Origin of the sequence: Streptomyces sp. NBC_00005, from assembly GCF_045160215.1 — a bacterium.
In the GTDB taxonomy this organism is placed as follows: Bacteria; Actinomycetota; Actinomycetes; order Streptomycetales; family Streptomycetaceae; genus Streptomyces.
In genome coordinates, this window is sequence record NZ_CP108316.1 from 4,499,560 (window position 1) to 4,614,902 (window position 115,343).

General features: G+C 71.5%; 96 protein-coding genes and 1 riboswitch (2 of these 97 only partly in view). Of the genes, 34 read left to right on the forward strand and 62 right to left on the reverse strand.

What is annotated here, in order from left to right; all coding sequences use genetic code 11:
* On the reverse strand, positions 1-427 hold the 5' portion of the coding sequence (locus OG303_RS20560; protein ID WP_405869906.1) for a bifunctional methylenetetrahydrofolate dehydrogenase/methenyltetrahydrofolate cyclohydrolase. Its footprint begins 428 nt before the window's first position; the window shows 427 of its 855 coding nt (coding positions 1-427); its start codon is at positions 425-427; its stop codon lies off the left edge, out of view.
* A 265-nt stretch (positions 428-692) separates the two neighbouring features.
* On the opposite strand from OG303_RS20560, the gene OG303_RS20565 reads away from it, so the two are divergent.
* The 4 genes from OG303_RS20565 to OG303_RS20580 all read left to right on the forward strand — a co-directional run bounded on the left by OG303_RS20565 (position 693) and on the right by OG303_RS20580 (position 4,363).
* Entirely contained in the window at positions 693-1,424 is a 732-nt protein-coding gene (locus OG303_RS20565) for an RDD family protein (RefSeq protein ID WP_405869907.1), read from the forward strand.
* Between the two features lie 125 nt (positions 1,425-1,549).
* Positions 1,550-2,299 carry an FHA domain-containing protein gene (locus OG303_RS20570; RefSeq protein WP_405869909.1) on the forward strand — a complete coding sequence of 250 codons (750 nt, stop codon included), beginning with the start codon at positions 1,550-1,552 and terminating at the stop codon, positions 2,297-2,299.
* Positions 2,296-3,852 (forward strand): protein kinase domain-containing protein, encoded by a 1,557-nt coding sequence (locus OG303_RS20575; RefSeq protein ID WP_405869911.1) that lies wholly within the window; start codon positions 2,296-2,298, stop codon positions 3,850-3,852. The genes OG303_RS20570 and OG303_RS20575 overlap by 4 nt, the downstream gene beginning before the upstream one ends.
* Before the next feature lie 91 nt (positions 3,853-3,943).
* Positions 3,944-4,363, forward strand: a complete 420-nt coding sequence (locus OG303_RS20580) for a hypothetical protein (RefSeq protein ID WP_405869913.1) — start codon at positions 3,944-3,946, stop codon at positions 4,361-4,363.
* A gap of 72 nt (positions 4,364-4,435) precedes the next feature.
* On the opposite strand, the gene purH is transcribed toward OG303_RS20580, so the two are convergent.
* Both purH and purN read right to left on the reverse strand, forming a co-directional pair.
* A complete protein-coding gene (gene purH / locus OG303_RS20585; RefSeq protein WP_405869915.1) occupies positions 4,436-6,001 on the reverse strand; it encodes a bifunctional phosphoribosylaminoimidazolecarboxamide formyltransferase/IMP cyclohydrolase in 1,566 nt (521 codons plus the stop codon).
* Positions 5,998-6,627 (reverse strand): phosphoribosylglycinamide formyltransferase, encoded by a 630-nt coding sequence (gene purN / locus OG303_RS20590; RefSeq protein ID WP_405869917.1) that lies wholly within the window; start codon positions 6,625-6,627, stop codon positions 5,998-6,000. The genes purH and purN overlap by 4 nt, the downstream gene beginning before the upstream one ends.
* Positions 6,628-6,951: 324 nt before the next feature.
* Between purN and OG303_RS20595 the strand changes: the two genes are divergently transcribed.
* Complete coding sequence (locus tag OG303_RS20595) at positions 6,952-7,725, forward strand: hypothetical protein (protein ID WP_405869919.1); 774 nt, start codon at positions 6,952-6,954, stop codon at positions 7,723-7,725.
* Between the two features lie 19 nt (positions 7,726-7,744).
* On the opposite strand, the gene OG303_RS20600 is transcribed toward OG303_RS20595, so the two are convergent.
* Positions 7,745-9,538, reverse strand: coding sequence for a DUF6350 family protein (locus OG303_RS20600; protein ID WP_405869921.1), 1,794 nt, complete (start codon positions 9,536-9,538; stop codon positions 7,745-7,747).
* 96 nt (positions 9,539-9,634) lie between these two features.
* On the opposite strand from OG303_RS20600, the gene OG303_RS20605 reads away from it, so the two are divergent.
* Positions 9,635-10,693 (forward strand): sigma factor-like helix-turn-helix DNA-binding protein, encoded by a 1,059-nt coding sequence (locus OG303_RS20605; protein ID WP_405869923.1) that lies wholly within the window; start codon positions 9,635-9,637, stop codon positions 10,691-10,693.
* Positions 10,694-10,757: 64 nt separating this feature from the next.
* On the opposite strand, the gene sucD is transcribed toward OG303_RS20605, so the two are convergent.
* The 8 genes from sucD to OG303_RS20645 form a co-directional block, all read right to left on the reverse strand.
* Complete coding sequence (sucD, locus tag OG303_RS20610) at positions 10,758-11,642, reverse strand: succinate--CoA ligase subunit alpha (protein ID WP_405869925.1); 885 nt, start codon at positions 11,640-11,642, stop codon at positions 10,758-10,760.
* Positions 11,643-11,663: 21 nt separating this feature from the next.
* Positions 11,664-12,842, reverse strand: coding sequence for an ADP-forming succinate--CoA ligase subunit beta (gene sucC, locus OG303_RS20615; protein WP_405869927.1), 1,179 nt, complete (start codon positions 12,840-12,842; stop codon positions 11,664-11,666).
* Between the two features lie 503 nt (positions 12,843-13,345).
* Positions 13,346-15,325, reverse strand: coding sequence for a hypothetical protein (locus OG303_RS20620; protein WP_405869929.1), 1,980 nt, complete (start codon positions 15,323-15,325; stop codon positions 13,346-13,348).
* A 245-nt stretch (positions 15,326-15,570) separates the two neighbouring features.
* Positions 15,571-16,671, reverse strand: a complete 1,101-nt coding sequence (locus tag OG303_RS20625) for a hypothetical protein (protein ID WP_405869931.1) — start codon at positions 16,669-16,671, stop codon at positions 15,571-15,573.
* 251 nt (positions 16,672-16,922) lie between these two features.
* Positions 16,923-18,089 (reverse strand): vWA domain-containing protein, encoded by a 1,167-nt coding sequence (locus tag OG303_RS20630; RefSeq protein ID WP_405869933.1) that lies wholly within the window; start codon positions 18,087-18,089, stop codon positions 16,923-16,925.
* A gap of 223 nt (positions 18,090-18,312) precedes the next feature.
* A complete protein-coding gene (locus tag OG303_RS20635) occupies positions 18,313-20,955 on the reverse strand; it encodes a DUF5682 family protein (protein ID WP_405869935.1) in 2,643 nt (880 codons plus the stop codon).
* Positions 20,956-20,968: 13 nt separating this feature from the next.
* Complete coding sequence (locus OG303_RS20640; RefSeq protein WP_405869937.1) at positions 20,969-21,157, reverse strand: hypothetical protein; 189 nt, start codon at positions 21,155-21,157, stop codon at positions 20,969-20,971.
* Entirely contained in the window at positions 21,154-22,353 is a 1,200-nt protein-coding gene (locus OG303_RS20645; RefSeq protein WP_405869939.1) for an AAA family ATPase, read from the reverse strand. Before OG303_RS20645 ends, OG303_RS20640 begins: the two co-directional genes overlap by 4 nt.
* Before the next feature lie 134 nt (positions 22,354-22,487).
* Between OG303_RS20645 and OG303_RS20650 the strand changes: the two genes are divergently transcribed.
* Together OG303_RS20650 and OG303_RS20655 are read left to right on the forward strand one after the other, a co-directional pair.
* Positions 22,488-23,843, forward strand: a complete 1,356-nt coding sequence (locus OG303_RS20650; protein ID WP_405869940.1) for an SWIM zinc finger family protein — start codon at positions 22,488-22,490, stop codon at positions 23,841-23,843.
* A gap of 130 nt (positions 23,844-23,973) precedes the next feature.
* Positions 23,974-25,656, forward strand: coding sequence for a DUF5691 domain-containing protein (locus OG303_RS20655; protein ID WP_405869941.1), 1,683 nt, complete (start codon positions 23,974-23,976; stop codon positions 25,654-25,656).
* Here the strand turns inward: OG303_RS20655 and OG303_RS20660 are convergent.
* On the reverse strand, positions 25,653-26,069 hold the full coding sequence (locus tag OG303_RS20660) for a cobalamin B12-binding domain-containing protein (RefSeq protein ID WP_405869943.1): 417 nt from the start codon (positions 26,067-26,069) through the stop codon (positions 25,653-25,655). The genes OG303_RS20655 and OG303_RS20660 overlap by 4 nt on opposite strands.
* Before the next feature lie 383 nt (positions 26,070-26,452).
* On the opposite strand from OG303_RS20660, the gene OG303_RS20665 reads away from it, so the two are divergent.
* Both OG303_RS20665 and OG303_RS20670 read left to right on the forward strand, forming a co-directional pair.
* Positions 26,453-27,319, forward strand: coding sequence for a lipase family alpha/beta hydrolase (locus tag OG303_RS20665; RefSeq protein ID WP_405869945.1), 867 nt, complete (start codon positions 26,453-26,455; stop codon positions 27,317-27,319).
* A 287-nt stretch (positions 27,320-27,606) separates the two neighbouring features.
* Positions 27,607-29,067, forward strand: coding sequence for a M23 family metallopeptidase (locus tag OG303_RS20670; protein WP_405869947.1), 1,461 nt, complete (start codon positions 27,607-27,609; stop codon positions 29,065-29,067).
* Between the two features lie 76 nt (positions 29,068-29,143).
* On the opposite strand, the gene pcrA is transcribed toward OG303_RS20670, so the two are convergent.
* Together pcrA and OG303_RS20680 are read right to left on the reverse strand one after the other, a co-directional pair.
* Positions 29,144-31,636 (reverse strand): DNA helicase PcrA, encoded by a 2,493-nt coding sequence (gene pcrA, locus OG303_RS20675; protein WP_405869949.1) that lies wholly within the window; start codon positions 31,634-31,636, stop codon positions 29,144-29,146.
* 139 nt (positions 31,637-31,775) lie between these two features.
* On the reverse strand, positions 31,776-32,855 hold the full coding sequence (locus OG303_RS20680) for a ScyD/ScyE family protein (protein ID WP_405869951.1): 1,080 nt from the start codon (positions 32,853-32,855) through the stop codon (positions 31,776-31,778).
* Between the two features lie 278 nt (positions 32,856-33,133).
* Positions 33,134-33,287: riboswitch (cyclic di-AMP (ydaO/yuaA leader) on the forward strand.
* 7 nt (positions 33,288-33,294) lie between these two features.
* Between OG303_RS20680 and OG303_RS20685 the strand changes: the two genes are divergently transcribed.
* Together OG303_RS20685 and OG303_RS20690 are read left to right on the forward strand one after the other, a co-directional pair.
* Entirely contained in the window at positions 33,295-34,449 is a 1,155-nt protein-coding gene (locus OG303_RS20685; RefSeq protein WP_405869953.1) for an NlpC/P60 family protein, read from the forward strand.
* A gap of 290 nt (positions 34,450-34,739) precedes the next feature.
* On the forward strand, positions 34,740-35,714 hold the full coding sequence (locus tag OG303_RS20690) for a tellurite resistance/C4-dicarboxylate transporter family protein (protein WP_405869955.1): 975 nt from the start codon (positions 34,740-34,742) through the stop codon (positions 35,712-35,714).
* On the opposite strand, the gene OG303_RS20695 is transcribed toward OG303_RS20690, so the two are convergent.
* Positions 35,692-36,045 carry a hypothetical protein gene (locus OG303_RS20695; RefSeq protein ID WP_280878376.1) on the reverse strand — a complete coding sequence of 118 codons (354 nt, stop codon included), beginning with the start codon at positions 36,043-36,045 and terminating at the stop codon, positions 35,692-35,694. The genes OG303_RS20690 and OG303_RS20695 overlap by 23 nt on opposite strands.
* 416 nt (positions 36,046-36,461) lie before the next feature.
* On the opposite strand from OG303_RS20695, the gene OG303_RS20700 reads away from it, so the two are divergent.
* Complete coding sequence (locus OG303_RS20700) at positions 36,462-37,511, forward strand: NlpC/P60 family protein (protein ID WP_405869957.1); 1,050 nt, start codon at positions 36,462-36,464, stop codon at positions 37,509-37,511.
* A 15-nt stretch (positions 37,512-37,526) separates the two neighbouring features.
* Here OG303_RS20700 and OG303_RS20705 read toward each other — a convergent pair whose 3' ends face one another.
* A complete protein-coding gene (locus OG303_RS20705; protein WP_405869959.1) occupies positions 37,527-38,252 on the reverse strand; it encodes a LuxR C-terminal-related transcriptional regulator in 726 nt (241 codons plus the stop codon).
* A complete protein-coding gene (locus tag OG303_RS20710) occupies positions 38,252-39,541 on the reverse strand; it encodes a PspC domain-containing protein (RefSeq protein ID WP_405869961.1) in 1,290 nt (429 codons plus the stop codon). The genes OG303_RS20705 and OG303_RS20710 overlap by 1 nt, the downstream gene beginning before the upstream one ends.
* A 179-nt stretch (positions 39,542-39,720) precedes the next feature.
* Between OG303_RS20710 and OG303_RS20715 the strand changes: the two genes are divergently transcribed.
* Positions 39,721-41,238, forward strand: coding sequence for a PspC domain-containing protein (locus OG303_RS20715; protein ID WP_405869963.1), 1,518 nt, complete (start codon positions 39,721-39,723; stop codon positions 41,236-41,238).
* Complete coding sequence (locus OG303_RS20720) at positions 41,225-41,479, forward strand: hypothetical protein (protein ID WP_405869965.1); 255 nt, start codon at positions 41,225-41,227, stop codon at positions 41,477-41,479. Before OG303_RS20715 ends, OG303_RS20720 begins: the two co-directional genes overlap by 14 nt.
* 103 nt (positions 41,480-41,582) lie before the next feature.
* On the opposite strand, the gene OG303_RS20725 is transcribed toward OG303_RS20720, so the two are convergent.
* The gene (locus tag OG303_RS20725) at positions 41,583-42,113 is read right to left on the reverse strand and encodes a DoxX family protein (protein WP_405869967.1); all 531 of its coding nucleotides are present in this window, start codon (positions 42,111-42,113) and stop codon (positions 41,583-41,585) included.
* A 166-nt stretch (positions 42,114-42,279) separates the two neighbouring features.
* Positions 42,280-43,566, reverse strand: coding sequence for a hypothetical protein (locus tag OG303_RS20730; protein WP_405869968.1), 1,287 nt, complete (start codon positions 43,564-43,566; stop codon positions 42,280-42,282).
* 186 nt (positions 43,567-43,752) lie between these two features.
* On the opposite strand from OG303_RS20730, the gene OG303_RS20735 reads away from it, so the two are divergent.
* The gene (locus tag OG303_RS20735) at positions 43,753-44,637 is read left to right on the forward strand and encodes a DUF4429 domain-containing protein (RefSeq protein WP_405869969.1); all 885 of its coding nucleotides are present in this window, start codon (positions 43,753-43,755) and stop codon (positions 44,635-44,637) included.
* Positions 44,638-44,653: 16 nt separating this feature from the next.
* On the opposite strand, the gene OG303_RS20740 is transcribed toward OG303_RS20735, so the two are convergent.
* A complete protein-coding gene (locus OG303_RS20740) occupies positions 44,654-45,463 on the reverse strand; it encodes a class II aldolase/adducin family protein (protein ID WP_405869971.1) in 810 nt (269 codons plus the stop codon).
* Positions 45,464-45,636: 173 nt separating this feature from the next.
* Here OG303_RS20740 and OG303_RS20745 point away from each other — a divergent pair, with 173 nt between their 5' ends.
* Complete coding sequence (locus OG303_RS20745) at positions 45,637-46,110, forward strand: pyridoxamine 5'-phosphate oxidase family protein (RefSeq protein ID WP_405869972.1); 474 nt, start codon at positions 45,637-45,639, stop codon at positions 46,108-46,110.
* 33 nt (positions 46,111-46,143) lie between these two features.
* On the opposite strand, the gene guaA is transcribed toward OG303_RS20745, so the two are convergent.
* Positions 46,144-47,724: a glutamine-hydrolyzing GMP synthase gene (gene guaA / locus OG303_RS20750; RefSeq protein WP_405869974.1), complete on the reverse strand. Its 1,581-nt coding sequence runs from the start codon at positions 47,722-47,724 to the stop codon at positions 46,144-46,146.
* A gap of 338 nt (positions 47,725-48,062) precedes the next feature.
* Here guaA and OG303_RS20755 point away from each other — a divergent pair, with 338 nt between their 5' ends.
* Both OG303_RS20755 and OG303_RS20760 read left to right on the forward strand, forming a co-directional pair.
* The gene (locus tag OG303_RS20755; protein ID WP_405869976.1) at positions 48,063-48,365 is read left to right on the forward strand and encodes a chorismate mutase; all 303 of its coding nucleotides are present in this window, start codon (positions 48,063-48,065) and stop codon (positions 48,363-48,365) included.
* 685 nt (positions 48,366-49,050) lie between these two features.
* Entirely contained in the window at positions 49,051-50,076 is a 1,026-nt protein-coding gene (locus OG303_RS20760) for an LAETG motif-containing sortase-dependent surface protein (RefSeq protein ID WP_405869977.1), read from the forward strand.
* Positions 50,077-50,173: 97 nt separating this feature from the next.
* Here the strand turns inward: OG303_RS20760 and OG303_RS20765 are convergent, their stop codons facing one another.
* The 4 genes from OG303_RS20765 to OG303_RS20780 form a co-directional block, all read right to left on the reverse strand.
* Entirely contained in the window at positions 50,174-51,955 is a 1,782-nt protein-coding gene (locus OG303_RS20765; protein ID WP_405869978.1) for a GMC family oxidoreductase N-terminal domain-containing protein, read from the reverse strand.
* Between the two features lie 73 nt (positions 51,956-52,028).
* A complete protein-coding gene (locus OG303_RS20770; protein ID WP_405869979.1) occupies positions 52,029-53,642 on the reverse strand; it encodes a succinic semialdehyde dehydrogenase in 1,614 nt (537 codons plus the stop codon).
* A gap of 137 nt (positions 53,643-53,779) precedes the next feature.
* Positions 53,780-55,813, reverse strand: coding sequence for a serine/threonine-protein kinase (locus tag OG303_RS20775; protein WP_405869980.1), 2,034 nt, complete (start codon positions 55,811-55,813; stop codon positions 53,780-53,782).
* 48 nt (positions 55,814-55,861) lie between these two features.
* Positions 55,862-56,773, reverse strand: a complete 912-nt coding sequence (locus OG303_RS20780; protein WP_405869981.1) for an MBL fold metallo-hydrolase — start codon at positions 56,771-56,773, stop codon at positions 55,862-55,864.
* Between the two features lie 72 nt (positions 56,774-56,845).
* On the opposite strand from OG303_RS20780, the gene OG303_RS20785 reads away from it, so the two are divergent.
* Entirely contained in the window at positions 56,846-57,748 is a 903-nt protein-coding gene (locus OG303_RS20785; protein WP_405869982.1) for an AraC family transcriptional regulator, read from the forward strand.
* Between the two features lie 7 nt (positions 57,749-57,755).
* Here OG303_RS20785 and OG303_RS20790 read toward each other — a convergent pair whose 3' ends face one another.
* The 5 genes from OG303_RS20790 to OG303_RS20810 form a co-directional block, all read right to left on the reverse strand.
* Positions 57,756-59,369 (reverse strand): serine/threonine-protein kinase, encoded by a 1,614-nt coding sequence (locus tag OG303_RS20790; RefSeq protein WP_405869984.1) that lies wholly within the window; start codon positions 59,367-59,369, stop codon positions 57,756-57,758.
* 149 nt (positions 59,370-59,518) lie between these two features.
* Positions 59,519-61,141 carry a serine/threonine-protein kinase gene (locus OG303_RS20795; RefSeq protein ID WP_405869985.1) on the reverse strand — a complete coding sequence of 541 codons (1,623 nt, stop codon included), beginning with the start codon at positions 61,139-61,141 and terminating at the stop codon, positions 59,519-59,521.
* A gap of 139 nt (positions 61,142-61,280) precedes the next feature.
* On the reverse strand, positions 61,281-62,996 hold the full coding sequence (locus tag OG303_RS20800) for a protein kinase domain-containing protein (RefSeq protein WP_405869986.1): 1,716 nt from the start codon (positions 62,994-62,996) through the stop codon (positions 61,281-61,283).
* Positions 62,997-63,158: 162 nt separating this feature from the next.
* Entirely contained in the window at positions 63,159-66,056 is a 2,898-nt protein-coding gene (locus tag OG303_RS20805) for a protein kinase (RefSeq protein ID WP_405869987.1), read from the reverse strand.
* A 164-nt stretch (positions 66,057-66,220) separates the two neighbouring features.
* Positions 66,221-68,512, reverse strand: a complete 2,292-nt coding sequence (locus OG303_RS20810) for a serine/threonine-protein kinase (protein ID WP_405877394.1) — start codon at positions 68,510-68,512, stop codon at positions 66,221-66,223.
* Between the two features lie 828 nt (positions 68,513-69,340).
* Between OG303_RS20810 and OG303_RS20815 the strand changes: the two genes are divergently transcribed.
* On the forward strand, positions 69,341-70,384 hold the full coding sequence (locus OG303_RS20815) for a serine hydrolase domain-containing protein (protein ID WP_405869989.1): 1,044 nt from the start codon (positions 69,341-69,343) through the stop codon (positions 70,382-70,384).
* Between the two features lie 174 nt (positions 70,385-70,558).
* Here the strand turns inward: OG303_RS20815 and OG303_RS20820 are convergent, their stop codons facing one another.
* Positions 70,559-72,265, reverse strand: coding sequence for a glycerol-3-phosphate dehydrogenase/oxidase (locus tag OG303_RS20820; RefSeq protein WP_405869990.1), 1,707 nt, complete (start codon positions 72,263-72,265; stop codon positions 70,559-70,561).
* Positions 72,266-72,538: 273 nt separating this feature from the next.
* Between OG303_RS20820 and OG303_RS20825 the strand changes: the two genes are divergently transcribed.
* Positions 72,539-73,747, forward strand: a complete 1,209-nt coding sequence (locus OG303_RS20825) for a nucleotide sugar dehydrogenase (protein WP_405869991.1) — start codon at positions 72,539-72,541, stop codon at positions 73,745-73,747.
* Between the two features lie 94 nt (positions 73,748-73,841).
* Here OG303_RS20825 and OG303_RS20830 read toward each other — a convergent pair whose 3' ends face one another.
* From OG303_RS20830 to OG303_RS20845, 4 genes are all read right to left on the reverse strand, one after another.
* The gene (locus tag OG303_RS20830; protein WP_405869993.1) at positions 73,842-74,966 is read right to left on the reverse strand and encodes a GuaB3 family IMP dehydrogenase-related protein; all 1,125 of its coding nucleotides are present in this window, start codon (positions 74,964-74,966) and stop codon (positions 73,842-73,844) included.
* A 115-nt stretch (positions 74,967-75,081) separates the two neighbouring features.
* On the reverse strand, positions 75,082-76,587 hold the full coding sequence (gene guaB, locus OG303_RS20835; protein WP_405869994.1) for an IMP dehydrogenase: 1,506 nt from the start codon (positions 76,585-76,587) through the stop codon (positions 75,082-75,084).
* 175 nt (positions 76,588-76,762) lie between these two features.
* Positions 76,763-77,350 carry a sigma-70 family RNA polymerase sigma factor gene (locus OG303_RS20840; RefSeq protein ID WP_405869995.1) on the reverse strand — a complete coding sequence of 196 codons (588 nt, stop codon included), beginning with the start codon at positions 77,348-77,350 and terminating at the stop codon, positions 76,763-76,765.
* 264 nt (positions 77,351-77,614) lie between these two features.
* A complete protein-coding gene (locus OG303_RS20845) occupies positions 77,615-78,226 on the reverse strand; it encodes a response regulator transcription factor (protein WP_003948568.1) in 612 nt (203 codons plus the stop codon).
* Positions 78,227-78,608: 382 nt separating this feature from the next.
* On the opposite strand from OG303_RS20845, the gene OG303_RS20850 reads away from it, so the two are divergent.
* Positions 78,609-78,935: a WhiB family transcriptional regulator gene (locus tag OG303_RS20850; protein ID WP_405869997.1), complete on the forward strand. Its 327-nt coding sequence runs from the start codon at positions 78,609-78,611 to the stop codon at positions 78,933-78,935.
* An 89-nt stretch (positions 78,936-79,024) separates the two neighbouring features.
* On the opposite strand, the gene OG303_RS20855 is transcribed toward OG303_RS20850, so the two are convergent.
* Positions 79,025-79,930, reverse strand: coding sequence for a LysR family transcriptional regulator (locus OG303_RS20855; protein WP_405869999.1), 906 nt, complete (start codon positions 79,928-79,930; stop codon positions 79,025-79,027).
* An 80-nt stretch (positions 79,931-80,010) separates the two neighbouring features.
* On the opposite strand from OG303_RS20855, the gene OG303_RS20860 reads away from it, so the two are divergent.
* The 3 genes from OG303_RS20860 to OG303_RS20870 all read left to right on the forward strand — a co-directional run bounded on the left by OG303_RS20860 (position 80,011) and on the right by OG303_RS20870 (position 82,358).
* Positions 80,011-80,679: an MOSC domain-containing protein gene (locus OG303_RS20860; protein ID WP_405870001.1), complete on the forward strand. Its 669-nt coding sequence runs from the start codon at positions 80,011-80,013 to the stop codon at positions 80,677-80,679.
* 96 nt (positions 80,680-80,775) lie between these two features.
* Positions 80,776-81,549, forward strand: coding sequence for an SDR family NAD(P)-dependent oxidoreductase (locus tag OG303_RS20865; RefSeq protein ID WP_405870002.1), 774 nt, complete (start codon positions 80,776-80,778; stop codon positions 81,547-81,549).
* A 101-nt stretch (positions 81,550-81,650) separates the two neighbouring features.
* Positions 81,651-82,358, forward strand: a complete 708-nt coding sequence (locus OG303_RS20870; RefSeq protein WP_405870003.1) for an ester cyclase — start codon at positions 81,651-81,653, stop codon at positions 82,356-82,358.
* Between the two features lie 61 nt (positions 82,359-82,419).
* On the opposite strand, the gene groL is transcribed toward OG303_RS20870, so the two are convergent.
* From groL to OG303_RS20890, 4 genes are all read right to left on the reverse strand, one after another.
* Positions 82,420-84,045 carry a chaperonin GroEL gene (groL, locus tag OG303_RS20875; protein ID WP_405870004.1) on the reverse strand — a complete coding sequence of 542 codons (1,626 nt, stop codon included), beginning with the start codon at positions 84,043-84,045 and terminating at the stop codon, positions 82,420-82,422.
* Positions 84,046-84,160: 115 nt separating this feature from the next.
* Positions 84,161-84,469 (reverse strand): co-chaperone GroES, encoded by a 309-nt coding sequence (gene groES, locus OG303_RS20880; RefSeq protein WP_003998759.1) that lies wholly within the window; start codon positions 84,467-84,469, stop codon positions 84,161-84,163.
* Between the two features lie 245 nt (positions 84,470-84,714).
* Complete coding sequence (locus OG303_RS20885; protein ID WP_405870006.1) at positions 84,715-85,530, reverse strand: polysaccharide deacetylase family protein; 816 nt, start codon at positions 85,528-85,530, stop codon at positions 84,715-84,717.
* The gene (locus OG303_RS20890) at positions 85,527-86,456 is read right to left on the reverse strand and encodes a polysaccharide deacetylase family protein (RefSeq protein WP_405870007.1); all 930 of its coding nucleotides are present in this window, start codon (positions 86,454-86,456) and stop codon (positions 85,527-85,529) included. The genes OG303_RS20885 and OG303_RS20890 overlap by 4 nt, the downstream gene beginning before the upstream one ends.
* A 90-nt stretch (positions 86,457-86,546) precedes the next feature.
* Here OG303_RS20890 and OG303_RS20895 point away from each other — a divergent pair, with 90 nt between their 5' ends.
* Positions 86,547-87,707 (forward strand): THUMP-like domain-containing protein, encoded by a 1,161-nt coding sequence (locus OG303_RS20895; protein WP_405870008.1) that lies wholly within the window; start codon positions 86,547-86,549, stop codon positions 87,705-87,707.
* A gap of 4 nt (positions 87,708-87,711) precedes the next feature.
* Here the strand turns inward: OG303_RS20895 and OG303_RS20900 are convergent, their stop codons facing one another.
* The 6 genes from OG303_RS20900 to OG303_RS20925 all read right to left on the reverse strand — a co-directional run bounded on the left by OG303_RS20900 (position 87,712) and on the right by OG303_RS20925 (position 94,828).
* Positions 87,712-89,016, reverse strand: coding sequence for an RNA polymerase sigma factor (locus OG303_RS20900; protein ID WP_405870010.1), 1,305 nt, complete (start codon positions 89,014-89,016; stop codon positions 87,712-87,714).
* Positions 89,017-89,066: 50 nt separating this feature from the next.
* Positions 89,067-89,423, reverse strand: coding sequence for a YciI family protein (locus OG303_RS20905; RefSeq protein ID WP_405870012.1), 357 nt, complete (start codon positions 89,421-89,423; stop codon positions 89,067-89,069).
* Positions 89,424-89,596: 173 nt separating this feature from the next.
* Positions 89,597-90,994, reverse strand: a complete 1,398-nt coding sequence (locus tag OG303_RS20910; protein ID WP_405870014.1) for an FG-GAP-like repeat-containing protein — start codon at positions 90,992-90,994, stop codon at positions 89,597-89,599.
* Positions 90,995-91,068: 74 nt separating this feature from the next.
* A complete protein-coding gene (locus tag OG303_RS20915) occupies positions 91,069-92,130 on the reverse strand; it encodes an LCP family protein (protein WP_405870016.1) in 1,062 nt (353 codons plus the stop codon).
* Between the two features lie 119 nt (positions 92,131-92,249).
* Positions 92,250-93,629, reverse strand: coding sequence for an endo-1,4-beta-xylanase (locus OG303_RS20920; RefSeq protein ID WP_405870017.1), 1,380 nt, complete (start codon positions 93,627-93,629; stop codon positions 92,250-92,252).
* 134 nt (positions 93,630-93,763) lie between these two features.
* Complete coding sequence (locus OG303_RS20925) at positions 93,764-94,828, reverse strand: LacI family DNA-binding transcriptional regulator (RefSeq protein WP_405870019.1); 1,065 nt, start codon at positions 94,826-94,828, stop codon at positions 93,764-93,766.
* Between the two features lie 143 nt (positions 94,829-94,971).
* On the opposite strand from OG303_RS20925, the gene OG303_RS20930 reads away from it, so the two are divergent.
* Together OG303_RS20930 and OG303_RS20935 are read left to right on the forward strand one after the other, a co-directional pair.
* The gene (locus OG303_RS20930; RefSeq protein ID WP_405870020.1) at positions 94,972-97,275 is read left to right on the forward strand and encodes a glycoside hydrolase family 3 N-terminal domain-containing protein; all 2,304 of its coding nucleotides are present in this window, start codon (positions 94,972-94,974) and stop codon (positions 97,273-97,275) included.
* Positions 97,276-97,331: 56 nt separating this feature from the next.
* A complete protein-coding gene (locus tag OG303_RS20935; protein ID WP_405870021.1) occupies positions 97,332-97,826 on the forward strand; it encodes a hypothetical protein in 495 nt (164 codons plus the stop codon).
* On the opposite strand, the gene OG303_RS20940 is transcribed toward OG303_RS20935, so the two are convergent.
* Genes OG303_RS20940 through tsaB form a run of 4 tightly spaced genes read right to left on the reverse strand, consistent with a single transcriptional unit; the run spans position 97,777 to position 100,346 of the window.
* Positions 97,777-98,034 (reverse strand): hypothetical protein, encoded by a 258-nt coding sequence (locus OG303_RS20940; RefSeq protein ID WP_405870023.1) that lies wholly within the window; start codon positions 98,032-98,034, stop codon positions 97,777-97,779. The genes OG303_RS20935 and OG303_RS20940 overlap by 50 nt on opposite strands.
* Positions 98,031-99,143, reverse strand: coding sequence for a tRNA (adenosine(37)-N6)-threonylcarbamoyltransferase complex transferase subunit TsaD (gene tsaD / locus OG303_RS20945; RefSeq protein ID WP_405870024.1), 1,113 nt, complete (start codon positions 99,141-99,143; stop codon positions 98,031-98,033). The genes OG303_RS20940 and tsaD overlap by 4 nt, the downstream gene beginning before the upstream one ends.
* Complete coding sequence (gene rimI, locus OG303_RS20950; RefSeq protein WP_405870025.1) at positions 99,136-99,693, reverse strand: ribosomal protein S18-alanine N-acetyltransferase; 558 nt, start codon at positions 99,691-99,693, stop codon at positions 99,136-99,138. Before rimI ends, tsaD begins: the two co-directional genes overlap by 8 nt.
* Complete coding sequence (gene tsaB / locus OG303_RS20955) at positions 99,690-100,346, reverse strand: tRNA (adenosine(37)-N6)-threonylcarbamoyltransferase complex dimerization subunit type 1 TsaB (RefSeq protein WP_405870026.1); 657 nt, start codon at positions 100,344-100,346, stop codon at positions 99,690-99,692. The genes rimI and tsaB overlap by 4 nt, the downstream gene beginning before the upstream one ends.
* Positions 100,347-100,551: 205 nt before the next feature.
* On the opposite strand from tsaB, the gene OG303_RS20960 reads away from it, so the two are divergent.
* Entirely contained in the window at positions 100,552-101,106 is a 555-nt protein-coding gene (locus tag OG303_RS20960; protein ID WP_405870028.1) for a hypothetical protein, read from the forward strand.
* A gap of 21 nt (positions 101,107-101,127) precedes the next feature.
* Here the strand turns inward: OG303_RS20960 and OG303_RS20965 are convergent, their stop codons facing one another.
* From OG303_RS20965 to OG303_RS20985, 5 genes are all read right to left on the reverse strand, one after another.
* Positions 101,128-101,295, reverse strand: a complete 168-nt coding sequence (locus OG303_RS20965) for a hypothetical protein (protein ID WP_405870029.1) — start codon at positions 101,293-101,295, stop codon at positions 101,128-101,130.
* Positions 101,296-101,449: 154 nt separating this feature from the next.
* A complete protein-coding gene (gene tsaE / locus OG303_RS20970; protein ID WP_405870030.1) occupies positions 101,450-101,962 on the reverse strand; it encodes a tRNA (adenosine(37)-N6)-threonylcarbamoyltransferase complex ATPase subunit type 1 TsaE in 513 nt (170 codons plus the stop codon).
* The gene (locus OG303_RS20975) at positions 101,928-103,169 is read right to left on the reverse strand and encodes an alpha/beta fold hydrolase (protein ID WP_405870031.1); all 1,242 of its coding nucleotides are present in this window, start codon (positions 103,167-103,169) and stop codon (positions 101,928-101,930) included. The genes tsaE and OG303_RS20975 overlap by 35 nt, the downstream gene beginning before the upstream one ends.
* Positions 103,170-103,338: 169 nt before the next feature.
* Positions 103,339-104,508 carry an alanine racemase gene (alr, locus tag OG303_RS20980; RefSeq protein ID WP_405870032.1) on the reverse strand — a complete coding sequence of 390 codons (1,170 nt, stop codon included), beginning with the start codon at positions 104,506-104,508 and terminating at the stop codon, positions 103,339-103,341.
* A gap of 69 nt (positions 104,509-104,577) precedes the next feature.
* Positions 104,578-105,495, reverse strand: coding sequence for a L,D-transpeptidase family protein (locus OG303_RS20985; protein ID WP_405870034.1), 918 nt, complete (start codon positions 105,493-105,495; stop codon positions 104,578-104,580).
* A gap of 139 nt (positions 105,496-105,634) precedes the next feature.
* Between OG303_RS20985 and OG303_RS20990 the strand changes: the two genes are divergently transcribed.
* Positions 105,635-106,012 (forward strand): VOC family protein, encoded by a 378-nt coding sequence (locus tag OG303_RS20990; RefSeq protein ID WP_405870036.1) that lies wholly within the window; start codon positions 105,635-105,637, stop codon positions 106,010-106,012.
* A gap of 178 nt (positions 106,013-106,190) precedes the next feature.
* Here OG303_RS20990 and OG303_RS20995 read toward each other — a convergent pair whose 3' ends face one another.
* On the reverse strand, positions 106,191-107,669 hold the full coding sequence (locus tag OG303_RS20995) for an NAD(P)H-hydrate dehydratase (protein ID WP_405870038.1): 1,479 nt from the start codon (positions 107,667-107,669) through the stop codon (positions 106,191-106,193).
* A 46-nt stretch (positions 107,670-107,715) separates the two neighbouring features.
* On the reverse strand, positions 107,716-108,087 hold the full coding sequence (locus OG303_RS21000; RefSeq protein WP_405870040.1) for a holo-ACP synthase: 372 nt from the start codon (positions 108,085-108,087) through the stop codon (positions 107,716-107,718).
* A gap of 184 nt (positions 108,088-108,271) precedes the next feature.
* On the opposite strand from OG303_RS21000, the gene OG303_RS21005 reads away from it, so the two are divergent.
* Positions 108,272-108,625: a hypothetical protein gene (locus tag OG303_RS21005; RefSeq protein WP_405870041.1), complete on the forward strand. Its 354-nt coding sequence runs from the start codon at positions 108,272-108,274 to the stop codon at positions 108,623-108,625.
* A gap of 106 nt (positions 108,626-108,731) precedes the next feature.
* Here OG303_RS21005 and glmS read toward each other — a convergent pair whose 3' ends face one another.
* Entirely contained in the window at positions 108,732-110,579 is a 1,848-nt protein-coding gene (gene glmS / locus OG303_RS21010; RefSeq protein WP_405870042.1) for a glutamine--fructose-6-phosphate transaminase (isomerizing), read from the reverse strand.
* 185 nt (positions 110,580-110,764) lie between these two features.
* Here glmS and coaA point away from each other — a divergent pair, with 185 nt between their 5' ends.
* The gene (gene coaA / locus OG303_RS21015) at positions 110,765-111,733 is read left to right on the forward strand and encodes a type I pantothenate kinase (protein ID WP_405870043.1); all 969 of its coding nucleotides are present in this window, start codon (positions 110,765-110,767) and stop codon (positions 111,731-111,733) included.
* 31 nt (positions 111,734-111,764) lie between these two features.
* Positions 111,765-112,715: a DUF389 domain-containing protein gene (locus OG303_RS21020; RefSeq protein ID WP_405870044.1), complete on the forward strand. Its 951-nt coding sequence runs from the start codon at positions 111,765-111,767 to the stop codon at positions 112,713-112,715.
* Here OG303_RS21020 and OG303_RS21025 read toward each other — a convergent pair.
* The 3 genes from OG303_RS21025 to rpsI all read right to left on the reverse strand — a co-directional run.
* Positions 112,712-113,230 (reverse strand): hypothetical protein, encoded by a 519-nt coding sequence (locus tag OG303_RS21025; protein WP_405870046.1) that lies wholly within the window; start codon positions 113,228-113,230, stop codon positions 112,712-112,714. The genes OG303_RS21020 and OG303_RS21025 overlap by 4 nt on opposite strands.
* A gap of 131 nt (positions 113,231-113,361) precedes the next feature.
* Entirely contained in the window at positions 113,362-114,720 is a 1,359-nt protein-coding gene (glmM, locus tag OG303_RS21030) for a phosphoglucosamine mutase (RefSeq protein WP_405870048.1), read from the reverse strand.
* Between the two features lie 215 nt (positions 114,721-114,935).
* Positions 114,936-115,343: the 3' portion of a 30S ribosomal protein S9 gene (gene rpsI / locus OG303_RS21035; RefSeq protein WP_405870049.1), read on the reverse strand. It continues 120 nt past the right edge of the window; 408 of the gene's 528 nt are visible here — the last part of the coding sequence; the start codon falls outside the window, past its right edge; the stop codon is at positions 114,936-114,938.

The window sequence follows — 115,343 nt, forward strand, 5'->3', positions numbered from 1 at the left end:
TGGGGGTGCAGGGCAGCGGGGCCGGCTCGTTCAGGACCAGGCGGCCGAGGTTCATCGGGTGGAGCCCGTCCGCGTCCTTGTCGGGGTCCATCAGCTCGAGGATGCGGTTCTCGTCGATGCCCTTGGGCAGCGGCAGCTGGACGATGTAACCGGTGCACGCCGGGTCCTCGTTCAGCTCCCGTACGACCGCCTCGATCTCCTCCTGCGTCGCCGTCTCGGGCAGTTCGCGCTGGATGGAGGCGATGCCGACCTGGGCGCAGTCGCGGTGCTTGCCTGCGACGTACTTCTGGCTGCCGGGGTCGTTCCCGACGAGGATCGTGCCGAGGCCGGGCGTGACGCCCTTCTCCTTCAGCGCCGCCACGCGGGCGGTCAGATCGGACTTGATCGCGGCTGCAGTGGCCTTGCCATCGAGAATCTGGGCGGTCATGGTCCCATCCTCGCGGATGACCGCCCCCCGGTTCCAATCCGGGTCCACCTGTGACCCTTGTCCCACCTTTGTCCCCCGTTCGCCCGTGATCGCCGATGTCGCACACGCACAACTGCTACCGAATGCGGCTGGACAAGGGCTTGCTTCACCAACGACGATGAACGGCGCAGTCTCGCGGTCCGTGTTGGGGGGCAAACCGCTCACTATCCGACGTTCCTCCATGCCATCCGCGTCGTCCCCGCAGTGCAACGGAGGAAAACCAGCCATGAGTTTCGGCTCGCCCCAAAACCCCTACGGCCAGCCGCAGGATCCCCAGCAGGGCTACGGCCAGCCGCAGCAGCCGCAGCAGCCGCAGCAGCCGGGCCAGCCCGGTTACGGCTACCCGCAGGCCCCGCAGGGAGTTCCGCAGCAGGGTTACGGCTACCCGCAGCAGCCCGGTTACCCGCAGCAGCCGGGCTATCCCCAGCAGCCCGGCTACCCCCAGCAGCCCGGTTACCCGGGCGGCCCCGGTCCCCAGGTCGCCTCGATGGGCCGCCGCCTCGGTGCCCGTGTGATCGACGGGCTGATCCTCGGCGTCGTCTACTTCGCCCTCACCTTCGCCGGCATCGCGGGCGCCGCGAAGTCGGTCGGCGACTGCGACCCGAACGCCGCCGACTACACCACGTGCGTCAACAACGCGAGCTCGGACTTCGCGACCAAGTTCGGCGCGGTCTTCGGCGCCCTCGCGATCCTCAGCCTCCTCTACGAGTGGCTGATGACGGGCCTGCTCGGCGCGACCCTCGGCAAGATGGCCGTCGGCCTGCGCGTCGTGAAGGCCGACACCGGCCAGAAGCCCGGCCTGGGCTCGGCGTTCATCCGCTGGATCATCCCGGTCGTCGGCAGCCTCGCCTGCGGCATCGGCCAGCTCCTGGTCTACCTGTCCCCGTTCTGGGACAAGTCGGGCCGCCAGCAGGGCTGGCACGACAAGGCCGCGAGCACGATGGTCATCCAGAACTGACCTCGAGGCGTCGCGTTCGCGCCAATCATCATTCAGGGCCGTGTCTCACCCTTCAGAGGGGGACACGGCCCTGGTGCGTCGCCCTACTCTGACGTGGGTAGCTGTCAGGCACGGGGAGACGCACCTTGTACAGCATCATCGTGGTACCTCCGCCGACCCCGGAGGACGAGCGAAACCGCAACCAGTTCCGGCTCGCGCCCGGCGAGCGGCTCACCTTCGGCCGCTCCGCGCACGACGTCGACGTGACGATCCCGCACGAGGGGGTGTCCCGCAGAGCCGGTGAGATCACCGCGCAGGGCGCCTTCTGGATACTGAGCAACCTCAGCCGGGAGCAGACGTACGTCGTGGAGAACCCGGAGGGCGCCGGCGAGCACATGAAGGTCGGGCCGGGCCGCCTCGACGCACCGGTCCCGTTCGAGTTCTCGCGGATCGTGCTGCCGGCCGCGGGCGACCTGCTGCCGATCGAGGTGTGGGCGCCGCGCCACGACTATCTGCACGCCGAGGGCGGCCTCGACGGCGCCACCACCGCCCCCGCCTTCTCCGTCGACCGCACCAAGCGCTACTTCGCGGTCCTCGCCGCCCTGTGCGAACCCCGGTTGAGGGGCGAACCACACGCCCCGCTGCCGACGGTGGACCAGGTCGTCGACCGACTGCGCCCGAACTGGCCGGCCGCGTCCCGCACTTCGGTGCAGTGGAACATCGACTACCTGGCGGTGAAGCTGCGTCTGAAGCCGGGCCCGGAGGAGGCGGACACGGGCCCGCGCCTCAACGGCAAGAAGGAGTCGCTGGTCTCGCTGGCGCTCCGCTTCGACCTCGTCCGGGAGGACGACCTGGTCGTCCTGGCCGGCGCGCGGACCGGCCGGGTGGCCCGGTGACCGAGCCGTACGCCGTGCCGGTGCCCAAGGGGTACCGGGTCGGCGTCTGGGAGGTCCGGGAGCCGATCGCGACGGGCGCGTTCGGCAGCGTGTACGCGGCCCGGCGCACGGGCGACGTGCTCGGCGAGGAGCTGCCTCGTACGGCCGCCCTGAAGTTCCTGCCCACTGGCACGGGCACCCCGCGCCAGCTCACCCATCTGCGCGAACTCGTCCAGCGCGAGGTCGAGTTGCACCGTCGGCTGAAGCAGCCGCGGCTGATCCGGATGTACGACACCCTCACCGTGGACGACCCGTCCCGCCCCGGCCTCGACGGCGCCACCGTCCTCGTACTGGAGAAGGCGGAACGCTCTCTGTCCGCCCTGCTCTCGGTCGCGCCCCGCCCGTCCGCGGGGCCCGCGCTGCTCGCGCAGATCTGCGAGGGCCTGGCCCAGCTGCATCGCGCCGGCTGGGTGCACGGCGACCTGAAACCGGCCAACGTGCTGCTGATGAGGGACGGTTCGGCGCGGCTGGCGGACTTCAACATGGCCGCGGAGCTGGAGGGCACGCACGCGTACACGCCCGCGTTCTCCACGCCCGACTACACCCCGCCGGAGCTGCTCTGGTCGGAGATCGGCGAACGCGGGCGCCGCATCCGCCCGTCGGCCGACGTCTGGGCCTTCGGCGTCCTGGCCCATCTGGTGCTGACCGACTCCTTTCCGCTGCCCGGCGGCACCCCGACGGCACGCCGTGACGCGGCCGCCGCCTACGCCCGCGGCACCGACGAGCTGCGCCTGTCGCCCGAACTCCCGGAGGCCTGGCGGGAGATCGTGCGGGACTGCCTGTCCCGTACGCACGCGGACCGCGTCGGCACGGACGCGCTGCTGCGGCGGGTCGAGGAGGCCGCCGGGACGGGCCGCTCGCCCCGGCTGCCCAGGGTCCTGCCGCCCCGCCGGCGCCGGGCCGCCGTGGCGCTGGGCTCGGCGCTGGCGACGGTGGCCGTGGCGGCGCTCGGCTACGGCATCAGCAACTGGGCCGACTCGGGGACGGCGGACGGAAAGGGATCCGTGGCGGCCGCTTCCTACGGCGCCTCCGAACTCCGTACCGACAAGGGCGTCCCGGCGCGGTACCGGCACCTGATCGTCGACTCGGCCCACGAGTGCCTCCAGCGGGAGGTCTCTCCCGTCCTCATCGCGGCGATGCTGAAGGTGGAGAGCGACTTCGACCCGAACCTCTCCGACCCGTCGGCAGGTGCCGAGGGCGAGTACGGCATCGCCCGCTGGACCCCGAGCTTGCTGCGCTGGTGGGTGCGCGCGGACGGCGTGCCCGCGTCGGCGACCCCCAGGCCGCCCCTGTCCCCCGCCGAGTCCATCCCGGCCATGGGCCGCTATCTGTGCTTCATGGAACCCCGTCTGAAGACCTCCCTGCCGGGCGACCGCCGCGTCCTGATCGCCGCCGCCTACCGCACCTCGTACAAGAAGGTGAACGCCGCGGGCGGTGTTCCCCCGAAGTACCGCGACTACTCCGCCCGCGTCGCCCACTACCTCAAGGAGTACGCGCCCGCGGGCAGGAAGTGACCCTGAGAGTTCTCAGGTACCCCTGGCGGACGTCCGGCGCCACCGTGGGCCGTGTCCACCAACGGGGGCGGCAGGAACCAGGGGGAACACCATGACCATCAGGCGCAGGCTGGTCTCGCTCGGCGCGACCGCGGCCCTGGCGCTCGGCGCCGTCGTCGCCGTCTCGCCCGGCAGCGCTCAGGCGGCGTCCGGCTGCTGGGGGAACGCCGGCACGAAGACCGACCCGGAGGGCCGGACCTACACCGCGCGCTTCTGCCACAACTACCAGGGCGGCGACGTCTATCTCTATCGCCAGCCGATCGGGTACCTGAACGCGGGCGACAACTGGTTCGTCTGCCAGTCGAAGGTCCCTGACTTCCCGAACCCGCCCGTCGGCGACGCCCGCAACGACTGGTGGCTCTACACCCAGGGCGACACAGGCAGCCAGCACAACGCCTGGGGCTACTTCCCGGCGAACAAGGTGTCGGGCGGCAACAACTACGACCCCATTCCGGGCCTCCCGGTCTGCTGACCCCAAAACCACCGCGGCCTCCGGCTCCCTCGGGGGAGGGCCGGAGGCCGCGGTCGTGAGCAAGGGGATCCGTCAGTGGAAGAAGTGCCGCGTCCCCGTGAAGTACATCGTGACGCCCGCCTTCTTCGCGGCCTCCACGACCAGTTCGTCACGGACCGAACCGCCCGGCTGGACCACGGCCTTGACGCCGGCCTCGACCAGGATCTCCAGGCCGTCGGGGAAGGGGAAGAACGCGTCGGAGGCGGCGTACGCGCCCTGCGCGCGCTCGGCACCGGCCCGCTCGACGGCGAGCTTCGCGGAGTCGACGCGGTTGACCTGGCCCATGCCGACGCCGACCGAGGCGCCGTCCTTGGCGAGGAGGATCGCGTTGGACTTCACCGCGCGGCAGGCCTTCCAGGCGAAGGAGAGCTCGGCCAGTTCGTCGGCGCTCAGCGCCTCGCCGGTCGCCAGGGTCCAGTTGGCCGGGTTGTCGCCGTCGGCCTGGAGGCGGTCGGTCACCTGAAGGAGCGCACCGCCGTCGATGGGCTTGACCTCGGCGGGGTGGGAGGGCGCGGCCGGGGCCTTCAGCACCCGGATGTTCTTCTTCTTGGCGAGGGCCTCAAGGGCCCCCTCTTCGTAGTCGGGCGCGACGATGACCTCGGTGAAGATCTCCGCGACCTGCTCCGCCATCTCCTTGCTCACCGGCCGGTTGACGGCGATGACCCCGCCGAACGCCGACAGCGGGTCACACGCGTGTGCCTTGCGGTGCGCCTCGGCGACGTCCGAACCGGTCGCGATGCCACAGGGGTTGGCGTGCTTGATGATCGCGACGGCCGGCTCGTCGTGGTCGTACGCGGCACGGCGGGCGGCGTCCGTGTCCGTGTAGTTGTTGTACGACATCTCCTTGCCGTGCAGCTGCTCGGCCTCCGCGAGACCGACGCCCGTGCCGTCGACGTAGAGCGCGGCGGGCTGGTGCGGGTTCTCGCCGTAGCGCAGGGTGCTCTTGCGCTCCAGGGCGGCCGCGAGGAACTCGGGGAACATCGAGTCGTCGACGGGGGCGTAGGAGCTCGCGAACCAGCTCGCGACCGCGATGTCGTACTCGGCCGTGTGCCGGAAGGCCTCCGCCGCGAGCCGCTTGCGGGTGGCGAGGTCGAAGCCGCCGTCCTCGGCCGCGGCGAGGACGTCCGCGTACCGCGCCGGGCTGGTGACCACGGCGACCGACGGGTGGTTCTTGGCGGCCGCGCGGACCATCGACGGGCCGCCGATGTCGATCTGCTCGACGCACTCGTCGGGGGACGCCCCGGAGGCGACGGTCTCGCGGAACGGGTACAGGTTGACGACGACGAGGTCGAAGGGCTCGACGCCCAGCTCGGCCAGCTGCTCGCGGTGGCTCTCCAGGCGCAGGTCGGCGAGGATGCCCGCGTGCACCTTGGGGTGCAGGGTCTTGACCCGGCCGTCCAGGCACTCGGGGAAGCCGGTGAGCTCCTCGACCTTGGTGACGGGGACACCGGCGGCGGCGATCTTCGACGCGGTCGAGCCGGTGGAGACGAGCTCGACACCGGCCTCGTGCAGGCCGCGCGCGAGCTCCTCGAGCCCGGTCTTGTCGTAGACGCTGACGAGCGCCCTGCGAAGGGGCCGCTTGTTGCTCTCGGCGGTCACTGGATAACTACCTTTCGTCCCTCAATGCGATAGCCGTTGCGGGCGAGCCGCCCCACGACATCGACGAGCAGCCTTCGCTCGACTTCCTTGATGCGCTCGTGCAGAGCGCTCTCGTCGTCCTCGTCCCGGACCTCCACCACGCCCTGCGCGATGATCGGTCCGGTGTCGACGCCGTCGTCGACGAAGTGGACGGTGCAGCCGGTGACCCTGGCGCCGTACGCGAGCGCGTCACGCACACCGTGGGCTCCCGGGAAACTGGGGAGCAGGGCGGGATGGGTGTTCACGAACCGCCCGCCGAAGCGGGCCAGGAACTCCTTGCCCACGATCTTCATGAACCCGGCGGACACGACGAGGTCGGGTGCGTGCGCGGAGACGGCCTCGGCGAGGGCGGCGTCCCACTCCTCGCGGCTCCCGTGGTCCTTGACCCTGCACACGAACGTCGGCAGCCCCGCACGCTCCGCGCGCGCGATCCCCTCGATCCCGTCGCGGTCGGCGCCGACCGCGACGATCTCGGCGCCGTAGGCCTCGGTACCGGTGGCCGCGATCTCGTCGAGGAGCGCCTGCAGGTTGGTGCCGGATCCGGAGACCAGCACGACGAGGCGCTTGACCACGGGCTTGGCGGCCACGGTGGGGCCCTTTCTCGGGGGAGCGTTTCCGTGCGGCCGGTCCGTACGACACGTGCAACGGCTTGTACATTCGTACGAATGCTTCGCGCCCCGGGATACGGGGAAGTCTACGAAGCGGCCGACCGTCAGCAACGATACCGGCACACCGGGCAGCCCCCGTGGGACGGGGGCGTGGCCGGAAGGTAGCGTCTGCGAGGGGTGAGCTCGGGAACGCGGTCGGTGTGCGGTGCGTTCACGAAGTGACAGCTCACGCCGGACCATTCGCGACCACAGCCGTATTCACCAAGATTCGCCAAGATTCTCCAAGGGGAAGACGCTCACTTGATGTCGGACCGCAGCCTGCGACTCCTCACGCTCCCTCCGCTGTCTGCGCAGGGAGGGAAGCGCGGCGCCGTCCTGCTGCGGGAGCGGCCCTCCTCGCCTCCGGACGCGCCCTCGGACAAGAAGCCGGGCGACGAGCAGCGCGGCGGCTCCCAGGAGGACAACCCCTTCGCTCCGCCGCCGGAGGGCACACCGGACCGCCCCTGGCAGCCGCGCCGCCCGGCGGACGGTGAGAACGGTGAGGGATCCGGCGACGACTCCCCCTGGGGCAGCCAGTGGAGCGACCGCCAGCCGGGCCGCTCCCCCGGCGGCTTCGGCGAGCGCCCCGGCGGTCCACCCCCGGGCCCCGAGGGCCAGGGCGGCAACACCCCGGGCTCGGGCATGCGTTGGGACCCGGCGGATCCCGCCCAGCGCCGTGCGCGTTACGCACTGCTGAGCGGCATGTGGGCCTTCTTCTTCGCCCTCTTCAGCTGGCCGTACGTGGCCCTGCTGCTGGGCGCCCTCTCTCTGTACTGGGGCATCAGCGCCCTGCGCACGAAGCCCCGCGCTTCCGAGAACACCAACGAACCGGCCGCCCGCCCCCAGCTGACGGCCGCGGTGACCGGCCTGGTGACGGCCTCGCTGGCCATCGTCCTGGTGGGCGCGACCTTCACGGCCCAGCTGGTCTACAGCGACTACTACTCGTGCACGAGCGACGCCCTCACGAACCAGGCGAAGCAGTCCTGCACCGAGCTGCTGCCGAAGGAGCTGCGCGGGCTGCTGGGGACGAACGGCTGACGAGCAGCCCGGCCTACGCTCACGGCGCCTTCGGTACGTCCGGCGTCTTCGGTACGTCCGGCTCCTCCAGGGCCTCCGGTACATCCGGCAGGGTCGGCGCGTCCGGCACGGACGGCACCTCTTGCACGGACGGCACGTCTGGCATGTCCAGTGCCGGAGGCGGGGCGGCCGCGTCCTTCAGCGCCGCCCAGCGGGCCTCGCGGGTGGCGTCGTCGCGCCAGGGAGTCGGCGGCTGGGGAAACGGCTCGACGGGCAGGAAGTCGTACGGCTGGGACGTGGCGCCGTCCTGCTCGCGCAGCGGGCCGTACCCGTCGCCCTCGTCATAGGGCGCGGACGGCTTGACGTCTGCCGCAGCCGGCACCGCGTCCGCCCGCCCGGAGCCCTTCCGGATCCCGAACCACGCCCCGGTCGCCACCAGCGTCCGCCGGAGCCGGCCCCCGCTCACCGGTGCCTGCGACCTCTGCTCCACGATCTTCGGCTGCACGTTCTTCGTTCCGCCCGGCTGCACGATCTTCGGTCCGTTCTTCTCGCTCGTCCGGCGCTTGCGGCCCCGCCAGGCCCGCAGGCCCAGTGACGTCGGGATCGCCACCGCCGCCGTCCACCCGAGCGCCGCACCCCCCGTCTCCCACCACACCGGCCCGAACCGGGCGAGCGCCCCGGCCCCGAGCGGCCCGCCCGCCGACGCGGCGAGCGCGGCCATGCCGCCCGCGCACAACAGCGCCGCCAGCGCGGCGGTGCCGGCGGTCCGGCCGGCACTCGGGGATGGCGCCGCGCCCACGAACCACCCCACCGTCAGTGCGGCCGCAAGCGGCGCCGCTCCGGCGACCCAGTTCAGCCACACCCCGGTCCCGGCGTCCGGCACCGCGGCCAGCAACGGAAAGGGCGGCAGCAGTGGAGCCGGCGCCGACGACAGCGGCCCCACCACATGCCCCGCGCCCAGCACGAACCCCGGGCCGAGGCCGTACGCCGCTCCCCACACCGCTGCGTTCGGCACCAGCACCGCGCACAGGAGCAGCACGGCGAAACGGCCCGACAAACCCTCCGTGAGCTGCAGGAAAGATCCCCGCGCCGCCTCGCCGTGCCACACCAGTGACGCCGCCAGCAGCAACGCCCCGCCTCCGACGAGTACCGCCGTGCCCGCGGCCGCCGCCCGCGCCGCGATACCCAGGCGGGCGCGAGCGGCCGACCCGGGGACGAGGCGCCGCCCCCTTGCCGGCAGCGGCCTCGGCCGGCCGTCGACCGCTTCGCCGAACCGCCCGAGTGCCGTCCACACGCCTGCCCCCGCCGCCGCCATGACGAGCGACGGCAGGCACAGGCCGGTCCACGCCCACGAGGGCCGCAGCTCTCCGCCCGACGCGTACAGCGCCGCGGCCGCGCCGACACCGAGGTAGCCGAGGACGACGCCCGCCCATGCCGTACGACCGGATCCGAGCGGCTCGTCCTCCTCGCCGCCGTCCACCGCGTCCCGTGCCGCCCGGTGCACCAGCCAGACCGGCAGCGCGAGGAGCAGCAGCGGGGTGACACCCACCGGCGCGGGGACACCGGTGAGCGTGTCGGTGCGGACCAGTTCGGCGCCGTGCGCCAGCAGCCAGAGCGCCGCGGCGACATGGAGCGCGCTCCCGGGCCCGCTGTCCGGATACGGCGAACTGATCCACAGCACCACCACGAGCACGGCGAACGACCCGAGCCCGAGGCCGGCGGCCAGCACACCGCCCACGAGACCGGCGGCCAGTCCGGGCGAGCGGTCGCGCATCCGGGTGCGCAGGGACGACAACGGAGGTCGGCGAGCGGTCATCTGGATCACGCCCGCCATGCTCCCAACGACACGCGCTTTCTCGTCGTAACAGGCGAACCTCCGAAGTGTCGCTCAATATACGGTTATGTACTTTTTCGCACGGAAGGGCGCACTGTGACGCCGAACCCTGCGAGCCCGCTGCCACCACCCGCGGAGCGCCGACGCCTGCGCGAGGCGGGCTCGCTGACGCAAGGTCAGGTCGCCGCGCGGCTCGGCATCCCCAGCAAGACCGTGAACGCCTGGGAGACCGGCCGGACCACCCCGCGCGGCCGGAGGCGGGAGGCCTATGTGGCCCTTCTGGCCGAACTCTGCGGGGACGGAGCCGAGGTGACGGTGAGTCCGGAGAAGCAGCCGGCGGATCCGACGCCCGGGGCTCCCCTGACGCCCGCTCAGGCCTTCGACGCGCTGTACGCGTTCTGCGCCCCCGCCCTCGTACGGCAGGCGTTTCTGCTCACCGGGCGGCGCGAGCTGGCGCGTGAGTCGGTCGAGCGGGCCTTCCAACTCGCCTGGCAGCGCTGGCCCGAGGTGGCCGTCGACCGGGACCCGGCGGGGTGGGTGCGGTCGACGGCGTACGAGTACGCGCTCTCCCCCTGGCACCGGTTCCGCCCGCGCCACCGGCACCCGGAGCCGCCGCTCGCCGACGCGCGCGACCGCGCGCTGCTGGACGTACTCCTGAAGCTCCCGCCGCCGTACCGCCGGACGCTGCTGCTGTACGACGGTGTCGGTCTCGACCTGCCGGAGACGGCAGCCGAGACGGAGGCGAGCACACCGGCGGCGGCCAACCGGCTGCTGCACGCGCGCGCGACGATCGCCGCGCGCCTGCCGGACCTTTCCGACCCGTCCGAGTTGAACCGCCGCCTGGCCGAACTGGCCTCCGTGGAGCGGCTGGGCGCACGCAGGCCACCGGTCGTTCGCACGGGCGGCGAGCGCAGCGTGCGCTTCTGGACGCGGGCCGCCATCGCCTTCACGGTGGCCATCATCGGGACGACGACGCTCACCCTGCAGACGGCCCCGACGCACTACGAGCCCCCGGTACCGCCGGGCGCGAGAGTGCAGGGAGTTCCGCCGCGGGTGGCCCTGGGGGCGCTGTCGGAGGAGGAGGTTCAGCTGCGGACCAAGCTGCGGTGGGAGACGACGCCCGGGCCGGAGCGGCTCGAACCGCTCGCTCAGTGATGCCGATGGGCCCGCCCCCCGCAAGGGGGACGGGCCCATCAACGTTCAGCTCGGAAGCCGCAGTTCAGCCCGCGAGGATCTCGCGCGCCAGCTTCGCCGTCTCGGTCGGCGTCTTGCCGACCTTGACGCCGGCGGCCTCGAGGGCCTCCTTCTTGGCGGCGGCCGTGCCGGAGGAGCCGGAGACGATGGCGCCGGCGTGGCCCATGGTCTTGCCCTCGGGCGCGGTGAAGCCCGCGACGTAGCCGACGACCGGCTTGGTCACGTTCTTCGCGATGAAGTCCGCGGCCCGCTCCTCGGCGTCGCCACCGATCTCGCCGATCATGACGATCAGGTCGGTGTCGGGGTCGGCCTCGAACGCGGCGAGCGCGTCGATGTGCGTCGTACCGATGACCGGGTCGCCACCGATGCCGACGGCGGACGAGAAGCCGATGTCACGCAGCTCGTACATCATCTGGTACGTCAGCGTGCCGGACTTCGAGACCAGGCCGATACGGCCCGGCTTCGTGATGTCGCCCGGGATGATGCCGGCGTTCGACTGGCCCGGGGTGATGAGACCGGGGCAGTTCGGGCCGATGATCCGGGTCTTGTTGCCCTTGGCCACGGCGTACGCGTAGAACGCGGCCGAGTCGTGGACGGCGATGCCCTCGGTGATGACGACCGCGAGGGGGATCTCCGCGTCGATCGCCTCGACCACTGCGGCCTTGGAGAAGGCCGGCGGTACGAAGAGGACGGATACGTTCGCGCCCGTCTTCTCGATCGCCTCGGCGACCGTGCCGAAGACCGGGATCTCGGTGCCGTCGACGTCAACGGTGGTGCCCGCCTTGCGCGGGTTCACGCCACCGACGATGTTCGTGCCGTCGGCGAGCATGAGCTTGGTGTGCTTCATGCCCGTGGAGCCGGTCATGCCCTGGACGATGACCTTGGAGTCCTTGTTGAGGAAGATAGCCATGGCTGTCTGAGTCCCTCTTCCTTACTTCGCAGCCGCGAGCTCGGCGGCCTTGTCGGCCGCGCCGTCCATGGTGTCCACGCGCTGGACCAGCGGGTGGTTGGCGTCGGAGAGGATCTTGCGACCCAGCTCGGCGTTGTTGCCGTCGAGGCGGACGACGAGAGGCTTGGTGACTTCCTCGCCCTTGTCCGCGAGCAGCTGCAGCGCCTGGACGATGCCGTTGGCGACCTCGTCGCAGGCGGTGATGCCGCCGAAGACGTTGACGAACACGGACTTGACGTCCGGGTCGCCGAGGATGATCTCCAGGCCGTTCGCCATCACGGCCGCGGACGCGCCGCCGCCGATGTCGAGGAAGTTGGCCGGCTTCACGCCACCGTGGTTCTCACCGGCGTACGCGACGACGTCCAGGGTGCTCATGACGAGGCCCGCGCCGTTGCCGATGATGCCGACCTCACCGTCGAGCTTGACGTAGTTGAGGTTCTTGGCCTTGGCGGCGGCCTCGAGCGGGTTGGCCGCGTCCTTGTCCTCGAGCGCCTCGTGCTCCGGCTGGCGGAACTCGGCGTTCTCGTCCAGGGAGACCTTGCCGTCGAGGGCGATGACCTTGCCGGAGGCGACCTTGGCGAGGGGGTTGACCTCGACGAGGAGGGCGTCCTCCTTGATGAAGGTGTCCCAGAGGGTCACGAGGATCTCGGCGACCTGCTCGGCGACGTCGGCCGGGAACTTCGCCTGGGCGACGATCTCGCGGGCCTTCTCGATCGAGACGCCCTCATTGGCGTCGACCGGGACCTTCGCGAGGGCCTCGGGGTTCTCCTCCGCGACGACCTCGATCTCCACGCCGCCCTGGACGGACGCCATGGCGAGGAAGGTGCGGTTGGTGCGGTCGAGGAGGTACGAGACGTAGTACTCCTCGACGATCTCGGGCGCGGTCTCGGCGATCATCACCTTGTGGACCGTGTGGCCCTTGATGTCCATGCCGAGGATGTCCGTCGCACGCGCGACGGCCTCGTCCGGGGTGGCGGCGAGCTTCACGCCACCGGCCTTGCCACGGCCGCCGACCTTCACCTGGGCCTTGACTACGGACTTGCCACCGAGACGCTCAGTGGCTGCGCGGGCCGCCTCAGGCGTGTCGATGACTTCACCGGCCAGCACCGGTACATCGTGCTTGGCGAAGAGGTCCCTCGCCTGGTACTCGAACAGGTCCACGCGCTTCCGTCCTCAGTGATCTCGCGGTTCGTTGGATGCGTGGGCGTGCCGCGAAGGGCAACGTGACGTCCGCTGTCACAAGGGAGGCGCACACGGTGTCCGAGCGCGCGGCATGTCCGTCTCGCAGGTTATCGCTGCTTGCAGGAGGCCCCTAAATCGAGGGTCACACCTGAGCGGTGATACCTGTCACATGATGCCGCGCTCACTGGCACGGCGTGCCGAATGTGAGGGCGCGGGCCTGCCGTGAGGAGGCAACGGGGAAGGGCCTCACCGGGCTGGGGTTGACCCGGTGAGGCCCCTTCTACGACCCCGGACAGGGGGCACGAACGGGCCACCCTTGGGGGCTCTGGCCGAGGCGGTCCCCACCCCAATGGGGACCCGCCCGGCCCGTTCCGCGAGGTCCGGGCCGGCCGGACCGACGGCTTTCGGCCGTCCGGGTCCTGCAACCTCGCGGAGTCGGTCGAGCGGCGCACTCATCGCGTGCGCCGCCGATGGCGGTGCGGTCAGACGCCGTACGGGCTGCCGTACTGCACGTCCTGCACATAGCCCGGTGTGATCGACTCGGCGACGCCCTCAACGCCGGAGAGGGCGTGGCCGGCGAGCGGGCCGCCGGTGGAGCGGACGGTGCCGGTCAGGTCGTCGGCGAAGGGAGCGACCTGGCCCACGACGCCGTACGCGAACGGGTCGACGTCGCCGACGACGCCGTACGCGAAGGGAGCGACATCGCCGGTGACGCCGTACGCGAGCGTCGTCGCGCTGCCGCCGACGCCCCGCACGACGGGCTGGACGGTCTCGGTGACGGTGTCCACGACGGGCCGGACCGCGCCGGTGACGCCCTGGGCGAACTGCGGCACCTGGCCGACGACGCCGTACGCCAGGTCGGTCGCGTGACCGGCCACGCCGTACGCGAGCGGCGCCGCGGCCTGAGCGACCCCGCCGGCGAACGGCTGCACGTCGCCGACGACGCCGTACGCCAGCCCGCCCGCGTCCGTCACGGCCTGCCCGGCGACCGGCAGCACACCGTCCACGGCGGCGTGCGCGACGGGCGGCAGCACAGCGCCCGTGGTGTCGTCGTAGACCTGGCCGACCAGGCCGGTGGCGTACGGCGGCACGTCATAGACGACACCACCCGCGACCGGCACCACTCCGTACACGGCGTCCCCGGCGACCGACCGCACGTCGGACACCGCACCGCCGGCGACGGGCTGCACGCCCTGCACGACACCACCGACGACCGGCTGCACGCCCTGGACGACGCCGCCCGCGACCGGCTGGACGTCGGCCGCGACGCCGTACGCCAGTGCCGTCGCGGCGTCGACCACGTGACCGGCGGTCTGCGCGACCCCGGCCACCGCGGCGCCCGCGACGGGCGTCACGCCGTGCACCGCGCCGGTGGCGACCGGCGTCACACCGTGCACCTCGCGGCCCGCGACGGGCACGACCCCGGCGACGGCCTGCCCGGCGACCGGGACGACGCCCGCCACCGCCTGGCCGGCCACCGGCGTCACGCCGTGCATGGCGCTGGTCGCCAGGGGCGGGATGGCGGCCGCGACCGTCTCCTCGACGACCGGGGTGACCGTGCCGGGGACGCTCTGGACCGTGCCGACGACCTTCTGCTCGACGCCATCGACCGTGCCCGTGACAGTGCCCGTGACGTGGCTCGGGACCGCGGAGACGGAGGTCAGGGCGGCGTCGGTGACGGCACCGGCCTCGCCCTGCGCGGTGGCTGTCACGCCGGCGGCACGGCCCTGGACGCCGGTCGTCGCGGTCTGCGTGGCGCCCTGGACGCCCGCCGCGGTGCGGCCCGCGCCCGCGACGGTGTGCTGCGCCTTCGTCCGTACGACGCCGTCGACACCCTGCACCTGGATGCGGGCCGCCGACTGCACGGACTGGAGCTTCGTCTGGGCCGCGGCGAGCGCCTCCTCCAGCTCCGGCGCGAAGGCGGCGAGGGGGCCGAAGAGGTAGTCGACCTCGCCCCGGGGGGAGGAGGAGGTGTCGGAGACGGTGGTCCGCGCGGTGGTGGCGGCGCCCTCGGCCGTGGCCTGCGCCTTGGACTGCGCGGCACGGGCGGCCTTGGCGCCCTGGATCGCGGCGGCGCCCTTGATCTTGGAGGCCTTGGTGGCCGCCTGCGGGACGGCGACCTTGCCGTCGACGTACTTACTGGCCTGGTCGGCGGTGCCGCCGGGCGTCGTCTTCTCGGTGCCGGCGACGGTGTCGGTGACCGTGGAGGTCGCCTTGGAGGCGGTGTCGCCGGCCGTCCCGGTGACACCGGAGACGGTGTCCTGGACGCCGGTGACGACGCCGTCGACCGTGCCGGTCACGGTGTCGGTGACCGTGCCGAGGGTGCTGTCGGTGTCGTTGGTCGCGTCGGACACGGAGAGGGAGGAGGGCAGTTCGTCAGCGCTGGCGACGGCGGAACCGAGCGCCCACGCGCCGGTGACACCGGCGGCTATGACGATGGAGCGGCGGATGTTCTTGTTCATGCGTGCGTCAGATCCTTAGATCCCTGGAAGCTGCGACGCTCCTCGACCTCGGGGGAGATCCGGGGAGTTCGGGTGCTTCTTCGGAAGGCTTGGAGACATTTCCGGCGCCGTTTCCGGTCGTGGTCCGGGGAGAGGGGACCAGCGGAGTCGGCGGCTGCCGTCCGGAGAACGAAGGGGTGTCCGGACGGGCGGGCAGACCTGTTCCGCCCCCGCGCGGCAGGTCTGTGGCGGGGGAAGTGCCTGCTCTAGCCGGGGAAGACGGGAATGTCCCGGTGCCTGTCCCGGGTACCGGCCGCGGCTGCGCGGGCGGCGGCGCCGGGCACGAGCCGCAGGGGCGCCCGGTGGTTCAGGGCGACGGCGTGCGCGTCACCGTGCCTCGAGGTGTTGTTGTCGACCGCGGCCCGGTTGGGCGGCGCGCCGGTCGGGTCTCCGTCGGGCGCCTGCTGCACCGGGGCGTACCCGGCACCAGCGGCCCGCTGCCCGTCGCCCCGCGCGGAGGCAGCGTCGGCAGTGACGTCGGCGGCGAACCGCGGCCCGTACTCCGCGCCGCTCGCCCTCGCTCCGGAGCGCCTGCCGTCGACGGCCCCGTCCGCAGCCGAGTGCCCCGCGGCACCCGGCTGCGGCGCCTGCGTGACCGGCGCGGGAAGTAGCCGGCCCGGTGCCGCGGGGAGGCCCGGCAGGGAAGGCAGACCCGGCATCGACGGGGACCCGGGCAGCACCGGCAGGGCGGGCAACGACGACAACGGCGGTATCTGCGCCGTCACTTCGCCCAGCCCGGCGGTCACCTTCTCCACCAGGTCCCCGACCGGCTGGACGACGCGAGCGCCCACGGACCGGACGAGGTTGTCGGTCAACGGGCTGAGGACTTGATCAGCGGCATCCCCCGCGCCCGGGCGGGAGACGGACTCGCTGACCGGGTGATGGACGGAGGGTTCCGCCGGGGTCGTGGGGTTGTGCTTCGGCTTGGCCTCGGACGGTGCCGGCGCGGCGGGAGCCGTCGGCTCGGGCTTGGCCGGAGCCGACGGCCGGGGCTCGGCAACAGGGGCTGTGGGGTGGTGCGCCTCGGGTGCGGCCGGAGGGTTCACCAGCCGGCCGACCGTACCGACCGCGCTGCTCGTCAAGGACCGGACGCCGTCCGCCGGAGCAGTCGGCACGACCTCGGACGAGGACGAGGCAGAGGCGGCGGAGGCGAGTGGTGCCCCCTCCGCCGCGTGCGCCTGCTCCCCGCAGAGGAACCCGAGCGCGAACAACCCGCCCACCAGCAGGGCCACTTGCAGCGCACGCCGACCGGCCGTCGTGCGCATCACGTGCAGCGCGGCACCGGGCAAGGCTGCTGGCCAGGTCAAGAGGGGTGGGTCCTCCCGTGCGGCGGAACGAATCACACGTAACGAGCCGTAACGAGGTACGAGTCGGCGCGACGCGGTACGAACGAGCGGAGTGCGGCGCACCGCTGATGAGGCGTCGATCCTCGCACGGCACTCCCGAGGTTGCGCAAGCCCCTCCATTACCGATGGGTAGGCATGTCCGTTTTGCTGGTCGAAGTCGGACGACCGCGGGTCGACAAATCGTCAGCGAACACGCCATGTCCGCCCGGTCGTCATGCCGTTTCCGGTATCGGCAGCGGCCGCTTCTCGATCGCCGCCGCCATCACTTCGGGGAACAGGTCGGGCGTGCAGGCGAACGCCGGTGCCCCCAGCGCGGCGAGCGCGGCCGCGTGCTCCCGGTCGTAGGCGGGCGTCCCTTCGTCCGACAGCGCGAGCAGCGTCACGAACTGCACCCCCGACGCCTTCATCGCGGCGACCCGCTTGAGCATCTCGTTCCGTATTCCGCCCTCGTACAGATCGCTGATGAGCACGACCACGGTCTCCGCGGGCCGGGTGATCTGCGACTGGCAGTGGGCGAGTGCCCGGTTGATGTCCGTACCGCCGCCCAGCTGCGTGCCGAACAGCACGTCCACCGGGTCGTCGAGCTGGTCGGTGAGGTCGACGACCGCCGTGTCGAAGACGACGAGTCGCGTGGAGATCGTCCGCATCGAGGCGAGCACCGCTCCGAACACCGATGCGTACACGACCGATGCCGCCATGGATCCCGACTGGTCGATACAGAGGATGACCTCCTTCTTCGTGGACTGGGACGCCCGCCCGTACCCGATGAGCCGCTCCGGCACGATCGTTCGGTACTCGGGCAGGTAGTGCTTGAGATTGGCCGCGATGGTGCGGTTCCAGTCGATGTCGTGGTGGCGCGGCCGGCTGATCCGGGCGCTGCGGTCGAGAGCGCCGGTGAGGGTGGCCCGGGTACGGGTGGCGAGCCGCTTCTCGAGGTCCTCGACGACCTTGCGCACGACGGCCCGTGCCGTCTCCTTCGTCGTCTCCGGCATCGCCTTGTTGAGGGAGAGCAGCGTGCCGACGAGGTGCACGTCGGCCTCCACCGCCTCCAGCATCTCCGGCTCCAGCAAGAGCGTGGACAGCCCGAGCCGGTCGATGGCGTCGCGCTGCATGACCTGTACGACGGAGGAGGGGAAGTACGTCCGGATGTCCCCGAGCCAGCGCGCCACGGACGGCGCCGACGCCCCGAGGCCCGCCGAACGGTCCCGCGCCGCCTGCCCCTGCTTGTCCTTCTTCCCGTACAGCGCGGCCAACGCCCCGTCCATCGCGGCGTCCTGCCCGGACAGCGCGCATCCCGTGCCGTCGGCCGCGTCACCCCCGAGCACGAGCCGCCAGCGCCGCAACCGCTCCTGAGCCGGATCCACCACCTCGGTCGTCATCGGCACACCCCCGTACGGGGCCGGTCCCAGAGCGGCATGACCGCGACGGCGACCGCAGGACGGCGCTTCGCTTCGACCCCGTGCCGGTTGCTGTTGCTCTTGCTGTTCCTGGTCCTGATGCGGGTCCCGTTGCTGTTCCTGGTCCCGTTGTTGTTTCTGTTGCTGTTCCTGTCGGCGGCCGTCGCGCCTGCGTCCTCTCGCGATTCCGCCAGTCGGTCCTTCGTCATCCCGCCACCCCCGCAAGGTCGTTGTCGACGTCCTTTTCCACTTCGCCCGGGCCGCCGCTCGGGCCACTCGGGCCGCCACCCGGTTCGTCCAGGCCGAGCAGCAGCCGGACCACCGGCAGTACGGCGTCCGCGCGCCCGGCGTCGAGGTCGGCCGCGAAACCGGGTATGCCGGTGCCCGCGGCCGACACACTCCCCCGCTCCCCCGGTCCGCGCCGGACCAGCTCGCCCAGCGTGCGACGCACCCCCGGCTCGTACGCCGAGAACGTCCGCCGCAGCAGGGGCAGTACGTCCGTGAACGCCTCCGCCGGTACGCCGGTCAGCCAGGCGTCGACCAGGCCGAGCAGCCGCTCGTCGTGGACGAGGAGCATCCCGCCGCCGGACCCTCCGCCCACGAAACCCTCGATCCACGCGGCCGCGTCCCCCGGCGGCGTCCCCGGGGACAGCACGAGCCCCATGACCCGCGCCGCCTCGTCCTGCCCCAACTCCCCCTCGTCCAGCAACAGCCGCACGGCCCGCCCCCGGACCACACCGGGCACGGTGTCCCGGGCGGACAGCACGCGCAGGACCGAGTGCCAGCGCCCCCGCAGATCGCGGTGGTCGGGCGCGGGCACGTCGCCCAGCAGCCCCACCGCCCCGTGCACCGCGTCCACATGGCGTCGCATCTCCTCGGCCGCGTCAGCGTCCAAGGCCGCACAGGCCGGGGGCAGTCCGACGAATATCCGCTCGGCGAGGCCCGCGGCGACCCCCGCCAACGCCCCCGTGTCCGTGCCGCGCACGTCGCCGTACCGCAGCGAGCGGACCAGGGCCGGCAGGGCCTGCGCGAGGTGCCCGACGTCCGTGTCGAGCGCCGCCCGGTCGGCGAGGACCTGCATCACCACAGGGAGCGCTTCCGGGAGTTCGGCCAGCAGGCAGCGCTCGGCGAGCCCGGTCACATCGGCCAGAGCCTGCGCGGAGACGGCGTCCGCCTCGGCCTTGGCCGTCGCGGCGGCGAGCACCGTCGTACCCCACACCCCGGCCTCCGCCACCCGCACGGACAGCTCCGGCTCCCAGCGCAGCCGCCACGTCTCCCGGAACGTGCCCGTGCTGCCCCGCGAGGCAGCCGGTTCGCCCCACGCCACACCCAGCAACCGCAGCCGGTGCAGCAGCCTGCTGCGCTCGGCGTCGGTCTCCTTGCGCAGGTCAAGCTCCAACTCCCGCTCCAGCGCCTCCGGTTTGAGCCGCAGCCGGCGCTGGATGCGGTCCAGGTCCCGCTGCAACGGCACCGCGGGCGCGGCCTGCGGCACCTCCCCCAGCACGTCACCGACGACCAGCCGGTCGTGCACCAGGGCCAGCGGCACGTCCGAGCCCTCGCACATCACCGCGCGCACGGCGTCGGTCGTCTCGCCCAGCCCCGGCAAGGGGCGGCCCCGCATCGCGGCGAGCGTCTCGGCCAGCCGCACCGCCTCGATGACGTGCGCCGAGGATACGATCCGGTCCTCGTCCCGGAACAGCCCCGCCACCTTGGTCATCCACCGCTCGACCGGCCGGTCGGGGGCGGCGAACAGGTGCCCGTACCAACCCGGCGAGTCGATCCCCGCCCCGTACCCGCTGAACCGCGACAGCCTCCGGTACGTCCACGGCACCCACGTCATGTCCGCCTTGACCTTGGGCAGCCCCTTCACCAGCGCCCGGTCGGCGGCGACGGCCGTCCTCTGCCGCAGCGCGGGCACGTGCCAGGCCCCGCACACGACGGCCACCGCGTCCCCGAACTCCCGCTGCGCCGCCCGCACCTGGAGCCGCATGTACGCCTCCCGCACGAGATCCCGGTCATGCCCCCCGCTGCCGTACGCCTCCCGCAACGCCCCCATGGCCTCTTCGAGCACGACGAACGGCGCGAACGCGTCCCCCTCGCCGACCCCCCGGTGCTCGACGACGTCCTCCCACCACCGCTCGGGATCGTCATAACCGGCGGCTTCGGCGAGCACGGCGAGGGGGTCGATACGGACGTCGGCCGCTACGGGCGACCCGTCGGCGGCGGTCGCGGAGGTCTGGGGACCGGCCTCGACGTCAGCGCCGGCATCGGCATCGGCATCGGCATCGGCATCGGCATCGGCATCAGCATCAGGGGCAGCGTCGACGCGGGCGTTGGGCCCGGCTCCGGCTCCTGCACCGGTGTGGGCGCCGCCCCCGGGTTCAGCATCCGTGGCGGTCTCGGCATCCGCACCGGCCGCGCCGGCCGCGGCTGAATCGCCCTCACCCCCGCCGCCGGCCCCCTTGCCGGTCTCGTCCCCCTCCTCCTTCTCCCACGCCAGCGTGTGCGTAGCCGGCAAGTCGATGAAGCGGGCCGGGACTTCGTGCTGCAGGGCCCAGCGGATCGCGACCCACTCCGGGGAGAACTCGGCGAACGGCCAGAAGGCCGAGCGGCCGGGTTCGTCCACGGCGTGGGCAAGGAGGGCGACCGGCGGCCGCATGTCCTCCTCGGAGGCCAGCGGGATCAGCGCGTCGGCCTCGGGCGGCCCCTCGATCAGCACGACCCGGGGCCGGGCGGCATCCAACGCCGCCCGGACCGCGCGCGCCGAGCCGGGCCCGTGATGCCGCACGCCGAGCAGCAGCGGCCCACCACCGGCCACCCCGCGGCCGCCCCTCTCCAGCCCTGTCATGCCGTCCCCCTCGTCATCGCATCCACCGAAGGCCGCCGCAGGGCGCCTCCCGGAGGCCCGCCCCGCCGCTGCCGCCCCCGGCGTACACCCCGTCCTCGTACGCCCTGAGCGCCGAACCGCCCGACCCCTTGTTCCCGCCCGAGCCGCCCGACCCCTTGCTCCCGTTCCCGCCCGCGCGCCCCCACCCCAGGTCGTCGCTCACGCGCTCACCTCCCGGCAGGACCGGTAGAAGTCCTTCCAGCCGTCGCGCTCGCGGACGACCGCCTCCAGGTACTCCTGCCAGATGACGCGGTCGGCCGCCGGGTCGCGGACGACGGCGCCGAGGATGCCCGCGGCGACGTCACCGGCCCGCAGCACGCCGTCGCCGAAGTGGGCGGCCAGCGCGAGCCCGCCGGTGACGACGGAGATCGCCTCCGCCGTCGACAGCGTGCCGCTCGGCGACTTGAGCTTCGTACGGCCGTCGGAGGTGACCCCGTCGCGCAGCTCGCGGAAGACGGTCACGACGCGGCGGATCTCGTCGACGCCGTCGGGCACCGCCGGCAGGTCGAGGGAGCGGCCGATCTGGTCGACGCGGCGGGAGACGATGTCGACCTCGGCCTCGACACTCTCCGGCAGCGGCAGCACCACTGTGTTGAAGCGGCGGCGCAGGGCGCTGGAGAGCTCGTTGACCCCGCGGTCGCGGTCGTTGGCCGTGGCGATCAGGTTGAAGCCCCGGACCGCCTGCACCTCCTGCCCCAACTCCGGTATCGGCAGCGTCTTTTCGGAGAGGATCGTGATGAGCGTGTCCTGTACGTCCGCCGGGATGCGGGTCAGCTCCTCCACCCTCGCCGTCATCCCCTCCGCCATGGCCCGCATGACCGGGCTGGGCACCAGGGCGTCGCGGCTCGGGCCGTGGGCGAGCAGCTGCGCGTAGTTCCAGCCGTACCGGATCGCCTCCTCCGGTGTGCCCGCCGTGCCCTGCACGAGCAGCGTCGAGTCGCCGCTCACCGCCGCGGCCAGATGCTCGGACACCCAGGTCTTCGCGGTGCCGGGCACGCCGAGCAGCAGCAGGGCACGGTCGGTGGCGAGCGTGGTGACGGCGACCTCGACGATGCGGCGCGGTCCCACGTACTTCGGCGTGATCACCGTGCCGTCCGGCAGGGTGCCGCCGAGCAGGTACGTCGCCACCGCCCACGGCGACAGATTCCAGCGGGCCGGGCGCGGGCGGTCGTCCTGCGCGGCCAGCGCGGCGAGTTCACCGGCGAAGGCGTGCTCGGCGTGCGGCCGCAGCTCCTCCGTCTCGTGCGCGGACGCCGGCGCGCTCGCCCCCGCGGATGCAGGGGTGGTGGCACTCGAATTCACGGGCGCGGACCCGTTCTCGCTCGGTTCGACAGACGTCGGCTCTACGGACACAGACATGGCTGAGTCCCCCCTCCAGCTCGGCCGGTTCGGATCTGACACCAACCGTGCACCACGCCACTGACAATGCGTTCCGACCTGCGCAAACGCGCTCGCCGGGCCGATTGTCAGTGGCGGCATCTACCTTCGATGTCATGACTCAGCAGGGGGTGCGCTGGAGCGCGGATCAGGTGCTGGCACTGGCGCCTGACGCCGCATCACGCAAAGCGGGAAGCAAACTCGGTGCGGCCGGGCCGTGGTCCGAGGCGGGCAGTGGGGACGAGGGGACGGCGTGGGGACTGTGCAAGGGCAGTGGCAGCAAGCCGTATCAGACGGTCGTCGACATCGCGGACGCCGCGGGCCCCGCGTACAAGTGCAGTTGCCCGAGCCGCAAGTTCCCGTGCAAGCACGCTCTCGGGCTGCTGCTGCTCTGGGCGGGCGGGGACGGCGCGGTGCCGCCGGGGCAGGCGCCCGACTGGGCGGAGCAGTGGTTGGAGGGGAGAAGGCGGCGCGGCGAGCAGAAGCGGGCGGCTGGGGCGTCCGGTTCTTCGTCCGGGTCCGGTGATCCGGAGGCCGCGCGGCGGCGGGCGGAGCGCCGGGCCGAGCGGGTCACCGCGGGTGCGACCGAGCTGGAGCAGCGCCTGGCGGACCTGCTGCGCGGCGGCCTCGCGAGCGCGGAGCAGGCGGGGTACGGACTGTGGGAGGAGACTGCGGCCCGCATGGTCGACGCCCAGGCACCCGGACTGGCCGCGCGGGTACGGGAGTTGGGGGCGATCCCGTCGTCCGGGCCCGGCTGGCCGGTGCGTCTGCTGGAGGAGTGCGCGTTGCTCCACCTCCTCGACCAGGGCTGGCTGCACCGCGACCGACTGCCGGACGGCCTGGCGGCGACGGTCCGTTCCCGCCTCGGCCTGCCCGGCACGGCGGACGGCCCGCCGCTGCGGGACCGCTGGCTGGTCCTCGCCCAGTACGACACGGCGGACGCGCGTCTGACGACCCGCCGGATCTGGCTGCACGGCACCGACTCGGACCGCACCGCGCTGCTCCTCTCCTACGGCGCCGCGGGCCGCGCACCGGAGCTCGCGCTGCCCGTCGGGCTCGCCTTGGATGCCGAGGTGTCGGCCTATCCGGGTGCGGGGCAGCTACGGGCTGCCCTGGGCGAGCAGTTCGCACCACCGGCACCGGCGGCGACACGACCGCCGGGAGTGACGACGGCCCAGGCAGCCGCCCGCTACGGCGAGGCGCTGCGGACCGACCCGTGGCTGGACTCCGTCCCGGTCACGCTGGACCGGGTCGTACCCGTCCCGGACGGCGACTCCTGGCAACTGGCGGACGCCGACGAGGACACCGCGCTGCCACTGACTCCCGCCGCTCGCGCCCGCCCCGGCCTCTGGCGCCTGGCCGCCCTCTCCGGGGGCGCCCCCGTCAAGGTCTTCGGCGAGTGCGGCCACCGGGGCTTCACCCCACTGACGGCGTGGCCGGAGGAGGCAGGAGAGGCGGTGCGGCTGTGCTGACCCGCCCCGGCGCCGTTCCCCTCCCCCTTCCCGCACCTCTTCCAACCCTCATCCCCCCGCCTCTGCCATTCCTCTTCCTCTCCCTCTTCAGCCCAGCGAACTTCCTCTTCAGCCCAACGAAAGGAACCGCATGAACAGGACGTCCACGCCTGTGGTTTCGCCCGCGTCGGGCGCCTGGGAGGAGCTCGTCACGGCGGCGCTGCTCGGGACGGAGCGGCGCACCCCGCCGGGCGGTGCGCCGGGGCGGGAAGCACCGGTGGCACTGCTGGACGCGGCGGCCGCGGAGACCGTACGGCGGCGGGCCGGGCTGCGGCCCGCGCGGGCGGCCGGGCGGCCGGAGCCGGCGTCCGAGGACCCGCGGCCCACGCTGCCCGCCGCGGCGGCACGCAGGCTCGCGCTGCTCCTGGCCGACCGCCCCGGCACGGGCGGCGGCGGCCGCAGAGGCACGGCACCGGACCTCATGGAACTGCTGCCCCAGTGGCTCGCGGCGGCGAACGCCCGCGGTTTCGCGGCACCCCCTCAGACGCTGCCCGCGCTGCTGGACGCGGCCCGGGGGCGTACGGATCTACGGCCGGCGGCGCTGGCGTTCGCCGGGCCGCGTGCCGTGTGGCTCGCCCGGCTGAACCCGGACTGGCGGTTCGCCCTGCGCGCGACACCGGGCGGGGGCGCCACCCTGCCGCACCCCGAGGACACGGAGAAGACCCGGCGCCTGTGGGAGGAAGGCCTGTTCGCCGAGCGGGTCGCGCTCCTGTCCGCCATACGCGCCCGCGAGCCCGCCGCCGCGCGTGAACTGCTGACGACCACCTGGTCGACCGAACGGGCCGAGGACCGCCTGATGTTCCTCGACTCGCTGCGCACGGGACTCGGCCCGCAGGACGAGCCGTTCCTGGAACAGGCGTTGGCCGACCGCAGTCGCAACGTACGGGCGACGGCCGCCGAGTTGCTCTCCGCGCTGCCGGGTTCGGCGCTCGCCGCGCGGATGGCGGTCAGGGCCGCTGCGTGCGTGGCCGTCGACCACACGCGGGACGCACCTGCGATCAGCGTCGAGGCCCCGCACGAGTGCGACGCGAGCATGGAGCGCGACGGTGTCGTACCCAAGGCTCCGGCTGGACGAGGTGAACGGTCGTGGTGGTTCGGCCAGTTGGTGGAGGCGACACCGCTCGGGACGTGGCCGGCGCGGCTCGACGGTCGTACGCCCCGGCAGATCGTGGCGCTTGCGGTGACGGACGACTGGCAGAGCGAACTGCACGCGGCGTGGTGCCGGGCCGCCGTGCGGCAGCGGGACTCCGAGTGGGCCCGGGCGCTCCTCGGGGCCCCGTCCGCCCCGGAGGCCGGCGGGCCGGGAGCGGTGTCGCTGGCCGAGCGCGCCAAGCTGCTCGGCACCCTGGGCGCCGCCGAACGGGCCGACTGGGTGGCCGGGTTCATCGCGGCACACGGCCTGTCCGAGGCGTTTCAGCTGCTCGGGGTGTGCGCGGTGCCCTGGGCTGCGCCGCTCGGCAGGGCAGTGGTCGATGCGCTCAACATCGCGCGGGACGCGGGAAGTTATCCATGGAGCTTCAGCGGAGTGATGGGCCTGGCCGAGCGCTGCCTCGAACCCTCCGAGGCGAGCCGCCTCGACGGCCTCCTGGCGATACCGGACGAATCGGAGGACGCCTCGCCGGGAGCGGGCGGGTATTGGGCGGAGGCGTTCCAACGCCTCGTCACGACGTTGCGGTTGCGCGCGGCGATGGCGCAGGAGCTGGGGGCGGAGCCCTCGGGGCCGGTCACCCCGGCCCATCCGCAGCGTGCGACGGCCCAGGTCGACGCGACCTAGGCCTCGGCGGGCTGGCGTACGTTCGCCCGTACCCAGTCCACGATCGACTGGGTGGTCGCCCCGGGCGTGAAGATCTCCGCGACGCCCTTCTCCTTCAGCGGAGCGATGTCCGCCTCGGGGATGATCCCGCCGCCGAAGACCTTGATGTCCTCCGCGTCCCGCTCCTTGAGCAGCTCGATCACCGCGGCGAACAGCGTGTTGTGGGCGCCGGAGAGGATGGACAGCCCGATCGCGTCGGCGTCCTCCTGAATCGCGGTGTCGACGATCTGCTCGGGAGTCTGGTGGAGGCCGGTGTAGATGACCTCCATACCGGCGTCGCGCAGCGCCCGCGCGATCACCTTGGCCCCGCGATCATGGCCGTCGAGCCCCGGCTTGGCCACCACTACGCGGATCGGACCGGCTGCCACACCCATCACTGCCTCCATGAAGCGACTGCGTCCATCCCTACCGCATCCTTCCCCACCGAGTCCGTCCCTACCGACAAGTACCGCAGTGCCCGAACCCGCCGGGAAAGTGAACGAACGTTGTCTCCAGCATCCCGCAACCGGCAGTTTCGCGGTGTGGACCGAGGGGGAAATCACACGATGGGACACGTTCACCGCGCACCGTTCCGGCGGGAACAGGCGCAACAGGAGCCGCAACGAGGTCGCCGCATCACGGCACCGCAGACCGCGCGCCGTGGCGGTGTGGTGCGTCGACGACGGCATGAAGAGCCGTCGACCGCCTTCCTCGCGGCTTCTCACGAGGGCACACGGGGGACAGAGGCGTCCTCCGGCGTGCCGACAGGAGGTCGGCCATGAAGGTCACCAGGGCGGCGCTGCCCTTTCTTCCTCTCTGCCAGCGGCTGCTTCCGAGCAGACTGGCAGGACTCTCCCTGGCCCTGCTGAAGGCGACCGCCCTGGAGCTCGCGATCCTCGCGGGCCACCTTCTCCTCTATCCCTCCGGCATCACGCAGGAGCGCCGGGGATCATCGGCCCCGCTCCCCTCGCCGGACGGCGCCGCCCAGCTGCCGACCGAGACCAAGCCCCCGGTCGTCCTCCTGCACGGCTTCATAGACAACCGCTCGGTCTTCGTGCTGCTGCGCCGCAGCCTCGCCCAGCACGGCAGGCAGCAGGTCGAGTCGCTCAACTACTCGCCGCTGACCTGCGACATCCGCACCGCGGCCGAGCTGCTCGGCCGGCACATAGAGGAGATCTGCGAGCGCACGGGCAGCAAGCACGTCGACATCGTGGGGCACAGCCTCGGCGGGCTGATCGCGCGGTACTACGTGCAGCGGCTCGGCGGTGACCTCCGCGTCCGCACGCTGGTCACGCTCGGCACCCCGCACTCCGGCACCCGGGTGGTTCCGCTGGCGAACGCACACCCGATCGTGCGCCAGATGCGCCCCGGCTCGGAGCTCCTCGAGGAGCTGACCCGCCCCGCACCGGGCTGTCGTACGCACTTCGTCAGCTTCTGGAGCGACCTCGACCACCTGATGGACCCGCTGGAGACCGCCTGTATCGACCACCCCGACCTGATGGCGCAGAACGTACGGGTGAGCGGGGTCGGGCATCTGGCCCTGCCCGTGCACCCCGCCGTCGCGACCGGGATACGCCAGGCCCTCGACGCCGAGCGAACAGGAGCCGAAGCCGCCACTCACGCCGGCGGCCTGACAGTGGCCTGATCGCACCTCGCACAGCCGACGTACACCCGACCAACAGCCCTCGGACCGTCCCCGGACCACCCTCCGGCCGCCCCCCGACCACACCCGGACGGCCTTCAGACGGCCGATCGACCTCGAACGCTCTTCGAACACAGGGCCAAACTCACGCCCGCCCTCCCCCGAAACACGGCCGAATGACCGTTTCCTGCGCGCACGAAACCTGTTGAAGATTGTCGAGCCCGCATACCGGCGGGTACAGTCACCGCACTGCTCTGGCAGCCCCTGTTGTCGAGGCGAAAGAGAAGTTGGTGAACGACCGTCACCCGTCGGGGACCATGACCACCCCGGCTCCGGCTTCCGACGCCGCCTCGTCGCACTACGCCGCGTACGGCACGCAGGAAGCCCAGTACGGCGACTTCACCACGCACGGCGGCTACGACGCCAATGGTTTTGCGACCGGCGGCCACGCCACCACGACCTTCGACGCCGACCCCCTGTTCGGCAGCCTCCCGGGCGAGAGCACCGGTTCGTACGACTCCGGTCAGTGGGCCACGAGCAGTCAGCAGACCCTGAACTACGACGCGTACGCGGCCCAGCACCACGCCGCCTACGACACGGGCGCGTACGACACGACCGCCTGGACCGCCGGCTACCAGCCGCTCTCCGTCATCCCACCGCAGGCCACCGGGCCCGACGTATCCGGGCAGTGGGACGCGAACGCCTGGCTCCAGCCCGATCAGTCGGCCGCGCCCGCCGACCAGACCCAGCAGTGGGAATGGGGCACCCAGGCCTTCGACACCGGGGCGTACGACGCCACGCAGTGGAACTCCGAGGGTCAGGACGGCGGCGACACAGCCGCGACCGCGACCACCGACGATTACGAACTGCACGCCGATCAGGGCTCGTACGACGAACCCGCCCCGGACGAAGGCCGGTTGGACGCCACCGGCGAGCTGCCCTCCGTCGCCCCGCTCCTCGACGACCAGGAAGAGGTCACGTCGGCTCCGGCGCCGCGCGCGGCCTCCCGCGGCGGGTCCCGTTCCCGTCGCCGCGCGCCCGCCAAGCGCTCCGCGCTGCTGACCATCGCCGTGCCCTCGGCGTGCGTGATGGGCGTGGCCGGTATCGCCGCCGCCTCCGTGGGCACCTTCACCGGCGACAAGGACACCTCGACGACCGCGTCGGACGCGCAGGCGGTGAAGCCGTCCGCCGCCAACAACAAGCTGGACGCCCAGCTCAAGAGCCTCTCCGCCGGCGCCGACGACTTCGCCGACCGGGCCAGCCGTACGCAGGAGCGCATCGACCTCAAGGCCCAGCAGGCGGCCGAGAAGAAGAAGGCGGCGGCCGAGGCGGCTCGCAAGGAACGGCTGCGTCCCAAGTACGTCCTGCCGGTCACCCAGAAGGGGCTCAGCGCCTACTTCGGCCAGGCCGGCATCAACTGGATGTCCGTGCACACCGGCATCGACTTCCCGGTGTCGTACGGCACGACGGTGATGGCCGCGACCGACGGCACCGCCCGCACGCAGTGGAACAGCGCGTACGGCAACATGATGATCGTGACCGCGAAGGACGGTACGGAGACGTGGTACTGCCACCTCTCCAGCTACCGCGTCGCCTCCGGTACGACGGTGAAGGCCGGCCAGCCGATCGCGTACTCCGGAAACTCGGGCAACTCGACCGGCCCGCACCTGCACTTCGAGGTCCGGCCGGCCGGCGGTTCGGCGATCGACCCGCTGCCGTGGCTGCGCAGCCACGGGCTCGACCCGACGTAGACCTCACAACTTCCCTGTGAGCCCCCGGACTTCCTGGTGAGCCCCCGCTGGTCGGCGGGGGCTCACTGCATGAGAGCTACAGCTTCTCCACCGGCGCGTACCGCAGCAGCAGGCGCTTCGGATTGGTGTCGCCGAAGTCGATCGTCGCCTCCGCGTTCCCGCCCGTGCCCTTCACGCCCACGACCGTGCCGAGTCCGAACTGGTCGTGGTTGACCCGGTCGCCGACGGCCAGCGAGACCACCGGCTTGTCGGACGCCCGGCTCGTGGCGAAGCCGGACGCGCCCGATGCCGACGAGCGGGAGCGGGAGGACGACAGGGAGGCCGCCACGCCCGACGCCGGGCCGGAGGAGACCGGTGCCGTGGCGCCCGTCCGCTTCCAGTCGACGTGCTGCGCCGGGATCTCCTCCAGGAAGCGGGAGGGCGGGTTGTACGAGGGCTGCCCCCACGCGCTGCGCAGGGACGACCGCGTCAGATACAGCCGTTCACGCGCGCGCGTGATGCCGACGTAGGCGAGGCGGCGCTCCTCCTCCAGCTCCTTGGCCTGGCCGAGGGCGCGCATGTGCGGGAAGACGCCGTCCTCCATGCCGGTGACGAACACGACCGGGAACTCGAGGCCCTTGGCGGTGTGCAGGGTCATCAGGGTGATGACGCCGGAGCCGTCCTCCTCCTCGTCCGGGATCTGGTCGGAGTCGGCGACCAGCGCGACCCGCTCCAGGAAGGCGGCGAGCCCGGCGGGCTCCTCGCCCTCACCGGACTCCTGCTCGAACTCCAGGGCCACGGCGGCGAGTTCCTGGAGGTTCTCGATGCGGGTCTCGTCCTGCGGGTCGGTGGAGGCCTGCAACTCGGCGAGATAGCCGGTGCGTTCGAGGATCGCCTCCAGGACCGTCGCCGGGCCGGCGCCGGACTCGACGATCGTGCGGAGGTCCTCCATCAGCGTGTTGAACCGCTTGACGGCGTTCGTGGAGCGCGCGGCCATGCCGTACGCCTCGTCGACGCGGCGCAGCGCCTGCGGGAAGCTGATCTTCTCGCGCTGGGCGAGGGCGTCGATCATCGCCTCCGCGCGGTCGCCGATGCCGCGCTTGGGGACGTTGAGGATGCGGCGCAGCGGCACCGAGTCCTCGGGGTTGGCCAGCACCCGCAGGTAGGCCAGGACGTCCCGGACCTCCTTGCGCTCGTAGAAGCGGACACCGCCGACGACCTTGTAGGGCAGGCCGACGCGGATGAAGACCTCTTCGAAGACACGGGACTGGGCATTCGTCCGGTAGAAGACGGCGACGTCCCCGGCCTTCGCCTCGCCGGAGTCCGTGAGGCGGTCTATCTCGTCGGCGACGAACTGCGCCTCGTCGTGCTCGGTGTCGGCGACATAGCCGGTGATGCGCGCGCCCTCGCCCGCGTTGGTCCACAGGTTCTTGGGGCGGCGGGACTCGTTGCGCTCGATGACCGCGTTGGCCGCGCTCAGAATGGTCTGCGTGGAGCGGTAGTTCTGCTCCAGGAGGATCGTCGTCGCGTCCGGGTAGTCCTCCTCGAACTGGAGGATGTTGCGGATCGTCGCACCGCGGAAGGCGTAGATGGACTGGTCGGCGTCGCCCACGACGCACAGCTCGGCAGGTGGGAGGTCGTACTCGTTGGGCGGTACGTCAGCGTCGTCGGCGCGCTGCGCGGTGCCCACGAGTTCCCGTACGAGCGCGTACTGGGCGTGGTTGGTGTCCTGGTACTCGTCGACCAGGACGTGCCGGAAGCGGCGGCGGTAGTGCTCGGCGACGTCCGGGAAGGCGCGCAGCAGGTTGACCGTCGTCATGATCAGGTCGTCGAAGTCGAGGGCGTTCGCCTCGCGCAGCCGCGACTGGTACATGGCGTAGGCCTGGGCGAGGGTCTTCTCGAAGCCGTCGGTAGCCTGGGCGGCGAAGTCCTCCTCGTCGATCAGCTCGTTCTTCAGGTTCGAGATCTTGGCGCTGAAGGACTTCGGCGGGTAGCGCTTGGGGTCGAGGTCCAGGTCGCGGCAGACCAGGGCCATCAGGCGCTTGCTGTCGGCGGCGTCGTAGATCGAGAACGACGACGTGAAGCCGAGCTTCTTGCTCTCCCGGCGCAGGATGCGCACGCACGCGCTGTGGAAGGTCATCACCCACATCGCGTTCGCGCGCGGGCCGACGAGCTGCTCGACGCGCTCCTTCATCTCGCCCGCGGCCTTGTTGGTGAAGGTGATCGCGAGGATCTGACCCGGATGCACGTTCCGAGCGCCGAGCAGGTGGGCGATGCGGTGGGTGAGGACGCGGGTCTTGCCGGAGCCGGCGCCCGCCACGATGAGCAGCGGGGCGCCGGAGTGGACGACGGCCGCGCGCTGGTTCTCGTTCAGCCCGTCCAGGAGCGCGGCCGGGTCGATCGCCGGGCGTGGGGCGCCGTCGCGGTAGTAGGCGTCCCGGTCCGGTGGCGCGTCGAACTTCCCACCGAACAGATCGTCCGGAACCGGCTCCGGTACGTGATCGTCCTCGGGCGGAGGCGGTGGTTCCTCCGCATGGCCGCGCGGGGCCTGGAGGTCCGCCAGGAAGCTGTCGTCAAAGAGGCTGCTCATCGCCTTCCGAGTCTAGGGCGCCCCACTGACAGCCCGCCGCCGCCCTGAGAACATCGCCGGAATCTTCAGGCCTGACGAGCCTGCCGGGCCGGCCTCCCGGGCCTGACGGACCCGATCGGCCCGGCGGACCCGACGGTCCTCAGAAGCCGCTGATCCGCCAGATCTGGCCGCCCGGCGTCTTCTTGCCCTCCAGGACCGTGCCGTCGCGGTCCGCGATCGACCAGGCCGAGACATAGACCTTGCCGTTGCTCGGGTCCACGGCGACGCCCGCCGGGAACGGCACCTTCACGTTCGTACGCCTGCCGTCCGAGACCTTGGTCACGACGCCGGCGAAGAGCTGGCTGACGTACAGGTCTCCGTCGTCGTTGAAGGCGATGCCCGTGATCGCGCCGAAGCCGGACTTCCAGCCGAGGATCTTGCCGCTCCCGGGGTCGACCCTCCACACGCGCGCGGTGGGCTTCGACGGCTCGCCGTTCAGCTCGCCGACGTAGAGCTTGCCGTCGGGGCCGAGGGCCAGGGACGTCGGGACGGCCTCGTGCTTGTCGTGGTCCTTGAAGACCGTGAACGGGCGGGCCCTGCCGTTCCTGGACACCACGACGAGGTCGTTGCCGGCCGCGTCCGCGACGATCCTGCGGCCGTCGGGGAGGGCGAGGACGGCGTACGGGTTGGAGTCGACGGCCGTCTTGTGCGGGTTGTACTTGAGTTCTACGGCGGAGATGTCGGCGGCGATCCTCGCCCTGCCCCGGTCGATGGACAGGAGCTTGCCGAGTTTGTTCCAGGGCGGGGTGGTGGGCACGCCGGCCTCCGGCGGGGCCCAGGTCTCCACGCCCCAGACCTGGCCATGGCGGGCCGAGACGCCGTTCAGGCCCACCGCGAAGCCGCCGTCGGGCGCGCCCGCGGAGGGCAGGCCGTCGACCAGGCGGTGGCGCTTCCAGGCGCCCCCGTCCCGGTAGACCTTGCTGACCGCGGCCGACAGGCCGATGCAGGTCGGGCCCTCGGGTCCCTGGCCCAGGCACTTCTTGCCGCCGCGGCCGGCCTCGGCGACGTACAGGCGACCGTGGTCGTAGGAGAGCTGGCGCGGATTGTCGAGGCCCTTGGCTATCACGCGGATCTCCGGCTTGCCGCCGGAGTGTCCGCCGGTGGCGCTCGCGGGAGCGATGCCCGCGGTGGCGGCCAGGGCGACCGATGTACCGATGACGAATGCCGTGCGCTTTCTCATGCCGTACCCCCTCACCCGCCGCAGCACCTGACCGCGGCTGGCTGGAAGTTAGCGCCCGGAAGCGGGCGGACGTCGCCACTCCGGTCAAAATACGCACATATCTACGCAGATCATTCCGGAAGGACCACGTCGCGCGACGTTCTGACCAGAGGTCACGAAAATGTATCGGGCATATCGAACATCAACCTTCACAGGGGCCACACGAGTTGGCTACCGTTCCAGGCATGCCGCACGACCCCCACCGGCGAACGTCGCCGGGCCGCGCGGCTTCCGTCGAGTCCGGGTCGCCGCCGCGCATCCGGAGCCGGGGACCCACCGATCCCGGGGTGAATCGGTTCAGCTCCCTTTCGGGGCAAGGACCGTAGGGCAACCCTTCCGAACCACCCGCCCGAACCCGACAGCTAACTCGGTAGGCGGAACGTGGAAGGAGTCGCCTCCCTTGGCGTCGCACCGCAAGTCGCGTCCCGCTGGTACGCGCGTAGCAGGCATACGCACCCCCGCCCTCGCCACGGCCGCCCTCACGTCCGTGGCCCTGCTGTCCCAGACGGCCAACGCCGCCCCGTCGACCGACGGCAAGCCGAGTCTCGAGGAAGTCGAGAAGAAGGTCGACGACCTCTACCGCCAGGCTGAGTCGGCGACCGAGAAGTACAACGCGACCAAAGAGAAGACCACCAAGCAGCGCAAGCGCGTCGACACCCTCCTCGACGACGTGGCCAAGCGCACCCAGAAGCTCAACGAGGTGCGGGACGAGCTCGGTTCCTTCGCCGCCGCCCAGTACCGGACCGGTGCCTCCGAGCCCGACACGGCGACCTTCCTGCTCGCCGACTCCCCGCAGGACTACTTCGACCAGACGCAGCTGATGGGACGGCTGACCTCCCGTCAGAAGGGCGCGGTCGACGACTACGTCGCCGAGCAGTCCGCGACGATGAAGAAGCGTCAGGAGGCCACCAAGAGCCTCGAGACGCTTACCGAGTCGCAGAGCGACCTGCGGACGGCCAAGTCCACGGTGCAGACGAAGCTCTCCGACGCGCGCGAGCTGCTGTCGAAGCTGACCGCCGAGGAGAAGGCGCGGCTCGCGGCGATCGAGAAGAAGAAGGAGCAGGAGGCCGCGCGCAAGGCCGCGGAGCTGGCCGAGCAGCAGGCGGCCGAGCAGAAGGCCAAGGAGGAGGCCGCGGCCCAGGAGAGCGGCTCCTCGTCGGACTCGGGCAGCACCTCCACCACCGACTCCTCGTACGCCACCAAGGCGGCCAAGGCGCTCGCCTTCGCCCGCGCGCAGATCGGCAAGCCGTACGTCTGGGGCGCCACAGGACCCGGCTCCTACGACTGCTCCGGCCTCACCCAGGCTGCCTGGAAGGCCGCGGGAGTCACCCTCCCGCGCACCACCTACGACCAGGTGAACGCCGGCACCACGGTCTCCCTCGCCGACGCGCAGCCCGGCGACCTGATCTTCTTCTACGACGACATCAGCCACGTCGGCATCTACATCGGCAACGGCATGATGATCCACGCCCCGAAGCCTGGCGCGTACGTCCGCGAGGAGTCGGTCTACTACGCCGGCGAGTCGATCATCCACAGCGTGGTGCGGCCGGCCTGAGACGCCGGAGGAGCGATGCACGCGCGCGTGCGTCGGAGGGCCGATGCACGCGCGCGTGCGGGCACCTCGTGACGCACGCGCGCGTGAAGGCAGTTCGTGACGCACGCGCGCGTAAAAGGGCCGTTTTCGCTGACGCCCACGACCGCACGCCGAGGGGGCGCCTCGCACCCGGGTGAGGTGTGCGGCTCCTGCCTCACGCCCTCCCCCTTGCCCCGCGCCCGCGCGTATTTCGCCCCACCCACGCGCGTGCCCCACGCTCAACACGCACCGCGCTCCTTAGCATCGGCCCCATGCCCGACCCAACCTCCCTCCGCGCCTGGTGGGCGCAGCGTTCGCCGGCGGCCGGAGCCGCCGTGATGGCGACCGGCATCGTGTCGGTCGGGCTGCATCTGACGGGGTACGAGGTGCTGTCGAAGGTCGCCCTGGTCCTGACCTGTGTCGCGTGGGTGGCGCTGGCGGCGGAATTCGGCGTGCGTCTGGTGTGGGAGCGGGAGAGGTGGCGGGCGGAGGCCGGGACGCCGGGGGCGCTCACCGCCGTCGCGGCGACCGCCGTGCTCGGGACCCGGTTCTCCGCCCTCGGCCGGCAGACCCTCGCCGAGGCCCTGCTCGCACTGGCGGCCGTGCTGTGGCCGGGGCTGCTCGTCGAGGTCGTACGGCACTGGCGCCGGCGTATGCCCGGCTCGGTGTTCCTGTGCTGCGTGGCCACCCAGGGGCTCGCCGTGCTCGGCGCCACGCTCGCCGGGGCCGAGGCGGTGGCGTGGCTCGCGCACGCGGCGCTCGTGCTGTTCTGGCTCGGGCTCGTTCTCTACGGCTTCGCGCTGGCCCGCTTCGACCTGCGCCAGGTGACGGAGGGGCACGGGGACCACTGGGTGGCGGGCGGCGTGCTCGCCATCTCGGCGCTCGCCGGATCGAAGCTCGTCGCCGCGGACAGTGCGCGCCTGTATCTGTGGAACGACGACGACCGCGACGTTCTGCGCGCCGTCACCGTGGCCCTGCTCGTGCTCGACCTGGCCTGGTACGCCGTACTGCTCGTCGCGGAGGCGGTCCGGCCGCGGCTCGGCTACGACGCGCGCCGCTGGGCGACCGTGTTCCCGTTGGGGATGACGGCGGCGGCCGCGCTGTCCGTCGCCGCCGCCCTCGACGTCCCCTCGCTCGAGGGACCCGGGCAGGTGCTGCTGTGGATCGCGGTGGCGGCGTGGGTGGCCGTCGCCGCGGGGGCCGTCGCGGCAGGCCGCGCCGGCATCAGGTCCACAGCACCGCGATGAAGATGTTGGCCGTGGTGAGCAGGCCCACCAGCCCGAACAGGCTCTTGTCGACCTTCTCGTCGTCCCGCTTCACGTAGACCAGACCGAGGATCACGATCAGCAGGGCCAGCTTCAGGCCGATCTTGATGTTGTTGACGTGCTGGTCGTCGGCCTGGTTGAGGCCGACCAGGATCGCGCCGGTGACCAGCATCGTCAACGCGCCGTGCAGCATCGCCGGGACGAAGCGGGCCTCGCCGCGGCCCATCGCCTTCATCTGGGTGAGGAAGCCGCCGAGCAGCGAGGCGATGCCGATGATGTGCAGGCCGACGAAGAGATGGATGAGTACGTCCATGAGGCCGGAGCTTAAACAGGGGCGCACGGGGCGTCCGACACCGGGCCACCCTTCATGGGCTGATCTTGCATATATGCGGCCCATAGCACTCCGTCACTCACCCGTGTCCCGGAACCGTCACATCGGTCAGCGCACTGCGCGAAGTCGTCGGCACGAGTCGCGGATCACGGTCGTATACGGTCACCCGGCGATCCGCTCGCGGCACTTCCGCACAACGCGTTACCGAGCCGACACCGTCAGGTTTAGCGTCCTCCACCAGGTGACCGGCTCCCCACCGCCGCCCGGGCCAGGGGCGGCAGTCGGACACCACCGCCGAGAAGGTCCGGCGGCGGCCCGCTCCCCCTGTGCGGGCCGCCGCCGGACGCGTAAGCCGTCCCCCACGACGAGGCGGTCGTACGAAAGGACGTGCAGTCCACGTGGCAGCGCACCGCAAGCCCAGCCGGCGCTCGCTCAACGGCAGTTCGGCCCGGACCGCGTTCACGATCGCCTTGGCGGGCGCGGCGACCGCGACGGGCTTCGACGGGACCGGACACGCCGAACCGGAGCTGACTCCGGCGCAGGTCAAGGCCAAGGTGGACAAGCTGTACCAGGAGGCGGAGGTCGCCACCGAGAAGTACAACGGGGCGAAGGAGAAGGCGGACGCGGCCGAGCGGCGGCTGTCGACCCTGCGGGACGAGGCGGCGCGCAGGACGGACAAGCTCAACTCGGCGCGGGACGCGCTGGGTTCGATGGCCGCGGCGCAGTATCGCGACGGCGGTCTCGACCCCGCGCTGCAACTCGCGCTGTCGGACGACCCCGACCACTACCTCGAGGGTGCCGAGTTCGTCGACCGGGCGGGCACCCGACAGGCGGCGGCCGTCACGGGCGTACGCAAACAACTGCGGGAGATCGAGCAGTTGCGCGGCGCCGCGCGCGTCGAACTGGCCTCACTGAAGGCGCGGCAGGCGGAGCTGAAGCGGGACAAGAAGGCGATCACCGGGAAGCTGGACGCTGCGCGGCAGCTGATGTCCTCGCTGTCGCCCGAGGAGCGCGCCGGGCTCGGGGACTCGGGCCGCGCCTCACGGTCCGGCACGGGTGGCCGGGACGACCTCGGGTCCGCCACCGCCGAGGCATCCAACTCCCGTGCCGCGGCGGCCGTCTCGTACGCGTACGCCAAGCTCGGCAGCCCCTATGTGTGGGGCGCGACCGGACCGGACTCCTTCGACTGCTCGGGCCTCGTCCAGGCCGCCTACCGCTCCGCCGGCATCTCGCTGCCCCGCACGACCTACGCCCAGATCGACGCGGGCCGTCGTGTCTCGCGCTCCGAACTGGCCCCGGGCGACCTCGTGTTCTTCTACTCCGGCATCAGCCACGTCGGCATCTACGTCGGCAACGGGCAGATGATCCACGCCCCGAACCCGTCGGCGCCGGTGCGGCTGGCGCCGATCGACGAGATGCCGTTCGCCGGCGCCGCCCGGGTGGGGTGAGCGTCGGACAGGCTGTCAGACCAGCCGCCGAGCGGTCGCCCACCGAGTCAGCTCGTGCCGGTTGGACAACTGCAACTTCCGCAGGACCGCCGAGACATGGGACTCGACCGTCTTCACGGAGATGAAGAGCTGCTTGGCGATCTCCTTGTACGCGTATCCGCGCGCGATGAGCCGCAGCACCTCCCGCTCCCGCTGGGTGAGGCGGTCCAGGTCCTCGTCGACCGGCGGAGCGTCGGTGGAGGCGAAGGCGTCGAGGACGAAACCGGCCAGGCGCGGCGAGAAGACGGCGTCGCCCTCCTGGACGCGGAAGATGGAGTTGACGAGGTCCGTGCCGGTGATCGTCTTGGTGACGTAGCCGCGCGCACCGCCCCGGATCACGCCGATCACGTCCTCCGCCGCGTCCGACACGGACAGCGCGAGGAAGCGGACGGGCTGCTCGGCGTCGGCCATCAACGGGGCGCAGCGGCGCAGGACTTCGACCCCGCCGCCGCCCGGGAGGTGGACGTCGAGGAGGACGACCTCGGGGCGGGTCGCGGTGATGACCGTGACCGCCTGGTCGACGTCCGCTGCCTCGCCGACGACCTCCACGCCGGTCTGCGCGGTCTGGCCGATCTCGGCCTGTACGCCGGTACGGAACATGCGGTGGTCGTCGACGAGGACCACGCGCACGTGCCGCTCGCCCGCGCCGCCGTCGGCGGCCGGCTCGGTAGGCTCCGTGTTCGCCTCGGTCGGGTCGCTCATCACGTCTTCTCCGCCCTCTCCATCTCCAGCTCGACCTCCGTGCCGCCGTCCGGCACCGCGCGCAGCCGCGCCGTGCCGCCGTTGCGCTCCATGCGGCCGATGATCGATTCTCTGACGCCCATGCGGTCGGCGGGTATCGAGTCCGGGTCGAAGCCGGGACCGCGGTCCCGGACCGACACGAAGACCGTCTTTCCCTCGACTTCGGCGTAGACCTGTACGGCGCCGCCCTCGCCACCGTACTTGGCGGCGTTCACCATCGCCTCGCGCGCGGCCTGCATCTGTGCGCCGACTCCCTCGTCGAGCGGGCAGTCGCCGACTATGACGACCTCTATGGGGACGCCGTGCTTGTCCTCCACCTCCGCGGCGTTGCGCCGCACCGCGTCGGCGAGGGTGGTGGGTTCGTCGGCCTCGTCCTTGCCGGTGCCCTCGGGCTTGTAGAGCCAGGTGCGCAGGTCGCGCTCCTGGGCGCGGGCGAGACGGCGCACCTCGTTCGCGTTCTCCGCGTTGCGCTGGATCAGGGTCAGGGTGTGCAGCACGGAATCGTGGACATGGGCGGCGACCTCGGCGCGCTCCTGCGCGCGGATGCGCATCAGGCGCTCCTCGGAGAGGTCCTGCGTCATACGGACGAGGTAGGGCCCCGCGAGGAGCGTTATCCCGACCAGGACCGCGAGGGCCGCCTGCAGGACGGAACCGAGATGGGCGGCGGAGCCCTGCAGCACGAAGATGCCGGAGGCACCCGCGGTGACGAGAAGGACACCGCCCGCCGCGCGCAGCAGGGTCAGTGTGCGCCGGCGGCTGCCGACCTCGACCCAGCGGGACCGGCGGGCGTTGTCCGCCTGGCGCCAGACGAGGGCGACGCCCGCGCCGACGAGGACGGTGGGCCAGAGGTAGGCCTTGGCGCCGCCGCTCACGTTCACATTGCCCACGAAGACCATGGCCACCACGACCATGAGGAGCAGGGCGACGATCTGGCCCTTGTCCGGCTTGCGGGCGACGAGCCTGCGGCGGCCGTCGGGCGAGGTCTCGGTGCCGACCAGCGACGGGGGTTTCTGGCCGCCGACACCGCCGACGCCGAGCGGCACGAAGAACCAGAACGCGGCATACAGCAGCGCGCCGAGGCCGTCCGCCATGAACAGGCCGACGAACACGAGCCGCACCCAGATGACAGGCAGCCCGAGATGCCCGGCGAGCCCCCGCGCCACGCCACCGAGCCAACGTCCGTCGCTGCTGCGGTAGAGCTTGCGCGGCGGCCGCGGTTCGACGAGTGGCGCTGTTGCGGCTTCCGGCATGCCATCGATGGTCACACGGCCACAGGGCCGGAGCATCAGGGTCGACCCCGGAAACACCCCTGATCTTCGAGCGCCGGGCCCGTCGAACGCTTCCCCGGCGCCGGCTCAGGGGCGATATCAGGGTCCGGCCAGGGTCGTACCGACTCCCGCCGGAGCGGCTCGCCCGTCACCATGGACACATGACAGATCACGAGCGCGCCGCGACGGGTCCGGGACCCGGCTCCGGCCCGCGCCCCGCTCCGGGCGCCGGGCCGCAGGATGCCGCGCCCGCCGCGGATGCCGCATCCGCCGCCGGGCCGGTACCCGGCGCGGGAGCGGACCCGGGCGCCGGCGCCCCGGCCGACGCGGGCGGGGGGGCGGGCTCCCGCGCGCACGGGCGGGCGGGCGCGCAGGCGGAGGGGAGTCCGGAGGCGGAGGCGGCCGAGCCTCCCCGCAAGTTCCGTCGTGACCCGCGGTACAAAACGCTCGCCGGGGTGTGTGCCGGGCTCGGGCGGCAGTGCGACATGGACCCGGTGATCTTCCGCATCACGCTCGTCGTGCTCTCCGCGACGGGCGGCATCGGCCTGATCTTCTACGGCTTCGCCTGGCTCCTCGTCCCGTACGAGGACGAGGAGGAGAACGAGGTCCGCAAGCTGCTGACCGGCCGCGTCGACGGCCAGGCGCTGACCGCGGTGCTGTTCGCGCTGGTCGGCTGCGGCGTGTTCCTGTCGATGCTGAAGAACGGCGGGGTGCTCGCGTTCTCCGTCGTCCTCTCCCTGCTCCTCGCGGGCGCCGGGTACTGGTCGCGGCAGCGCGGCGCCCCCGACCCCGACCCGCTGGCCGCCCAGGCCGTCGCCGACGCCCCGCCGGAGGCCAAGGCGCCACCGGTCCCCGCCGCCTACTCCTCCTGGTGGCGCGACCCCATCGTCAAGGACGGCACACATGTGGGGGGCACCGGTTATCTGTGGGGCCCCCAGGACTCCCGCGACCGGGACATCGCCGCGGCGGTCAACATCAGCCTCGGCTCCTCCTGGACCGACCGCGCGCACGTACGGACACCGCGCACCCCGGTGCCGAAGCCGCGCGGTCCCCGCTGGATCGGTGGCTGGATCTTCCTGCTCGCCCTGCTCGCGGGCGGCCTCGGCACCAGGCTGACGTGGGACGACCACGCGCTCGGCACCAGCCTGCAGACCGGCCTGTCCTGCGCGCTCGTGGTCCTCGGCGTGGGCATCGCGGTCAGCGCGTTCCTGGGGCGCACGGGAGCGGGGTCGATCTTCCTCGCCATCGTCACGGCGGCCCTGCTCGCCGGCTCGGTCGCCCTGCCGAAGGACGTCAGCACGCACTGGATACGTACGACCTGGCAGCCGGCCGCGGCGGCGGACGTACAGGAGAACTACACCGTCGGCAGCGGCGTCGGCACCCTGGACCTGAGCCGGCTGCACCCGGCCAAGGGGCAGACGGTGAGCACGAGGGCCGATGTCGGCATGGGCCGGCTGGAGGTGATCGTGCCGAAGGACGCGACCGTGAAGCTGAGCATCGACGTGGGGGTGGGCGACATCCAGTTGCCGGGCGACAAGCAGGGAGACGTGGACGTGCAGCCGGGCAAGCACAAGGAGGTCACCCTGGCACCGGTCTCGGGCGGCAAGAACACCGGCACGCTCGACCTCGACATCCAGGTCGGCCTCGGACAGGCGGAGGTGAGCCGTGCTGCGTCATGAGTTCCAGCCGGGGAAGCTGGTCGCCGGCCTCTTCATCGCCCTCGCGGGCGTCATCTACGCCGGTGACGCGGGCGGCCTCTGGGAGACGCCGTGGTTCGCGGTAATCCCGGTCGTCACGGGCGGGCTCTGCCTCGCCGGTGCGGTGGGAGTGCTGTCCCGGGGCATACGACGGCGACGGGCGGCCGTGGCTCGCAAGGCGGAGGGTGAGGCGGGTCAGGCACCGCTGGACACACCGTTGTGAGGGCGGCCTGCTCGAGCGCAGGCGCGGGGGCTCGGGCAGAGCCGTGGCGGGGGCTCAGGCAGAGCCCGGGCGCCCCGCCACCGGTAGCCCCCGCCGACCGGGGCTACCGGTAACCTCCCGCCCCCTGCCTTCGTCGCCCGCGGATTGCGGCGTCGAGGGAGAACACGGAGGCGCCCGCGAGGACGAGCGGGAGCCAGGCCATCAGGTAGGCGAGGTCGTTGCCGTAGTAGTACGGGTCGGAGGCCCAGCTCACGGTCAGCCACAGGCTGAGGGAGATCAGCGCCCCGCCGAGCGCTGCCAGTCGGGCCAGCAGGCCGATCAGGGTGCCGATGCCGACGGCCAACTCACCGAAGGCGATGGCGTAACCGAATCCCACGGGGTTCTTCAGGGCCATGTCGACCATCGCCGGAATGGCGGAGGAGTCACGGACGGAGCGCATCATGTCGCCGACGGATCCGGAACCGGAATCCTTGAGGAACGCGCTGTCGGTGAGTTTGTCCAAGCCGGCGTAGATGAAGGTGACGCCCAGGAAGATCCGAAGAGGTAGGAGGGCATATCGGGTGGCTGAGTCGCGCCAGTTCCGGTCTCCGTCGAGATAGGGGGGGTACGTGTCCGTGCGCATGCCGTGAGTCATCGCTGTCGCCTCTCGCCCGCAGTGCCGGGACCCCTCACAAGACGATACGTACGTAAGGGAGGGTGCGCTCAATCTGTTCGTGCCGATTTCAGCGGCGGTGCCCTGTGCCCCCGGCGGGTGTCACCACCCCTCGGTCCGGCACGTCCCATCAGCCCGTCGCGTCGATTCAGTCCGTCACATCAATCGCGTACCTATTGGTCTCTACCCCCGCTGCCGTCACAACTTGCACCTCAACTCTCCCCGGTTCCACATCGGCCGGTACCGGCACGGTCAGGACCGCGTCCGTCGGGTTGCTGAAACCGCCGGTTACCGGGACGAGGGGCACATGGACGTTCACCGCGCCGATGCGGACCACCATCCGCGTCAGTCGGTCGGCGCCCTGCGCCCCCGCGGGAACGAATCCCGCTCCGCGGATCTCGATGTCGTCGCCCGTGCGGATGGGGGCGTCGAGGTCGCCTGCCTCCCGGGCGCGCACCACGGAGAGGATCACCGGGCGGCCGCCCTCCGCGTACTTGCCGGCCACGTAGGTCGCCGCCGACACCAGCACCACCACCGCGAGACCCCACGGAAGGTCCGGCAGCTGGTCCGGGCGACGGGCCAGCCGCACCGCGGCGAACAGGACGGCGACGGTGCTGATCACGACGTACTGGATGTCGGCGAAGATGCCGCGTCCCGCGTCGTCGGTCAGCAGGTCGGCCGCCCTGGGCCGGTCCGCCCGTACCTTCTGCAGCCGCTGGCCGAGGATCCGCAGTCCGACCACGCGCCGCACCAGCACGGCGATGCCGCTCACCACGGCGAGGACGGTCACCACACCGGCGCCGCGGGCGAGTTCGAGGCCGGAGATCACTGCGTCGCGCTCCGCGTGGTCGGAGGCCGCGGCCAGCCGGCCGACCAGGACCAGCACGGCGTAGGCGACGAACAGCACCCAGGCCGCCGCCACCGTGCGGGACGTGGACAGCCGGTTGTCCTCGCCGATGGCGGGAGCCAGCACGCCGCCCCGCGCCCGGTGGAACCAGGACGCGGCGGTCAGCGCACCGCCCAGCACCAAGGCCGCCAGCAGGCCCGCCGTCCGCGCGCTCGTCCAGCCCGCGCCGATCGCGGTCAGCGACTGCACCAGCAGCAGCACCACGACCGGTGCCCACACCGCACACACGGTCCACCGCCACAGACGGGACAGCCAGGCCTCGCCCTCGGCGCGGCCGCGTTCGGCGACGAGTTCCGCGGACTGGGTGAGCTCCTCCGAGACCCACTGACGGGACGCCGAGGCCGAGTGGGCCACCGCGGCGGGCAGCCCCTGTCCGGCCGCGAACTCGTCCCGCATCAGCAGGAATTCGGCGACCGCGCGCCGGTGTCCCTCGCGCGCCCCGTGCGGACAGTTCCCGCAGGTACAGCCGCCGCCGTGCCCTCCGTGGGCGCCCGCGTCCGCGCCCCCTCTCGCCTCCTGCACCGCCACGCCCGACGCCCGCCTTCCCCGCAACCCCTATGGCCGGCGGCCCTGTCCAACAGTCGGCCGCCGTCCTGCCATACCCGTGTGATGACAGCGAATTGTGCCCTACGCCACCCCGCCCGCGTCCGGCAGGTGTGGTCAGCGCGGGGGAAGCGGGGGCCGCCGTGTTGACCCGGCTGCGAGAATTTCCCTATGGCCGAGATCATCCAGCGGGACGGGACCTGGGCCTTCGACGGCACCACGGTCAGGATCACGCCGGGTCTCCACCGCACTGTGCCCCTGTTCCGGCAGACGTACGGGGAGGTCGCCGTGCCCCTCGAAGCCATCGCGGGCGTGGTATTCGAACCCGAACGCAAGCGCGGACGGCTGCGGATACGGCTGCGCGAGGGGGCCGACCCACTCCTTCAGGCGACCGGCGGACGGCTGCCGGATCCGGCCGACCCGTACCGGCTGCAGGTGGACGTGGACCGTTCCGGGGTGGCCGAGTACGTCGCCGAGGAGATCCGCCGCGCCCTGATGCTGGACCAGATCCCCAAGGAGCCGACCAAGGCGTACCTGCTGCCCGGACCGCCCGTCCCGGTCTCCGTCCGTTCCTCCGACGGCACCGTCTCCTTCGACGGCATCCAGGTGCGCATGGACTGGGCCGACACCTCCGACCGGGTCAAGCGGGCGACCGGGCCGCGGATCATCAACCTCGGCGACCTCGTGCAGGTCGAGTGGCTGCCCAACTCCGGTTACGAGGACGGCTTCCTGCGCTTCGTGACCCGCGAGACGGTGTTCTCCAAACTGCCGCCGGAGAAGGACCCGTACGCCCTGGACCTGTGGGGCAGCGCCCGTCGCGACCTGCTCACGGCGCTCGTCGCCACCGCGGTCACCGCGCGCCTGCCGCATCCGTCCGCGCGGGGCGACGTCGAGTTCGCCGACCGGCGGCAGCTGGCGGCGGCCGTGCCGCCGCCGGCCGACCACCACGACGTACTCCTGCGGCGCCTGCGGGAGTTGGGCGAGCTGCACCGGGACGGGGTGCTCACGGACGAGGAGTTCGCGATGACCAAGGCGGCCGTGCTGCGAGGCTTCTAGCCGGACCGAACGGCTCTCAGCTGAGCAGATCCGGCTCGCTGCGGCTGATGTCCTGCCACAGCGGCTGGTAGTTGATCCACGCCACCAGGTCGCCGCCGAGCTGCTCGCGGGTCGCCACCGCCGCCCGGTGGTCGATGAGGAGGGGGCGTCCGGCCGCCTTGGCGGTCAGCTGCACCTGGGCGGACCGTTCCATGGACACGAACCACCAGGCCGCCGCGTCCACCGAGTCGCCGACCGTCAGCAGCCCGTGGTTGCGCAGCACGAGCGCCTTGCGCGAGGCGAGCGCGGCGGCGATACGGCGGCCCTCCTCGGCGTCGACGGCGACGCCGGTGTAGGCGTCGTAGAGCGCGTGGTCCTCGTAGAAGGCGCAGCTCTCCTGGGTGATCGGGTCGAGCAGTTCGCCGAGCGCGGCGAGGGCCCGGCCGTGCACCGAGTGGCAGTGGGCCACGGCCACGACGTCGGGGCGGGCCGCGTGGACCTGGACATGGACCGTGAAGGCGGCCTGGTTGACGTGGTAGCGGCCCTCGATCACCTGCCCGTCCGAGTTGACGAGCACCAGGTCGCTCACGGTGACGTGCTTGAAAGGCATCCCGAACGGGTTGACCCAGAAGCAGTCGCTGTACTCGGGGTCGCGCGCCGTGATGTGCCCCGAGACACCGTCCTCGAAGCCGAACCGACCGAAGATCCGCAGCGCGCCCGCGAGCCGTTCCTTGCGGTGCCGGCGCTCGTCGTCGAGCGAGTCGTGCATCGGCGGCATCGCGAACCGCAGCCGGTCGTTCGGGAGGGCGGGGGGCGGAGTGGGCCCGGCCCCGGGGGTCCCGTGCATGTGTCCTCCAGCACTGGGTTGCTTTACGGGGCGGAAGTTACCGTCGGTCAGCCCAGGAGAACAGAGATGTTCTGTAAAGATGACGCGCGCAACCGCTCCGGGCCCGCGGATCCGGCGGGACGAGCACCAAATACCCGACAGAAGATGTCGGGTATCGGCGCCACACTCGTCGTATGACAGCAAACTGGGCGGCTTTCACCGACGCGGCACCGGAGCTCGCGAAGATCGCGGAGGACCGCTTCGGCGCCTTCACCCACCACGTTCTCGCCACCCTCCGCAAGGACGGCTCCCCGCGCACCACCGGCCTCGAGGTCCGTTTCCTCGACGGCGAGCTGTGGCTCGGCATGATGCCGGGCTCGCTCAAGGCCCTCGACCTGAACCGCGACCCGCGCTTCGCGCTCCAGGCGAACCCGGGACCGGGCACCGGCATGGGCGGCGGTGACGTGCGGATCAGCGGGCGGGCGATCGGCGTCGAGGACGGCGAGGCGAAGGCGGCGTACAGCAAAGAGGTGGAACCGCCGGAGCCGTTCCACCTCTTCCGCACCGAGCTGACGGAGGTCGTACGGACCTACGTCGAGGACGACAAGTATCTGGTCGTCGAGATCTGGAAGCCCGGAGAGCCGGTGCGCACGCTCAAGCGGACATGACCTTCACAGCCTGATCCTCAAAAGCCGGGGGGACTACTCCCACTCGATGGTGCCCGGCGGCTTCGACGTCACGTCGAGGACGACGCGGTTGACGTCGGCGACCTCGTTCGTGATCCGCGTCGAGATCTTCGCGAGGACGTCGTACGGCAGGCGCGACCAGTCGGCCGTCATGGCGTCCTCGCTCGACACCGGGCGCAGGACGATCGGGTGGCCGTAGGTGCGGCCGTCGCCCTGGACGCCGACGCTGCGGACGTCCGCGAGCAGGACCACCGGGCACTGCCAGATGTCGCGGTCGAGGCCGGCCGCGGTCAGCTCCTCGCGGGCGATGGCGTCGGCGTCACGGAGCAGGTCGAGACGCTCCTTCGTCACCTCGCCGACGATCCGGATACCCAGACCCGGACCCGGGAACGGCTGACGCTGGACGATCTCGTCCGGGAGCCCGAGCTCCTGGCCGACCATCCGGACCTCGTCCTTGAACAGCTTGCGCAGCGGCTCGACCAGCTTGAACTCGAGGTCCTCGGGGAGGCCGCCGACGTTGTGGTGCGACTTGATGTTCGCGGTGCCCGTGCCGCCGCCGGACTCGACGACGTCCGGGTAGAGCGTGCCCTGGACCAGGAAGGCGACCTCGGGACCCTCGTCCGCGATGATCTCCGCCTGCGCCTGCTCGAAGACCCGGATGAACTCGCGGCCGATGATCTTCCGCTTCTCCTCGGGGTCGGAGACCCCCTTGAGCGCGGTGAGGAAGCGCTCCTCCGCGTCGACGACGACCAGCTTGACGCCGGTCGCGGCCACGAAGTCCTTCTCGACCTGCTCGGTCTCGCCCTTGCGCATCAGACCGTGGTCGACGTAGACGCAGGTCAGCTGGTCACCGATGGCACGGGCGACGAGCGCGGCCGCCACGGCGGAGTCGACGCCGCCGGACAGAGCGCAGATGGCGCGCTTGTCGCCGACCTGCTCGCGGATGGCCGTGACCTGCTCGTCGATGACGTTGCCGGTCGTCCAGTCCGGGCTCAGGCCCGCGCCCCGGTACAGGAAGTGCTCCAGCACCTGCTGGCCGTGCGTCGAGTGCATGACCTCCGGGTGGTACTGGACGCCGTACAGCTTCTTCTCGTCGTTCTCGAAGGCGGCGACCGGGACGACGTCCGTGGACGCCGTGACGCTGAAGCCCTCGGGAGCGGCGGAGCAGGCATCGCCGTGCGACATCCACACCGACTGCTCGTCCGGGGTGCCCTCGAAGAGGGTCGAGCCGGACTTGGAGACGTGCAGAGGCGTACGGCCGTACTCGCGGGCGCCGGTGTTGTCGACCGTGCCGCCGAGGACCGTGGCCATCAGCTGGAAGCCGTAGCACATGCCGAAGACGGGGACGCCGGCCTCGAAGAGCCCGCGGTCGAGGCGCGGGGCGCCCTCCGCGTAGACCGACGAGGGGCCGCCGGAGAGGATGATCGCGGCCGGGTTCTTGGCGAGCATGTCCGCGACCGGCATGGTGCTCGGCACGATCTCGCTGTAGACCCGGGCCTCGCGGACGCGACGGGCGATGAGCTGGGCGTACTGCGCGCCGAAGTCGACGACCAGGACGGTGTCGGGAGCGGCGGCAGCGGGGGTCGCTGATGACACGGGGTGCCTTCCGGCGGTTGGGCGGGGGTCTGTGGTTACCGATTCTAACGGGGTGCGGGGTGGCTACGTCCCGTCTGCCGGGTGCTGCACCCCGGTCTCACGATGCGAACCGTGTTGGACGTCATCGTCGCGGCGGGCATACTGGGCCCCATGCTTTCGCACCCGACCTTCCTCTTTACCTATGGCACCCGGCCCGCCGGCTGCCATGGTCGTGCTGCTTGAGCTACTGACAAGCGACTTCCCAGGCGCCCCGGGCCGACAAGGCCCGGGGCGCCTGCCGTTTCCGGACCCTGTCGCTCCGGGGCGCCGCCTCCACCGCATCCACGAGGAGCCCCGACATGACCGCCACCGCAGCAGAGCAGAGCGCAGCGGAGAAGACCGGCGCCCGTACCACCGAGGCCGCCGACGTGATCACCGGCGCGCGTGAGCGCATCGACGCGCTCGACGACCGGATCATCGGCCTGATCCAGGAACGGATGGCCGTCTCCGCCGTGGTCCAGGAGGCGCGCATCACCTCCGGCGGGCGGCGCGTGAACCTGTCCCGCGAGATGGAGATCCTCGGCCACTACAGCGAGGCCCTCGGCAAGCCCGGCACGTCCCTCGCCATGACGCTTCTCGAACTGTGCCGCGGTCGCATCTGAGTTCGGCCCCCCTCTCACCCGTACGGCGCGTGACCGCCACGCGAACCGCTTCGTTGGTGCTGGTGTCCGCGCCAGCCAGGGGCGGGCCCGAAAGAACCACGCGTGGCTTGCTGGAGCGATGAGACGTACGGGTCGTGCCGTACGTCGTGGGACCTCGCTCCAGGGTTGTGACCGGACGGCAGGGGACAGCAGCCCGGTCACCCAAGAGAACGGTCGGCTCCGGGGACGCCCGGGGCCGACCGGCGGAAAATGCAAAAATGCACAACCCTGGGTCAAACGGTTGCGTAGGCCCCGTCGATCCAGCACGATGCGTAGAAAGCCCCCAAGTCCCGCCGCAGACAACTGCATTGCTTGCACTTCCGCACCGCCAGAGGTCGAGACCACCCGTGCGCCCCATGTGCGCCGGGGCGGCGACCCCGGCACACGAGACAAGCGGCGCAACCCCCCGGCGCCGCTCCCAGGCACCGGCGCTGCCCTGACGTCGGTGCTGACGGAGAAGGGCCCCGCGGCCCAAGTCCGCGGGGCCCTTCGCATGCCCGGGGCAACAGTGATCCAGGCCACATAAGAATTCTGTGAATGTGGGCACAACCATTCACAGGCTTCACGGATCCAACCTGGCGAACCTAGGGCCACACCCGCGCCCCACACGCGGAGCCCTCCACACTGGACTCCCTTGAGGTTTTTCATGAAGCTTCGCCGTGCCATGGGGGTGGCGGCCGCGACCGCGGTCCTCGCTCCGCTCGCGCTGCTGTCCGCGCCCGCCGCGTTCGCCGACGAGACGCCCGCCGCGCCCGCCACCGAGACCGTGACCGAGACGCCGTCCGAGACCGCCAGCGACACGGCCTCCGCGACGCCGTCCGACACCGGTCTGCCGTCCGACACCACCACCCCCGCGCCGACCGACACGGCGACGACCTCGGCGCCGACCGCGAGTGCCACGGAGACCGAGTCGAGCTCGCCGGAGCCCTCCGACTCGGCCGAGCCGAGCGAGAATCCGACCGACCCGGACGTCCCCTACTGCGAGGACCTCGACGAGGACTTCAGCGACGCGAAGGTGTCCGCGGACATCAAGGGTCTGCCGGGCAAGATCGTCGCGGGTGACGGTTTCCACTCCTTCAAGCTCGTCGTCACCAACGAGTCGAAGACCACCGTCGATGGCGTCGCCTTCTACGCCGAGGTGGAGAACTACGAGCTCGACGAGTCGAAGTACCTGAGCCCGTACGTCGACCTGGAGTTCAAGAACCCCGAGACCGGCTCCTGGGACCGCATCGGCTCCGACGAGTGGGCCGGCGACTACTTCTTCTACGTCGACGAGCTGAAGGCCGGCAAGAGCCAGACGGTCAACCTGCGCGTCAGCATCAGCTCCAAGGCCCCCGCCGGTGACGCCTACTCCTTCGGTTCCGGCGCCTACCTCGACAACGTCGACGGCCAGGACTGCATCGCCGAGGGCTGGGCACAGTACGACTTCGAGGTGCTGAAGGCCGGCTCCACCAACACCGACCCGGGCTCCGCCACCCCGAGCGACAACGGCAGCAAGGACTCGGTGAAGAAGCCGCAGGGCGAGGTCTCCGACCTGCCGACCGGCAACCTCGCCGACACCGGCTCCAGTTCCGCCCTGCCGATGATCGGCCTCGTCGGCGGTGTCGCCGTCGTCGCCGGTGCCGGTGCGGTGTACACGGTGCGCCGGCGCAGGGCCGGGGCGAGCGCGTAACCACAGTTCACTGCAAGCGAGAAGGACCCGCACTCGGAGGGGGGTGCGGGTCCTTCTCGTGTGTCCGGGGACGGTTGCTTCTTCTGTCCGGGGACGGTTACTTCTTCGGCGGTACCGTCGGCATCCCCAGGAAGGGCAGCTTCAGCGCGCCGAAGGCGTCCGCCGGGACCGCCGGGGCCTGCGGCTCCACCGGCTTCAGGCGTTCGTACGCCGCTCCCTGCTCCGGACGCGGGTCCTGCTCGCCCTTGTTGGGCCAGTACGACATCGCGCGCTCGGCCTGGGCGGTGATGGTGAGGGAGGGGTTCACGCCCAGGTTGGCCGAGACCGCGGCGCCGTCGACGACCGAGATGCCGGGGTGGCCGTAGAGGCGGTGGTACGGGTCGATCACGCCGGTCTCGCGCGAGCCGCCGATGGGGCAGCCGCCGAGGAAGTGGGCGGTGAGGGGGGTGCCCATGAGTTCGCCGACGTTCGAGCCCGCGAAGCCGTTGATGTCGGCGGCGATGGCGGACGCGCTCTCCGAAGCGGCCTTGATCTGCTTGGGGTTGGGGGCGCCATGGCCCTGGCGGGCGGTCAGCAGGCCCTTGCCGACGCCGTCCGGTTTCAGGTACGTCGTCAGGGAGTTGTCCAGCGACTGCATCACCAGGCCGATGATGGTCTTCTCCGACCAGCGGCGGTTGGAGAGGGAGCGCAGGACGAGCAGGGGGTGGCGAGCCGCGTTCCGCAGCCAGCCCAGTACACGCGAGGAGCCCTCGGCGTACGGGACCTGGAGGATCGACAGGCCGCCCATCGAGTTGGAACCCTTGCCGTAGCGGACCGGCTCGATGTGGGTGCTCTCGTCCGGGTGGATGGACGAGGTGATGGCGACGCCCTGCGTGAAGTCGACCTTCGGCTCGCCCGTCGCCTTGCGGTAGCGCCGGTTGTCCGTCTGCGCGCCGACCAGCGCCTCGGAGTTGGTGCGGGTCAGCCGGCCCAACTTCTCCGAGATGTACGGGAGTTGCCCGCCCGCCTTCATGCGGTGCAGCAGGGTCTGGGTGCCGTACGTGCCGGCGGCGATCACCACCCGGCGGGCCTTGAAAGTGCGGCCCTCGGACTTCTTCTTCTCGTCCGTGGGGAGCGTGGCGACGGCGTACCCGCCCTGCGAGTCGTCCGTGACCGACACGACCGTCGTCATCGGATGCACAACCGCGCCCGCCTTCTCGGCGAGGTACAGGTAGTTCTCGTTCAGGGTGTTCTTCGCGCCGTGGCGGCAGCCGGTCATGCACTCGCCGCACTCGGTGCAGGCCTTGCGGGCCGGGCCCGCGCCGCCGAAGTAGGGGTCGTTCACCTGCTCGCCGGGGCCGGCCTTCGCCCTCCCCTCGGCGTCCTTGCCGTCACCGAAGAAGACGCCGACCGGCGCCATGTGGAAGGTGTCCCCCACGCCCATCCGCTCGGCGGCCGCCTTCAGGTGCACGTCGGACGGGGTCATCGTCGGGTTCAGCCGTACGCCCAGCATGCGCTGCGCCTGGTCGTAGTACGGCTTCAACTCCTCCTGCCAGTCCGTGATGTCACGCCACTGCGGGTCGTCGAAGAACGGCTTCGGCGGTACGTAAAGTGTGTTGGCGTAGTTGAGGGAACCGCCGCCGACGCCCGCGCCGGCCAGGACCATGACGTTGCCCAGCAGGTGGATGCGCTGGATGCCGTACATGTTGAGCCGCGGGGCCCACAAGTAGTTCTTGAGGTCCCAGGAGTTCTTGGGCAGGGACTCGCGGGTGAAGCGGCGGCCGGCCTCCAGGACGCCGACGCGGTAGCCCTTCTCCGTGAGGCGGAGGGCGGTTACGGAGCCGCCGAAGCCGGATCCGACGACGATGACGTCGTAGTCGTAGGCGTCCTGATGAGGCACGTGTGCTCCTCGTTGAGTGTCCGTGCGAGTGCGTTGTGGTCGATTGCGCGGTTCCCCGCGCTCCTGAAGGCCTTTACCGGAACCGGAATGCCTTCATGAGGCGCAGGCTCCTGCTCATGAACTGGGCGTACTTCTCGTCGTCCATCCCCAGTGACGGGGCCATCGGCAGCAGGCGCTGCTGGGCCACCGTCTGGGCCTCCGTGTACTTGAGGATGCCCTCGGAGCCGTGGCGGCGGCCCAGGCCGGAGTCCTTCATGCCGCCCATGGGCGACTGCACGCTGCCGTAGGCGGGGGCGTAGCCCTCGTTGACGTTCACGGTTCCGGTACGGAGGCGGGAGGCGACCGTGCGGCCGCGGCTGCCGTCCTTCGTCCAGACCGAGGAATTCAGGCCGTACGGCGTCGAGTTGGCGAGCTCGATCACCTCGTCGTCCGTCTTGAAGCGGTAGATCGAGACGACCGGGCCGAAGGTCTCCTCCGTGCACACCGACATCGGCTCGGTCACGCCGTCGAGGATGGTCGGCTCGAAGAAGTACGGGCCGATGTCCGGGCGGGCGGTCCCGCCGGCGATGACCGTCGCGCCCTTCGCGACGGCCTCCTCCACGTGCCGGGTGACCGTCTCCAGCTGGCGTTCGCCGACCAGCGAGCCCATGTCGGCGCCGTAGGCGAGGGACTTGCCGAGCCGCATGGCCTTCGTGCGGGTGGCGAAGCGCTCCAGGAAGGCGTCGGCGACGGACTCGTGGACGTACAACCGCTCGATGGAGATGCACAGTTGGCCCGCGGAGGAGAAGCAGGCGCGGACCGCGCCCGCGGCCGCCTTCTCGATGTCGGCGTCCTCGAGGACCACCATGGCGTTCTTGCCGCCGAGCTCGAGGGAGACGCCGACCAGACGGGCGGCGGCGCCCTGGGCGACCTCGCGGCCGGTGCGGGTGGAGCCGGTGAACGAGACGTAGTCGGCGTGCTTGACGACCTCGGGGCCGACGACGGGGCCCTCGCCGAGGACGACCTGGAAGACGTCGGCGGGCAGCCCCGCCTCGATCAGCAGATCACGGGCCCAGAGGGCGGTCAGGCAGGTCTCGGTGTCCGGCTTCATCACGACCGCGTTGCCCGCGACGAAGGCGGGGAGCGCGTCGCCGACCGACAGTTCCAGGGGGTAGTTCCAGGGGGCGATCTGGCCGACCACGCCGCGCGGGTGGCGGAGTTCGGTGACGCGCGTGAGGGTGGGCATGGCGCCCGCGTGCCGCTTCGGCTTCAGGTAGGCGGGGGCCCGGCGGCCGTAGTGGCGGGCCGCGACGGCGACGGCCTGGACCTCCTCGTGGGCGTGCAGCCGGGCCTTGCCGGTCTCCAGCTGGATCAGGTCGAGGACCTCGGCCTGACGGGCGAGCACCAGGTCGTGGAAGCGGAGCAGGACGGCCGCGCGCTGCCGGACCGGCGTCTGCTCCCACACCGCCTGCGCGGCGCGGGCCGCGTCGAAGGCCTTGACCACGTCCTCGGGCGTGGACTCCGGCAGGTCGGCGAGCTTCTCGCCGGTGAACGGCGTGTGGTTGGCGGTGCGTCCGGAGCCCGCCACACCCTTGGTCAGCTGGGCCACCAGCTCGGGCGTCACCACGTCGGCGGCGGTACGGGCGCCCTCCGGGGCGGGGGCGAGAGGATTCGTGCCGGTCTTGGCCGGGGCTTGCGCGTCCGTCATGAGGCGCAGGGTATGCCGGAGCGGAGGCTTTGGGTACCCGTCGGTAACGGGGATTCACCGAGTGCTCACACGGCGCCAGCGATCACTGGCAACGAACCTGCTGATCAGTGCGTTGTGCGGCGCTGCCCGGCGGTGGTTCAGCTTTTTCCGATCACAAGGCGGTCACGCGCGCCCTTGAAGAGTGCCGTGCCCTTCTTCTCGTCCGGGGTGCCCTTGGGCATGTCGACGCGGAGTTCGTACATGCGGCCGTCGGCGGTGAGGATCATCAGCTCCATCACGCGGGTCGGGGAATCGTCCAGGCCGTAGGTGGTGTCGGCGAGGACGGCGCGGTCGCCGTGGAAGCTGGTGCCGGTGTAGTTCGTCCGCGCGTCACCGTCGTAGCCGTCCCAGCTGTCGTGCGCTTCCTTCGCCTGCGCCATCGGGGAACGGGGCGCCCTGTCCCACTGCGTGAGGCGGAGCGTGACGTAGCTGTCGAACTCGTCGTACTCGACGAGGCGGGGCGGGTCGGCCGCGCCGCCTTCCCGGGCGGACTCCCGATACCGGCTCGGGAGGGAGAGAACGGCGCCCATCGCCTTCTCCCGGTGGGCGGTCCAGGCATCGGCTGTGGGGCCGGCGGAAACCGTGGGGTCCGTGCTGTAGGTGGCGTCGTCTTCGCCGGCGGCTCCGTTGCCGGAGTCGCTGAAGTAGGCCAGGCCGAGCCAGGTGGCAAAGGCAAGAAGGACGGCGAGGGCGGCAGCCAGGGCGGGGCGGCGCAGGGCGGAGCGCTTCGGGTTCGGGGGCGGGGTCGCGCTCGGGACGGCTGCCGGCGCGGGTCCGGTGGACGGCCCGGGTGGGGAGTGCGCGTCGGTTTCGGAAGAGGGCGCGGTTGTGGAAGAGGGCTCGGATGCGGAGGGCGGCGTGGCTTCTGAAGGAGGGTCGGCAAAGGCAGCCGCCGCGGAAGCGGACGAGGGCCCGGGAGCGGGAGCCGGAGGCGGCTCGGGTGTCGGTCCGGGCTCCGGTGCCGGTTCCGGCTCGGGAATCGGTTCCGGCTCGGACCCCGGTACGCCCGCGCGGCCCGACCCATCCAGCACGACCGCGCGGCCCGACCCGTCCGATACGACCGCGAGATCCGCCCCGTCCAGTACGCCCGCGCGGCCCGACACATCCGATACGACCGCGCGGCCCGCCCCGTCCGAAACAACCGCGAGATCCACCCCGTCCGATACCTCCGCGGGGCCCGCCCCCTCCCCCGTTGGCGCCGCTCCCAGCCGTACGGTGCCCATGTCGTCCGCGAACTCCCGCAGGCGGGACGTGTCCTGGGCCCCCGCCGTACCTCGGTCGGGCTCCGGCGTCGGCCACCCCTCGGCGACCGCCTCCAGGACCGCGTCCGCCTCCTCCGCGTCGGGCCGCCGCTCGGGGTCCTTCACCAGCAGCCGTGTGATCAGCGGCCCGAGCGGTCCCGCCTGCGTCGGCTCGGGCGGATCCGCGGCGATGATCGCGGCGAGCGTGGACTCCAGTGTCGTACGACGGAAAGGGGACCAGCCTTCTACGGCCGCGTACAGCAGGACGCCCAGGGACCACAGGTCGGAGGCGGGTCCGGCGCCCCGGCCGGACATCCGCTCGGGTGCCACGAACTCGAGTGAGCCCACGAACTCCCCGCTCACCGTGAGGGATTCCTCGCCCTGGACGTGGGCGATGCCGAAGTCGGTGAGGACGACGCGGTGGTGGGGGCCGAGAAGCACGTTGGCGGGCTTGACGTCGCGGTGGACGATGCCGACCGCGTGCGCGGCCTGCAGGGCGCCGAGGACCGCGAGGCCGATGCGGGCTGCTTCGGGGGCGTCGACCGGGCCGCGCCGCAGGACCTCGTACAGGGACTCACCGCGGATCAACTCCATGACGATCCAAGGGAGTCCGTCCTCTCCCACGACCACGTCGTGGATGGAGACGGCGGCGGGGTGGTCGACGCGGGCGGCGGCGCGGGCCTCGCGGTAGAGGCGGTTGGCGGCCCGTCGGTGGGCCTCGTCCTCCGGGTCGCCCGGCAGCCGCGGCTGCTTGACGGCGACGTCCCGCTCCACGAGTTCGTCGTACGCCCGCCAGACGGTGCCCATTCCGCCGGAGCCGATGCGCTCGGCCAGCCGGTAGCGCCCGCCGAGCAGCCGACCGTCGCGCGTGTGTTCGCCGCCTGCACTCATGCCCCATCAGTACCGTGCGGGACGCGGCCTTGTCGACGCGGACGGGTGCTACGCCGCCCACCGGCCGAGGCCGAGGCCGAACGAGGTCCCCCGTCGCCGCACCTCCACCACGCCGGAGCCGCCGAAGTGTGCCGGGATCACCAACTCACGGTCGTCCGCCGCCCGTTCGAGCACCCGGCGGCGACTGGCGGCCGCCTGCCCGGGGTCCAGGCAGAAGCAGCTGCTGCACTCGGGGTGCAGGAGCTGGACCGGGCTGTGCAGCAAGTCGCCGACGAAGACGGCCCGTTCGCCGCGGGAGGCGACGCGCAGGACGGACGAGCCCGGGGTGTGGCCGGGGGCGGACTCCAGGGTGAGGTGCTCGTCGACGCGGTGCTCCTCGTCCCACAGCACGGCCTGCCCCGACCTGTGCACCGGCGCGATGCTGTCCTCGTAGACCAGCTCGTCGTCCGGGCGTATGCCGCCGCCGTAGCCGCCGTCGGGGCCGAAGTGGTGGTCGTCGGCGGCCGGGAGGAGGTAGGTGGCGTGGGGGAAGGCGGGGACCCAACTGCCGTCCACGTCATGGGTGTTCCAGCCGACGTGATCGCCGTGGATGTGGGTGTTGACGACGAGGTCGACGTCCTGGGGGCGCACGCCTGCCGCCGCCAGGTTCCCCGGGAGGACATCGCCCTGCCGCCGGTGGAACAGCGGATTGCCCGGCCGCTCCCGCCCGTTGCCCACCCCGGTGTCCACCAGCACGGTCCGCCCTCCGCTGCGCAGCACCCAGGTCTGCAGCGCGACCACGGCACGGTCGCTGCCGGGGTCCCAGTGGTCCGGCGCCAGCGTCTCCCGGTTGCCCTGCCACACCTCCGCTCCGACACCAGGAACGAGGTCGCGGGCGGGCGCGTACGGCGCCTGCCACTCGACGATCCGGAGGACCTCGACGTCACCGATCACGAAGCTCTGCACGTTGTCATCAGCCATGCTCGAAACGGTAGAGGCGCTGCGGTGAGCATTCCAATGCCCATTCGACTCAGTTGGATACGCTTACGTCTCATGGACGTGGTGAGCGACGCGATCTCCGCCGTACGCATGGGACAGCCCTCCTCGAACCGGCTGCGGGTCGGCGGGACCTGGTGCACGCGGTTGGCCCCGTACGAGGGCGCGGGGTTCCACGTCGTCCTCGCCGGCGGCTGCTGGCTGCTGCCCGACGGGGGCAGCGAGCCGGTGACGCTGGGCGCGGGGGACGTCGTACTGCTGCCGCACGGGGCGGGGCACGTGCTGGCGGACACGCCGGGCGATACGGCGCGGGCGGTGCCGTTCGAGGAGATGAGGCAGCCGGTGGGGGTCCCGGGCGGGCGTGAGGTGGAGTTGCTGTGCGGCAAGTACCGCCTCGACCGCAGCCGGGTGCACCCGCTGCTGGAGGAGCTGCCGCAGGTCGTCCACCTGCCGAACCGGGTCGGCGCGCACCCCGAACTCCGCGCCGCCGTCGACCTGTTGGCGCGCGAACTCGACGACCGCCGCCCGGGTTCCTGCCTGGCCCTGCCGAACCTGCTCGACCTGCTGCTGATCTACATGGTCCGCGCGTGGATGGACCGGGCGAGCACGGGTGCCTGGCCCTCCGTCCTCAGCGACCCGGTGACGACGGCCGCCCTGCGTGCCCTGCACTCGGACCCTGCGGCTCCGTGGACCAACGACCGCCTGGCCGCGGAGGCGGGGGTGTCACGGGCGACGCTGGCGCGGCGGTTCACGACGTTGGTGGGGCGCCCGCCGATGGCGTATCTGACGTGGTGGCGCCTGACCCGTACGGCGACGCTCCTGCGCGACACCGACGCCCCGCTGGCCTCGGTCGCGCGCGAGGCCGGGTACAGCAGCCCGTACGCCCTCTCGCACGCGTTCAGCAGGGAGTTCGGGGTGACGCCGGGGAGGTATCGGGCGGGGGCGCGCGGGACGGGGTGAGCGCGGGTCAGAGCTTGTGGACCTGCCAGTTCGCGATCGCCTGCCTGGCGATCTCGCGGCCCTCGCCGGTGAAGTAGCCCTTGGCCGGATAGTCGATCCACAGGCGGTACATGTCGCCGTTGCCCGCCCGGTAGTAGCGGACCTGGGCCTCCCGCAGCTGCGGGAGTTCGGTGGCCGTGTAGACGATGGTGTTCTCGGCGGCCTTGCGGTCCTTGTAGGTGCTTTCCTGCGGGTCGCCCTTGGGGGCGGGGTCGTCGGCGATGCCCCAGGAGTACTCGCCGTCCTTGAGCGTCGCCCATTCCGCGAAGGCCCGGGCGGCCGCGGACTCCGGGATCTCGTCGTCCTTGTCGTCGGCCTTGATGTCGCGGTCCACGGTGATCCAGACCGCGCCGCTCGGGTCCTTGAAGGAGGCGATCGTCCCGTCCGAGTCGTCGGCCGGCTTGCCCTCCACGAAGGCTGTGGGCACGCCGATGGTGGAGCCGACCGTCGACCCGAGGTCGCGCTTCTTCCAGCCGTCCGGCAGCGGCCCAGCGAACGGATCCGCGGTCAGCAGATACGCCGCCACCGCCGCCGCGACGACGCCCGCGCCGATCCCGAACCAGGTCCTGCGCCCGGGCCGGACCCCTCGGGTGACGATCTGCACGGGCTGCGTGGTCGCGGGGACCGGCGGGTTCGCGGTCGCCGACAGGAGGGCCCGGACCTGGGTGGCGTTCGGACGTCTCGCCGGGTCCTTCTGCAGCAGGCCCGTGATCACCTCGGCCAGCGGCCCCGGCACCGAAGCGGGCGCGGCCGGCGTGGAGTTGAGGACCGACTGGAGCGTGGCCGGCGTGTTGCTGCGGCGGAACGGGGAGACGCCCTCCGTGGCCGCGTAGAGGACGACGCCGAGGGACCAGAGGTCGGAGGCCGGGCCCGGGCGCTGGCCCAACACCCGTTCCGGCGCGATGTATTCGGGCGATCCCACGAAGCCGCCCGTGTCCGTCAGGTTCGTCTCGCCCTCGATCTGCGCGATGCCGAAGTCGGTCAGGACGACACGGTCGTGGCGGCCGAGGAGTACGTTGTCCGGCTTGACGTCGCGGTGCAGGATGCCCGCCGCGTGCGCGGCCTCCAGCGCACCGAGCACCTCCCGGCCGATCCTGGCGGCCTCGCGCGCGTCCAGCGTGCCCTCCTGCAGGGCGCTGCCCAGCGAACGGCCCTGCACCAGCTCCATCACGATCCACGGCTGGCCGTCCACGACCGCCACATCATGGACATTGACGACCGCCGGGTGGTCGAGACGGGCCGCGGCACGCGCCTCGCGGCGCATCCGCTCAAAGGCGTTGGCGCGTTCGCGTTCGGGAAGAGTGTCCGGGATGCGGGGTTCCTTGACGGCGACCTCACGGTCGACGGTCTCGTCCTTGGCTCGCCACACCGTGCCCATGCCGCCATGGCCGAGTTTGGCCAGCAGCCGGTAACGGCCCGCGATGAGACGTCCGGTTCCCGGCTCCTGCGGGGGCTGGGACTGCGGCGGGACGACCTGCGTGGGCGCCGCGTAGGGGTTCGCCTGGTTCGCCTGGTTCGGCGGTTGCAGAACAAAACTCGTCGTCTCGTCGGACTCGCGGGCGGGTCCCCCGTTGTTGCTCATACGTCCATCCATATCGCGCCACGCGCCTCCGCATCCACAGGGAACGCATACCGGTCACAGACCCGTGACTCGCGCTGACCCTTATGTTCGCTTTATACGCGAACGCTCGCCCTATGGCCCTTCTTCCACCGAGATCCATCAGAAGGGCCCTAGGTGCCGACGAAGGTGTCGGTCGCGACGTCGAAGTACTCCTTCGCCTCCCGCACCTTGCCGACCGGCGCCGACACCCACACGTCGTACATCTGCCCGCCCTCCTCCCAGCACAGGTCGTAGGTGTGCCGGGGGCCCTCCGCCGTGCTGAAGCCGTTCCAGGTGAACTCCCAGAGGGCGGCGGGGTGTCCGTGCCGCGTGGTCGAGGTGACCCGGCCGTCGTGGTAGCCGGGGTTCGTGTCGGAGCCCTTGGCGGCAGCCCGCTGCATCACCCCGAGCGGTCCCCCGGTTTCGGGCTCGGCGACCTTGATGCCGAGGCGGAAGGTCTCCCCCGGCGACATGTAGTAGACGCGCTCCCCCTGCGGCTTGCGGGTGAAGCCCTCCGGTACGGCGAGCGAGAAGCCGGCGGGGTCGTCGGCGATGCGGTAGCCGGAGGGGGCGGAGGGGGTCCGGCTCACGGTGCCGGTGGCAGTGGGGGTGCTGGAGGCGCTGGGAGTGCTGGGCGTACTGGCCGAGGGCGATGCGCTGGCGGGTGCGCTCACCGACGTACGCGTCCCCGGAACCGTCGGCGTACCGCCCCCCTCGCCGTCCCGGTTCATGAGCAGCGCCGCCGCCGACACCCCGGCCCCGGCCATCGCGGCGACGAGCAGCGCGGCCACCAGCACGCTCCGGGTGGAGCGCCTGGTCTCCACCGTGGGAGACGGGGTCGGGGTCGGCATCGGCGCGGGAGCGTGGGGCACGTCCCGCTGGGTCGGCGTGTAGCCGGGCGGCCGCTCGGGGGTTCGGCCGGTGTCACGGTAGGCGCGCAGCATCCGCTCGGCCTGCTCCGCGTCCAGCCGCCGGTCCGGGTCCCGCTCCAACAGGCCCCGTACGACGGGCAGAAGCGGCGCGGCCTGCGCGGGCGGCCGTATCTCGTCGAACACGACCGCGTGCAGGATGCCGCCCAACGAGTCGCGCCGGAACGGCGATGCGCCGCTCAGGGCGGTGCACAGCAGCGCGCCCAGCGACCAGAGATCGGACTCCGGGCCCGTCCTCGCCCCGGACATCCGCTCCGGCGCGGTGTACTCGGGCGAGCCGACGAAGGAGCCGGTCTCGGTGAGCGTGGTGGCGCCCGCGACCTGGGCGATACCGAAGTCGGTGAGGACGACCCGGTCGGTGCCGGACTCCAGCAGGACGTTGGCGGGTTTGATGTCGCGGTGCAGGACGCCCGCGCCATGGGCCGTGCGCAGCGCGCTCAGCAGGCCGACTCCGATACGGGCGACCTCGGCGGCGTCGAGCGGTCCGCGCGCGGAGATACGGTCGGCGAGGGAGCCGCCGTCGATCAACTCCATGACGATGTAAGGGCGTTCGTCGTGCTCCACGACGTCGTGCACGACGATGATGTGCCGGTGGCGCAGCTGGGCCACCGCGCGGGCCTCGCGCAGGGTGCGGTCGCGCTGGCGCCTGGCCTCCTCTGCGGAAAGCGTCTCGTCGAGGTCGAGGGGGATCTCCTTGACCGCCACCTGCCGGCCGAGCAGTTCGTCGGTCGCCCGCCACACCACGCCCATACCGCCGCGCCCGAGCCTCGCCTCGAGCCGGTAACGGCCCGCGATGACGCGGACGCCTGCCCCCTCGGTCCCCATGCGCCCCATCATGCCCCACCGGACGGACGGGCTCCGGGGCGGCGACCGGCCAACCCATGCGCCGACCTGGCCGATTTGGCCGACCCGCGCGACCGGCCGGCGTGTCCGTCAGGCCGGCGCCCGTCAGGCCGTCACGCCGTCACTCGGAGGTCTTCTCCTGCCAGCCCTGCAGCACCGCCTTGAACTGCTTGCTCGTCTTCGCCCAGTCCGCCGCGGGTGACGAGATGTAGAGCGCGTACTCGGATCCGTCCCGCGACATGTACGTCTCCTCCATGGCGCGGTGCGGACCGGGGAAAGCCGTGTCCTTCGCCTGCGCGGTCCACGTGTACTCCCAGACGGAACCGTCGCGGTCACGGTAGACGTTCCGCTCCAGCCGGACCCGGTTGTAGTCGACCAGCCGCCGCTTGAGCTGCTGGTCCAGGTCGAGTTGGTGCGAGTAGGCGTCCTTGAAGTCCGGCGAGGTGTCGATGGCGATGCGGACGAAGTGCTTGCCCCTGTCGGGCGAGTAGTCGACCTGCCGGAGGGGCCCGGAGACTCCGAAGACCGACCGCTTCCAGCCCTTGGGGAGGTAGACGGTGAAGCCCCAGGGGTCGTCGTAGCGCTTCCACGTGGCGGGAACGGTGCCGTCGGTCTCCTGGGTGGGCGCGCTCGTCGACGGGTCCGGCGACGTGGAGACGGAGGCGCCGGATCCGCCCGTCTGCCGCCCCTCGTCCCACTTCTGCAGCGCCACGGCCGTACCCCCGCCGACGATCGCGGCGAGGGCGATCGCGAGGACGAAGGTACGCAGGCGCCGGCGTTTCGGCGCGGGAGCGGGGGTGGGGCCGATGCCCGTGGGCTGTCCCGGGCCCATCCCTGTGGGCCCGATCACCGTCTGGCCGGCCACCGGCGGGTACGGCGTGGCGGAACCCGTGTGCGGCCCCGTAGGGACACCCGTGTGCGGCCCCGTACGGGCGCCGGTGTGCGGCCCCGTGCCGCCGCCCTGCGTCTCGTAGTGGGACCCCACGTGCTGGGTGTGCACGTACGCCTGCGCCGCGTTCGACCGCCGGCCCTCCGCCGCCTCGGCGAGCATCTGCTCGGCCTCGGCCGCGCCGGGCCGCACGGCGGGGTCCTTGTGCAGCAGCGCTGCCATGACGGGCCCGAGCGGGCCGGCGAACTGCGGCTCGGCGGCGTTCTCCTCCACGACCGCCTGCATGGTGGTCAGCGGCGAGGTGCGGCGGAACGGCGACCGGCCCTCCACCGCCGTGTACAGCGTGGCGCCGAGCGCCCACAAGTCGGAGGCGGGGCCCGGGTCGTGGCCGCGGACGCGCTCGGGGGCGAGGTAGTCGACCGAGCCGACGACCTCGCCGGTGCGCGTGATCGTCGTGTCGCCCTCGATCTGGGCGATGCCGAAGTCGGTGAGCAGGACGCGTCCGTCGTGGCCGATGAGGACGTTGCCGGGCTTCACGTCACGGTGCAGCACACCGGCGGAGTGCGCGGCGCGCAGCGCCCGCAGCACCCACAGGCCGATGCGCGCGACCTCCGCCGGCTCGATCCGCCCCCGCTCCTTGACCGCGTCGGCCAGCGAGTACCCCTCGACCAGCTCCATCACGATCCACGGGCGGCCGTCGTGCTCGAGCACGTCGTGCACGGTGACGACCGCGGAGTGGTTGATGCGCGCCGCGGCACGCGCCTCCGCCCGGGTGCGCGCGAGCAACCGCTCCTGGTCGCTCTCGGACACGTAGAGCGCGGCGGTCAACTCCTTGATCGCGACTGCCCGGTGGAGCACCTCGTCGTGCGCGCGCCACACACGGCCCATGCCGCCGCTGCCGATCGAGTCGGCGAGCCGGTAGCGGCCCGCGACAAGCTGGCCCTGCATCTGATTCACGTTGCCCCGCAATGGTCTTGACAGGGTCAGACTAAGGACAGGCCCGTAAACAAGGAACCAGTGGGGTCCCAAGGAAACCGCACTGTGACGGTTGTCGCTTCGGGCTGTGGAGGTGAACCTTTCCGGCCCCTCACGGACTGTTCACAGGTGAGGTCAGTCCGTTACCCGATAGGTGGCGGACGCCTGCTCGTACAACTTCGTCACCTCGTCCCGCTCGGACTCGGGACCGCGCACCTGCACTATGTGGTACCGCCCGTCGACGAGCATCGCGAGGTTGCGGACGTACAGGTCGCGCCCGCTGCCGTCGGTCCAGGTGAACTGCCCCTCGGCCATCGTCCGCGTCCCCACGGTGACGGTGCGCAGCCCGGTCGCGGTGGCCCAACTGGAGCTGCGGTACGGCTGCAACTCGTGCTCCGTGTCCCGCTGATACGCCATCGGATCGCTGCCGTAGGTGACCGCGCCGTCCCGCCCGGGCACGACGATGAGCTCGAAGTCGCCGTGCGAGTACACCACTTGGTTCCACGTGTTCTTGGGCGACCGGGACCAGCCCTTGGCCACGGCGACCTGGAAACCCTCCGAGTCCTTGCGCAGGGTGAAGCCGGCGGCGACATCCGGGCCGGTGGTCTGTGTCTCGCTCGCACCTGCCGACTTGGAGTGGCTGGGGCTGTCCTCGGACTTGGGCGAGGTCTGGTCGGGCCGTGGCTGGCTGCTGGCGTCCTTGTCCGACTGCTCGGGGGCGGGGCTGACCTCCCCCGCGGTGCCCGTACGGTCGCTGCCCGCCGCGCCGTTCTCACCCGCCTTCGGCATGAAGAGCACCGCGTACGCGACCGCCGCGGCCAGCAGAAGCAGGATCAGCACCAGCAGGGTGCGGCCGAGTCTGCGCGGCGACTTCACTTCCTGCTTGGCCCGCTTGTGCCGCCCGTGCGGACTGGTCGCGGGGAGCCCGGCGCGCCGCCTGCGCACCAGCTCGCCCCGCCGCCGTACGACCGGCAGCCGGCTGGAGTCGGCCGGCGGCGCGGCGATGACGTGCGCGCCGGCGTCGGGCTCGGGCGCGGACCGCACGAGCGACCGCAGCCAGCCCCGCAGTTCCTCGAAGTCCAGCCGCTCGGTGGGGTCCTGACGCAGCAACGACTCCACGACCGGCCTGAGCGACCCGCACTCCTCGGCGAAGGCGGGCGGCTCGGCACACACCATCTGCACCAGCTCGGCCGTCGACTCCTCCGGATACGGCGCATGTCCCTGTACGGCCCTGAAGAGCAGCGCCCCCAGGGCCCACAGGTCGGTCGCGGGTCCGATGGGCGGCGCCAGCTGCCAGTTCTCGTGCACGGGCCCGGCCTGCTCCGGCGCCCACCGCTCCGTCACGGGCCCCACGACAGCCATCCGCGCCTGCCGGGCCCGCTCGGCGGCGAGCGGAGTGGCGGGGCCGCGGGGGACGGGAGTACCGGCCACGAGGTCGTCCCAGCGACGGGGAGGGCTCGCACCGGGCGGCAGCGGGGCGGCGGCGGAACCGGGCAGGGCGGGGGCGTTGGAGGCCTGCGTCGGAACGCCCGCCGGGGGCGCCGTCTCCATACCGGTCGCCGAAACGCCGGACGCGCCGAGACCGGACGCGGTTCCGGTGCCGGGCTGCGGTGCGCAGGCATCAGGTCCGGCGAAGGGGTCGCTGTCGGCGAATGGGTCACCGCCGGCATAGGGATCGCTGCCGGCTTGGGCACCACCGCCGGCATAGGCACTATCGCCGGCTTGGGCACCTCCGCCCGCATGGGCGCCGCTGCCGTCCACGCCGCCGGGCGGAAGCGCCGTGCGGCTGCCCTGGCCGGCCTGTCCGCCGGCGAGACCGGCCGTTCCGTTGCCCCCGGCCGGCGGTGTTCCGCCGGTTCCGCTGCGGGGTGCGGCGCCGTGCCAGGAAGTGGCGCTCACGCCGTAGGGGTCGGCTATCTGCCCGGGCGGCACGGTGGTGCCGGGCGTGCTCTGCAGGCCGTCGCCCGAAGTGTGCGGCTGTGCCGAGCCGTTGGCCTGCGACGCGGGGCCGCCCTCGGACGCGGAACGGGCACCCGGCAGCGCCGCCCGCCCGCTCTGCTGCGCCTCCTGCACCCTGGCCGCGGCCCGCGCGCCCGCCCGGTACGCGGCGATCGCCCCGGCCCGCGCGGCCCGGACGTCCCCGCCGCTCTCGATGGCCTTGGGCGCGAACGCACCCTGCGCCCCCGCCCCGTTCGCCGTATCCACCCCGGCGGACGGCAGCCCCCCGGCCGCGCGCGCCTCGATGGCGGCACGCCGAGCGGCCTCGGGATCGGCACCGCCGAGACCACCTTGAACACCCTGGGATCCCTGAGATCCCTGGGGCCCCTGCGCTCGCTGTACGCCTTGCGGACCCGGGCCACCCGGAGAGCCGCCCGCACCTCCGAAACCGCTGTCCCCGTCACTCTCCGGAGCCGGCACCGGGTCGTAACCGCACAGTGCCTCCTCCGCCGCCCCGACCGCGAGCCCGGTCAACATCACCCGGCCGTCGTCACAGACGAGCACCGTGCGGGCCGTGATGTTGCGGTGCACCCAGCCGTGGGCGTGCAGCACGCGCAGCGCCATGAGGACGTCGGAGGCCACCTCGGCCGCCCGATACGGCGTCAACGGCTTCTCGGCGAGCAGGGCCGCGAGCGGTCGCGCCGTCACCAACTCGCTGACGATCCACAGCGAACCACCCTCGGCGAACACGTCGAAGACCTGGTCGAGCCGAGGATGGTCGGGTATCCGCGCCGCGGCCTGCGCGGCCTCGACCGCGCGCCGTACGGCCGGGTCGGTGGGGCGCCGCGCCCCGGTGCGCGCCGCGGACCGCCGGGCCCCTCGCTCCCGCGGGTCACGCGCCGTGAAACCGTCGGGCAGCCCCTCCGCGTCGAGCACCTCCGCCTCGACGACCTCCGGCAACGGCACCTGCCTGACCAGGACTTCCTGCCCGCTGTAGGTGTCGAAGGCCCGGGTGTCGGTGAGTTCGTACTCGTCGGCGGGTGGCAGCGGCAGGCGGTAGCGGTCGGCGAGTACCCGTCCCGCATAGTCGTCCACGTTGCCTCCCCCGGCCGCCCGGTTGGTCAATTCCGTTCGCCTTGCGCCCCGTTCCGAACCCATACCTGGATGCGTACGGTCCGCAAGCACTCACGATACGTGCCGGAGGCAACCCGCAAAGAGGGGATTACAGATCTCACGGTTCAAACGCGGACCCGCTCACATCATGACTTGGGTTCGAACGTCCTCGCGAGCGTCTTCCAGGTGTCCTCACGGAGTTCACTGCCCCAATTCGCGGCTTTCGCCGTGTACATCAGCGCATATCCGAGATGGTCGTTGACCACGAACCCCCGGTCGATCGTCCGGTACTTCGTCCCGCCCTCCACATAGGTGAACTCCCAGTCGGCCGTGTTCCAGCCGCGGTAGTCCACCTCCTCTATGCGGATCTTCTGGTACTGCGAGCGCGTCATGTAGCGCTCCTGGTTCTCCCAGTCGGACACGGGGTCGCCCTTGGGCGTGGACGTCCAGGCGACGAGCAGCTTCTGCCCGTCGGGCCCGGTGAACCTGTCCCCCGCGGCACTCGCGGACTGGTACTTCCACCCCTTGGGCAGCCCGATCGAGTACCCCTCGCTGCCCTTGTACGTCGACTTCACCGCACTGTCGCCCCCGGACGACCCGTCCGCTCCCCCACCGCTCCCGCCGGACGCGGTCGGGCTGTTGCTGGGCGCACCGTCCGACGTCGAGGCCGAAGCGGACTGCGAGTCTCCCCCGTCCGTACGGGCCCCGCCGCTCGTGTCCTCCTTGGTGTCGGCACTGGCGGACGCGCTCGCCGCGACCTTCCCGCCGCTGCCCTTGGCTCCGTTCGAACTCTTGCCGTCGTCCCCACCGAGCGTGAGGGCCAGCACGGTCCCGATCACGACGAGCACGACCACCACCGCGATGATCACCAGCGTCCGCTTCGGCACCACGTCGGTGAGCGGCGCCCGGGGCACGGGCCGCGGCGGCAGATCCGGCGGCGGCATGACCGGCCACCCCGAACTCCGCCCACCGGCCTGCACGTTCGCCCCCTGCGCACCAGGCTCCCGGCTTCCGGAGGCCACACCCTTCGATGAACTCGACCCCGCCGAGGAACCGGAAGAGGCCGGGGAAGCAGAGGCCGGGGAAGCAGAGGAACCGGAAGGGGTTGAGGAAGCCGAGGAACCCGAAGCCGCCGGTGACGCCGACGACTTCGGTGCGGCCGACGGTGCCGAAGACCTCGGCGCGGCCGACGCAGGCACCGAAGGCATCGGAGTCGTCGGGGCAGGCGGAGGCACAGGAGGCATCGGCGCCGTCGGAGCCGTGGAACCGGCCGCCCCCGACGCACCGCCTTCGGCCGCCCCGGCGGACGTACTGCCACCGGATCCCGAATCCGTCTTACCGCTCCCGGACTTGCCGCGGGACGCAGCCGCCGAACCGGCCGCCGCGCCCGCCGCCACGGCGGCCTTCCGCACGGAACGCAGCGCCCCGCGCAGCTTCTCCGCCGCCTCCTCGCCCCGCTTGCCGCCGGAGCCGCCCGAACTCCGCTTGCCCTCGGGCCCGTCGGGCTGCGCCGGCAAGGGCACGACCCTGGTCGCGTCGGCAGGCGGCTCCGGCTCGGCCTCCTTCGGCTCGGGCGCGTGGATCACCGCGTTGAGCTTGGCCCGCGCACCCGCGTCGTCGAGCCGCTGCGCGGGATCCTTGGTCAGCAGCCCGTAGATGACGTCCTTGAGCGGCCCCGCGTTCTTCGGCTCCTCCAGCGGCTCTGTCATCACCGCGGTCAGGGTCGCGATCGCGGAACCCTTGTCGTACGGCGGCGCACCCTCGACGGCCGCGTACAGCAGCCCGCCGAGCGACCACAGGTCGGCCGCGGGACCCGGCTTGTGCCCGCGGGCCCGCTCCGGGGAGATGTACGAGGGCGCGCCGACGAGCATGCCGGTCGAGGTGATGGACGGGTCGCCCTCGACCTGGGCGATGCCGAAGTCGGTGAGCACGACCCGCTCGGTCTCGGACTCCAGCAGGACGTTGGACGGCTTCACGTCACGGTGCAGGATGCCCTCGCGGTGCGCCGAACGCAGCACGTCGAGGATCGCCAGGCCGACCTCCGCCGCCCGCCTGGGCTCCAACAGGCCGTCCTCCCGGATGACTTCGGCGAGTGACTTGCCCTCGACGAGCTCCATCACGATCCACGGCCGGTCGTCCTCTTCGACCACGTCGAAGACCGTCACCGCGCTGTTGTTGCGGATCCGCGCGATCGCCTTGGCCTCGCGCAGCGTCCGCGTGATCAGCCGGCGCTTCTCGTCCTCGTCGATGTTCGACGGGAACCGCAACTCCTTGACGGCGACCGTCCGGCCCAGGGTTTCGTCCTCGGCCCGCCACACGGTGCCCATGCCGCCACGGCCGAGCACCTTCCCCAGCCGGTACCGCCCGGCGAGAAGACGCTCGCTGTTGTCCCGACGAGTGTCCTGGCGAGATGTCCCCGCCCGCTCCGCCTCCGACATGCGTCCCCTCATGCAACCCGCCCTGACAGAGCCTCCATTGTCCCTCACCCGACAAGTGCCCAACGCCCAGGGTGCCTCTGGGACCTGTGCGAGCCCCGAGCACCACGAACCCCCACTGCCGAACGCCCGACGACCCTCGCCCCGAACACCGCGCATCCCCGCTACCGAACGCCCGACGACCCTCGCCCCGAACACCGCGCATCCCCGCTACCGAACGCCCGACGACCCTCGCCCCGAACACCGCGCATCCCCGCTACCGAACGCCCGACGACCCTCGCCCCGAACACCGCGCATCCCCGCTACCGAACGCCCGACGACCCTCGCCCCGAACACCGCGCATCCCCGCTACCGAACGCCCGACGACCCTCGCCCCGAACACCGCGCATCCCCGCTACCGAACGCCCGACGACCCTCGCCCCGAACACCGCGCATCCCCGCTACCGAACGCCCGACGACCCTCGCCCTGAACACCGAGGACCCTCTATCTCCCGCACACCCGGCAGCCCCTGCTCTGAGCACCGCGCATCCCGGCCGCCGAACGCCCGGCGCCCCCTGCCCCGAACACCGAGGACCCTCTATCTCCCGCACACCCGGCACCCTTGCCCTGAACACCGCGAGCCCTTCTCCCCCGCATCCGGCGACCCCCACCCCGAGCACCACGAACCCCTACCTCCCGCGCGCCCAGCGCCCCTCACCCCGAGCACCGCGAACCCCCCTGCCAGGCACCCGGCACCCCCGCCCCGAAGCACCCCGCGCGCAGGGTCGGCCCCCGCTGAGGCACACGTTCCGCCGCCCTGCATGATGGGCCGCGACAGGGAGGACTCCGCGATGCCGCCGCTTCGGACGCTACTGGCCGTGCCCGTGGCCCTGACGCTGCTCGCCCTGGCCCCGACGGCCTCGTCGGCCCCCTCGCCCCCGCCCACGGATGCGATCCTTCCGCTGCTGCTCGCGCAGGGCGGCGTCCCTGCCGCGGCACTGCTGGCCCGCGAGGGGTCCGGCACCCGTTACGCCGAGGCGGGGCCGGGAATCTCCCGCGCCGACCACTTCCGCGCCGGCAGCATCACCAAGACCTTCATCGCGACGGTCGTCCTTCAACTGGCCGCCGAACACCGGCTGAAGCTGTCCGACACCGTGGAGCGGTATCTTCCGGGCCTGGTGCGCGGATCGGGCAACGACGGCCGCACGATGACCCTGCGCTCCCTGCTCACCCACACCAGCGGCCTGAACGACTTCGCCCTGGACACCCGGGGCGTGGTGCCCCTCACTCCTCTTCAGGCCGTACGCATCGCACTCACCCACCCTCCGGCCGACCCCGGCCGCTTCTCCTACTCGAGCACCAACTACGTCCTGCTCGGCCTGGTCATCCAGCAGGTGACCGGCCACTCCTACGCCGCCGAGGCCGAGCGCCGCATCATCGCTCCGCTGGGTCTGACGGGCACCTCCTTCCCCGGATCCCTCACCTCGCTCCCCTCCCCGCACGGCCGCGCCTACGCCGCCGACGGAACCGACGTCACCGAACTCGACCCACGGGTGGCCGGAGCCGCGGGCGAGTTGGTGACCACGCTCGCCGACCTGGACCGCTTCTACGCGGCCCTGCTCGGCGGTCGGCTGCTGCCCCCGCACTGGCTGCGCGAGATGCTCGACACCCGTGCCGCACACGGCTTGTACGGCATGGGTCTGTTCCCGGTGAAGCTGCCGTGCGGCACGACGGTGTGGGGGCACAACGGCCGCATCACCGGCAGCTACGTGCGCACCGCAGCCACCATCGGCGGCCGTCGCGTCCTCACCTTCCGCGTGAACACGACGTCGATCGCAGACCCCGACCTCGAACCGGCCCTGCTCGCCGCCGAGTTCTGCCCCCGCACCTCGTAGAACGGACGGGTTCCGAACGAAGATCCCGCTTCACGACACTCGTTCGGGTGACGCTGACCCGAGCGCGTCCTGAGCTGCCGGACTCACCGGCCGCACCGGCCGCACCGGCCGCACCGGAGTCACCGGAGTCACCGGAGTCACCGGAGTCACCGGAGTCACCGGCCACAAGGAGTCTCAGAGCGGCACGATGTCCGGCGCCCCCAGCCTGGCCGCATCCGCCGTCAGGTCATCGGGCTGCCGCTGCGACTCCCGCTCGGCCTCCACCCGCTTCTCGTAGTGCTCGACCTCGCGCTCGATCTGGTCCTTGTCCCAGCCGAGCACCGGCGCCATCAGTTCGGCCGCCTCCTGCGCGCTCCGTGTCCCCCGGTCGAAGGTCTCGATGGAGATGCGGGTGCGCCGGGTCAGCACGTCATCCAGGTGCCGGGCACCCTCGTGGGAGGCGGCGTACACGATCTCGGCGCGCAGATAGTCGTCGGCGGCCGGCATCGGCTCGCCGAGCGACGAGTCGGCGGTGACGAGTTCGAGGACCTCCTCCGCCATCGACCCGTACCGGTTCAACAGGTGCTCCACGCGCACCACATGGAGCCCGGTGCGCGCGGCGATCCGCGCTCGCGCGTTCCACAGCGCCCGGTAGCCCTCGGCCCCCAGCAGCGGCACGTCCTCCGTCACGCACTCGGCGACCCGCAGGTCGAGTCCGTGGACCGCCTCGTCCACCGCGTCCTTGGCCATCACCCGGTACGTCGTGTACTTGCCGCCCGCCACCACGACGAGGCCGGGCGCGGGATGCGCCACGGTGTGCTCGCGCGACAGCTTGCTGGTGGCGTCCGACTCACCGGCCAGCAGCGGGCGCAGGCCCGCGTACACACCCTGTACGTCGTCCCGCGTCAGCGGCACCGAGAGCACCGAGTTCACGTGCTCCAGCAGGTAGTCGATGTCCGCGCTGGAGGCGGCGGGGTGCGCCTTGTCGAGGTCCCAGTCGGTGTCCGTCGTGCCGACGATCCAGTGCCGGCCCCAGGGGATGACGAACAGCACGGACTTCTCCGTGCGCAGGATCAGTCCGGACGAGGACGTGATGCGGTCCTTCGGTACGACCAGGTGGATGCCCTTGGACGCCCGTACGTGGAACTGCCCGCGCTCTCCCACCATGGCCTGGGTGTCGTCGGTCCACACGCCCGTCGCGTTCACGATCTGCTTGGCGCGGATCTCGTACTCGCCGCCCCCCTCGACGTCCTGCACGCGCGCGCCGACGACACGTTCGCCCTCGCGCAGGAAACCCGCCACGCGCGCGCGGTTGGCAACCTTCGCACCGTAGGCCGCCGCCGTGCGCACCAGGGTGGCCACATAGCGCGCGTCGTCCATCTGGGCGTCGTAGTACTGCAGGGCTCCGACCAGCGCGTCCTTCTTCAAGGCAGGTGCCACGCGCAGGGCGTGACGGCGGGTCAGATGGCGGTGCGTCGGCAGGCCGCGGCCGTGTCCGCGGGCCATCGACATGGCGTCGTAGAGCGCGACGCCCGAACCGGCGTAGAGTCGCTCCCAGCCCTTGTGCTGCAGCGGGTACAGGAACGGCACCGGCTTCACCAGATGCGGGGCGAGCCGCTCCAGCAGCAGCCCGCGCTCCTTCAGCGCCTCCCGTACGAGCGCGAAGTCGAGCATCTCCAGATAGCGCAGTCCGCCGTGGATCAGCTTGCTGGACCTGCTGGATGTGCCCGACGCCCAGTCACGCGCCTCGACCAGACCCGTGGACAGACCGCGCGTGACGGCGTCCAGGGCGGTGCCCGCACCGACCACGCCGCCGCCCACGACCAGCACGTCCAGCTCACGCTCGGCCATTCCCGCCAGTGACTCGGCTCGCTGCGCCGGCCCCAGTGTCGCTGTCCTCACCGCTGCCTCCTGCTGTCGGTAGCGCCGGCCGCACCCGTCGGGCGAAGCCCGCTTCCTATCCCCCATGCCCAAATTCTGACCGGCTTGCCCGACTTCAGCCACTACTCGCCCCCAGCCTGTGGACAACATCCCCGGGATCTCCGGGAAACACGGCACAACCAATCCCGCAAATCGGTCATATTTACTCCTAGTGTGACATTGCGCTTCACCTGTCCTGTCCACAGGGCTTGCGCACCTGTCCCGCTTCGGTTACTGGGAAGGACGGCCCACGCCATGCCCGCAGATCTCGCCGTCATCGGACTCGGCCCGTTCGGCCTGCCCCTCGCCCAGGCAGCCGTCGCCGCCGGAATCTCCACGCTCGGCTACCGCACCGGGCCCGAACCCGGCTCTCTCAGCCCCGCCGAACTGCGCCGGATGCTCTCGGGGGGCTTCCGGCACGCCACCAGCCCGGCCGAGCTGGGCCGGGTGCGCACCGCGGTCATCTGCGCGCCGACCCCGCCCGGCGCGGACGGGACGCTCGACCTGGGCCAGGTGGAGGCGGCCGCCCGCACACTGGCCGCGCGGCTGCGCCCGCACACCACGGTCATCCTGGAGTCGCCCGTCCCACCGGGCACCACGGAGAACTTCCTGCGCCCGCTCCTCGAAGAGGGCTCCCGGCTGCGCGCGGGCCGCGACTTCCACCTCGCCTACTCCCCCAGCCGGGTCGACCCCGGCAACCGCGACTTCACCCCGGCCAACACCCCCAAGGTGATCGGCGGCCTCACCCCGGCCTGCACCGAGTCCGCCGCGGCGTTCTACGGCCGCCTCACCGACAAGGTGGTACGCGCGCGTGGACTGCGCGAGGCGGAGACCGTGCAGCTGCTGGAGACCAACTTCCGGCACGTCAACATCGCCCTCGTCAACGAGATGGCCGTCCTCTGCCATGACCTGGGCGTCGACCTCTGGGACGTCATCCGCTGCGCGGAGACCAAGCCGTTCGGCTTCGAGGCCTTCCGCCCCGGCCCCGGAGTCGGCGGCCACGCCGTCCCCCAGGACCTGACCGGCCCCGCGGGCCGCACCCTGCGCATGGTCGAACTGGCCCAGCAGGTCAACAGCCAGATGCCCCGCTACGTCGTCCAGCGCGCCGCGGCCCTCCTCAACGAGCACGGCAAGTCCGCGCGCGGCGCCCGCGTCCTCCTCCTCGGCGTCACCTACAAGCCCGAACTCGCCGACCAACAGGCAACCCCCGCGCGGGAGATCGCCGTCCGCCTGATGGAACTCGGCGCGTCGGTCAGCTACCACGACCCGCACGTCCCGTCCTGGAACGTCCTGGACCGCCCGGTCCCGCGCGCGGACTCCCTCTACGAGGCCGCCGCCGACGCCGACCTGACCATCCTCCTCCAGCAGCACCGGACGTACGACCTGCAGGCACTGTCGGTGAAGGCACAGCTGCTGCTGGACACACGAGGGGCCGCGCCTACAGGGGCGGCGCATCGGTTGTGAAGCGGGGCGCGTAAAACGCCCCGCGCCCGCGCCCAGGGCACACGAAAGGGCCGGTCACCCCACCAGGCGACCGGCCCCCATCACGTCGTACGACCTACCGCTTGTGCTGCGAGTCCGCGACCGTGACCTCGACCCGCTGGAACTCCTTCAGCTCGCTGTAGCCGGTCGTGGCCATCGCGCGGCGCAGGGCGCCGAAGAGGTTCATCGAGCCGTCGGGAGTGTGGGACGGGCCCGCGAGGACCTCCTCGATGGTGCCGACCGTGCCCAGGTCGACCTTCTTGCCGCGCGGCAGTTCCTCGTTGACGGCCTCCATGCCCCAGTGGTGACCACGGCCCGGCGCGTCGGTCGCGCGGGCCAGCGGGGAGCCCATCATGACCGCGTCGGCGCCGCAGGCGATCGCCTTCGGGATGTCGCCGGACCAGCCGACGCCGCCGTCCGCGATCACGTGCACGTACCGGCCACCGGACTCGTCCATGTAGTCGCGCCGGGCCGCCGCCACGTCCGCGACCGCCGTCGCCATCGGGACCTGGATGCCCAGCACGTTGCGCGTGGTGTGCGCCGCGCCGCCGCCGAAGCCGACCAGGACGCCCGCCGCGCCGGTGCGCATCAGGTGCAGGGCAGCGGTGTACGTGGCGCAGCCGCCGACGATCACCGGGACGTCGAGCTCGTAGATGAACTGCTTCAGGTTCAGCGGCTCGTGCGAGCCGGAGACGTGCTCGGCCGAGACCGTCGTGCCGCGGATGACGAAGATGTCCACGCCCGCGTCCACGACCGCCTTGGAGAACTGCGCCGTGCGCTGCGGCGAGAGCGCGGCCGCGGTGACCACACCGGAATCGCGCACCTCCTTGATGCGCGCGCCGATCAGCTCCTCCTTGATGGGGGCGGAGTAGATCTCCTGGAGTCGGCGCGTGGCCGTCTCCGCGTCCAGCTCGGTGATCTCGTCGAGCAGCGGCTGCGGGTCCTCGTGCCGCGTCCACAGACCTTCGAGGTTCAGCACGCCGAGGCCGCCGAGCTCGCCGATGCGGATCGCGGTGGCCGGGGAGACGACCGAGTCCATGGGAGCTGCCAGGAAGGGCAGCTCGAAGCGGTAGGCGTCGATCTGCCAGGCGATCGAGACCTCCTTCGGGTCCCGCGTACGGCGGCTGGGGACGACGGCGATGTCGTCGAAGGCGTACGCCCGGCGGCCGCGCTTGCCGCGCCCGATCTCGATCTCAGTCACGTCTGTGGCCTTTCCCTGATGCGTTCAGCGTCTCCCAGTATCGCCGACGGGTACGACAAGGGCGGCCCCGGAGGTTCCGGAGCCGCCCTTGGACTTGCTTACGCGCGCGTGGAGGTCACTTGCTGCGGCTGTAGTTCGGCGCCTCGACCGTCATCTGGATGTCGTGCGGGTGGCTCTCCTTGAGGCCCGCCGAGGTGATCCGTACGAAGCGGCCCTTGGTCTCCATCTCCGCGATGGTGGCGGCGCCCACGTAGCCCATGGTCTGGCGCAGACCGCCGACGAGCTGGTGCAGCACGTTGGCCAGCGGGCCGCGGTAGGGCACCTGGCCCTCGATGCCCTCGGGCACGAGCTTGTCGTCGGAGGCGACCTCGGCCTGGAAGTAGCGGTCCTTGGAGTACGACCTGCCCTGGCCGCGGGACTGCATGGCACCGAGCGAGCCCATGCCGCGGTACGACTTGAACTGCTTGCCGTTGATGAACAGCAGCTCGCCGGGCGACTCCTCGCAGCCGGCCAGAAGGCTGCCGAGCATCACGGTGTCGGCGCCGGCGGCCAGCGCCTTGCCGATGTCGCCGGAGTACTGCAGACCGCCGTCGCCGATCAGCGGGATGCCCGCCGCGCGGGCCGCGAGGGAGGCCTCGTAGATGGCGGTGACCTGCGGGACGCCGATGCCGGCGACCACACGCGTCGTACAGATCGAACCGGGGCCCACGCCGACCTTGATGCCGTCGACGCCGGCGTCGATCAGCGCCTGCGCGCCGTCACGCGTGGCGACGTTGCCGCCGATCACGTCGACGGACACGCTCGACTTGATCTTCGACATCCAGCTGAGGGCGTTGCTGCTGTGGCCGTGCGAGGTGTCGACGACCAGGAAGTCCACCCCGGCCTCGGTGAGCGCCTGGGCGCGCTCCAGGGCCTCGGGGCTGGCGCCCACCGCGGCACCGACGAGCAGCCTGCCCTCGGCGTCCTTGGCGGCGTTGGGGTACTTCTCGGCCTTGACGAAGTCCTTGACCGTGATGAGGCCCTTGAGGACACCGGCGTCGTCGACCAGCGGAAGCTTCTCGATCTTGTGGCGGCGCAGCAGTTCCATGGCGTCCACGCCGGAGATGCCCACCTTGCCTGTGACCAGCGGCATCGGCGTCATGACCTCGCGCACCTGACGGCTGCGGTCGGTTTCGAAGGCCATGTCGCGGTTGGTCACGATGCCGAGCAGCTTGCCTGCCGGGTCGGTGACGGGGACACCGCTGATGCGGAACTTGGCGCACAGGGCGTCCGCCTCGGCGAGCGTCGCCTCCGGGTGCACCGTGACGGGGTCGGTGACCATGCCGGACTCGGACCGCTTGACCAGGTCGACCTGGTTGACTTGGTCCTCGACGGAGAGGTTGCGGTGCAGCACGCCGACACCGCCCAGACGCGCCATCGCGATCGCCATGCGGGACTCGGTCACCTTGTCCATCGCGGCCGAGAGCAGCGGGATGTTGACCCGGACGTTGCGCGAGATGCGGGACGAGGTGTCGACCGCGTTGGGGAGCACCTCGGATGCGCCCGGCAGCAGCAGCACGTCGTCGTAGGTCAGCCCGAGTGTCGCGAATTTACCGGGCACTCCGTCGACGTTTGCAGTCATGACACCTTCCCCAAATGGCCTTGATCGGTGCGGATGTCCATGCTAACGGGAAGCGCGGCTATCAAATTCCACGGTGCCGCGTGACGCCGGGCTTCGTATGTTCGTACGGAATTCACGACACGCCTGTTCAAGGAAGGCACTGTCGGCAAAAGGCGCTTACGGCAACGGGGGCGGGCTATTGCTCCGCGAGCGCCCTGAGCCGGCTCAGGGCCCGGTGCTGTGCGACCCGCACCGCTCCGGGTGACATTCCCAACATCTGACCCGTCTCCTCGGCCGTGAGGCCCACCGCGATGCGCAGCAGGAGCAGCTCGCGCTGGTTCTCGGGCAGGTTGGCCAGGAGTTTCTTGGCCCATTCGGCGTCGCTGCTGAGCAGCGCGCGCTCCTCCGGGCCGAGCGAGTCGTCCGGCCGCTCGGGCATCTCGTCGGACGGGACCGCCGTGGATCCGGGGTGCCGCATCGCCGCTCGCTGCAGGTCCGCGACCTTGTGCGCGGCGATGGCGAAGACGAACGCCTCGAAGGGGCGGCCGGTGTCCTTGTAGCGCGGCAGCGCCAGGAGGACGGCGACGCAGACCTCCTGTGCGAGGTCCTCCACGAAGTGCCGGGCGTCGCCCGGCAGACGGGACAGACGGGTGCGGCAGTAGCGCAGCGCCAAGGGATGGACATGGGCGAGCAAGTCGTGCGTGGCCTGCTCGTCTCCGTCGACGGCGCGGTGGACGAGTGCACCGATCGCCCCTGCGGCACTCACCGCCTCGTCGTCGCGCATCGGTCCATGGTGCCTTGCGGCCGCGCGGGCCGTGGCACCGTGTCCGTTGTTGTGCACCGAAGCGTTATGAGCAGGTGCGCCGGAACTCATCTCCTGCGCCCTCCCATTCCGCTCGACCGACTCGTCCCCGAGAGACTCCACACCTCAAGGATGCGGCATCCGCGGCGAAACGAGCAGCGGGCACCCGGCGGGCCGTTTTGCCACCCCCGCCCACCCTGCGGTAGGCGGGGGCTCTCGAACCCCCGCTGCAAGACACCGACCGGCCTAGCGGACCAGGCCCCACCGGAAGCCGAGCGCCACGGCGTGTGCCCGGTCCGAGGCGCCGAGCTTCTTGAAGAGCCGCCGGGCGTGCGTCTTGACGGTGTCCTCGGAGAGGAACAGCTCGCGACCGATCTCCGCGTTGGAGCGACCGTGGCTCATGCCCTCGAGCACCTGGATCTCACGCGCCGTGAGCGTGGGCGCGGCACCCATCTCGGCGGAGCGCAGACGGCGCGGGGCCAGCCGCCAGGTCGGGTCGGCGAGCGCCTGCGTGACGGTCGCGCGCAGCTCCGCGCGCGAGGCGTCCTTGTGCAGATAGCCGCGAGCACCGGCGGCGACCGCGAGGGCCACGCCGTCCAGGTCCTCGGCGACGGTGAGCATGATGATGCGCGCGCCCGGGTCGGCGGACAGCAGCCGGCGCACTGTCTCGACGCCGCCCAGTCCGGGCATGCGTACGTCCATCAGAATCAGGTCCGAACGGTCGGCGCCCCAGCGGCGGAGGACTTCCTCGCCGTTGGCCGCGGTCGTCACGCGCTCGACGCCGGGCACGGTCGCGACCGCGCGGCGGAGCGCCTCTCGGGCAAGCGGGGAGTCGTCGCAGACGAGGACGGATGTCATGGCCGTCCTCCGCAGCTGATGCACGTCACCTTGAGCCTCCAGGCTGGTACGAAATCGTCACCTGTGCGGTCGACCGTCTCGGACGCCTGCCCGAGCACTTGTTGCTTCAACCGCCTCCGCACTCTCAACGACGGTCACTCGAAAGAGTTACGGGGCTGTGTGCCATCTTCGGCACTCTACGTGAGGGCGCGGACACGGTGCAGACATGCAGGGCGGACCCTCAACGTTTCATCACAACCCATGCCCCATTTAGACCCCTTTTCTTCCCATCTACCGGTGTCTGAGGCTAGATTCGCAATGAGTCATATTTTCATCTCCTTAGATAGTAGATGTACGGTCGTTGGCACCGTATCCGCTCAGAACGGCTACAAGGGGTCACGTAATGGCAGATTTCTCCCGCCTTCCCGGACCGAACGCGGACCTGTGGGACTGGCAGCTCCTGGCCGCCTGCCGCGGGGTGGACAGCTCGCTCTTCTTTCATCCGGAGGGTGAGCGCGGTGCGGCCCGGAGTGCTCGCGAGAACTCGGCCAAGGAGGTCTGCATGAGGTGCCCGGTGCGCGCGCAGTGCGCGGCGCACGCGCTGGCGGTGAGAGAGCCGTACGGCGTGTGGGGCGGCCTGACCGAGGACGAGCGCGAAGAGCTCATGGGACGGGCGCGGAACCGGCTGGTGGCAGCGGCTGCCGGCGGGGACAGCGCTTCGAACACCTGAAGGAACGTTTCTTCACATTCTGGGGTGGGCACGCGTGATGGGCGCGTGTGATTGGGGACGCACGTGAGGGGCGCACGCACGCGTGCCCATCATTTTTGTTGGCGGGCGGCCGCGCGTCCGAGCTGCTCCAGGGTCGCCGCGACCGCCGGCACCTGGGCCAGATCGGGCAGCGTCAGCGCCACGATCTCCCGCCGCACCGCCGGTTCCAGCGTCAGCACGCGCGCGTGCCGTGGCCGTACGGACTCGATGGCGAGCTGCGGCAGTACGGCGACGCCGAGGCCGGCGCCGACCAGGCCGACGACCGCCGGATAGTCGTCGGTGGCGAAGTCGATGCGCGGGGTGAAGCCGGCGCCCTCGCACACCTCGACCAACTGCCCGCGGCAGCGCGGGCATCCGGCGATCCACGGCTCGTGCGCGAGGTCCCCGATGGCCACCGTCCCGGCCTGCGCGAGAGGGTGCCGCTCCGGCACGAGGCCCACGAGGCGGTCGCTCAGCAGCGGTCGTACGACGAGGTCGGCCCATTCCTCCGAGCCCGCCGCGCCCTCGTACCGGAAGGCCAGTGCCACGTCGCAGTCGCCCTCGCGCAGCATCTCGACCGACGCGGGCGGTTCGGCCTCCTCCAGGGAGACCCGGGTGCCGGGGTGCTCGGCGCGCAGGGCGGCGAGGGCGGTCGGTACGAGCGTGGAGCTGCCGCTCGGGAAGGAGACGAGGCGAACGCGCCCGGCGCGCAGTCCCGCGATGGCGGCGACCTCCTCCTCCGCCGCCGTGAGCCCGGCCAGGATCCCCGCGGCATGCCGCACCAGCGCCTCACCGGCCTGGGTCAGCCGCATCTCGCGTCCGTTGCGGACGATCAGCGGGGTGCCCACGGACGACTCCAGGGCCTTCATCTGCTGGCTGACGGCGGGCTGCGTGCAGCCGAGATCGCGCCCCGCGGCCGAGAAGGAGCCGGTGGCGGCGACGGCGCGCAGGACGCGGAGATGACGGGCTTCGATCACCGTTCGAGGATAAGTGATCCTTTGGCAAGGTGCCCGATAATGCGTCGACACTTTGAGCTGACGTCACTTACCGTGCGGGCATGAAGCTTCTGTCTGTGAACCTCGGCCGCCCGAAGTCCGTGCCGTACACGGACCAGCCGGACGGCGTGACCGGCATCGACAAGCAGCCGGTGGACGGGCCGGTCCGGGTGGCGGCGCCGGGGCCCAAGGGCGTCGGGGCGAGCGGGCTGGCCGGGGACGCGGTGTGCGAGCTGCGCCACCACGGCGGAGACGACCAGGCCGTGTACGCCGTCGCGCGCGAGGATCTCGACGACTGGGAGCACGAGTTGGGGCGCCCGCTGCGCAACGGCTCGTTCGGCGAGAACCTCACCACCGAAGGGCTCGACGTCTCCGGCGCATTGATCGGCGAGCGCTGGCGGGTCGGACCGGAAGTCGTCCTGGAGGTCACCTCCGGCCGGATCCCCTGTCTCACCTTCCAGGGCCATCTGGGTGAGAAGCGGTGGGTGAAGCGGTTCACGCAGAAGGGTGCTCCGGGTGCGTATCTGCGGGTGATCGAGCCGGGCGCGATCCGCGCCGGCGACTGCGTCGAGATCGTGCACCGGCCGGACCACGACGTGACGGTGGCGCTGCAGTTCCGGGCCGTGACGACGGAGCGGGAGCTGCTGCCGCGGCTGCTGGCGGCCGGGGAGGCGCTGCATCCGGACGGACGGGAGGCGGCGCGTACGTATGTGGCGAAATACGGTTCCTGACGAATCGTCAGATCCAGTCTCTCCTCGGATGCTTCACCAGCGTCGGAGCATGTGCAGAGATCGGATTCCCACAGTCCGGGTAACTACCCTTGGGCCATGACAACGGCTTTGATTACGGGATCGACCGCGGGCATCGGCGCCGCGTTCGCGCGGCGGCTGGCGGCCGACGGACACAACCTGGTGCTCGTCGCCCGCGACACCAAGCGGTTGCGGGACCAGGCGACCGAACTGCACGACCGGCACGGTATCGAGGCGGAGGTTCTCACCGCCGACCTCGCCACGGACGACGGCATCGAGGCCGTGGCCACCCGCCTGGCCGACCGCAAGAATCCGGTCGACCTGCTGATCAACAACGCCGGCTTCGGCAACAAGGGCCGCTTCCTCGACGTGTCGATGGCGGACGAGCTGCAGATGCTCAAGGTCCACTGCGAGGCGGTGCTGCGGCTCACGGCGGCAGCGACCGAGGCGATGCGGGAGCGTGGTCGCGGCGGGGTCGTCAACGTCGCATCCGTCGCCGCCTTCGTGCCGCGCGGCACGTACGGCGCCTCCAAGGCGTGGGTCGTGCAGTTCACGCAGGGGGCCGCGAAGGATCTGGCGGGCAGCGGGGTGCGGCTGATGGCACTGTGCCCGGGGTTCGTGCGGACAGAGTTCCATCAGCGGGCGGGGATGGGGACGGACAACATCCCCGGCTGGATGTGGCTGGACGCGGACAAGCTGGTGGCGGCCGCGCTGGGGGATCTCGCGCGCGGGAAGTCGCTGTCCATTCCGGATCCGCGGTACAAGGCGCTGATGGGGATCGTGAAGGTGACGCCCCGGGGTCTCATGGGCGGGATTTCCTCGCGGACCGGGCGGAAGTACGGGCCGCAGTAGCCCCTCTGCGGCCTCTGTGCCGCCTCTTCGCGAGGGGCTCCGGGGGTCCTGGTGGGAGAATGGTGCTGTTCAACCGGACCCAGGGGGGCCGGAGGCACACCATGACCTTCGTTCAGATCATCGACTGCAGGACCAGCCGGTTCGACGACATGAACCAGCTGATGGACACGTGGGTCGAACAGACCAAGGGGAAGCGGACCGCGACGCACAGTGTGATCGGGAAGGACCGGTCGGACGCGTCGCACTTCATCGAGATCGTGGAGTTCCCGTCGTACGAGGAGGCGATGCGGAACTCCCAGCTGCCCGAGACCGACAAGATCTTCCGGGAGATGGTCGCGCTCTGCGACGAGATGCCGACGTTCACGGATCTGGACGTCGTACGCGACGAGCAGTTGAACTCGGACATCTCACGGCGGTTCTTCGAGACGCTGGGCACCGAGGGGGAGTTGCCCCCGCTCGACGACATGATCGCCGAGAACTACCACGACCACGATCCCGCCAACGAGCAGGACGCCATCGGCATGGACGCGATGCGGCGCGAGATCGCGATGTGGCGCGGCGCCTTCGACTTCTCGTTCACCGTGGACGACCAGGTCACGCAGGGGGACCGGGTGTGCACCCGGTGGACCTGGAGCGGGACCCAGAAGGCCGAGTTCATGGGGATTGCGTCGAATGGGCAGCGGGTCACCATGACCGGCACGACCATTCACCGGTTCGGCGAGCACGAGAAGGTCGTCGAGGGCTGGTGGCAGTACGACCGGCTGGGGCTGATGGCGCAGCTGGGTGCGCTGGAGGGGCTGGAACAGTAGGACGGCAACGCGAAGGCCCGGCACCCCAGGGGTGCCGGGCCTTCGTACGTACTGACCGAGATCAGTGGGCGTGGCCGTGACCGTGGCCCGCCGCGGCCGGCTCTTCCTCTTCCTTCTTCTCGACGACCAGGGTCTCGGTCGTCAGGAGGAGGGAGGCGATGGAGGCGGCGTTCTCCAGGGCGGAGCGGGTGACCTTGACCGGGTCGATGACGCCGGCCTTGACCAGGTCGCCGTACTCGCCGGTGGCGGCGTTGAAGCCCTGGCCCGCCTCGAGCTCGGCGACCTTGGAGGTGATGACGTAGCCCTCCAGGCCCGCGTTCTCGGCGATCCAGCGCAGCGGCTCGACGACCGCGCGGCGGACGACGGCGACACCGGTGGCCTCGTCGCCGGTCTTGCCGAGGCCGCCCTCGAGCACCTTGGCGGCGTGGACGAGCGCGGAGCCACCACCGGAGACGATGCCCTCCTCGACCGCGGCGCGGGTCGCGGAGATGGCGTCCTCCAGGCGGTGCTTCTTCTCCTTCAGCTCCACCTCGGTGGCGGCGCCGACCTTGATCACGCACACGCCGCCGGCCAGCTTCGCGAGGCGCTCCTGGAGCTTCTCGCGGTCCCAGTCGGAGTCCGTGTTCTCGATCTCGGCCTTGATCTGGGCGACGCGGCCCGTGACGTCCGCGGAGTCGCCGGCACCGTCGACGACGGTCGTGTCGTCCTTGGTGACCGTGACACGGCGGGCGGAGCCCAGCACGTCCAGGTCGGCCTGGTCGAGCTTGAGGCCGACCTCCTCGGAGATGACCGTGGCGCCGGTGAGGACGGCCAGGTCCTGGAGCATCGCCTTGCGGCGGTCGCCGAAGCCGGGGGCCTTGACCGCGACCGCGTTGAAGGTGCCGCGGATCTTGTTGACGACCAGGGTCGACAGGGCCTCGCCCTCGACGTCCTCGGCGATGATCAGCAGCGGCTTGGAGGCACCCGACTGGATGACCTTCTCGAGCAGCGGCAGCAGGTCCTGGATGGAGGAGATCTTGCCCTGGTTGATGAGGATGTACGGGTCCTCGAGGACGGCCTCCATGCGCTCCTGGTCCGTCACGAAGTACGGCGACAGGTAGCCCTTGTCGAAGGCCATGCCCTCGGTGAAGTCCAGCTCCAGACCGAAGGTGTTGGACTCCTCGACGGTGATGACACCGTCCTTGCCGACCTTGTCCATCGCCTCGGCGATGAGCTCGCCGACCTGGCTGTCCTGAGCGGACAGACCGGCGACGGCCGCGATGTCGGACTTCTCATCGATCGGGCGCGCGGTCGCGAGCAGCTCGTCGGAGATGGCCTTGACCGCGGCGTCGATGCCCTTCTTCAGGGCGGCCGGGGAGGCACCCGCGGCGACGTTGCGCAGGCCCTCGCGCACGAGCGCCTGGGCGAGCACGGTGGCGGTGGTGGTGCCGTCACCCGCGATGTCGTTGGTCTTGGTCGCCACCTCCTTCACCAGCTGGGCGCCGAGGTTCTCGTACGGGTCCTCTACCTCGACCTCGCGGGCGATGGTGACGCCGTCGTTGGTGATGGTGGGGGCACCGAACTTCTTGTCGATGACGACGTTGCGGCCCTTGGGGCCGATCGTCACCTTGACCGTGTCGGCAAGCTTGTTGACGCCGCGCTCGAGGGCGCGACGGGCGTCCTCGTCGAACTTCAGGATCTTCGCCATGGGAGCGGTTCAGCCCTCTCGGAAAACGTGGGTGTAACGAACCGCGCCCCCGACGCCCGGCTTCATAACGTCGCGGGTGCCAGGGGCGCAGTTCACTGCTGAAAAGCGGGGTGAATTACTTCTCGATGATCGCGAGCACGTCGCGAGCCGAGAGGACGAGGTACTCCTCGCCGTTGTACTTCACCTCGGTGCCGCCGTACTTGCTGTACAGCACGATGTCGCCGGTCTTCACGTCGAGCGGAAGACGCTCGCCGTTCTCGAAGCGACCCGGGCCCACGGCCAGGACGACGCCCTCCTGGGGCTTCTCCTTGGCGGTGTCCGGAATGACCAGGCCCGAGGCCGTGGTCTGCTCGGCGTCCAGCGGCTGGACCACGATGCGGTCCTCGAGCGGCTTGATGGCAACCTTGGAGCTGGTGGTCGTCACGATCCGACCTCCCCCTTCGGAGATCTCACGGGGTTAACTGTCTGAGGTGGCGACCAGGTGGATCCGTCGTCGCGGGTGCCGGACCTGCCCGTCGCGTAGTTGGCACTCTCCAGGGGGGAGTGCCAGACCCGAGACTATGACCGCGATTAGCACTCGGTCAAGCGGAGTGCCAATCCCTGCGGCGCGTCGGCCTGGTTCGTCGGCCTGACCGGCCTCGTCCTCGAACGCCGTACGGGCCGAAACACCTACAGGTAGTCCTCCAGCCGCCCCACCCGCAGCCCCTCCCCCTGCACCCGGCGCAGCAGTCGCACCGTCCGTTCCCGCAGGGTCAGCCGCGAGCCCTCGTCCGGGTCCACCGCCACGATGTCGCCGGGCCGCAGGCTGTGACCGCCGTGCAGGTACGTCAGCTCGCCGCCTCCCGTGATCGACGCGCGCCACAGGACGAGCGCCGAGATGCCGCAGTCGGCGGCCGCTCGCAGGGTCGCGGTGTCGTAGGTGCCGTAGGGCGGACGGAAGAGGCGGGGGTGGCCGCCGAAGCGGGATCTGAGCTTGTCCTGCTGGCCGCAGATCTGGGCGCGCTGGCCGGCGTAGGGAAGACCGCGCAGGGCGGGATGGTCGAGGGTGTGGTTCTGGATGGTCGCGCCGACGGACTGGAGCCGGGCGAAGTGGCCGTACCCCGGTCCGACGACGCTGTCCGTGAGGAACATGCTGACCGGCAGGCGCAGTTCACGGACCATGTCGACGAACCGCGGATCCTTCTCGGCCCCGTCGTCGTAGGTCAGGAAGACGACCTTGTCCCGGGTGGGGATGCGGGACACGACCGGGGGAAGGCCCCGGCCCGCCGCAAGGGCCGGCGAGGTACCGGAAGGCTTCGGGGCGGGGAGCAGCGGGGCCGTGAGACCCCAGCGGCGATACGGCTGCTCGGCCGCGCCGGCGGGTCCGTGCGGCCGTACCTGCTGGGCCGCCTTCTCACCCAGCCGTTCGATGGGGTCGACGGACTGGGCGCAGCCGGTGAGCAGGGCGAGCGCCAGCCCGCCGGCCGCCAGGGGCCTCCACCTCACAGGTAGTCCTCCAGGCGGGCCACCGCGTACCCCTTGGCGGTGACCTTGCTCAGGAAGCGGCGCATGTCGTCGACCATCGTGCCGTTCCACTCGCTGCGGCCACGGAAGTGAGTGAGCACGATGTCGCCGGGGTGCAGGTCCTGGTCGTCCTCGCGGTACTCCCAGTGGTCGACGAAGACCTCCTCGTCCCAGATGGGCGCGTACTTGATGCCGCAGGACTTGGCGGCGCGCAGGGTGTCCTGGTTGTAGTTGCCGAAGGGCGGGCGGAAGACGGTGGGGCGCTTGCCGTAGTGCTTCTCGATCACGTCCTGCATGCCGCAGATCTCGTGCTTCTGCTGCCGGTAGGACAGGCCCGGGAGATACGGGTGGGTCAGCGTGTGGTTGTTCAGGACGATGCCCAGGTCCTGCATCTTCTTGAAGTAGGCGTAGTCGTCCTTGATCAGGAAGCCGCTGAGGAAGGCGGTGAACGGGATCTTCAGGTCGCTCATCATCCGCAGGAACGCCGGGTCCTTCTCGGCCCCGTCGTCGATGGTCAGGAAGACGACCTTCTGCCGGGTGGGGACGGTCGTGAAGACGGGCGGGAGGTTCAGTTCCTCCTGGCCGTCCACCTCGAAGCCCTCGCGGGCCGTGATCCTGGGCTTCTTCGCGGGCGGCGGCGGAGCCGTCAGCGGGACCCTCGCCAGGCCCCAGCGCTTCGCCGCGGCGACCCGGGCCGCGTACGCCACGCGCAGCTTCGTGGCGTACGAGTCGAGGGCGCGGGCGGGGGGTGCCTGCAGCGGTTGCTGGCCCGAGGCCGGGCGCACCGGCGAACCGCCGGGCTGGGCGCAGCCCGAGGCGACGGCCGCGAGGGCGAGCACGGCGATTCCGCCGCGGATCCGCTTCGCCCCATAAGCGCGATTCTTGTCATTTTGTACGACTGCTCGCATGGGGCCGGATCCTCGCAGGTCACCGCCCGGATCCCGGCCCGACACCGCGGCCGGCGGCACACCGTCCACCGACTGGCCCACAATGAGCCGGTGAACGACCTCGCTCCTCTCCTCACCCCCGAAGGCCGCGCCCTCCTCGACGCGGTGCGCGGCACGGCTCCGGCCGACGAGCTCGCCGTCGCCACCCGGCTGCGCCGCGAACATCCCGCCGAGCTGGTGTCGGCGGCACTCGGGCAGGCGCGGCTGCGGCAGCGGGCGGCGGCCAAGTTCGGCGCCGAGGACGCGGAGCGGATGTTCTTCACGCCGAACGGGGTCGAGCAGTCGACGCGGGCGCGTGTCGCCACGTACCGGGCCGAGCGGCTGAAGGCGATGGGCGTCGCCTCCCTCGCCGACCTGTGCTGCGGGATCGGCGGTGATGCCATCGCGCTCGCCCGGGCCGGGATCCGGGTGCTCGCCGTGGACCGGGATCCGCTGACGGTCGCCGTGGCGCGCGCGAACGCCGACGCCCTCGGGCTCGCCGCGCTGATCGAGGTGCGGGAGGCGGACGTCATGGGGGTGGGTACGGACGGATATGACGCCGTGTTCGTCGATCCGGCGCGGCGCGGTGGGCGCGGGAGAATCTTCGATCCGGAGGCGTACTCGCCGCCGTTGTCGTGGGCGGTCGAGGCCGCTCGCAAGGCGCCGCGCGCCGCGCTGAAGGTGGCGCCCGGCATCCCGCACGAGGCCGTGCCCGGCGAGGCCGAGGCCGAGTGGATCTCGGACGGCGGGGATGTGAAGGAGGCGGTGCTGTGGTTCGGGACGGAACCCGGGGCGGTGCGTGCCACCCTGCTGCCGGGGGCACGCACGCTCCTGGGGAAGGGGCTGCCCGATCCCCAAGTCCGGCCCGTCGGGCGGTACTTGTACGAGCCCGACGGCGCGGTCATCCGGGCCCATCTGGTCGCCGAGGTGGCCGAGCAGCTGGACGGCGGGCTGGTCGACGCGACCATCGCGTACGTCACCGCGGACGAGTTGCGGCCGACGCCGTACGCGACCTCGTACGAGATCACCGACCAACTCCCCTTCAACGTGAAGAAGTTGAAGGCGCTGTTGCGGGAGCGGGGGGTCGGGACGCTGACCGTGAAGAAGCGGGGGTCGGCGGTGGAACCGGAGGAGTTGCGGAAGAAGGTGAAGCCGCAGGGGCCGAATGCGGCGACCGTGTTCCTGACGCGTGTTGCGGGGGCGCCGACCATGCTGATCGGTGCCCCCGTGTGAGCGGCTACTGATCCCCGAGCGAACGGAGTTTGCCGCGCAGCAACTCCCGCTCGCGTTCGTTGCGGGCGAGCCCGGCCGCCCGTGCGAACTCCTCGCGCGCCTCCGCCGTACGCCCGAGGCGGGCCAGCAGGTCGCCGCGCACGCTGGGCAGCAAGTGGTAGTCGCGCAGGGCGGGTTCGGCGGCCAGGGCGTCGACGAGCTCGAGTCCCTCGGCCGGGCCCTGCGCCATCGACACGGCGACCGCGCGGTTGAGTTCGACGACCGGGGACGGGGCGCGGGCGGCGAGCAGGCCGTAGAGGGTGGCGATGCTCGTCCAGTCGGTCTCGTCGTAGGTGTGCGCGTGCGCGTGGCAGGCGGCGATGGCGGCCTGGAGGGCGTACGGGCCGGGGGCGCCCGTCGCGGTGGCGTCGGCGCGGTGGAGGGCGGCGATGCCGCGGGCGATGAGCATGCGGTTCCAGCGGTGGCGGCTCTGGTCCTTGAGGAGGACGGGTTCGCCGTTCGGGCCGATGCGGGCGGCGGTGCGGGAGGCCTGGAACTCCAGGAGGGAGGTCAAGGCGTGCACCTCGGGCTCCTTGGGCATCAGGCCCGACAGCACGCGGGCCAGCCGCAGCGCGTCCTCGCAGAGCGCGGGGCGCAGCCAGTCGTCGCCGGCCGTGGCGGCGTAACCCTCGTTGAAGATCAGGTAGATGACGTCGAGGACGGAGCCGAGCCGGGCCCCGCGCTCGGGGCCGTACGGCACCTCGAAGGCGACGTTCTTCGTGGCGAGGGTCTTCTTCGCGCGGACGATGCGCTGGGCGACCGTCGGCTCCGGGGTGAGGAAGGCACGGGCGATCTCGGCCGTGGTCAGACCGCCGAGCAGGCGCAGGGTGAGGGCGATGCGGGCCTCGGCGGACAGGACCGGGTGACAGGCGGTGAAGACCAGGCGGAGCAGGTCGTCGTCGATGTCGTCGGGGTCGGCGGGCTCCTCGGGCGGGGCCGTCGTCTCCAGAGTGCGGCCGATCTCCGCCAGCTTGCGGGCGTAGTTCTCCCGGCGCCGGATCAGGTCGACGGCGCGGTGCCGGGCGGTGGCCATCAGCCAGGCGCCCGGGTTGTCGGGCACGCCGTCCCGTGGCCACTGCTCCAGGGCGGCCACCAGCGCGTCCTGGGCGAGTTCCTCGGCGATGCCGACGTCGCGGACGATGCGGGCGACGGCGGCGATGATGCGGGGGGACTCGATGCGGAAGACGGTCTCGATGGCGTGGCGGGGGTCGGTGCCATCGCGGGGGTCGGGGGCGGCACGGGGGCCGGCGGAGGGCTGCGGGCTGCTCACAGCCCCCCATTCGACACCGCCAAAGCCGTGCGGCCAAGGAAGCGGGGGGCTCAGCCCTCCGCGATCTCCCGCACCTCGCAGGTCACCGTCCAGTACTCCTCGTGCACCTTGAGGAACTTCTTGGTCCACTCCAGTGCCTCGGCCTTGTCCTTGCACTGCATGATCGCGTAGCCGCCGACGACCTCCTTGGACTCGGTGAAGGGCCCGTCGGTGACGGAGATCTCGCCGCCCTTCCAGTGCAGCCGGGTGCCCTGCCCGCTCGGGGTGAGCCCGGCGGTGTCGAGCATGACCCCGGCCTTGGTGACCTCCTCGATCAGCTCGCCCATGCGCTGCATCAGCTCGGGGCTGGGGCCCTCGGCGGGCATGGTGTTCTCGTCGATCTGCACGAGCGACAGGTAGCGGGGCATGGTGACTCCTCGGTGGGTCCGGGGCCGGGTCCTTCCGGCCTCTCACCCATGCGTCGAACGGGAGCCGGGCGGATCGACATGCCCGCCGGATTTCTTCGAAGATTTTTTTCCGAGGCGTTTGCGCAGGTCACCCCGCCCGTCTCACTCCCCGGTCCGCTCGGCCGGCGCGGACGTCACTCCACCTCCGCCCCGAACGCCGCCTTCGCGTAGGGCGCCCCGATCGCCTTCGGCCCGAACAGCAGCGCCGCGTCGGTGACGATCCCGGTCGGCCGCCCCCGCAGCTCCCACACGGCGCCGTTCCCGCCGTCCTCCCCCGCGGCCGCGGCCGCCAGGTCGGCGTAGCCGTTGCCGTTGATGTCGAGGAGTGCGACCGCGGAGCCGAAGGCGTCGTTCAGCTCGGCCGTGCCGGGGACGCCCTTGGTGTCCTGCGTGAACTCCTGCGCGCCCGTGCCGCTCAGCCCCGCCCTGCTGCCGCGCAGGATGTCGACGGCGCCCGCGTAGTCGTCGTAGCCGAGTTCCTCGCCGGGGACGCCGACGGCGAGGTCGTCGATGCCGTCGCCCGTGATGTCCCCGGCGGACAGGGAACGGCCGAAGCCGTCGACCTCGTCGTCGGTGCCCGGCACGCCCGGTGTGTCCTGCGTGAACGTCTTCCACGTGTCGCGCGGCCGGACGCCCGAGCTCGAGCCGTACGCCACCGTGAGCTGCGAGAAGTCGGTGCCCCCGACCGCGATGTCGTCGTAGCCGTCGCCGTTGAGGTCGCCGAAGGCGATGCCGCCGTCGCCCTCGGGGACGGCGTCGGGCTCCTGGACCGTCAGGCCCGAGGCCGAGCCGGTGTAGAAGCGCGTGCAGTACACGCCGTCGCCGCAGTAGATGCTGAGGGCGAGGTCGTCGCGGCCGTCGCCGTTCACGTCGCCGGTGGCGCCGTCGCGGACGTCGTAGTACTTGAGGTGGTCGGCGTCGAGGGAAGCCTCGGCGCCGTGCCGGCCGGCGCGGGTCAGCGGGCCGTTCCAGACCGTGGCGGTGCTGCCGTTCGGGTCGTCGCCCGCGGCGGGGCGGGTGCGGAAAAGGGCCAGGTCCAGCTTGCCGTCGCCGTTGAAGTCGCCGGTCTGGGTGTTGGTGGCCGGGACCGACGTGCCGCCGGAGAGTCCGTCCCGGCCGCCCCGGACGACGACCGCGTCGGCCTGCCCCGAACCGTTGCCGATGACCAGGTCCGCGTAGCCGTCGCCGTCCAGGTCGCCCCTGGAGAGCTGCCTCCCGAAGCCCTCGCCGCTTGCCGTGCTGCCAGGAATCCCGTTCGTGGAACGGGAGATGACGACCCGTCGGCTTGCGGAGAGGCCGTGCGGGCCGCCGTACATCACCGCCACGTACCCCGCCTTGCTCCGCCCGTCGACGGTGGCTCCCGGGGCGCCCACCGCGAGGTCGCCGTACCCGTCGCCGTTGAAGTCGTCGCGGACGGGGGCGCGGGTCGCGGCCTCGGCCCGGCTCAGGTCCTGCGGTGGGGTCACACCCAGCGCGACCAGGCCCGCGACGACCGGGACCGCCCAACGGCCGGACAAAGACAAGGACAACACTGGGAGACCCCCTGGTTACGGCGACTGCCTCACCGCACAAGACTCCCGAGCGGGCAGCGGGGTTGTAGGGGCGCTCAGCGCAGCGACTCCCACAGCGCGCTCGCCGCCGGTTCCTTCGCCACCACCCGGTTGGGGTCCGAGGGCGCGGTCACCACCGGCATCATCACCGTCTTCACGTCGTCCGCCGACAGACCCTTCAGGCTGCGGCCGAGGTCCACGAGTTCGCTCAGCGAGTCCAGGCCGGTGTCGGTGGTCAGGCTGCTGGTCACCGCCTCGGCCACCGTGTACAGCTTGGCGGGGTCGGTGAACAGGCTCGTCGAGGAGATCTGCTCCAGCAGGGCCTTCACCAGCTTCTGCTGCAGGCCTATGCGGCCGAGGTCGCTGCCGTCGCCTATGCCGTGCCGGGTGCGGGCGAGGGCCAGGGCCTGCTTGCCGTTCAGCTTGTGGGTGCCCGCCGCCAGGTGCAGGTGGCTGTCGTCGTCGTCGATGTCCTGGTCAGTCGTCACGGTGACGCCGCCCAGCGCGTTCACCAGTTTCGCGAAGCCCGAGAAGTCGATCTCGATGTAGTGGTCCATGCGGACGTCCGTGATCGACTCGACCGTCTTCACGGCGCACACCGCGCCGCCCACCGAGTAGGCGCTGTTGAACATCGCGCCGTACGTCACCGCCGTCGAACCGCCCGACTTCAGCGGGCAGGACGGACGCGTGACCAGCGTGTCGCGCGGGATGCTGACCACCGTGGCGCTGCTGCGGCCGGCGTCGATGTGCACGACCATCGCCGTGTCGGAACGGGCGCCCGAGCTGCTGCCCCCGCCGAGCGCCTTGTTCGCCTTGCCGCTGCGCGAGTCCGAGCCCAGCACGAGGATGTTCAGGGAGCCGGTCGGAAGGGGCGTCGCGGAGGCACTCGCGGCCGGGGTCGTCACCGCCTTCGCCGGACGGTCGTCGCCGAGTGCGCTGTTGATGTCGACGCTCTTGATGTTGTTGTTGAGGTGCCAGTACGCCCAGCCGGCCGCACCCGCGCCCACCACCAGCAGGCCCGCCACGGTGAGGCCGGCGATCTTCAGCACTGTCGACCGCCGGCCCCTGGGTCTGCCCGCGTCGCCGTTCTCCTCGTGTCCCGTCACGGGCAGGAACATAAGTCCGAATTATTAGGGGATTGTTAGCGTCGGGGACGTGAGCCGGTTTTCTTCGAAGAATCTCAGGTTTCTCAGTCCCTGATCAGCCCACCGCCCCCGGATCGGCTCGGTGCCCCCGGTCAGCCCAGTGTCACCGCGGGCACAGGATTGCTTCCGCTCCACGATGCGTTGAAGCCGAACGTCACCGAGCCGCCGTCCGGCACCGCGCCGTTGTAGGAGGCGTTCGCACACGTCACCGCCGTACCCGACTGACTGCACGTCGCGTTCCAGGCCTGCGTGACCTGCTGGCCCGCGCCGAACGTCCAATTCGCTTTCCAGGACGACAGCGACGACCCCGCACAGGCGATCGTCACCTGGCCCGTGAACCCGGTGTTCCACTGACTGGTGACGCTGTACGTCGCCGCGCAGCCGTCCGTCGAGGGCGGCGTGGTCGTCGTACCGCCGAGCGCCTCCGCGATCGCGTCGTACGCCGGTTTCGGTACGTAGTTCTCGTCGTACGGCGTCGCCGCCCCGTAGCCCGGGAAGGTGCCCGGCACCCAGGAGTCGGAGTCGGTGAAGCCCCAGACGGTGACGCCCGCGCACCGGGTGACCGCCACGCAGGCGTTCAGTACCGACCTGTAGTCGGCGGCCTGTTGGGCGAGCTTCGTGCTGTCCGCCGGGAGCGCCATGCGCACGTCCAGCTCGGTGATCGCCACGTCGACGCCGAGGTCGGCGAAGCGCTGGATGTTCTGCTGGAGCGTGGAGGGGACCTGGCCGAGGATGAGGTGGGCCTGCAGGCCGACCCCGTCGATCGGTACGCCCCGGCTCTTGAGGTCCTTCACCAGGTTGTACAGAGCCGTGCTCTTCGCGTTGACGCCCTCGACGTTGTAGTCGTTGATGTACAGCTTGGCGGCCGGGTCGGCGGCCCGCGCCCAGGTCAGGGCGTTGGCGATGTAGTCGGCGCCGAGGCCGTTGTACCAGAGGGTGGAGCGGTAGGTGCCGTCCTCGTTGAAGGGCTCGTTGACGACGTCCCAGGCGGCGATCTCGCCCTTGTAGCGGCCGACTTCCGTACTGATGTGGTTCTGCAGCAGGCTGCCGAGCTGGGCGGAGGTCCAGCTGCCGTTGGTCAGCCAGCTCGGGTTCTGGCTGTGCCAGACCAGGGTGTGGCCGCGGACCTGCTGGTTGTGGGCCTGCGCGAAGGCGACGATCTGGTCGGCCTCGGTCCAGTTGAAGGTGCCCTGGGTCGGCTCGACCGAGCCCCACTTCATGGCGTTGCCGGGGGTCAGCGAGTTGAACTGCGCCCCCGCGATGTCGCCGTACGTCCCGGTGAGCTTGGAGCCCGTGACGGCCGTGCCGATGACCTTGCCCTTGGCGTCGGCGAGGTCGCGCAGCGAGGTGTCGGCGGCGTGCGCGGTGGTGGCCCCGGCGGCGAACAGGGCGGCGAGGGCGGTGAATCCGGCGCAGAGCGCGGCGAACCTTGGACGTAAGAACGGTCTGGAAGCTGATCTGGAGGTTCTCATGACGGGTGCCTCCGAAAGTTTCGGTCACGTAACCGATTGACTTCGGCGGAGTGTGGAGGCGCACGCACCACCCGTCAATACATCAGCGTCCAGTCACTCAGGCCAGTGCCATGTCACATGTCACGCGTGACACATCACCGTGCCGCCGGAGCCCCCGTACTGCTGCGCACCACCAGGCTCGTCGCCAGCTCCACCCGCGTCGCCACCGGCGACTGGTCCTCCCGCCCCAGGTCGAGCACCAGCCTGGCCGCCGCCTCGGCCATCTCCGTCAACGGCTGCCGTACGGACGTCAGCGGCGGCCCCACCCAGCGCGTGACCGGCAGATCGTCGAACCCGACCACGCTCAGGTCCTCGGGAATGCGCAGGCCCAGCTCGCGCGCGGCCTCGTACAGGCCGAGCGCCTGAAGGTCGTTGAGGGCGAAGACCGCGGTGGGCCGGTCCGGGCGGCGCAGCAGTTCCAGGCCCTGCCGGTAGCCGGTCTCGTGATGGAAGTCGCCGGCCGCGATCAGCGACGGGTCGACCGGCAGGCCCGCGGTCTCCAGCGCGGCCCGGTAGCCGTCGACGCGGGCGCGGCTGCACATCATGCGGGACGGCCCGGTGATGGCGCCGATGCGGGTGTGGCCGAGTTCGATGAGGTGCCGGGTGGCGGCGAGCCCGCCCTGCCAGTTGGTCGCGCCGATCGAGGGGACGTCGACGCCCGGGTCGCCCGCCGGGTCCATCACCACGAACGGGATGGACCGGCTGGTCAGCAGGGCGCGCTGGGACTCGTCGAGCCCGGACAGCACGAGGATCACGCCGTGCGGGCGGCGGGCGGCGACCTGGTCGGCCCAGGTACGCCCGGGGGTCAGCCGCCCGGCGCTCTCGCTCAGCACCACGCTCAGCCCGGCGTCCCGGGCCACGTTCTCCACACCCCGGATGACCTCCATCGCCCAGGCGCTCTCCAGCTCGTGGAAGACCAGGTCGATCAGGGGCGAGCGGCTCGCCTCGGCCCGTCGGCGCCGGTAGCCGTGGGCGCGCAGCAGCTCCTCGACACGGCTGCGGGTGGCCGGGGCCACGTCCGCGCGGCCGTTGAGGACCTTCGAAACAGTCGGCGCGGACACGCCGGCCTCCCGGGCGATCTCGGCGAGCGTCGCGGTCTGCGTCGACCGGCCTGTCGTCGGGGCTGTCATCCGCGTTTCAACGGGCTCCGAGGGTGTCATGGCGGCGATCGTATCCCTGCACGACCTCTTGACGAACCCTCCCGGCCGCCCTAGGTTCCCGGAACATTCGACGTGTATATCGAAACATTCGTTGCCAGCGTTCATGAGAGGGCCACACCCCACTCGACAAGAGCAGGAGTTTCATGACCACCGCCCCCTGGCGTGACCCCGCCCTGCCCGCCGCCGCCCGCGTCGACGACCTCCTCTCCCGGATGACCCTCCAGGAGAGGATCGCTCAGCTCTACGGCGTGTGGGTGGGCGCCGCCACGGACGGCGACGGAGTCGCCCCCCTGCAGAGCGAGATGACCGCCGAGTACGACTGGGACGAGCTGATCACCCACGGCCTGGGCCAGCTCACCCGCTCCTACGGCACCGCCCCCGTGGACCCTGCGCTGGGCGCGCAGGCGCTGGCCCGCGCCCAGCGCCGTATCGCCGGGGCGGGCCGCTTCGGCATCCCGGCCGTCGCCCACGAGGAGTGCCTGGCCGGCTTCACGGCCTGGGGCGCCACCGCCTATCCCGTCCCGCTGGCCTGGGGCGCCACCTTCGACCCGCCCCTCGTCGAGGAGATGGCCCGCCACATCGGCGACGACCTCCGCTCGGCCGGCGTCCACCAGGGCCTCGCCCCGGTCCTGGACGTCGTACGGGACCCGCGCTGGGGCCGGGTCGAGGAGACGATCGGCGAGGACCCCTACCTGGTCGGCACGGTCGGCGCGGCCTATGTGCGGGGCCTGGAGTCCGCCGGGATCGTCGCTACGCTCAAGCACTTCGCCGGGTACGCGTCCTCGGCGGGCGCCCGCAACCTCGCCCCCGTCCGGGCAGGCGTCCGCGAGTTCGCGGACGTGACCCTCCCGCCGTTCGAGATGGCGCTGCACGAGGGCGGCCCCCGCTCGGTCATGGCCGCGTACACCGACACGGACGGCATCCCGGCCTCCGCGGACCCGTCCCTGCTGACCGAACTCCTGCGGGAGCACTGGGGGTTCACCGGCACGGTGGTCGCCGACTACTTCGGCATCGGCTTCCTGGAGACCCTGCACCGCGTGGCGGGCTCCCCCGCCGAGGCCGCGCACGCGGCGCTGGCGGCCGGGATCGACGTGGAGCTGCCGACGCTCAAGTGCTACGGAAAGCCGCTGCTGGAGGCGGTGCGGGCGGGAGCGGTGCCCGAGGCGCTCATCGACCGTGCGGCCCGTCGAGTCCTGCTCCAGAAGTGCGAGTTGGGGCTGCTGGACGAGGACTGGGACCCGGAGCCGACGCAGCGGATCGACCTGGACTCGGCGGCCAACCGCGAGCTGGCCCGGCGCCTGGCCGAGGAGTCGGTGGTCCTGCTGGACAACCCGGACGACGTCCTCCCCCTCCCGCCCGACACCCGCATCGCGGTGGTCGGCCCGCGCGCCGCCGACGCCCTGGCCATGCTCGGCTGCTACTCCTTCCCGTCGCACGTCCTGCCCCGGTACCCCGAGGTGCCGATGGGCATCGACATCCCGACCGTGCTGGAGTCGCTGCGCGCCGAACTCCCGGACGCGAAGGTGACGTTCGCGGAGGGCTGCGACACCTCGGACCCGGACCCGTCGGGCTTCGAGGAGGCGGTGGCACGGACCTCCGAGGCCGACGTGTGCGTGGCCGTCCTGGGCGACCGGGCGGGCCTGTTCGGGCGCGGCACCTCGGGCGAGGGCTGCGATGTGACAGATCTTCAACTGCCGGGAGTGCAGGCCGACCTGCTGGACGCCCTGGTGGCGACGGGCGTCCCGGTGGTCCTCGTCCTGCTCACCGGCCGTCCGTACGCCCTGGGCCGCTGGCAGGGCCGACTGGCCGCCGTGGTGCAGGCGTTCTTCCCCGGGGAGGAGGGCGGCCCGGCAGTGGCGGGAGTCCTGTCGGGCCGCGTGAACCCCTCGGGCCGCCTCCCGGTGAGCGTCCCGCAGGTCCCGGGCGGTCAGCCGTGGACGTACCTCCAGCCCCCGCTGGGCCTCGCGGGCGAGGTCAGCAACCTCGACCCGACCCCGCTGTACGCCTTCGGGCACGGCCGCTCGTACACGACGTTCGCGTGGGAGTCGGCGGACACGGGGGCGGAGATCGGCACGGACGGCTCGTACGACGTGGCGGTCACCGTCCGCAACACGGGCGAGCGCGCGGGCGCCGAGGTCGTGCAGCTGTACCTTCACGACCCGGTGGCCTCGGTGACCCGCCCGGACGTACGCCTCATCGGCTACCGGCGGCTGGAGTTGGACCCGGGCGAGGCGGCCCACGTCACCTTCCGCTTCCACGCGGACCTGTCGGCCTTCACGGACCGTTCCGGTACAAGGGTGGTCGAACCGGGCGCCCTGGAACTACGGTTGGCAGCATCCAGCGCGGACGTACGGCACACGGCACGGCTGAGTCTCACGGGACCGGTGAGGGTCCTCGGCGCCGACCGGCGGCTGCGGTGCGAGACGGAGGTGTCGGGGGTGGGGTGACCCCGGGCGCCGGAGCAACGGGGGTTGCGATGGTCAGGTACGTACACCATGAGTTGATGGCCGCTGTGGCGCTGCTGGTCGCCATCGCGGTCGGCGTGGCGATGGCGGTCGGGGTGCAGGACTCGGAATTGCGGGCCGAAGCCGTGGGAGAAGTGGCCGTCATCGGGCTCGCCTACATCGTGCTCGCGGCGCTCATGCGCTCCTCACGGCTCAAGTGGGTCGGCGAGGTACGGGAGTTCGAGGCAGCCGTACCGGTGACGGGCGCCGATCCGGTTTCGCGCAGCCGAACGCTCCGCAAGGCGCTCCGGTTCTCCCTGTTCCTGGTGCCGAGCGTGGTCCTGGGCCTGCTGGAGGTCTCATGGGCGCTCGTGATCGCCCTCGTGATCGCCCTGGACTGGCTGACCAAGGCCGCGGTGGGCGCCCGCTGGGAGCGCAGGAACCGCCGACAGCTGTGGCGGGGTGAGAACCCTGACGATCCGTGGCGGCTCTCCTACACCACGCTCACCGGTCCGGCACCGACTCGAACCGCCACCGATGCACCGCCCGCATGACCAACTCACCATCGGGCTCGGGGAGTTCGGGCAGCTCGGCGTCGTAGACCGCGTCCCACCAGGTGATGACCAGGACGCGGTCCTGCGGGGCGCGGAAGGTCTCCCGGCGCAGGGGCCGCGCGGGCAGTTCCTGCGCCCGCGCCCAGGCCAGCAGTTCGGCCCCCCGCCCCTCGGCCGCCCGCGCCTCCCACATCAACGCGACCGTCACGAGTAGAGGTTCTTCTTGCTGACCTCGTGCACGTGATCGTGGTCGTGAGTGTGACCGTGCCCGGGCACATGCGGCTCGGTCACCGGCAGCGACGAGTCCGCCGACAGGTCCCAGCTCGACGCCGACCGGTTGCGGGCGACCAGCTCGGCGCCGAGCGCCGCCACCATCGCCCCGTTGTCCGTGCACAACTTCGGCCGCGGCACCCGCAGTCGGATCCCGGCCGCCTCGCAGCGCTCCTGCGCCAGCGCCCGCAGCCGTGAGTTGGCGGCCACACCGCCGCCGATCATCAGGTGGTCGACGCCCTCGTCGCGACAGGCCCGTACGGCTTTCCGGGTCAGCACGTCGACGACCGCCTCCTGGAAGGAGGCCGACACGTCACGCACCGGCACCTCCTCCCCAGCCGCCCGCTTGGCCTCGATCCAGCGGGCCACGGCCGTCTTCAGCCCGGAGAAGGAGAAGTCGTACGCCGCATCGCGCGGGCCGGTCAGTCCGCGCGGGAACGCGATCGCCGTCGGGTCGCCCTCGCGCGCGTACCGGTCGATGACCGGGCCGCCGGGGAAGCCGAGGTTCAGCACGCGTGCGATCTTGTCGAAGGCCTCGCCGGCCGCGTCGTCGATGGTCGCGCCCAGCGGCCGTACGTCCGAGGTGATGTCCGACGACAGCAGCAGCGACGAGTGGCCGCCGCTCACCAGCAGCGCCATCGTCGGCTCGGGCAGCGGCCCGTGCTCCAGCTGGTCGACACAGATGTGGGAGGCGAGGTGGTTGACGCCGTAGAGGGGCTTGCCGAGCGCGTAGGCGTACGCCTTCGCCGCCGACACTCCGACCAGGAGGGCGCCGGCGAGTCCCGGACCGGCGGTGACCGCGATGCCGTCCAGGTCCCTCGCGCTCACCCCCGCGTCCTTCAGGGCGCGCTGGATGGTCGGCACCATCGCCTCGAGGTGCGCCCGGGAGGCGACCTCCGGCACGACGCCGCCGAAGCGGGCGTGCTCGTCGACGCTGGACGCGACGGCGTCGGCCAGCAGGGTGGTACCGCGGACGATCCCGACGCCGGTCTCGTCGCAGGAGGTCTCGATCCCCAGTACGAGAGGCTCGTCGCGTGAGTCAGCCATGGATCTCGGTTCCTTGTTCGGAGGTTGAACCCGCGGCGGTGCCGCTGTCGGGTTTCGTGGTCAGCCGCATGACCAGGGCGTCCACGTTGCCCGGCTGGTAGTAGCCGCGTCTGAAACCGATGGCCTCGAAGCCGAAGCGCTCGTAGAGCTTCTGGGCGCGGATGTTGTCGATCCGGCATTCCAGCATCACTTCGGCGCACTCGAAGGCGGTGGCGGCCCGCAGGAGTTCGGCGAGGAGGCGGCCGCCGAGGCCCGTGCCCCAGTGGTCGCGGGCGACGGCGATGGTCTGGATGTCGGCGACCGCGGCGAAACCGCTGTCGCCGTCGGCCCCGGCGGCGGCCAGCCCCGCGTACCCGACCAGCCGCCCGTCGACGTCCTCGGCAAGGACGTAGCGGCGCGTCGCCTCGGGGCCGCGCGCATGGGCCAGCTCGGACCAGAACATGCCCCGGGACCAGGTGTCCTCGGGGAAGAGGTCCTTCTCCAGCTCGAGCACGGAGTCGATGTCCCACCAGCGCATCTCGCGCAGTCGAGAGGTCTCTGGTTCGGTCACTTGGGGGTGACCACCTTGTAGTTCTTGGGGACCTGGGCGTCCGGGCGGCGCAGGTACAGCGGCCGGGGCTCGGCGAGTTCCTCGCCCTGGCCCAGTTTCTCGGCGGCCAGACTCGCGATCGCCGCGGCCGACACGTGCTCCGGCTCGTGCGCGTGCGGGAAGGTGTCGGGGTAGAGCAGCGCGCCGGCGCCGACGGCGGGCAGTCCGGCCACCTGGTCGGCGATGTCGGCGGGCCGGCCGACGGCCGGGTCGGTCAGCCGCGTACGGGAGTCGGCGTAGCGCGCCCAGTAGACCTCCTTGCGCCGGGCGTCGGTCGCCACGACGAAGGGGCCCTTGTCGATGTCGGCCGCGTACGCCAGACCGTCGAGGGTGCAGACACCGTGCACGGGGACGCCGAGCGCGAGCCCGAAGGTGTCCGCGGTCATCAGTCCGACGCGCAGCCCGGTGTAGGGGCCGGGACCGATGCCCACGACGATGCCGGTGACGGCGTCGAGCCTGAGCCCGGCCTCGGCGAGCACCCGGTCGACGGCCGGCAGCAGCAGCTCTCCGTGCCGGCGCGCGTCCACCTGACTCGACGAGGCGATGACGTCCGTGCCGTCGTGCAGGGCGACGGTGACGGCGGGGGTTGCAGTATCCAGAGCGAGCAAGAGCACACAAACAGCCTACGGCTCTTGGGGCGCCGTGTCGGACGTCCCGTCATCCGCCGCCAGGGCGGGCCTCGCGGGGCCGTGGGACGCGGGGCGGGCGGGGCGGCCGACACGGGCCCGACCTCGGGCGATGCCGCCCGATCAGGCGCGCGAGGGCTGCTACGGTCGCCGCAAAGCACGACATACGACGCGACGGGTCAGGTGGGCGACGGTGGCAAGCAGCAGCTCCGGCTTCGTGTTCGGGCTCACCGCGGCCGCCCTGGCGGCGGTCGGCTTCCTCGGCTACCAGGCCTCCGCGACCGTCCCTGCCGACCTCGGCAGGCCACAGGCGAGCGCCTCACCGGCGGCGGCCGTCTCGAAGGCTCCCCGCGACGAGGCGAACCCCCGCACTGTGCCCGCCGGATCCGGCGTCGGGGAACGTGTCGTCTATTCGGTGAACGACGACCGCGTCTGGCTGGTCGGCGCGAGGGGCGAGGTCACGCGCTCGTTCACGGTCACCCCGGGCAGCGTCGACCCGGCCCCCGGCGTCTACCGGGTCACGTCCCGCTCGAACTCCGTCATCGGCACCGACGGCACCCCCATCGAGCACGTCGTGCGCTTCACCAGCGTGGACGGCGTGACCATCGGCTTCAGCGCGGCCGTCGACGACTCCCCGGAGGAAACCGACCCCGGCGTGCGCACAGGCGGCATCCGCGAGTCCCGCGAGAACGGCGACGCGATGTGGGAGTTCGCGACGATCGGCGCGCAAGTTGCGGTGATCCCCTAGCCGGGATTCACCGCGGGGAGGTCAGGCGGCTTCCCGGTGCTGGGCCGGCGGCCTGGACGCCTCGGGGTCCGGTACCCGCGGCGGTGTCGAGATCACCTGCGCCGCGGCGCAGGACGCCAGCAGATCGCGCATGGACACCCCGGCGACGACGGCGTACGGCTGCTGCTCGTTGCTCTCGGTGGCCGGCATGGACGCCTCCTGAAGACCGGGGGCGGGCGTAGTTAGGTAGACCTAACTACGAGCTGGGTACCATGTGACCACGCGCAAGACGCCGAACGCAACAACTTGCCGACGTCTTGTCGGAACGTTCACGGAATTGCGCGCCTGCCAGGAGGTTCGTCCGTCAGGCGGACAGCACGCTCAGGTCCACCGTCGACCACCGCTCCCCGAGCCCGGTGACCGTCACGTGCCGCACCTCGTCGGTAGTGTCCCCGACGGCCCGGTGGATGACGACGTGCAGCCGGTCGTCGGTCAGCTCCTCGACCTTGCCCTCGCCCCACTCCACGACGATCACCGAGTCGGACAGTGAGACGTCGAGGTCGAGGTCCTCCATCTCGTCGAGCCCGCCGCCCAGGCGGTACGCGTCGACGTGCACGAGCGGCGGACCGTCACCCAGCGGCGGGTGCACCCGGGCGATCACGAAGGTCGGCGACGTGACCGCGCCCCGGACGCCGAGCCCCTCGCCGAGCCCGCGGGTGAGCGTCGTCTTGCCCGCACCGAGCTCCCCGTTGAGCATCGCGAGGTCGCCGGCGCGCAGCAGCTTGGCGAGGCGGCGGCCCAGGTCCCGCATCTGCTCGGGGGAGGTGACGGTCAGCTCGGTCTCAACCGGGTTGTGCGGTGCTGCTGGTGCTTCCATAGCCACCCACGGTAGCTCCTGCCGGGACGGCACCCGCACGGGTGAGGAGGTCGGCCAGCCGGTCGGTGACCACTTCCGGGTGTTCCAGCATCACCAGGTGCCCGGCGTCCGGAACCAGCACCAGCTCCGCGTCCGGCAGCAGGTCGGCGATGGCCTCGCTGTGCTCGCTGGGGGTGACGAGGTCGCCGATCCCGGCCAGCACGAGCACCGGCTTGTCCGCGAACCGCACCAGCGCCTCGGTCTTGTCGTGTTCCGTGAACGCCGGGTAGAACTCGGCGACCACGTCGATCGGCGTGCCCTCGATCATCCGCTCGGCGAACCGCGCGACGGCCGGGTCGACGTCCCGCGACGCGAACGAGTACCGCTTGATGATCCCGGCGAACAGGTCGGCGGTCGCCCGGCGCCCCTTCTCCACCAGCGCGGCCTGCTGCCCCAGCGCCTTCAGCACTCCGGGCAGGACCCGCCGCACCGCGTTGACGCCGGCGACGGGCAGCCCGAAGTTGACCTCGCCGAGTCGCCCGGACGACGTACCGACGAAGGCGACGGCGACGACCCGGTCCCGGATGAGCTCGGGGTACTGGTCGGCCAGTGCCATCACCGTCATGCCGCCCATGGAGTGCCCGACGAGCACGATCGGCCCGTCCGGCGCGGCGGCGTCGATCACGGCCTTCAGGTCCTGCCCGAGCTGGTCGATGCTGACCGGCACGCCGTCCTGCACCTGCTGCACGCCCCGCCCGGACCGCCCGTGGCTGCGCTGGTCCCAGTGCACGGTCCGTACGACGCCGCGCAGGGCCGCGCGCTGGAAGTGCCAGGAGTCCTGGCTGAGGCAGTAGCCGTGGCTGAAGACGACGGTGACGGGGGCGGGCGCCTTGCGACCGAACAGCCGCCGGCGGCGCGGACCGAGCGCGGGCACGGCGTCGGGATCGACGTCGTCGACCTCGTAGTACAGCTCGGTGCCGTCGTCGGCCGTCGCCTTGCCGGGCGTGCCGCGCAGCGACCCGTAGGGTCCCGTCGAGTCGAGGGCCAGCCGCGCCTTCTTACGCATGCCGCGGCCGACGGTGAGCCGCTCTATGGCGACGCCTGCCGCCGCGCCCGCGGCGACCACGCCTATCGCGGCGCCCGCGACGCCGGTGACCCTGCGCCAGTTTCCGGCCGCCCCCGCGGCGGAGGCGACTGCCAGGGCGGCCTCCGCACTGCTCTCGCTCACGTACCGCTCCTTTTCGCCGGACTAGTGCTGCTGTTCGCTGGGTCGGGTGATGCAGGTGTTTCTCGGTGATGCAGGTGTTTCCAGGTTGATACCGCTGTTGATCGACTGACGGATGTTGCTCGCCTTACGGATGCTGCACTTCTGCTCGGACTGTCGCGCCCTTGTGCAGTTACCCGCTTTGTTCCTCGTTCACATAGACGCGAGGAACGCGCGTTCCGATCCGCGTGACGATCTCGTATGCGATGGTTCCCGCGGCCTGTGCCCAGTCCTCGGCGGTGGGCTCGCCACGGTCGCCCGGCCCGAAGAGCACCGCTTCGGTACCGGCCTCGAGCTCGTCCCCGCCGAGATCGACGACGAACTGGTCCATCGCGATCCGCCCCGCGACGGTCCGCCACTTGCCCCCGACCAGCACCGGACCGGTCCCGGAGGCGTGCCGCGGAATGCCGTCGGCGTACCCGACGGGCACGAGTCCGAGGGTCGTGCCGCCGGGGGTGACGTACCGATGTCCGTAGCTGACGCCGTGCCCTCCCGGAACGTGCTTCACGAGCGCGACGGATGCCGACAATGTCATGACCGGACGCAGCCCGAAGTCGGCGGGGGTGCCGATCTCGGGGCTCGGCGAGATCCCGTAGAGAGCGATCCCGGTCCGTACGAGGTCGAAGTGGGCCTCGGGAAGGGTGAGCGTGGCGGGCGAGTTGGCGATGTGCCGCACCTCGGGCCGCACACCCCTGCCCTCGGCGTCCGCGAGCATCTCCCGGAAGAGGGTGAGCTGGAGGTCGATGGAGGGGTGCCCGGGTTCGTCGGCGCAGGCGAGGTGCGACCAGAGCCCGGTGATGCGGATGAGCCCCTCGGCCTCGGCCCGCAGCGCGGCCCCGACCAGCTCGGCCCAGTCGTCCCCGGGCTGGCATCCGTTCCGCCCGAGCCCCGTGTCGGCCTTGAGCTGCACGCGCGCGGGAATGCCCGCCGCCCGGGCCGCCGCGGTGACCTCCTCCAGAGCCCACATGCCGCTCACCGAGACGTCGATGTCGGCCTCGACGGCCTCGCGCCAGGGCCCGCCCGGCGTCCACAGCCAGCACATGATGCGTCCGGGCAACCCGGCGGCCCGCAGCGCGAGAGCCTCCTCGGGCGTGGCCGTCCCGAGCCAGGCGGCCCCCGCCTCGACGGCCGCCCGGGCACACGGCACGGCCCCATGGCCGTACGCCTCGGACTTGACGACGGCCATGAGGGCAGCACCCGGTGCGAGGGCGCGCAGGGCTCGTACGTTGGCGCGCAGGGCGGCCAGGTCGATCTCGGCGCGGGCGCGCAGCGGCGCGCTCGGGGCAGTTGCTGTCTCAGTCATGGCGCACCCAGTGTCTCAGAGGGGTCCGACAGCCCCGGGGCACCGGCCCCCGGTGGCCGCCGGGGCCGGCTAGCTGCCGGCCCGCCGCCCCCACACGTACACATGGTCGCCCTCCTTCAGCACGTCCCACAGCTTCCGGGCATCGTCCAGCCGCAGGTTGACGCATCCATGCGTGCCCTGGGTGGTGTAGATGCTGCCGTAGACGGCGTGGAAGGCCTGCCCGCCGCTGAAGAACTGGGAATACGGCATGGTCGAGTTGAAGAGCGTCGACCAGTGGTTCTTGTGCTTCCAGTAGACCTCGTGCCATCCGGCCCGGGTCCGGTGCCCGACTCCCCCGCTGCGCATCGGGACGGGCCCGTAGATCACCTTGCTCCCCTTCTGCACCCAGGTCATCTGCCGGCTGAGATCGACACATGCGACGCGATACGTCCGTACGGGACACTTCTTCGCGGCGTTCGGATTCTTCCTGGCGGAGATGAGCTGCATGGCGGACCAGGTGACGGGCCCGGCGAAGCCGATCGCGGACTTGATCCGGTGCTTCACCTGGAAGTTCCGGATGGCCCGGCAGTCGGCCGCCGACTGCTTGCCGTCCACCTTCAGCTTCAGCCACTGCTCGACCGCCCGCTGATAGGGCCCGGTCCGCTTGCTGCACTTCACGTTGTCGACGGCGTCACCGAGAGGCACGTACTCGACGAGGTCGTACGTCCCCTCCTCCGCCGGCAGAGGCTCGACGGCATCCTCCGCGGCCGTGGGCTTGTACACCTTCGGCGCCAGCGCCTGGTCGGGCGTGTCGACCGGGATGACCTGAAGCGGCCCCGGGGAGACACCGGGCACGAGCTCGGCCCCGGGGTCGGGAGCGGGTGCGGGAGCGGGGGGTGCGGCAGGAGCGGGGGGTGCGGGGTCGGCCGCGGCGGTGCCCACGGGGAGGGCCGTCACCGCAGCGAGCAGCACGGCGACACTCCGGCAGGCGATACGTCTGCTGATCATGCGATCAGAGAAACGCGCCGGGGTGGCAGGGCGGGTCTGCCGCGCGGCGGGGTCACCCTTATTGCGGAGCGGGTGCCCCTTGCGGAGCGGTCGTCCTGTCCCGGACCCATGCCTAGGCTGGGGACAGGAGGTGAAGGCCATGTTGGCTGACACACCGCTCACGACCGTGATTCCGGCCAGTGACATCGAGAGGGCCAAGCGTTTCTACGGCGACACGCTCGGCCTCAAGCTGATCGAGGACCGGGAAGAAGTCGTGTTCTTCGAGTCCGGCGGCACCCGCTTCGACCTCTACCCGACACCGAGCGGCGGCCGGGCCGCCCACACCCTGGCCGGCTGGACGGTCGACGACCTCGACGCGGAGATGGCGGAACTGCGCGGCCGCGGCGTCACGTTCGAGGAGTACGACCAGCCCGGCCTGAAGACGGTGAACGGCGTGATCGAGAGCGCGGGCCTGCGCGGCGCCTGGTTCAAGGACAGCGAGGGAAACATCCTCAGCCTGGTGCAGGACCTGCGCTAGGCCGGTCCCGCAGGTGCCGGGTCGGTCCACGTGTGCTGAGTAGGTCCCACATCTGCCGGGTCGGTCCCAGATGCGCCGGGTCAGTCCCGCATCTGCCGGGTCGGTCCCAGATGCGCCAGGTCAGTCCCGCATCTGCCGGGTCTGTCCCCCGTGCTGAGTCGATCCCGCATGCGGCAGGTCAGTGCCGCACGTCCCGCCAGGCCGCCGGAATCGCCTCCGCCACGTCGTGCGCTCCCGCCGGCGCCCCGTCGGCCGCGAACCGCCCGGCCAGCCCGTGCAGATACGCCGCCGCGCTCCCCGCGTCCAGAGCGGAGAGCCCGGACGCCAGCAGCGAACCGGCCAGCCCCGACAGCACGTCCCCGCTCCCGGCGGTGGCCAGCCACGGCGTCCCCGTGGCATTGACCCGCACGGCACCGCCCTCCGCATCGGCGACCAGCGTGGTCGACCCTTTGAGGAGCACGGTCGCGCCGTAGCGGGCAGCCAGTCGGCGGGCCGAGGCCAGCCGCGCCCCCTCGACCTCCTCCCGCGCGACCCCGAGCAGCGCGGCGGCCTCTCCGGCGTGGGGAGTCATGAGCGTCGGTGCCCTACGGCCGCGTACGGCATCCCTGTCGGCCAGCCGCAGCCCGTCCGCGTCGACGAGCACCGGAACGTCGGCCTCCAGGACCTGGGCCACGGTCGCCGCGTCGTCGCCGGCGCCCGGCCCCACGACCCACGCCTGCACCCGCCCGGCGTGCTTCGGCCCCCGGGCCGACACCAGCGTCTCGGGGAACCGGGAGATCACGGCGTCCCCGGCGGGCCCGACGTAGCGCACGGCCCCCGCCCCGCCCCGCAGCGCCCCGGACACGGCGAGCACGGCTGCCCCGGGGTACCGGGCCGACCCGGCGGCGATCCCCACGACCCCGCGCCGGTACTTGTCGCTCTCCCCGCCCGGCACCGGCAGCAACCGGGCCACGTCCGCATGCTGCAGGGCCTCCAGCTCGGGCTCCGCGGGCAGTTCAGCCCCGAGCCCGATGTCGATGAGCCGCACGGACCCGGCGTACTCGCGCGCGGGGTCGATCAGCAGCCCCGGCTTGTGCGTGCCGAAGGTGACGGTGAGATCGGCGCGGACGGCGGCGCCGTGCACCTCCCCCGTGTCGGCGTCGACCCCGCTCGGCAGGTCCACGGCGACGACGGCCGCGCGGGATTCGGCCACGCATGCGGCCAACTGCGCGGCCCCGGGCCGCAGTCCGCCCTTGCCGCCGATGCCCACGATGCCGTCGACGACGAGATCGGCCCGCAGAACCGCCTCTTCGACGACACCGACACCGGCGGCGGCAGCGGCACCGGCAGTCGGGCCCGCACCCGCACCGACGATGCGCCCTCCGGCCCTCAGCAGCGCCGCGAGCCCTCCGGCATGGGCCCGCTCGGGCGCGAGCAGCACGGCGGCGACGCCCGCTCCGCGCCGGGCCAGCCGGGCGCCGGCGTACAGGGCGTCACCGCCGTTGTCCCCGCTCCCGACGAGCAGTACGACCCGGCTGCCGTAGACCCGCCCGAGCAACTCGGCGCAGGCGGCGGCGAGCCCGGCGGCGGCGCGCTGCATGAGCGCCCCCTCGGGAAGCCGCGCCATCAGCGCCCGCTCGGCCGTCCTTACCGTCTCCACGCTGAACGCAGTACGCATGGGGTCGAGTCTCCCCCGGAAGCACGCGCGCCCGCACGTGGGCCGCTCAGCCCTCCGCGACCACCACGGCCGAGGCCACCCCGGCGTCATGGCTGAGCGACACGTGCCAGGACTGCACCCCGAGCTCCGCCGCCCGCGCCGCCACCGTCCCCTTGACCCGCAGTCGCGGCTGCCCGCTGTCCTCGACGAAGACCTCGGCATCCGTCCAGTGCAGGCCGGCCGGCGCGCCGAGCGCCTTGGCCAGCGCCTCCTTGGCGGCGAAGCGCGCGGCGAGCGAGGCGACGCCCCGGCGTTCCCCGCTGGGCAGCAGCAACTCGCTTTCCAGGAATAGGCGTTCGGCCAGACCGGGGGTCCGCTTCAGCGACGCTTCGAACCGGTCGATCTCCGCCACGTCGATTCCGACGCCGATGATGCTCATGGCGAGCACCTTACGAGGAGAGCGGGCCCCGGCCCCGCACCCGCCGAACCGCAACCTTCACTCTTTTAATACAGCCCCTCGGCCACCCCAAGATCATGACGAGCCCCCGGGCCCAGTAATCTTCGCCGTGACTGGTGATCCGTTCGTCGACGGACACCATTGCACGTAACGGGAGGAAACTGCTTTGAAGTTGAAGTCTCTGGGCTCCGCGCTGACCACCGTGGTTCTCGTGGGTACGGCCCTCACCGGCACCGTCGCGCTCGCCGGCACCGCCTCCGCGGCGACCCCGGACTGCAGCAGCGCGATCGTCGGCGTCAAGGCCAAGCAGTCCGTCAAGATCCGCAAGTCGGCGAAGACGTCCGCCACGGCCCTCGGCGTCTGGGGCAAGGGTGCGAAGGGCGGGCTCTGCAACGACGGCAAGGCCTACACCGGCGGCACGTACACGGCCTGCGGCAAGACGAGCAACAAGTGGCTCTACGGCGGTCCCAACAGCTCCAATGTGGAGGGCTGGATCCCGAAGGCCTGCATCAACTGGTGATCGCCTGATCGCCTGACCGGCTGATCAGAGGGGCGAACGGCACCCGGCCGTTCGCCCCTCTTCTGCTTCCTGTCTCTGCTTCCTGTTTCCGTTTCCTACGCTCGGCTCACTCCACCGTCACCGACTTCGCCAGGTTCCGCGGCTGGTCCACGTCGTTGCCGCGAGCCGTCGCCAGCTCGCAGGCGAACACCTGAAGCGGCACCGTGGCCACCAGCGGCTGCAGCAGGGTCGGCGTGGCGGGGATCCGGATCAGGTGGTCCGCGTACGGCACGACCGCCTCGTCACCCTCCTCCGCGATCACGATCGTGTGCGCCCCCCGGGCCCGGATCTCCTGGATGTTGGACACGATCTTGTCGTGGAGCACGGACCGCCCCCGGGACGGCGGCACGACCACCACCACCGGCATGTCGTCCTCGATCAACGCGATCGGCCCGTGCTTGAGCTCCCCCGCCGCGAACCCCTCGGCATGCATATAGGCGAGCTCTTTCAGCTTGAGCGCGCCCTCCATCGCCACCGGATATCCCACGTGCCGCCCCAGGAACAGCACCGTGTCCTTGTCGGCCAGGGACCGCGCCAGCGCCCGCACCGGCTCCATGGTCTCCAGCACCCGCTCGACCTCGCCGGAGATCTGCGACAGGTCCCGGATCACGACGCCGATCTCGTCGCCCCACTTGGTGCCGCGCACCTGCCCCAGATACAGCGCGACCAGATAGCAGGCGACGAGCTGTGTGAGGAAGGCCTTCGTCGACGCGACCGCCACCTCGGGCCCGGCGTGCGTGTACAGCACCGCGTCCGACTCCCGCGGGATCGTGGAACCGTTGGTGTTGCAGATCGCGAGGACGTGGGAGCCCTGCTCGCGGGCGTGCCGGACGGCCATCAGCGTGTCCATGGTCTCGCCGGACTGGGAGATCGCGATCACCAGCGACCTCGGCCCCAGGATCGGGTCCCGGTAGCGGAACTCGCTCGCCAGCTCCACCTCGCACGGAATCCGCGTCCAGTGCTCAATGGCGTACTTGGCGATCATCCCGGCGTGGAAGGCCGTACCGCACGCGACGACGACGACCTTGTCGACCTCCCGCAGCACCCCCGGAGGGATCCGCACCTCGTCCAGGGTCAGCGAACCGGCGGCGTCGATGCGCCCCAGCAACGTATCGGCGACCGCCTTGGGCTGCTCGGCGATCTCCTTGAGCATGAAGTAGTCATACCCCCCCTTTTCCGCGGCCGACGCGTCCCAGTCGACGTGGTACGAGCGCGCGTCGCCCGGCGAGCCGTCGAAGCCGGTCACCGTCACCCCGTCCCGGCGCAGCTCCACCACCTGGTCCTGACCCAGCTCGACCGCCGACCGCGTGTGGGCGATGAACGCGGCGACGTCCGAGGCGAGAAAGGCCTCACCGTCTCCAACGCCCACCACCAGCGGCGAGTTCCGCCGCGCTCCCACCACCACGTCCGGCTCGTCGGCATGCACCGCGACCAGCGTGAACGCCCCCTCCAGCCGAAGGCACACCAGCCGCATCGCCTCCGCGAGATCGGCGCAGGAGGAGTACTCCTCGGCGAGCAGGTGCGCGACCACCTCGGTGTCGGTCTCGGAGGCGAGGTCATGCCCCCGCTCCCCCAACTCGGCCCTCAGCAGCGCGAAGTTCTCGATGATCCCGTTGTGCACGACGGCGACGCGCCCCGCGTTGTCCAGGTGCGGATGCGCGTTGGCATCCGTCGGCCCGCCGTGCGTGGCCCACCGCGTGTGCCCGATCCCGGTGCACCCCGTCGGCAGGGGCCGCTCCACGAGCTCCTTCTCCAGATTGACGAGCTTCCCGGCCTTCTTCGCGGCGGCGAGCCCGCCGTCCGCGAGCACCGAGACGCCCGCCGAGTCGTAACCCCGGTACTCCAGCCGCTTCAGCCCGGCCATGACGACCTCGAGCGCAGACTGCGGCCCCACGTATCCCACGATTCCGCACATGCGCCGCAGCCTACGGTCCGACGCCCGCCGAAAAGGGCCGCCGCCTGCCCGAAATCGGAAATTCCCACCGCCGTACGACACCGCGCGGACACCACGAGGACATCGCACGGCGAACGTGACGGACCCCACCCGCCGACCCGTTCAAACTCCGTTAACAATGGACTGTGATCTCTCCGGTCTCCTCGATGCCCCGGAGCGCCCACCGGCACAGGCCGGAGGCGACTCCCTACGTCGACCTCACCCGTTCCGAGTGGAGCGCGCTGCGCGAGAAGACGCCGCTGCCGCTCACCGCCGAGGAGGTCGAGAAGCTGCGCGGCCTGGGCGACGTCATCGACCTCGACGAGGTGCGGGACATCTACCTCCCGCTCTCCCGCCTCCTCAACCTGTACATCGGGGCGACGGACGGCCTGCGCGGCGCCCTCAACACCTTCCTCGGCGAACAGGGCTCCCAGTCCGGCACCCCCTTCGTCATAGGGGTCGCCGGCTCCGTGGCCGTAGGAAAGTCCACGGTCGCCCGTCTCCTCCAGGCCCTGCTGTCCCGCTGGCCCGAGCACCCGCGCGTGGAGCTGGTGACGACGGACGGCTTCCTGCTCCCCACCAAGGAGCTGCAGGCCCGCGGCCTGATGTCGCGGAAGGGATTCCCCGAGTCCTACGACCGCCGCGCCCTCACCCGCTTCGTCGCCGACATCAAGGCCGGCAAGGACGAGGTGACCGCGCCGGTCTACTCCCACCTCATCTACGACATCGTCCCCGACCAGCGGCTCACGGTCCGCCGCCCCGACATCCTCATCGTCGAGGGCCTGAACGTCCTGCAGCCCGCGCTCCCCGGCAAGGACGGCCGCACCCGCGTCGGCCTCGCCGACTACTTCGACTTCAGTGTGTACGTCGACGCCCGCACCGAGGACATCGAGCGCTGGTACCTCAACCGCTTCCGCAAGCTGCGCGCGACGGCCTTCCAGAACCCGTCCTCGTACTTCCGGAAGTACACACAGGTCTCCGAGACGGAGGCCCTCGACTACGCCGGCACGATGTGGCGCACCATCAACAAGCCCAATCTGGTGGAGAACATCGCCCCCACCCGCGGCCGGGCCACCCTGGTCGTCCGCAAGGGCCCGGACCACAAGGTCCAGCGCCTGAGCCTGCGCAAGCTGTGAAGCCGTGACCTTGGCCTGTTAGAAAGGCGTCATGCTGCATCTGCGCCTGATCACGCCGTCCGACAGGACCGACGACGTGGTCCGCCTGATCGAGAAGACGGTCGGCACCACACATCTCGTCGTGATGCCCGGGGCCGCCCGCAACCCCGCCGGGGACGTGGTGATGTGCGACGTCGCCCGCGAGGCCGGAGACGAACTCCTCACCGGACTGCAGGAGTTGGGCCTCGACCGCACGGGCTCCATCGCCGTCGAGAACATCGATCTGTCGCTGTCCAAGCGGGCCGACAAGGCCGAGGCGGAGGCACCCGGCGAGGGCGCGGACGCGGTGCTGTGGGAGCACCTGACGGACGCCACGCACGAGGAGTCGACGCTCTCCGTCACCTACGTCGCCTTCCTCACGCTCGCCACGATGATCGCGGCGTGCGGTGTGGTGCTGGACAACGCGATCCTGATCGTGGGCGCGATGGCGGTGGGCCCGGAGTTCGGCCCGCTCGCGGGCATCTGCACCGCCATCGTGCAACGCGCCCCGCGCCTGGCACTGCGGTCGCTGATCGCGCTCCTGGTGGGCTTCGCGGTGGCGATGGCGGTGACGGTGGGCTTCAGCCTGTTCATGGACGCCGTCGGCCTGTTCACCAAGGCCCAACTGGAGGCGGAGCGGCCCAACACGGGCTTCATCTACGCGCCGGACTGGTTCTCGTTCGTCGTGGCGGTCCTCGCCGGAGCGGCGGGCACCCTCTCCCTGACATCCGCCAAGTCGGGCGCCCTGGTCGGCGTCGCCATCTCCGTGACGACGGTCCCCGCCGCCGCCAACGCGGCCGTGGCCCTGATCTACAGCGACACCAACCAGGCACTGCGATCGTCGGAGCAGCTGCTGCTGAACCTGTTCGGCATCGTCCTCGCCGGCACCGTCACGCTCCTGACCCAGAAATGGCTCTGGGCCAGACAGCGCGTGCGTACGGCGAAGGCCGGCGGCGGCCTCTAGAGCTGCCGTTCGCAGTCCCCGGCGATGGTGTCACCGGGGTCGGCGAACACCGTGTCGGCGCCGCCGTTGCAGGTCACCGTGTCACCGCCGGCGTTGTCCTCGACGCCGATCAGGTCGTTGCCGCCGTTGGTGGTCACCGAGTCGACGCCCGTGCCGGCGTCGACAGTGACGTTGACCGGAACGTTGGCCACGGCGCTGTCATTCTGGTCGCCCAGCGCTATGGCGAGCCGGGTGCCGCTGATGGTGCCGCAGTCGGCGGTGGTGGCGTTCACCCGGGTGCAGCCCGGACCGATCGCGATGCCCGTGGTGTCCGTGAGGAGCAGATGGTTGGTGCCGGAAACGGAGGCCGAGACATGATTCTGCACGCCGGCGCGCGCTTGCAGCCCGACTAGGCCGCCGAAGATCCGGAACGCCGTGGAGCCCGGCGTCTGGGCGACGGCCGGGGTGGCGAACGAAACGACGACGAGACCCGCGGCCAGGGCCGGACCGGCCGCTCGCCTCAGTGCGCTGCTCACGATCTTCATGCTGTGTCTCTTCTCTTTCGTCGAGGTAGGGCGCCACACATGGCGCCCTCGACGTAAGTGAACAACCAGCAACCAGACGTGCACTCTCTGTACGCGCATTCGGGTGACGGCGTCCCGCGGAACTAACCCAGCGCCGACTTCACCACATCCGCAAGCCGCCCAGCCACCGACCGAGCCTGGTCGATGTCCGCGGCCTCGACCATGACCCGCACCAGCGGCTCCGTCCCCGACGGACGCAGCAACACCCGCCCGGTGGACCCGAGTTCCCGCTCGGCGTCGACAACCGCAGCCGCCAGCTCGGCGGACGTCTTCACCCGGGACCTGTCCACGTCGGGCACATTGATGAGCACCTGCGGCAACCGCTCCATCACGGACGCCAGGTCCCGCAGCGTACGACCGGTCTCGGCGACCCGGGCCGCCAGCATGAGCCCGGTCAGCGTGCCGTCACCGGTGGTGGCGTGGTCGAGGATGATCACGTGCCCGGACTGCTCGCCCCCGAGCGCGTACCCGTGCTCCTTCATCTCCTCCAGGACGTAACGGTCACCGACCGCCGTCTGGACGAGGCTGAGCCCTTCCCTCTCCAGCGCCAGCTTGAAGCCCAGGTTGGACATGACCGTCGCGACGACGGTGTCCTCACGCAGTACGGAACGCTCCCGCATGGCCAGCGCGATCACGGCCAGGATCTGGTCGCCGTCGATCTCCGCACCGGTGTGGTCCACGGCCAGGCACCGGTCCGCGTCACCGTCGTGCGCGATCCCGAGCGCGGCCCCGTGCTCGACGACGGCGGCCCGCAGCTTGTCCAGATGGGTCGATCCGCAGCCGTCGTTGATGTTGAGCCCGTTCGGCTCGGCCCCGATCGTGATCACGTCGGCGCCGGCTCGCGAGAACGCCTCCGGAGAGACCCGCGCGGCCGCTCCGTGCGCCTCGTCAAGGACGATCTTCAGCCCGTCCAGACGGTTCGGGAGTACGGCGATCAGGTGGGCGACGTACTGGTCGAAGCCCTCGTCGTACGACCGCACCCGCCCGACACCCGCGCCGGTGGGCCGCTCCCAGGGCTCGCCGTGCCGGTGGGAGTCGTACACGGCCTCGATCCGGTCCTCGAGCTCGTCGGCGAGCTTGTGGCCGCCGCGGGCGAAGAACTTGACGCCGTTGTCGGGCATGGCGTTGTGGCTCGCGGAGAGCATGACGCCCAGGTCGGCGCCGAGCGCGCCGGTGAGATACGCCACCGCCGGGGTGGGCAGCACGCCGACGCGCAGGACGTCCACGCCCGCGCTCGCCAGGCCCGCGACCACGGCGGCCTCCAGGAACTCCCCGGACGCGCGCGGGTCCCGTCCGACGACCGCCTTCGCCCGGTGGCCCTCGAAGGTGCCCGCCTCGGCCAGTACGTGCGCCGCGGCCACGGAGAGGCCGAGGGCCATCTCCGCCGTCAGGTCCGCGTTGGCGACGCCGCGCACGCCGTCCGTGCCGAAGAGTCGTCCCACTTGTCCTCCTGATGAAGCGTCATTTTCGAAAGCCGGTGCTGCTGCAGCTCGCACACGCGACTCCCGCATCCCAGGCATTCCATGCCTGGGCATCCGATCACACAAGCCTTTGAGTCTCTTGTGCCGTTATACGCCCCAGCCTGTGATAAACGAACGCCCCGACGGCACTGTGGCGTGCCGCCGGGGCGTTCGGAGTGGCTTGCAGGCAGCCGCGATTAACGCTTGCTGTACTGCGGGGCCTTGCGGGCCTTCTTCAGACCGGCCTTCTTGCGCTCGACCGCACGGTCGTCGCGCTTGAGGAAGCCGGCCTTCTTGAGCGGGCCGCGGTTGTTGTCGACGTCGGCCTCGTTCAGCGCGCGGGCGACACCGAGACGGAGCGCACCGGCCTGACCGGAGACACCGCCACCGGAGATACGGGCGATGACGTCGTAACGGCCTTCGAGCTCGAGCACCTTGAAGGGCTCGTTGACTTCCTGCTGGTGCACCTTGTTCGGGAAGTAGTCCTCGAGGGTGCGACCGTTGATCTTCCACTTGCCGGTGCCCGGGACGATCCGGACGCGGGCGATGGCGTTCTTGCGACGACCCAGGCCGGCGGCCGGCTGCGGGTCGCCGAAGCGGGACGC

Excerpts from the sequence above, each read along its gene's own strand:
- OG303_RS20565 (WP_405869907.1), top strand. The coding sequence starts at position 693 with ATGAGTTTCGGCTCGCCCCAAAACCCCTACGGCCAGCCGCAGGATCCC.
- OG303_RS20580 (WP_405869913.1), top strand. The coding sequence starts at position 3,944 with ATGACCATCAGGCGCAGGCTGGTCTCGCTCGGCGCGACCGCGGCCCTG.
- OG303_RS20595 (WP_405869919.1), top strand. The coding sequence starts at position 6,952 with ATGTCGGACCGCAGCCTGCGACTCCTCACGCTCCCTCCGCTGTCTGCG.
- OG303_RS20600 (WP_405869921.1), bottom strand. The coding sequence starts at position 9,538 with ATGGCGGGCGTGATCCAGATGACCGCTCGCCGACCTCCGTTGTCGTCC.
- sucD (WP_405869925.1), bottom strand. The coding sequence starts at position 11,642 with ATGGCTATCTTCCTCAACAAGGACTCCAAGGTCATCGTCCAGGGCATG.
- OG303_RS20620 (WP_405869929.1), bottom strand. The coding sequence starts at position 15,325 with ATGAACAAGAACATCCGCCGCTCCATCGTCATAGCCGCCGGTGTCACC.
- OG303_RS20630 (WP_405869933.1), bottom strand. The coding sequence starts at position 18,089 with ATGACGACCGAGGTGGTGGATCCGGCTCAGGAGCGGTTGCGGCGCTGG.
- OG303_RS20635 (WP_405869935.1), bottom strand. The coding sequence starts at position 20,955 with ATGACAGGGCTGGAGAGGGGCGGCCGCGGGGTGGCCGGTGGTGGGCCG.
- OG303_RS20645 (WP_405869939.1), bottom strand. The coding sequence starts at position 22,353 with ATGTCTGTGTCCGTAGAGCCGACGTCTGTCGAACCGAGCGAGAACGGG.
- OG303_RS20650 (WP_405869940.1), top strand. The coding sequence starts at position 22,488 with ATGACTCAGCAGGGGGTGCGCTGGAGCGCGGATCAGGTGCTGGCACTG.
- OG303_RS20655 (WP_405869941.1), top strand. The coding sequence starts at position 23,974 with ATGAACAGGACGTCCACGCCTGTGGTTTCGCCCGCGTCGGGCGCCTGG.
- OG303_RS20660 (WP_405869943.1), bottom strand. The coding sequence starts at position 26,069 with ATGGGTGTGGCAGCCGGTCCGATCCGCGTAGTGGTGGCCAAGCCGGGG.
- OG303_RS20665 (WP_405869945.1), top strand. The coding sequence starts at position 26,453 with ATGAAGGTCACCAGGGCGGCGCTGCCCTTTCTTCCTCTCTGCCAGCGG.
- pcrA (WP_405869949.1), bottom strand. The coding sequence starts at position 31,636 with ATGAGCAGCCTCTTTGACGACAGCTTCCTGGCGGACCTCCAGGCCCCG.
- OG303_RS20680 (WP_405869951.1), bottom strand. The coding sequence starts at position 32,855 with ATGAGAAAGCGCACGGCATTCGTCATCGGTACATCGGTCGCCCTGGCC.
- OG303_RS20690 (WP_405869955.1), top strand. The coding sequence starts at position 34,740 with ATGCCCGACCCAACCTCCCTCCGCGCCTGGTGGGCGCAGCGTTCGCCG.
- OG303_RS20695 (WP_280878376.1), bottom strand. The coding sequence starts at position 36,045 with ATGGACGTACTCATCCATCTCTTCGTCGGCCTGCACATCATCGGCATC.
- OG303_RS20705 (WP_405869959.1), bottom strand. The coding sequence starts at position 38,252 with ATGAGCGACCCGACCGAGGCGAACACGGAGCCTACCGAGCCGGCCGCC.
- OG303_RS20710 (WP_405869961.1), bottom strand. The coding sequence starts at position 39,541 with ATGCCGGAAGCCGCAACAGCGCCACTCGTCGAACCGCGGCCGCCGCGC.
- OG303_RS20715 (WP_405869963.1), top strand. The coding sequence starts at position 39,721 with ATGACAGATCACGAGCGCGCCGCGACGGGTCCGGGACCCGGCTCCGGC.
- OG303_RS20725 (WP_405869967.1), bottom strand. The coding sequence starts at position 42,113 with ATGACTCACGGCATGCGCACGGACACGTACCCCCCCTATCTCGACGGA.
- OG303_RS20735 (WP_405869969.1), top strand. The coding sequence starts at position 43,753 with ATGGCCGAGATCATCCAGCGGGACGGGACCTGGGCCTTCGACGGCACC.
- OG303_RS20740 (WP_405869971.1), bottom strand. The coding sequence starts at position 45,463 with ATGCACGGGACCCCCGGGGCCGGGCCCACTCCGCCCCCCGCCCTCCCG.
- OG303_RS20745 (WP_405869972.1), top strand. The coding sequence starts at position 45,637 with ATGACAGCAAACTGGGCGGCTTTCACCGACGCGGCACCGGAGCTCGCG.
- OG303_RS20755 (WP_405869976.1), top strand. The coding sequence starts at position 48,063 with ATGACCGCCACCGCAGCAGAGCAGAGCGCAGCGGAGAAGACCGGCGCC.
- OG303_RS20760 (WP_405869977.1), top strand. The coding sequence starts at position 49,051 with ATGAAGCTTCGCCGTGCCATGGGGGTGGCGGCCGCGACCGCGGTCCTC.
- OG303_RS20770 (WP_405869979.1), bottom strand. The coding sequence starts at position 53,642 with ATGACGGACGCGCAAGCCCCGGCCAAGACCGGCACGAATCCTCTCGCC.
- OG303_RS20775 (WP_405869980.1), bottom strand. The coding sequence starts at position 55,813 with ATGAGTGCAGGCGGCGAACACACGCGCGACGGTCGGCTGCTCGGCGGG.
- OG303_RS20780 (WP_405869981.1), bottom strand. The coding sequence starts at position 56,773 with ATGGCTGATGACAACGTGCAGAGCTTCGTGATCGGTGACGTCGAGGTC.
- OG303_RS20785 (WP_405869982.1), top strand. The coding sequence starts at position 56,846 with ATGGACGTGGTGAGCGACGCGATCTCCGCCGTACGCATGGGACAGCCC.
- OG303_RS20790 (WP_405869984.1), bottom strand. The coding sequence starts at position 59,369 with ATGAGCAACAACGGGGGACCCGCCCGCGAGTCCGACGAGACGACGAGT.
- OG303_RS20795 (WP_405869985.1), bottom strand. The coding sequence starts at position 61,141 with ATGGGGACCGAGGGGGCAGGCGTCCGCGTCATCGCGGGCCGTTACCGG.
- OG303_RS20800 (WP_405869986.1), bottom strand. The coding sequence starts at position 62,996 with ATGCAGGGCCAGCTTGTCGCGGGCCGCTACCGGCTCGCCGACTCGATC.
- OG303_RS20810 (WP_405877394.1), bottom strand. The coding sequence starts at position 68,512 with ATGTCGGAGGCGGAGCGGGCGGGGACATCTCGCCAGGACACTCGTCGG.
- OG303_RS20815 (WP_405869989.1), top strand. The coding sequence starts at position 69,341 with ATGCCGCCGCTTCGGACGCTACTGGCCGTGCCCGTGGCCCTGACGCTG.
- OG303_RS20825 (WP_405869991.1), top strand. The coding sequence starts at position 72,539 with ATGCCCGCAGATCTCGCCGTCATCGGACTCGGCCCGTTCGGCCTGCCC.
- guaB (WP_405869994.1), bottom strand. The coding sequence starts at position 76,587 with ATGACTGCAAACGTCGACGGAGTGCCCGGTAAATTCGCGACACTCGGG.
- OG303_RS20840 (WP_405869995.1), bottom strand. The coding sequence starts at position 77,350 with ATGCGCGACGACGAGGCGGTGAGTGCCGCAGGGGCGATCGGTGCACTC.
- OG303_RS20845 (WP_003948568.1), bottom strand. The coding sequence starts at position 78,226 with ATGACATCCGTCCTCGTCTGCGACGACTCCCCGCTTGCCCGAGAGGCG.
- OG303_RS20850 (WP_405869997.1), top strand. The coding sequence starts at position 78,609 with ATGGCAGATTTCTCCCGCCTTCCCGGACCGAACGCGGACCTGTGGGAC.
- OG303_RS20860 (WP_405870001.1), top strand. The coding sequence starts at position 80,011 with ATGAAGCTTCTGTCTGTGAACCTCGGCCGCCCGAAGTCCGTGCCGTAC.
- OG303_RS20865 (WP_405870002.1), top strand. The coding sequence starts at position 80,776 with ATGACAACGGCTTTGATTACGGGATCGACCGCGGGCATCGGCGCCGCG.
- OG303_RS20870 (WP_405870003.1), top strand. The coding sequence starts at position 81,651 with ATGACCTTCGTTCAGATCATCGACTGCAGGACCAGCCGGTTCGACGAC.
- groL (WP_405870004.1), bottom strand. The coding sequence starts at position 84,045 with ATGGCGAAGATCCTGAAGTTCGACGAGGACGCCCGTCGCGCCCTCGAG.
- OG303_RS20890 (WP_405870007.1), bottom strand. The coding sequence starts at position 86,456 with ATGCGAGCAGTCGTACAAAATGACAAGAATCGCGCTTATGGGGCGAAG.
- OG303_RS20905 (WP_405870012.1), bottom strand. The coding sequence starts at position 89,423 with ATGCCCCGCTACCTGTCGCTCGTGCAGATCGACGAGAACACCATGCCC.
- OG303_RS20915 (WP_405870016.1), bottom strand. The coding sequence starts at position 92,130 with ATGTTCCTGCCCGTGACGGGACACGAGGAGAACGGCGACGCGGGCAGA.
- OG303_RS20920 (WP_405870017.1), bottom strand. The coding sequence starts at position 93,629 with ATGAGAACCTCCAGATCAGCTTCCAGACCGTTCTTACGTCCAAGGTTC.
- OG303_RS20925 (WP_405870019.1), bottom strand. The coding sequence starts at position 94,828 with ATGACACCCTCGGAGCCCGTTGAAACGCGGATGACAGCCCCGACGACA.
- OG303_RS20930 (WP_405870020.1), top strand. The coding sequence starts at position 94,972 with ATGACCACCGCCCCCTGGCGTGACCCCGCCCTGCCCGCCGCCGCCCGC.
- OG303_RS20935 (WP_405870021.1), top strand. The coding sequence starts at position 97,332 with ATGGCCGCTGTGGCGCTGCTGGTCGCCATCGCGGTCGGCGTGGCGATG.
- tsaD (WP_405870024.1), bottom strand. The coding sequence starts at position 99,143 with ATGGCTGACTCACGCGACGAGCCTCTCGTACTGGGGATCGAGACCTCC.
- OG303_RS20965 (WP_405870029.1), bottom strand. The coding sequence starts at position 101,295 with ATGCCGGCCACCGAGAGCAACGAGCAGCAGCCGTACGCCGTCGTCGCC.
- tsaE (WP_405870030.1), bottom strand. The coding sequence starts at position 101,962 with ATGGAAGCACCAGCAGCACCGCACAACCCGGTTGAGACCGAGCTGACC.
- alr (WP_405870032.1), bottom strand. The coding sequence starts at position 104,508 with ATGACTGAGACAGCAACTGCCCCGAGCGCGCCGCTGCGCGCCCGCGCC.
- OG303_RS20985 (WP_405870034.1), bottom strand. The coding sequence starts at position 105,495 with ATGATCAGCAGACGTATCGCCTGCCGGAGTGTCGCCGTGCTGCTCGCT.
- OG303_RS20990 (WP_405870036.1), top strand. The coding sequence starts at position 105,635 with ATGTTGGCTGACACACCGCTCACGACCGTGATTCCGGCCAGTGACATC.
- OG303_RS20995 (WP_405870038.1), bottom strand. The coding sequence starts at position 107,669 with ATGCGTACTGCGTTCAGCGTGGAGACGGTAAGGACGGCCGAGCGGGCG.
- OG303_RS21000 (WP_405870040.1), bottom strand. The coding sequence starts at position 108,087 with ATGAGCATCATCGGCGTCGGAATCGACGTGGCGGAGATCGACCGGTTC.
- glmS (WP_405870042.1), bottom strand. The coding sequence starts at position 110,579 with ATGTGCGGAATCGTGGGATACGTGGGGCCGCAGTCTGCGCTCGAGGTC.
- coaA (WP_405870043.1), top strand. The coding sequence starts at position 110,765 with ATGCCCCGGAGCGCCCACCGGCACAGGCCGGAGGCGACTCCCTACGTC.
- OG303_RS21020 (WP_405870044.1), top strand. The coding sequence starts at position 111,765 with ATGCTGCATCTGCGCCTGATCACGCCGTCCGACAGGACCGACGACGTG.